Source organism: Mojavia sp., from assembly GCF_059505145.1.
Genome location: NZ_JCACKA010000124.1, coordinates 249,262 through 341,673, shown reverse-complemented (window position 1 = coordinate 341,673; position 92,412 = coordinate 249,262). Strand labels below are relative to the sequence as shown.

Annotated in this window: 89 protein-coding genes, 1 tRNA gene, 1 pseudogene and 2 riboswitches; of the genes and pseudogenes, 45 read left to right on the top strand and 46 right to left on the bottom strand. The window is 41.3% G+C overall.

Annotated elements, in window-relative coordinates; translation table 11 throughout:
- Positions 1-477 precede the first annotated feature (477 nt).
- The 4 genes from rppA (AC5JL8_RS34790) (at position 478) to AC5JL8_RS34775 (ending at position 4,249) form a co-directional block, all read left to right on the top strand.
- Positions 478-1,191 (top strand): two-component system response regulator RppA, encoded by a 714-nt coding sequence (gene rppA / locus AC5JL8_RS34790; RefSeq protein WP_495884241.1) that lies wholly within the window; start codon positions 478-480, stop codon positions 1,189-1,191.
- Positions 1,192-1,445: 254 nt separating this feature from the next.
- Positions 1,446-1,679, top strand: a complete 234-nt coding sequence (locus AC5JL8_RS34785) for a hypothetical protein (protein ID WP_495884240.1) — start codon at positions 1,446-1,448, stop codon at positions 1,677-1,679.
- Positions 1,680-2,023: 344 nt separating this feature from the next.
- Positions 2,024-3,466: a two-component system sensor histidine kinase RppB gene (rppB, locus tag AC5JL8_RS34780; protein WP_495884239.1), complete on the top strand. Its 1,443-nt coding sequence runs from the start codon at positions 2,024-2,026 to the stop codon at positions 3,464-3,466.
- Positions 3,467-3,502: 36 nt separating this feature from the next.
- Positions 3,503-4,249, top strand: a complete 747-nt coding sequence (locus AC5JL8_RS34775) for a DUF561 domain-containing protein (RefSeq protein ID WP_495884238.1) — start codon at positions 3,503-3,505, stop codon at positions 4,247-4,249.
- A 171-nt stretch (positions 4,250-4,420) separates the two neighbouring features.
- Here the strand turns inward: AC5JL8_RS34775 and AC5JL8_RS34770 are convergent, their stop codons facing one another.
- The 3 genes from AC5JL8_RS34770 to AC5JL8_RS34760 form a co-directional block, all read right to left on the bottom strand.
- On the bottom strand, positions 4,421-4,606 hold the full coding sequence (locus AC5JL8_RS34770; protein WP_495884237.1) for a hypothetical protein: 186 nt from the start codon (positions 4,604-4,606) through the stop codon (positions 4,421-4,423).
- Positions 4,606-4,854, bottom strand: a complete 249-nt coding sequence (locus tag AC5JL8_RS34765; protein ID WP_495884236.1) for a hypothetical protein — start codon at positions 4,852-4,854, stop codon at positions 4,606-4,608. The genes AC5JL8_RS34770 and AC5JL8_RS34765 overlap by 1 nt, the downstream gene beginning before the upstream one ends.
- Positions 4,855-5,020: 166 nt before the next feature.
- Positions 5,021-6,166 carry a DegT/DnrJ/EryC1/StrS family aminotransferase gene (locus tag AC5JL8_RS34760; RefSeq protein WP_495884235.1) on the bottom strand — a complete coding sequence of 382 codons (1,146 nt, stop codon included), beginning with the start codon at positions 6,164-6,166 and terminating at the stop codon, positions 5,021-5,023.
- 380 nt (positions 6,167-6,546) lie between these two features.
- Here AC5JL8_RS34760 and AC5JL8_RS34755 point away from each other — a divergent pair, with 380 nt between their 5' ends.
- On the top strand, positions 6,547-7,323 hold the full coding sequence (locus AC5JL8_RS34755) for an ABC transporter permease (protein WP_495884234.1): 777 nt from the start codon (positions 6,547-6,549) through the stop codon (positions 7,321-7,323).
- Between the two features lie 22 nt (positions 7,324-7,345).
- On the opposite strand, the gene AC5JL8_RS34750 is transcribed toward AC5JL8_RS34755, so the two are convergent.
- Entirely contained in the window at positions 7,346-7,543 is a 198-nt protein-coding gene (locus AC5JL8_RS34750; protein ID WP_495884233.1) for a type II toxin-antitoxin system RelE/ParE family toxin, read from the bottom strand.
- A gap of 97 nt (positions 7,544-7,640) precedes the next feature.
- A complete protein-coding gene (locus AC5JL8_RS34745) occupies positions 7,641-7,871 on the bottom strand; it encodes an addiction module protein (protein WP_495884232.1) in 231 nt (76 codons plus the stop codon).
- Positions 7,872-8,236: 365 nt separating this feature from the next.
- On the opposite strand from AC5JL8_RS34745, the gene AC5JL8_RS34740 reads away from it, so the two are divergent.
- Positions 8,237-8,470 (top strand): hypothetical protein, encoded by a 234-nt coding sequence (locus AC5JL8_RS34740; RefSeq protein ID WP_495884231.1) that lies wholly within the window; start codon positions 8,237-8,239, stop codon positions 8,468-8,470.
- Positions 8,471-8,649: 179 nt separating this feature from the next.
- Here AC5JL8_RS34740 and AC5JL8_RS34735 read toward each other — a convergent pair whose 3' ends face one another.
- From AC5JL8_RS34735 to AC5JL8_RS34715, 5 genes are all read right to left on the bottom strand, one after another.
- Positions 8,650-11,043: an NB-ARC domain-containing protein gene (locus AC5JL8_RS34735; RefSeq protein WP_495884230.1), complete on the bottom strand. Its 2,394-nt coding sequence runs from the start codon at positions 11,041-11,043 to the stop codon at positions 8,650-8,652.
- A gap of 122 nt (positions 11,044-11,165) precedes the next feature.
- A complete protein-coding gene (locus AC5JL8_RS34730; RefSeq protein ID WP_495884229.1) occupies positions 11,166-11,774 on the bottom strand; it encodes a CHAT domain-containing protein in 609 nt (202 codons plus the stop codon).
- A gap of 94 nt (positions 11,775-11,868) precedes the next feature.
- Positions 11,869-13,536, bottom strand: a complete 1,668-nt coding sequence (locus tag AC5JL8_RS34725; RefSeq protein ID WP_495884228.1) for an alpha/beta hydrolase — start codon at positions 13,534-13,536, stop codon at positions 11,869-11,871.
- A 245-nt stretch (positions 13,537-13,781) separates the two neighbouring features.
- Positions 13,782-16,289 carry a phosphoenolpyruvate--protein phosphotransferase gene (gene ptsP / locus AC5JL8_RS34720; RefSeq protein ID WP_495884227.1) on the bottom strand — a complete coding sequence of 836 codons (2,508 nt, stop codon included), beginning with the start codon at positions 16,287-16,289 and terminating at the stop codon, positions 13,782-13,784.
- A 512-nt stretch (positions 16,290-16,801) separates the two neighbouring features.
- Complete coding sequence (locus tag AC5JL8_RS34715; RefSeq protein ID WP_495884226.1) at positions 16,802-17,137, bottom strand: aldo/keto reductase; 336 nt, start codon at positions 17,135-17,137, stop codon at positions 16,802-16,804.
- Between the two features lie 301 nt (positions 17,138-17,438).
- Here AC5JL8_RS34715 and AC5JL8_RS34710 point away from each other — a divergent pair, with 301 nt between their 5' ends.
- Complete coding sequence (locus AC5JL8_RS34710; protein WP_495884225.1) at positions 17,439-17,663, top strand: hypothetical protein; 225 nt, start codon at positions 17,439-17,441, stop codon at positions 17,661-17,663.
- Between the two features lie 174 nt (positions 17,664-17,837).
- On the opposite strand, the gene AC5JL8_RS34705 is transcribed toward AC5JL8_RS34710, so the two are convergent.
- Complete coding sequence (locus AC5JL8_RS34705) at positions 17,838-19,037, bottom strand: hypothetical protein (protein ID WP_495884224.1); 1,200 nt, start codon at positions 19,035-19,037, stop codon at positions 17,838-17,840.
- Positions 19,038-19,396: 359 nt separating this feature from the next.
- Positions 19,397-19,657: a MoaD/ThiS family protein gene (locus tag AC5JL8_RS34700; RefSeq protein WP_495884223.1), complete on the bottom strand. Its 261-nt coding sequence runs from the start codon at positions 19,655-19,657 to the stop codon at positions 19,397-19,399.
- Positions 19,658-20,099: 442 nt separating this feature from the next.
- On the opposite strand from AC5JL8_RS34700, the gene AC5JL8_RS34695 reads away from it, so the two are divergent.
- Complete coding sequence (locus AC5JL8_RS34695) at positions 20,100-21,431, top strand: aromatic ring-hydroxylating dioxygenase subunit alpha (protein WP_495884222.1); 1,332 nt, start codon at positions 20,100-20,102, stop codon at positions 21,429-21,431.
- 227 nt (positions 21,432-21,658) lie between these two features.
- Here AC5JL8_RS34695 and AC5JL8_RS34690 read toward each other — a convergent pair whose 3' ends face one another.
- The 3 genes from AC5JL8_RS34690 to AC5JL8_RS34680 all read right to left on the bottom strand — a co-directional run bounded on the left by AC5JL8_RS34690 (position 21,659) and on the right by AC5JL8_RS34680 (position 23,874).
- Positions 21,659-22,285 carry a J domain-containing protein gene (locus AC5JL8_RS34690; protein ID WP_495884221.1) on the bottom strand — a complete coding sequence of 209 codons (627 nt, stop codon included), beginning with the start codon at positions 22,283-22,285 and terminating at the stop codon, positions 21,659-21,661.
- A 226-nt stretch (positions 22,286-22,511) separates the two neighbouring features.
- Complete coding sequence (locus tag AC5JL8_RS34685) at positions 22,512-23,105, bottom strand: ATP-dependent Clp protease proteolytic subunit (RefSeq protein WP_495884220.1); 594 nt, start codon at positions 23,103-23,105, stop codon at positions 22,512-22,514.
- Positions 23,106-23,211: 106 nt separating this feature from the next.
- A complete protein-coding gene (locus AC5JL8_RS34680) occupies positions 23,212-23,874 on the bottom strand; it encodes an ATP-dependent Clp protease proteolytic subunit (protein WP_495884219.1) in 663 nt (220 codons plus the stop codon).
- Between the two features lie 238 nt (positions 23,875-24,112).
- Between AC5JL8_RS34680 and AC5JL8_RS34675 the strand changes: the two genes are divergently transcribed.
- The 5 genes from AC5JL8_RS34675 to gloA2 all read left to right on the top strand — a co-directional run bounded on the left by AC5JL8_RS34675 (position 24,113) and on the right by gloA2 (position 27,988).
- On the top strand, positions 24,113-25,369 hold the full coding sequence (locus AC5JL8_RS34675; RefSeq protein WP_495884218.1) for a vWA domain-containing protein: 1,257 nt from the start codon (positions 24,113-24,115) through the stop codon (positions 25,367-25,369).
- Positions 25,366-26,646, top strand: coding sequence for a vWA domain-containing protein (locus AC5JL8_RS34670; RefSeq protein WP_495884217.1), 1,281 nt, complete (start codon positions 25,366-25,368; stop codon positions 26,644-26,646). The genes AC5JL8_RS34675 and AC5JL8_RS34670 overlap by 4 nt, the downstream gene beginning before the upstream one ends.
- Before the next feature lie 209 nt (positions 26,647-26,855).
- Positions 26,856-27,074 carry a DUF433 domain-containing protein gene (locus AC5JL8_RS34665; protein WP_495884216.1) on the top strand — a complete coding sequence of 73 codons (219 nt, stop codon included), beginning with the start codon at positions 26,856-26,858 and terminating at the stop codon, positions 27,072-27,074.
- Position 27,075: 1 nt separating this feature from the next.
- Positions 27,076-27,396, top strand: coding sequence for a DUF5615 family PIN-like protein (locus AC5JL8_RS34660; protein WP_495884215.1), 321 nt, complete (start codon positions 27,076-27,078; stop codon positions 27,394-27,396).
- A gap of 205 nt (positions 27,397-27,601) precedes the next feature.
- Positions 27,602-27,988: an SMU1112c/YaeR family gloxylase I-like metalloprotein gene (gene gloA2, locus AC5JL8_RS34655; protein WP_495884214.1), complete on the top strand. Its 387-nt coding sequence runs from the start codon at positions 27,602-27,604 to the stop codon at positions 27,986-27,988.
- A gap of 100 nt (positions 27,989-28,088) precedes the next feature.
- On the opposite strand, the gene AC5JL8_RS34650 is transcribed toward gloA2, so the two are convergent.
- From AC5JL8_RS34650 to rppA (AC5JL8_RS34640), 3 genes are all read right to left on the bottom strand, one after another.
- Positions 28,089-29,354, bottom strand: a complete 1,266-nt coding sequence (locus AC5JL8_RS34650) for a sensor histidine kinase (protein ID WP_495884213.1) — start codon at positions 29,352-29,354, stop codon at positions 28,089-28,091.
- A 73-nt stretch (positions 29,355-29,427) separates the two neighbouring features.
- Positions 29,428-30,144 carry a discoidin domain-containing protein gene (locus tag AC5JL8_RS34645; RefSeq protein WP_495884212.1) on the bottom strand — a complete coding sequence of 239 codons (717 nt, stop codon included), beginning with the start codon at positions 30,142-30,144 and terminating at the stop codon, positions 29,428-29,430.
- Positions 30,145-30,258: 114 nt separating this feature from the next.
- Positions 30,259-30,933: a two-component system response regulator RppA gene (gene rppA, locus AC5JL8_RS34640; RefSeq protein WP_495884211.1), complete on the bottom strand. Its 675-nt coding sequence runs from the start codon at positions 30,931-30,933 to the stop codon at positions 30,259-30,261.
- A 37-nt stretch (positions 30,934-30,970) separates the two neighbouring features.
- Here rppA (AC5JL8_RS34640) and AC5JL8_RS34635 point away from each other — a divergent pair, with 37 nt between their 5' ends.
- Positions 30,971-31,363 carry a hypothetical protein gene (locus AC5JL8_RS34635; RefSeq protein WP_495884210.1) on the top strand — a complete coding sequence of 131 codons (393 nt, stop codon included), beginning with the start codon at positions 30,971-30,973 and terminating at the stop codon, positions 31,361-31,363.
- A gap of 92 nt (positions 31,364-31,455) precedes the next feature.
- Here AC5JL8_RS34635 and AC5JL8_RS34630 read toward each other — a convergent pair whose 3' ends face one another.
- The 3 genes from AC5JL8_RS34630 to rsmA form a co-directional block, all read right to left on the bottom strand.
- Entirely contained in the window at positions 31,456-31,779 is a 324-nt protein-coding gene (locus tag AC5JL8_RS34630; RefSeq protein WP_495884209.1) for a DUF3082 domain-containing protein, read from the bottom strand.
- 38 nt (positions 31,780-31,817) lie between these two features.
- On the bottom strand, positions 31,818-32,771 hold the full coding sequence (gene ispE, locus AC5JL8_RS34625; RefSeq protein WP_495884208.1) for a 4-(cytidine 5'-diphospho)-2-C-methyl-D-erythritol kinase: 954 nt from the start codon (positions 32,769-32,771) through the stop codon (positions 31,818-31,820).
- A gap of 70 nt (positions 32,772-32,841) precedes the next feature.
- Entirely contained in the window at positions 32,842-33,699 is an 858-nt protein-coding gene (gene rsmA / locus AC5JL8_RS34620; RefSeq protein ID WP_495884207.1) for a 16S rRNA (adenine(1518)-N(6)/adenine(1519)-N(6))-dimethyltransferase RsmA, read from the bottom strand.
- A gap of 498 nt (positions 33,700-34,197) precedes the next feature.
- On the opposite strand from rsmA, the gene AC5JL8_RS34615 reads away from it, so the two are divergent.
- Entirely contained in the window at positions 34,198-34,587 is a 390-nt protein-coding gene (locus AC5JL8_RS34615; RefSeq protein WP_495884206.1) for a Pepco domain-containing protein, read from the top strand.
- Position 34,588: 1 nt separating this feature from the next.
- Positions 34,589-36,595 (top strand): SUMF1/EgtB/PvdO family nonheme iron enzyme, encoded by a 2,007-nt coding sequence (locus tag AC5JL8_RS34610; RefSeq protein WP_495884205.1) that lies wholly within the window; start codon positions 34,589-34,591, stop codon positions 36,593-36,595.
- Between the two features lie 53 nt (positions 36,596-36,648).
- On the opposite strand, the gene AC5JL8_RS34605 is transcribed toward AC5JL8_RS34610, so the two are convergent.
- Together AC5JL8_RS34605 and AC5JL8_RS34600 are read right to left on the bottom strand one after the other, a co-directional pair.
- On the bottom strand, positions 36,649-37,287 hold the full coding sequence (locus tag AC5JL8_RS34605) for a Uma2 family endonuclease (RefSeq protein ID WP_495884204.1): 639 nt from the start codon (positions 37,285-37,287) through the stop codon (positions 36,649-36,651).
- Between the two features lie 462 nt (positions 37,288-37,749).
- A complete protein-coding gene (locus AC5JL8_RS34600) occupies positions 37,750-39,216 on the bottom strand; it encodes a site-specific integrase (RefSeq protein ID WP_495884203.1) in 1,467 nt (488 codons plus the stop codon).
- Between the two features lie 225 nt (positions 39,217-39,441).
- Between AC5JL8_RS34600 and AC5JL8_RS34595 the strand changes: the two genes are divergently transcribed.
- Positions 39,442-40,074, top strand: coding sequence for a GerMN domain-containing protein (locus AC5JL8_RS34595; protein ID WP_495884202.1), 633 nt, complete (start codon positions 39,442-39,444; stop codon positions 40,072-40,074).
- Here the strand turns inward: AC5JL8_RS34595 and AC5JL8_RS34590 are convergent.
- Positions 40,071-40,343: a CopG family transcriptional regulator gene (locus tag AC5JL8_RS34590; protein WP_495884201.1), complete on the bottom strand. Its 273-nt coding sequence runs from the start codon at positions 40,341-40,343 to the stop codon at positions 40,071-40,073. The genes AC5JL8_RS34595 and AC5JL8_RS34590 overlap by 4 nt on opposite strands.
- Positions 40,344-40,404: 61 nt before the next feature.
- Positions 40,405-41,034 carry a ParA family protein gene (locus AC5JL8_RS34585; protein ID WP_495884200.1) on the bottom strand — a complete coding sequence of 210 codons (630 nt, stop codon included), beginning with the start codon at positions 41,032-41,034 and terminating at the stop codon, positions 40,405-40,407.
- Positions 41,035-41,837: 803 nt separating this feature from the next.
- Here AC5JL8_RS34585 and AC5JL8_RS34580 point away from each other — a divergent pair.
- Positions 41,838-41,960 carry a DUF8629 family protein gene (locus AC5JL8_RS34580; protein WP_086682663.1) on the top strand — a complete coding sequence of 41 codons (123 nt, stop codon included), beginning with the start codon at positions 41,838-41,840 and terminating at the stop codon, positions 41,958-41,960.
- A 275-nt stretch (positions 41,961-42,235) separates the two neighbouring features.
- Complete coding sequence (locus AC5JL8_RS34575) at positions 42,236-43,903, top strand: MBL fold metallo-hydrolase (protein WP_495884199.1); 1,668 nt, start codon at positions 42,236-42,238, stop codon at positions 43,901-43,903.
- 65 nt (positions 43,904-43,968) lie between these two features.
- Here the strand turns inward: AC5JL8_RS34575 and AC5JL8_RS34570 are convergent, their stop codons facing one another.
- The 7 genes from AC5JL8_RS34570 to AC5JL8_RS34540 form a co-directional block, all read right to left on the bottom strand.
- Positions 43,969-44,280: a DUF6679 family protein gene (locus tag AC5JL8_RS34570; protein ID WP_086765716.1), complete on the bottom strand. Its 312-nt coding sequence runs from the start codon at positions 44,278-44,280 to the stop codon at positions 43,969-43,971.
- Complete coding sequence (locus tag AC5JL8_RS34565) at positions 44,198-44,452, bottom strand: hypothetical protein (RefSeq protein ID WP_495884258.1); 255 nt, start codon at positions 44,450-44,452, stop codon at positions 44,198-44,200. The genes AC5JL8_RS34570 and AC5JL8_RS34565 overlap by 83 nt, the downstream gene beginning before the upstream one ends.
- Before the next feature lie 47 nt (positions 44,453-44,499).
- Positions 44,500-44,658, bottom strand: coding sequence for a hypothetical protein (locus AC5JL8_RS34560; protein WP_495884198.1), 159 nt, complete (start codon positions 44,656-44,658; stop codon positions 44,500-44,502).
- A gap of 187 nt (positions 44,659-44,845) precedes the next feature.
- Positions 44,846-45,061 (bottom strand): hypothetical protein, encoded by a 216-nt coding sequence (locus AC5JL8_RS34555; RefSeq protein WP_495884197.1) that lies wholly within the window; start codon positions 45,059-45,061, stop codon positions 44,846-44,848.
- A 314-nt stretch (positions 45,062-45,375) separates the two neighbouring features.
- Complete coding sequence (locus AC5JL8_RS34550) at positions 45,376-46,164, bottom strand: Nif3-like dinuclear metal center hexameric protein (RefSeq protein WP_495884196.1); 789 nt, start codon at positions 46,162-46,164, stop codon at positions 45,376-45,378.
- Positions 46,165-46,307: 143 nt separating this feature from the next.
- Positions 46,308-47,144 carry an Rpn family recombination-promoting nuclease/putative transposase gene (locus tag AC5JL8_RS34545; protein ID WP_495884195.1) on the bottom strand — a complete coding sequence of 279 codons (837 nt, stop codon included), beginning with the start codon at positions 47,142-47,144 and terminating at the stop codon, positions 46,308-46,310.
- A gap of 37 nt (positions 47,145-47,181) precedes the next feature.
- Positions 47,182-47,595 carry a secondary thiamine-phosphate synthase enzyme YjbQ gene (locus tag AC5JL8_RS34540; RefSeq protein ID WP_495884194.1) on the bottom strand — a complete coding sequence of 138 codons (414 nt, stop codon included), beginning with the start codon at positions 47,593-47,595 and terminating at the stop codon, positions 47,182-47,184.
- A 395-nt stretch (positions 47,596-47,990) separates the two neighbouring features.
- Between AC5JL8_RS34540 and AC5JL8_RS34535 the strand changes: the two are divergent.
- Positions 47,991-48,492: pseudogene (locus AC5JL8_RS34535) on the top strand (DUF4351 domain-containing protein).
- Between the two features lie 104 nt (positions 48,493-48,596).
- Here AC5JL8_RS34535 and AC5JL8_RS34530 read toward each other — a convergent pair.
- Entirely contained in the window at positions 48,597-49,670 is a 1,074-nt protein-coding gene (locus AC5JL8_RS34530; protein ID WP_495884257.1) for a glycosyl transferase, read from the bottom strand.
- Positions 49,671-49,830: 160 nt separating this feature from the next.
- Positions 49,831-51,030 carry an aminotransferase class V-fold PLP-dependent enzyme gene (locus AC5JL8_RS34525; RefSeq protein ID WP_495884193.1) on the bottom strand — a complete coding sequence of 400 codons (1,200 nt, stop codon included), beginning with the start codon at positions 51,028-51,030 and terminating at the stop codon, positions 49,831-49,833.
- 158 nt (positions 51,031-51,188) lie between these two features.
- Between AC5JL8_RS34525 and AC5JL8_RS34520 the strand changes: the two genes are divergently transcribed.
- From AC5JL8_RS34520 to AC5JL8_RS34480, 9 genes are all read left to right on the top strand, one after another.
- Complete coding sequence (locus AC5JL8_RS34520; RefSeq protein WP_495884192.1) at positions 51,189-52,697, top strand: TM0106 family RecB-like putative nuclease; 1,509 nt, start codon at positions 51,189-51,191, stop codon at positions 52,695-52,697.
- 77 nt (positions 52,698-52,774) lie between these two features.
- Complete coding sequence (locus AC5JL8_RS34515; protein ID WP_495884191.1) at positions 52,775-53,959, top strand: esterase-like activity of phytase family protein; 1,185 nt, start codon at positions 52,775-52,777, stop codon at positions 53,957-53,959.
- A 361-nt stretch (positions 53,960-54,320) separates the two neighbouring features.
- Positions 54,321-55,946 (top strand): serine/threonine protein kinase, encoded by a 1,626-nt coding sequence (locus AC5JL8_RS34510; protein WP_495884190.1) that lies wholly within the window; start codon positions 54,321-54,323, stop codon positions 55,944-55,946.
- A gap of 102 nt (positions 55,947-56,048) precedes the next feature.
- Positions 56,049-57,596, top strand: coding sequence for a serine/threonine protein kinase (locus tag AC5JL8_RS34505; protein WP_495884189.1), 1,548 nt, complete (start codon positions 56,049-56,051; stop codon positions 57,594-57,596).
- 102 nt (positions 57,597-57,698) lie between these two features.
- Positions 57,699-57,772 (top strand) — tRNA-Asp (locus AC5JL8_RS34500).
- A 170-nt stretch (positions 57,773-57,942) separates the two neighbouring features.
- Positions 57,943-59,388 (top strand): glutamate--tRNA ligase, encoded by a 1,446-nt coding sequence (gene gltX, locus AC5JL8_RS34495; RefSeq protein ID WP_495884188.1) that lies wholly within the window; start codon positions 57,943-57,945, stop codon positions 59,386-59,388.
- A 321-nt stretch (positions 59,389-59,709) separates the two neighbouring features.
- Entirely contained in the window at positions 59,710-60,204 is a 495-nt protein-coding gene (locus AC5JL8_RS34490; protein ID WP_495884187.1) for a hypothetical protein, read from the top strand.
- A gap of 652 nt (positions 60,205-60,856) precedes the next feature.
- Entirely contained in the window at positions 60,857-62,743 is a 1,887-nt protein-coding gene (ftsH2, locus tag AC5JL8_RS34485; protein ID WP_495884186.1) for an ATP-dependent zinc metalloprotease FtsH2, read from the top strand.
- A 210-nt stretch (positions 62,744-62,953) separates the two neighbouring features.
- Positions 62,954-63,499 carry a hypothetical protein gene (locus tag AC5JL8_RS34480; RefSeq protein ID WP_495884185.1) on the top strand — a complete coding sequence of 182 codons (546 nt, stop codon included), beginning with the start codon at positions 62,954-62,956 and terminating at the stop codon, positions 63,497-63,499.
- 82 nt (positions 63,500-63,581) lie between these two features.
- Here the strand turns inward: AC5JL8_RS34480 and AC5JL8_RS34475 are convergent, their stop codons facing one another.
- A complete protein-coding gene (locus AC5JL8_RS34475; protein ID WP_495884256.1) occupies positions 63,582-64,889 on the bottom strand; it encodes an aminopeptidase P N-terminal domain-containing protein in 1,308 nt (435 codons plus the stop codon).
- Between the two features lie 401 nt (positions 64,890-65,290).
- Here AC5JL8_RS34475 and AC5JL8_RS34470 point away from each other — a divergent pair, with 401 nt between their 5' ends.
- Complete coding sequence (locus AC5JL8_RS34470; protein WP_495884184.1) at positions 65,291-66,631, top strand: FG-GAP repeat domain-containing protein; 1,341 nt, start codon at positions 65,291-65,293, stop codon at positions 66,629-66,631.
- A gap of 345 nt (positions 66,632-66,976) precedes the next feature.
- Here AC5JL8_RS34470 and AC5JL8_RS34465 read toward each other — a convergent pair whose 3' ends face one another.
- The 7 genes from AC5JL8_RS34465 to AC5JL8_RS34435 all read right to left on the bottom strand — a co-directional run bounded on the left by AC5JL8_RS34465 (position 66,977) and on the right by AC5JL8_RS34435 (position 72,055).
- On the bottom strand, positions 66,977-67,744 hold the full coding sequence (locus AC5JL8_RS34465) for an MBL fold metallo-hydrolase (RefSeq protein WP_495884183.1): 768 nt from the start codon (positions 67,742-67,744) through the stop codon (positions 66,977-66,979).
- 3 nt (positions 67,745-67,747) lie between these two features.
- Positions 67,748-68,347 carry an anthranilate synthase component II gene (locus AC5JL8_RS34460; RefSeq protein WP_495884182.1) on the bottom strand — a complete coding sequence of 200 codons (600 nt, stop codon included), beginning with the start codon at positions 68,345-68,347 and terminating at the stop codon, positions 67,748-67,750.
- Positions 68,348-68,463: 116 nt separating this feature from the next.
- The gene (locus tag AC5JL8_RS34455) at positions 68,464-68,919 is read right to left on the bottom strand and encodes a diacylglycerol kinase family protein (protein WP_495884181.1); all 456 of its coding nucleotides are present in this window, start codon (positions 68,917-68,919) and stop codon (positions 68,464-68,466) included.
- A 155-nt stretch (positions 68,920-69,074) separates the two neighbouring features.
- A complete protein-coding gene (ybeY, locus tag AC5JL8_RS34450; RefSeq protein ID WP_495884180.1) occupies positions 69,075-69,602 on the bottom strand; it encodes an rRNA maturation RNase YbeY in 528 nt (175 codons plus the stop codon).
- Between the two features lie 42 nt (positions 69,603-69,644).
- Entirely contained in the window at positions 69,645-69,800 is a 156-nt protein-coding gene (locus AC5JL8_RS34445) for a DUF3285 domain-containing protein (protein ID WP_495884179.1), read from the bottom strand.
- A 170-nt stretch (positions 69,801-69,970) separates the two neighbouring features.
- Positions 69,971-71,093 (bottom strand): peptide chain release factor 2 gene (gene prfB, locus AC5JL8_RS34440; RefSeq protein WP_495884178.1). Its coding sequence is split into 2 segments (ribosomal slippage): positions 69,971-71,020 and positions 71,022-71,093, totalling 1,122 coding nucleotides; the frame shifts between segments, so codons are not numbered across the junction.
- A 233-nt stretch (positions 71,094-71,326) separates the two neighbouring features.
- Positions 71,327-72,055: a Bax inhibitor-1/YccA family protein gene (locus AC5JL8_RS34435; protein ID WP_495884177.1), complete on the bottom strand. Its 729-nt coding sequence runs from the start codon at positions 72,053-72,055 to the stop codon at positions 71,327-71,329.
- Between the two features lie 540 nt (positions 72,056-72,595).
- Here AC5JL8_RS34435 and AC5JL8_RS34430 point away from each other — a divergent pair.
- Positions 72,596-73,381: an RNA polymerase sigma factor SigF gene (locus tag AC5JL8_RS34430; RefSeq protein ID WP_495884176.1), complete on the top strand. Its 786-nt coding sequence runs from the start codon at positions 72,596-72,598 to the stop codon at positions 73,379-73,381.
- Between the two features lie 47 nt (positions 73,382-73,428).
- On the opposite strand, the gene bchD is transcribed toward AC5JL8_RS34430, so the two are convergent.
- Positions 73,429-75,456, bottom strand: a complete 2,028-nt coding sequence (gene bchD, locus AC5JL8_RS34425; protein ID WP_495884175.1) for a magnesium chelatase ATPase subunit D — start codon at positions 75,454-75,456, stop codon at positions 73,429-73,431.
- Between the two features lie 96 nt (positions 75,457-75,552).
- Between bchD and AC5JL8_RS34420 the strand changes: the two genes are divergently transcribed.
- From AC5JL8_RS34420 to rnc, 4 genes are all read left to right on the top strand, one after another.
- Positions 75,553-76,140, top strand: a complete 588-nt coding sequence (locus AC5JL8_RS34420; RefSeq protein ID WP_495884174.1) for a Uma2 family endonuclease — start codon at positions 75,553-75,555, stop codon at positions 76,138-76,140.
- A 6-nt stretch (positions 76,141-76,146) separates the two neighbouring features.
- Entirely contained in the window at positions 76,147-76,755 is a 609-nt protein-coding gene (locus tag AC5JL8_RS34415; RefSeq protein WP_495884173.1) for a hypothetical protein, read from the top strand.
- Positions 76,756-77,320: 565 nt separating this feature from the next.
- Complete coding sequence (locus tag AC5JL8_RS34410; protein WP_495884172.1) at positions 77,321-78,112, top strand: NYN domain-containing protein; 792 nt, start codon at positions 77,321-77,323, stop codon at positions 78,110-78,112.
- A gap of 139 nt (positions 78,113-78,251) precedes the next feature.
- Positions 78,252-78,935 (top strand): ribonuclease III, encoded by a 684-nt coding sequence (gene rnc, locus AC5JL8_RS34405; RefSeq protein WP_495884171.1) that lies wholly within the window; start codon positions 78,252-78,254, stop codon positions 78,933-78,935.
- Positions 78,936-78,991: 56 nt separating this feature from the next.
- On the opposite strand, the gene AC5JL8_RS34400 is transcribed toward rnc, so the two are convergent.
- Together AC5JL8_RS34400 and AC5JL8_RS34395 are read right to left on the bottom strand one after the other, a co-directional pair.
- A complete protein-coding gene (locus AC5JL8_RS34400; RefSeq protein WP_495884170.1) occupies positions 78,992-80,224 on the bottom strand; it encodes a sensor histidine kinase in 1,233 nt (410 codons plus the stop codon).
- A gap of 145 nt (positions 80,225-80,369) precedes the next feature.
- Positions 80,370-80,555, bottom strand: a complete 186-nt coding sequence (locus AC5JL8_RS34395; RefSeq protein WP_495884169.1) for a hypothetical protein — start codon at positions 80,553-80,555, stop codon at positions 80,370-80,372.
- Between the two features lie 294 nt (positions 80,556-80,849).
- A riboswitch (cyclic di-AMP (ydaO/yuaA leader) is annotated at positions 80,850-81,027 on the top strand.
- A gap of 88 nt (positions 81,028-81,115) precedes the next feature.
- Between AC5JL8_RS34395 and ntrB the strand changes: the two genes are divergently transcribed.
- The 10 genes from ntrB to AC5JL8_RS34345 all read left to right on the top strand — a co-directional run bounded on the left by ntrB (position 81,116) and on the right by AC5JL8_RS34345 (position 91,850).
- Positions 81,116-81,967, top strand: a complete 852-nt coding sequence (ntrB, locus tag AC5JL8_RS34390; protein ID WP_495884168.1) for a nitrate ABC transporter permease — start codon at positions 81,116-81,118, stop codon at positions 81,965-81,967.
- 87 nt (positions 81,968-82,054) lie between these two features.
- The gene (locus AC5JL8_RS34385; protein ID WP_495884167.1) at positions 82,055-83,506 is read left to right on the top strand and encodes an ABC transporter substrate-binding protein; all 1,452 of its coding nucleotides are present in this window, start codon (positions 82,055-82,057) and stop codon (positions 83,504-83,506) included.
- Between the two features lie 52 nt (positions 83,507-83,558).
- Positions 83,559-84,395 carry an ABC transporter ATP-binding protein gene (locus tag AC5JL8_RS34380; protein WP_495884255.1) on the top strand — a complete coding sequence of 279 codons (837 nt, stop codon included), beginning with the start codon at positions 83,559-83,561 and terminating at the stop codon, positions 84,393-84,395.
- A gap of 31 nt (positions 84,396-84,426) precedes the next feature.
- Positions 84,427-84,549: riboswitch (cyclic di-AMP (ydaO/yuaA leader) on the top strand.
- A gap of 187 nt (positions 84,550-84,736) precedes the next feature.
- Positions 84,737-85,381: a universal stress protein gene (locus AC5JL8_RS34375; RefSeq protein ID WP_495884254.1), complete on the top strand. Its 645-nt coding sequence runs from the start codon at positions 84,737-84,739 to the stop codon at positions 85,379-85,381.
- A 122-nt stretch (positions 85,382-85,503) separates the two neighbouring features.
- The gene (locus AC5JL8_RS34370; RefSeq protein ID WP_495884166.1) at positions 85,504-86,841 is read left to right on the top strand and encodes an ArsB/NhaD family transporter; all 1,338 of its coding nucleotides are present in this window, start codon (positions 85,504-85,506) and stop codon (positions 86,839-86,841) included.
- A 227-nt stretch (positions 86,842-87,068) separates the two neighbouring features.
- Positions 87,069-87,692 (top strand): hypothetical protein, encoded by a 624-nt coding sequence (locus tag AC5JL8_RS34365; protein WP_495884165.1) that lies wholly within the window; start codon positions 87,069-87,071, stop codon positions 87,690-87,692.
- Positions 87,693-87,882: 190 nt separating this feature from the next.
- Positions 87,883-89,787, top strand: a complete 1,905-nt coding sequence (locus AC5JL8_RS34360; RefSeq protein ID WP_495884164.1) for an OmpA family protein — start codon at positions 87,883-87,885, stop codon at positions 89,785-89,787.
- 14 nt (positions 89,788-89,801) lie between these two features.
- Complete coding sequence (locus AC5JL8_RS34355; RefSeq protein WP_495884163.1) at positions 89,802-90,299, top strand: Rab family GTPase; 498 nt, start codon at positions 89,802-89,804, stop codon at positions 90,297-90,299.
- Positions 90,300-90,701 carry a hypothetical protein gene (locus tag AC5JL8_RS34350; RefSeq protein ID WP_495884162.1) on the top strand — a complete coding sequence of 134 codons (402 nt, stop codon included), beginning with the start codon at positions 90,300-90,302 and terminating at the stop codon, positions 90,699-90,701. It abuts the gene before it with no gap.
- 36 nt (positions 90,702-90,737) lie between these two features.
- The gene (locus AC5JL8_RS34345; RefSeq protein WP_495884161.1) at positions 90,738-91,850 is read left to right on the top strand and encodes a sensor histidine kinase; all 1,113 of its coding nucleotides are present in this window, start codon (positions 90,738-90,740) and stop codon (positions 91,848-91,850) included.
- A 257-nt stretch (positions 91,851-92,107) separates the two neighbouring features.
- On the opposite strand, the gene AC5JL8_RS34340 is transcribed toward AC5JL8_RS34345, so the two are convergent.
- A complete protein-coding gene (locus AC5JL8_RS34340) occupies positions 92,108-92,311 on the bottom strand; it encodes a high light inducible protein (protein ID WP_495884160.1) in 204 nt (67 codons plus the stop codon).
- Positions 92,312-92,412: the final 101 nt, after the last annotated feature.

Below are 92,412 nucleotides of genomic sequence, written 5' to 3'. Positions count from 1 at the left end.
CCGTGTTTCGCGCAGGCTGTAGCAACTTCCGTCTTCCCTGTAAGAGCTTCCGCCTTCACGTTTCCGTGTTTCGCGCAGGCTGTAGCAACTTCCGTCTTCCCTGTAAGAGCTTCTGCCTTCACGTTTCCGTGTTTCGCGCAGGCTGTAGCAACTTCCGCCTTGACGTTTCCGTGTTACGCGCAGTCTGTAGCAACTTCCGCCTTGACATTTTTGGCTTCAGCCTACCCGTACCGGACACCACCGAATCAGTACGCAGCCTTCCTTAGTTCCTTCAATGCTCCCAGTCGCGGTTTTTTGTTAACGATACGCCTTTAGGCGTCTGCACTCCGCGCGATCGCGCTTACTTTTAATATCTTGTTCGCATTCGTTGCTCTCGCAATGACATTTTATAACTGATCAACCGAAGATGATATGAGACAGTCGCTACAATTGGAGATTGATTAATTCAATTACGAATTATTTCCATGAATAAAATTTATGCGCGTGCTACTAGTAGAGGATGAACCAGATTTAGGTAGTGCTATTAAGCGAACTCTTACACAACAAAAATACTTAGTAGATTGGGTATTAGATGGTAACGATGCCTGGGCATATTTAGAAAATAGCTGGACACAATATACACTAGCTATTTTTGATTGGATGCTACCAGGAATATCAGGATTAGAGTTATGCAAACGGCTACGCTATCATAAAAATCCTTTACCTGTGTTAATGCTGACAGCCAAAGACAGTATGGAAGATAAAGTTGCTGGGCTAGATGCAGGTGCAGATGATTATTTAGTCAAGCCATTTGGCATGGCAGAATTATTAGCAAGATTGCGAGCATTGCAGAGGCGATCGCCCCAATTTCAGCCCCAGAAATTAACTGTTGGCAACCTAACTCTAGATTATGGCAACAATTTAGTTGTTAGTCATAATCCTACGGGAAATCAACAAAAAATTCCTCTAACAAATAAGGAATTTCAGCTACTAGAGTATTTTATGAAGCACCCAAACCAAATTGTTACCACAGAACAAATTCGCAATCAGCTTTGGGAAGTCAGCGCAGAACCAGTTAGTAATGTAGTAGCAGCGCAAATGCGATTGCTGCGTCGCAAACTAGCTAATAGTGGCTGCGAGAACATAATTGAAACTTTGCATGGGATGGGATATCGTTTGAATCTCACTGTTGACTTTTCTATTTATGGTTAAACATGTACGAATGCATTGAGTTCATTAAGAATAGTTGATGCCTGTTCGCTCCTAGTTATAGGCAGAAAACGCCAATCAGGAAGACTTGACCATTTACAAAGTGGGAATTTTAAGTTACCTGCTTGTTTATCCAGGAAATCCCAACAATCCTTCTCAGCTTTTTTAGTGAGATGGATAAGGCTTCGAGGTGATAGAGAGACATAAACAGTAGTATGATATTTGTGTCAAAAATTAGATTTGCTTAAGGTGAAATCATGATTAATATTAATAATCTTCAGGAATCAACTCTCTGGGCTGATATGAATGATCTTGAAGCTGCACAAATAATAGGTGGATATAATGGTCAACCTGCTTTTGTACAAGTACCAAGTGGGAAACCAGGTGGTGTTGTGCCTGCAAGCAAGGTTCTTGGCCCTGAAGAATCGATACTTCAAATCTACACTATTGAGCAGTCAGGGCCAGTAACACGTTATTATCCTTTGGATTAAGGAGACCATATTTAACTAGCTCTATAATTTCCCTCACTAGAAGTTTTTTATGTTGAGGAATTGTTGAGGTATTAAAAATGGCAATTGCACATGTGGATTAACCATCGCTTTTATCGTTTGCTCAAAAAATTAATTACGTAACGTCCTTCTTGATGACATGGCAGCGCGTTGCGGGGAGAACCCCCGCAACGCGCTGCCCAAGGTTTGTATTACCATCAATAAACCTTAAAGTCTTGCCTTGTGTTGCTTCTGCTCCAGGTAGCGCCGCTTGCTTTTTGTTAGAGAAAATCGCTGGTGTGTGAGCGCCCTCTCTTCATCCTCTTTTTTTGGCGAAGGTATTGCTTATGAATCAAAATAAACTGTTTCAGCAAACCCGCCTACGTTTGGCACTGTGGTATGCACTTGTCATGGCTTTGATTTTAAGCCTGTGCGGATTCGGCATCTACAGAGCAATCTCCCATGCCCATTGGATGACATTAGATCGAGAACTGGAGTCTGTGGCAGGAACTTTACACGATACTATTGAACTGAAACTACAAAATCCTGGTCAATTGGAACCAGTAATACAGCAGCTTTTACCTAATATTTGTGTAATTGGTAAAAATTGTATTCAAGAACAATCAATTTCTAAACGTCATATTTTAAGCGCTATCAATCAAAGCAATTACTATGTACGCTTTTTCGATAATTCAGGACGCTTAATTGCTATCGCAGGTAACTATCCAGAGGAATTACCCTTAGTTTTTAACAAGGAACTTTGGCAAACCCTGAAAGATAGCAAAGGCAACTTTTATCATCAAATTTCTTTTGTGCTGCACACCCAAGAAAATCGTGATTGGGGTTACATTCAAGTAGGGCGAAGTCTTGCGGATTTCAAGAGTTATCTTGCTGCGGTAAAACTCACTTTAGCATTGGGATTACCAATTGTAATGCTTCTGGTTGGTATTGCGAGTTGGTGGTTAGCAGGATTAGCAATGCAACCGATTTATCGCTCATATAGGCAAGTTCAACAATTTACAGCCGATGCAGCACATGAATTACGGACTCCTTTAGCCGCAACTCAAGCGACAGTAGAATCAGCGCTGATGATGTCTCACCTAGATGGAACGGAAGCGCGAGAAATTCTCCGAACTACACAACGTCAAAATCAGCGACTCACAACTTTGGTGACAGATTTACTGCTGCTGACTCGCCTGGATCGCCAATCACTGCCAATGCAATGTGAAATTTGTTGTTTGGATGATATTATCAACGACTTAATAGAGGAATTTGCAGCTTTAGCGCTCGCAGCCGATATCACACTAACATCTTCAATCCGGGTTTCCCATCCACTGAATGTTGTCGGCAATGAAGATCAGCTTTATCGCCTGTTTTCTAACTTAATTGTCAATGCCATTCAATACACCACATCAGGAGGCAAGGTAACGGTTTGCCTAGACCGCAATGACCATTATGCTGTGATTCAGGTGCAAGATACAGGCATTGGGATTCCTCAGCCAGAACTAACTCGGATTTTTGATCGCTTTTATCGGGTAAATAGCGATCGCTCTCGCAGCACTGGCGGTTCTGGATTAGGATTAGCGATCGCTCAAGCAATTGTCCAGACACACCACGGTAGCTTAGATGTGCAAAGTGAATTAGGTAAAGGTAGCACTTTTACAGTTAAGTTACCCTTCGATATTCGTCTGCTGAAATGGGGAAGGGGGAATAGGGACAAGGGGACAAAACTATCAAGATTTGACAATAACAGTAGTAATATATATTTCCCTATAACTCAGGGACGGTAGAATATACCTAATTTTCGTAGCCTCAAAAGACGAACTATGACAATGCATTCTTCTTTGCAACGTGCATTTACTAACCGCTGTGTCCTGAAAGTGATCAGCGGTTTAAATAACTTTGATAGCGATCACGTCGCTGCTACTATCAAAGCGGCTGATTTGGGCGGTGCTACTTTTGTTGATATTGCTGCCGATCCTGCTTTAGTTCAGTTAGCTAAAAAATTAACCAATTTACCCATCTGCGTATCAGCAGTAGAGCCAGAAAAATTCGTACAAGCTGTGGCAGCTGGCGCAGATTTAATTGAAATCGGAAATTTCGATTCTTTCTATGCTCAAGGACGTAGATTTGAAGCTGAGGAAGTGCTAGCACTAACTCACCAAACTCGTGCCCTACTGAGCGAAATCACCTTATCTGTTACCGTTCCTCACATTCTGGAACTAGATCAACAGGTACAACTAGCTGAAGAATTGGTAAAAGCTGGCGCTGATATTATCCAAACCGAAGGCGGCACTAGCAGCAACCCCGCGCACCCTGGAACCTTGGGCTTAATTGAAAAAGCTGCCCCCACCTTGGCAGCAGCTTTTGAGATTTCCCGCGCGGTTTCAGTACCAGTATTGTGTGCTTCCGGCATTTCTAGCGTCACAGCCCCACTAGCGATCGCCGCTGGTGCAGCTGGTGTTGGTGTTGGTTCTGCAATTAACCAACTCAACAGCGAAGTCGCCATGATTGCTGCTGTCCGTAGCTTGGTAGAAGCTTTGGCAACTGCCAATAGCCGGGCGATCGTCTAGAACATCAGTAGCCCTGGAATAACCTCTCCCCCTAACCCTCTCCTACGAGGAGCTACGGTGTACACACAAGTCTTATAAACTTTGCCCTACAACGTTTTGATCCCCCCTAACCCCCCTTAAAAAGGGGGGAAAATTCTTAAAGTCCCCCTTCATAAGGGGGATTTAGGGGGATCAGATGATTTTTTCTTCCCAGCATGAAGATGTGTGTACACCATAGCCTACGAGGAGAGGGCAGCCACTATCAAATATTGGATCGACTAAATCCACAAACTGCGGATTGCGTTCTACAAAATAAATTACGGGTGCTGTATCGAGAAATAAGCGAGAAACTCCAGTTAACGCATCACTAATCCGCATTACTCTCCTCGCAACAACCGTTCTCGATGCTCATCTGCGAAACGTCGAGTCCGCGAAACCCATTCCTGAGCATCTTCACCCAATAGCGGATAGGAAGCCATACCTTTCAAATCGCTCCACTTGCGTTTTGGTTGCGTTTGGGTGATATGTTTCTTCACACGTTCTACCAAATGTCCCATCACTGTCAATTGCTCTTCTGGAGTCAGTTGCTCAATCTCGTTTAAAATTTTTTCCAGTGACGGACTCATTAATCTAACCTTTGTTAACTGCTGTAAATTTTAGCGTCTTTACTCCTGTAATGGTCTGTGGGAGAAAGCCTAACAGAAAAATGGCGGATTAAGATGAGATAGACGCGGAGAATGCAAGAACAATCTACTCGCCGCGTCCCCGCGTCCCCATGTCTTTAAGTCCTCTTTACCCCAAACAATCCTTCAGCGCATAAATCACCTGGTCTTGCTGTTGTTGTGTCAGTTCTGGGAACATGGGTAGAGATATGACCTCATGGCAGACTTGCTCTGCTATTGGTAAGTCCCCTGGCTGGTAGCCCAAACTTTGATAAATCGGTTGCAAATGTAAAGGCAGGGGATAATAAACCATTGAACTCACGCCCCGTTCCTGCAATTGCTGACGTACTGAGTCCCGATATTTGGCGGTAGCACCGTTCCGCCCCTGGCCTGATATGCGAATAGTGTATTGATTCCATACCCCAACGCCGCCAGCTAATTCTTCAGGGGTGATGATACCGGGAACTTGGCTGAGGAATTGGTGATAATAAGCTGCGATCGCTCGTCGTCGTTCATTCCAATTATCGAGATAACGCAGTTTAATCTCCAGAATCGCTGCTTGTATCGCATCCAAGCGGCTATTTACACCGATTTCTTCATGAATGTAGCGAACTTTGCTACCATGATCCCGCAGTACTCGCAGTTTGCTGGCAATCTCTGGATCATTGGTTGTAATTGCTCCGCCATCGCCGCAGCCACCAAGGTTTTTAGTGGGGTAAAAACTGAAGCATCCAATGTGTCCAATGCTGCCGACTTTTCGATTATTCCAAGTTGCTCCTGTGGATTGAGCGCAATCTTCAATTACTGCCAAATTGTGAGACTGGGCGATCGCCATCAGCGCTGTCATGTCTACAGGTTGCCCAAACAGATGAACTGGGATAATCGCTTTCGTTTTCGGTGTAATCGCTGCTGCTACTTGCTGCAAATCCAAATTAAACGAAGCATCAATATCAACGAAAATCGGCTTTGCACCCACTGCACTGATGACCTCAGCCGTAGCAATAAAAGTGAAAGTTGTAGTAATTACTTCATCACCTGCACCAATGCCCAAGGCTCGTAGCGAGAGAAAAAGTGCATCAGTACCAGAATTACAAGCTACACATTCACTTACACCATGATAAGCGGCAAACTGTTTTTCAAAACCTTCTACTAAAGGCCCACCAATATAACGACCAGAAGCCAGAACCTCCAAGACAGCCGCACTCACCTCTGCTTCTAGAGTGGAGTATTGCTGCTTGATATCAAAGGCAGGAACGGAATTTACACTTTGGATCATGAGTTTTTATTTGATCTGGAGATACAAAAGATGCACTTCGACGGTCAATTGTTGCTGATTGAATTGTTAATCAAAGAGCTAGGGAAGACTGTTGCTCAAAATACGCCTTGTCACGGATTTATACTGAGATTATTTTATAGGGCAGGCTAACATGATTTCCGTAAAAAAGGCAAAGGTAGAGGGGCAGGGAGCAGGGGAGACAAGGGGACAAGGGGAAAAGGGGACAAGGGGACAAGGGGACAAGGGGACAAGAGGACAAGGGGACAAGGGGAAAGAACTATGATTAAATCTTGCTCCTTGTCCCCCCATCCCCCATGCTCCTTGTCCTCTTCATCCAATGCCCCATGTCCAATGCCCAATTCCCAGGAGGTAGATAACCAATGCAAGATTTGATTAAGCTGGATTTGGTTGATTTGGCGATCGCAATTGGTTTAATGGCGATCGCTATTGGTTTATCTGCTTGGGAAAAATTAGGTCTAGAGTTGAACTTAGCCCTCGCTACCGGAAGAACTATTCTCCAACTACTCGTTTTGGGATACGTTTTCGACTTCATCTTTGCTTTGGACAATGTTTGGGCAGTTTTGGCGATTCTAGCAGTAATGCTGACGATTACGGCGATTGTCGCACGAAACCGCATCAGCCAAAAAGTTCCCCGTGTATTGCCTTGGGTGTGGGGGTCAATTTTTGTGAGTACGGCGCTGACGGTGCTTTATAGCAACTTTTTGATTGTTCAGCCAGAAAGATGGTACGAACCAAGGTATATGATTCCCTTAGCAGGGATAGTGTTGGGTAATGCCATGAATGCAGCTGCGATCGCCGGAGAACGCCTCGTAAATACTATCAATTCATCGCATTTAGAAATAGAAACTCATTTGAGCTTAGGCGCAACTCCCCAGCAAGCCGTTACCCAGTACCGCAGAGAAGCTATTCGCGCCGGATTGATTCCAACTCTAAATCAAATGATGCTCATCGGTATGGTTGCACTACCAGGAATCACAACCGGACAACTATTGGCTGGGGTAACACCTCTTGAGGCTGTATCTTATGAAATTTTACTGATGTTTATGGTTGCTTTTGCTAACTTGCTCACAACACTTTTAGTTACTAAAGGATTGTGTCGTCAGTTTTTTAACTCCGCCGCCCAATTGGTAAGGTGATAGTCAATAAAGCGATCGCATCTCACTCAATCTGGCGATTTTTCCAGTAATCAGGTTTGCGCTTTCCATGTGCGATCGAGATAATCCAAATAACATCTTCCAGCTCTGAATAAAAAATTAGATAGGGAAAACGTTGAATAGCGTAACGACGTACCCCCTCAATTTTGTATGGCGTTCCTAAATTGGGATTTTGCTGAATCTTCCCAATAACTTTCTCCAATTCAGATAATAGATCAAGCCCCAAGCCTTTTGGCTTTCATAATAAGCAATTGCATCATCAAGCTCCTTTCGAGCTTCAGTGTGGATAACAACAAATTTCACGAATATTTTTCTCGGAGTTCAGAAAATACTTGTTCTGAGGGTTCGCCAATGGCTGTCCCCTGATGAATCTCATCCAACCTTTTAGTTATTTCTGTATCCCAAGCAGCCTCTACATCATCATCTGTATCTTCATCCAAAGAATGAATTAAAAAGTGAGCGAGTTCAGCACGGTCTTGCACAGAGAGTTGAGAAAGTTGAAGCTTAAGTTTTTCCGCAGTTTCGGTCATATTATTGTGTCTGGCAAACAATTCAGAATTTGTGGCTCAACAATTTGATTTTAGCTGCGATTCGCACTCGTCCATCTGTAGAATAAACACTGCCCACCTCACAAAAGCCCTCAAAATCTTGCCTCTTCGCTTCATTTAGAAATCAGTTCCCGCACTAATAACATCAGTCTACTGAATACACTAAAAAGCATCCCAGTCTACTTTAGTAGACTTGAGCTATTAGCCCGCAATTTATTGCAGGGCGGGCTGACAACGTAGCGCATAGGCGATATATATAATTTCAAAAATAAGACACATCACCAATTTACTAGATTATTTGTGCTTGAAGCTGAAAACTTGAACTTCTGAACTCGGAAGTTGCACCTTTGAACTCGGACGTTGCACCTCTGAACTCGGACGTTGCACCTTTGAACTCGGACGTTGCACCTTTGAACTCGGAAGTTTCACCTTTGAACTCGAACGTTGCACTTTTGAACTCGGAAGTTGCACCTTTGAACTCGGACGTTGCGCCTCTGAACTCGGAAATTGCACCTTTAAGCCTGAACGATCGCACTTTTATCACGACCGATGAGTTATTTATCAAAAATCATTGCAAGTAGAATGAAATTAATCGAGGCGATCGCACAATTAGAGAATTACTTTGCTTGACTCGCAATCACAATCATATAGCCGGACTCGATATTATCTCAATTCTCCACAACTGGTTACAGACACAACCCCCTTAACCCAAACCAAATTTCATTTTCTTAATTACGAATTACGAATTACGAACTACGAATTACTCTTTTGTGGCTTGCAACCGCAAAAAATACACCCGTCCTAAGGCATCACCAGCAACAACTTTCACCCCATCGGGTGCAATAGCACAGCAATATATTACACTTTCACCTATGAAACTGGTAATTAATTCTCCGGTTTCCCAATTCCAAACCTTTAGGGTTCTGTCACCGGAAGCCGAAATAATATACTTGCTATCTGGAGTGAGGACAACTGCATTGACACAGTAACGATGTCCCTTCAAGGTACGCAGTTCTTCTCCAGTATCCAAATTCCAGACTTTCAATGTTTTGTCATCGGAACCAGAAATCATATACTTGGCATCTGGGATGATCGCGACTGTATTTACTGATTTAGTATGACCTGCCAAGGTACGCAGTACTTCTCCAGTATGCCAATTCCACGCTTTCAGGGTCTTATCATCGGAACCAGAAATCATATACTTGCTATCTGGGGCGAGGGCGACTGCTGTTATTCTTTCACTATGACCTGTCAAGGTACGCAGTACTTCTCCAGTATGCCAATCCCAGAGTTTCAAGGTCTTGTCAGCAGAAGCAGAAATCACGTACTTGCTATCTGAAGCTAGGGCGACTGCATTTACTGATTTAGTATGACCTGTTAAGGTACGCAGTACTTCTCCAGTATGCCAATCCCAGAGTTTCAAGGTCTTGTCAGCAGAAGCAGAAATCACGTACTTGCTATCTGGAGTGAGGGCGACTGCATTTACCCAGCCAGTATGACCTGTCAACGTACGCACTTCTTCACCGATTTGCCAATTCCAGACTTTTATAGTGGTGTCATGGGAACCAGAAATTATATACTTGCCATCTGAGGTGAGGACGATTGCCCGTACATAGTCGTCATGACCCGCCAGAGTACGCACTTCTTCACCGGTTTGCCAATTCCAGACTTTTATAGTCTTATCATCGGAACCAGAAATTATATACTTGCCATCTGGGGTGAGGGCGACTGTATATATAGAGCCACTATGACCCAGTATGGTACGTACCAAGGGGCCACCAGGGAGAATAAAGTTTGCTGTTTGGGGAAGCAAGCAAGGGGTTTTGCATTGCTGCGCTTGGGTTAACAATGCCTGAATTTCTGAACTTTCAAAACATAGCAACCGCCCTAATAATTGCTGTGGCAATTGCTTTTTATCTAAATTTAAAACATGTGCCGACAGTCGCAATGCACCTTGAATTAACTGTAAATTCTCATCCTCCGGCAAAAAATCATAATCTGCTAGCAAAGCATTAATATTGATGTTCTCCAACTTCGCCTGCAACCAGCGAAAATTACACAGCAGTTGTTGTAATTCTTTTTCCCTTCCCCCTGCCACCAAGTGATAAGCTAAATTTTCCAAGATATAGCCGTCATTTTCTAAACTATGCCAGCCTTGGGGGTACTTTTCGCTGTAAGCATTTAACAGGCGATTGTGTAAAAACCCTATGCCTTCACTTTCTTTTACTAAAGCGGAGTACTGCTTTCTAACATAATCAAACTGCAAGTCATGCAACCGCAAATTTCCCGCTTCATCCCGCAAAGCTAGGGATTTACTCACCAATTCATCAATCACATCTTGGGTATCAAACTCATCTAACCCCAAAGGTTGCCAAAAAGTCTGCAAAACTGCTTCTGGTATCGGTGTATCTTCAGGAAAGACCGCAAAATCTAAATATCGCTGTTGGCAATTCTCATCCAAAGCTGCCACGCTGACCGCGATCGCCTTGAGTAAATCGGGATAAGGATAATCGGGAAACTGTTGTTTGATTTTCTCTAAATCAGCACTCCGCAGTTTTTCTAAAATATTCTGCCAGCGATTTGGCGGTTTCCCCCGCATCATCGCGCCCACCATCGCCAATGCTAAGGGCAAATAGCCACATTCCTTCGCTACCTGCAAAACGACATCATTTTGCTGTGTGGGGTGCATCATCTCCGGTTGATTTGCCCAATCTGCCAAAAGTGCTAAGGCTTGTTGTGCATCTAAAACCGCAAGCTGATATTCTTCCCCTCCCAACCCCGTAACTATCGCTGCATCACGGGTGGTAACTAACATTTGACAGCGTTCCCCCAACACCTCAAACGGTGTCGCATCATCCAAACGCCAAATATCATCCAAAATCAGCAAGCAAGTTTTATCTGCAAACAACTCCCGCAACCGCGCTTTTGCCAATCCAATCTCGGTAAAAGCCGCTTGCTTGTCTCCCAACGCAGAGGCAAGATAGGATTGCCAAGTTAAAATCTGGGGCGTTTGTCCAAATGTTATCCAAAACACCCCATCAGGAAACGCTTTTCTGACTTCTTCATCCCGCGCCAAGGCTGTAGCTAAGACTGTTTTGCCAATTCCGCCCATTCCTTGCACACCAACACGGCGACTTTTCCCTGTAACCCCCACAGGTTGTTTTGTTGGCGAAAATACTTTGTGTTTTAAGGGTGAAAGTTCTTCTTCACGAGGTAAAAAGTGTGGTGGTAATTCTGGGACGTTGGTAAGATTGCCTAAAGGAACGTGATGCAGAGTTAAATTAGTTTTTTTTTAAGTTCAGGAATCGACTCGCCAGATACACCAGCTAATTCAATGGCATTCCGCGCAATATTAAAAGCAAACTCCACAGGCGAACCTTCATCATATTGGGGATTGTAAGCCAGAATTGCATCGTAAAAACCCACAACAAACTCAATCGCGGCTTTATCCCCAATCTGATCGTTCATGCCAATCACATAATTAATATGTTGGGAAATAGCATCTGCTTGAACTTCCGAGTAACAAGCATTCAACAGCACACATTCTACTTGTTTAGAAAACTGTCCAAACAGCCCAGCTAATGCTTCTCCCGTGACTAGCTGTTCAAATCCAGTGTCATCCTCAAAAGCTAATCCTTGAACCCCTGCACCATGCCCAGAAAAGTGGATAATATTTGGTCGATAATCCAAAATAGCGCGGCGAATATCCCTTGGACGTACTGCCAAATCATACCGCAACTCAAAGTTTTCCCGATTTAGCGACCTTTGCAACCCTTCCTTAACATCACGCAATTCTTCATCCAGCCGCAATCGTACCGTCTGCTTGGGATTTGCTGCCAGTATTAAAATTTTTTGGGGCAAGATTTTTTGGGGTTTGATGGTCATTGCCGACGTTGGAAATAGCTGTTGTTAAGTATACATATTTCCAGTAGGGTAGGCATTGCCCACCAAAACCAGGATATGGTGGGCAATGCCTACTCTACATTGATTTCAGCTTTGATCTCAGAACAACTTGAATCTGTTTTTTCTGACACTCCTCAGAGAAAGCATAAATTTTGTCTTCCATTTCTCCCTCGGCTGACAAAGATGATATAAATCCGTCAAATCCGAGAAAGGCTAATTCGTAGATAGCTTTTTGGGTAAATTTACCCTGAAAGTAACCAGTATGAGTATCAATACCTTTTGAACCATTGTTACTCCCAGCCTTACCCAGAAATGCAAATGTGAGAACAACATAATCCCAAAAGTTGATAGCTGGCTTTTGTAGAGCATAAGTGACTATTCCTGCATCCTGACTCGGATCATCTTTGTAATCTGTGCAGTCAAAGTAAGTGAATAAGTCTGCGGGTTCCACTTCAGTTTCGGAGAATGTCCGCATTTCTGTAAGGTTGTTATGTTCTTTGTTAGAAGAACGAATTTCTAGATATTTGTGGGGGCGATCAATGTCGTAATCTTCAGTGTAGCTATCCGGCAAAAAGTTAACAATTCCATATCTCGGTGCATGACCAACCGTATCGTTGGAGTTACGGAAATGACTAACAGTGACATTACCAAGTCTGTAACCACTAATGCGAGTTTTAGCTGGGAAACTAAAGTAATTTGCGGCTGTAGAGGTTAATCGCAAAGCTAAATCTCCCTCACTACAAAAGATATAAGCTTCTTCGCAACGACGTAAGGAAGAACGTAGAAAATTGGCTCGTCCTGGCAAAATAGTTTCTACAGGAATATCAGGTGCAACTAAAACAAGTCTTCCTAAACAAAAGGCATGTCCAATTTCAGAAGAAGGTTTTTTGTTAATCGATTGAACGTCAAAAACATCAGAAAGAATACGAATTACATTTGTGAGTACAAAGCAGCCCAAACTGTGACCAATAAATGATAATTTTACCCGTTTTTTATAACCTAATTTATCTATAGAATAATCTAGCTGTCTCAGCAACTCTACCAAATCTATAACGCCATAATTACTAGCTCTATAGACATCTCTAAAGTAGCTAGAAATTCTCAAAAACATCACTGTTAGCACTGCTGAAGTCGCAATACCAGAAATAATTAATAAAATTGTCAAAAAATGAATAACACTAGGCGGCAATAAATTTACATATAATAAAACCAAGGTAGACAATATGCTAACTGTTAGCCCAGTCACTAAAATGCCTAATAGTAAACGTGGTAAGGCAGAGATTGCATAACCTAGCTTTTCTTTAACTGTACCGGAATCGTCTTTTTTAAAGGGATTTTCAGACGGCCATCTATAGCCAATAAAAATATATTTATTTGATTGCTGGATATGTTCATTAACATAATTGTAAATTTTTTTACAGCCTTTCTCTGTATCAGAGGGTGTTGAACTATATCCATGAATATTTATGACAATTTCTGGTTCTTCATTTTCTATCAAACGTCTAGCAATTTTGTCAATCATGCTTTTGGTTGACGTTGCAGGTTGACTATCATTAAGATAAAAAAAGTTTCTATTATTAACTTTTGCTAAATCTATAGTAGAGTGTTCTTCTTCTGTTTCAACATTGAGTGTTGCAGTACTAACGACTAAATAACCTGGTACTTTTGCAGACTCGTTTTCTTGAAACTCATAAATTTTGTATTGTTCAGCATCTAAGAGACTAGCATCAGAATGATTATTCATAAAGCTTTTATATTTGTTCTACTAGGGTTATTTTACTTGGGGATCATATCCTAATAGAGCTAAAAAAGTGGGCTATGTAAAAAAATAAGTAGAAAAATTCACATTTACCTACTTATAAAAAACTGCTTGGATACATTAAAGGATTACTTCTACTGTCTAAATCTTTTATTTTTCAAAATTTTTTGCAACACAACCACAGAAAAGAATCATTTCTGGCTGTAGTTTACGGAATGAATATTTAGTATTTATTTAAATGAGCTAGAGATTAACTCTCTTACCTGTTCTGCGGAATCTTGTTGTAATGCGGATGCAGCGATCGCCTCTGCCTCTGCTACAGTTAATTGGGCGATCGCCTGTTTGAGTGTAGGTACAGCATGAGGATTTACACTCAATTCATCCAATCCCAAACCTAATAAAATTGGTGTTGCTAAAGGTTCTGCTGCTAGTTCACCACATAACCCTACCCAAATGCCTGCTTTATGGGCAACTTGGACGGTTTGCTGCACCATCCGCAACACTGCTGGATGCATGGCGTCTGCTAAATTTGCAACTCGTGGATTAGTGCGATCGCCAGCCATGACATACTGGCTAAGGTCATTAGTTCCAATGCTGAAAAAATCTACTTCAGTCGCCAATTTATCAGCCATGACTACAGCTGAAGGTATCTCTACCATGATGCCAACTTCCATCGCTTCATCAAAAGCAATATCTGCTTGGCGCAGTTCAGCCTGCACTTCAGCCAGAATTACCTTAGCCGCCCGTAGCTCAGTTACACTGGCAATCATCGGCAACATTATCTTTATCTTGTGTCCCACACTGGCCCTCAAAATTGCCCGGAATTGAGTTTTCAAGAAATCTGGATGATCTAAACAAAAGCGAATTCCTCGCCAGCCAAGGAATGGGTTAGCTTCTGGAACCGCTATTTTGAGGTAGGGAAGTGGTTTGTCACCACCAGCATCTAAGGTACGAATGATCAACGGCCGCTGATCCAGAATTTGGGCGATTTCCTGATACACTGCTAGTTGCTCTTCTTCCGTCGGCGCATTTGTCCGGCCTAGATAAAGAAACTCTGTACGCAGCAATCCTACACCCTCAGCCCCAGCTGCTACAGCCATTTGAGCATCAGTTATGCTGCCAATATTCGCAAAGATGCTAACTTGGCGACCGTCACGGGTAATCGCTGGTTGATGTGCTTTGGCTTGTGCTTGCTGGTGAGTAGTTTGCCATGCTTCTCGCTTGGCTTCTAGTACACCCAAGATATTTGGTTCTGGTTCTACCCAAGCTTTACCACTCTCACCATCGAGTGCCATGAGCGTACCATCTTCTAGGTACAATACCTCTGCATCTACGCCCAGAACTGCGGGTATACCTAATGTCCGAGCAATAATTGCACTGTGAGAAGTCGCGCTACCTGAAGTTGTACAAATGCCTAACACCTTTGTCGGGTCTAATCCCAAGGTATCAGAGGGAGTTAGATCGCTGGCTACCAAAATCGCTGGTTCAGCTAATTCTAGAGAATTTACAGATTTACCCGCTAGTAGTCGTAATACTCTTTGCCCGACATCTACAACATCTTCAACTCGCTCTTGTAGGTAAGAATCTTCTAGGATGTGGTAGCTAGTTGCCACCTCATCGACTACCGCTTGCCAAGCAGCTTCTGCATTTAAATGTTGTTCCCAAATCCGCTGACGAACAGCTTGCAGTAGTATTGGATCTTCTAAAAACAACAAATGGGCAACAAAGATGGAGGCTTCCGCATCACCAATTTGAATAGCCGCTTGTGAGAATAATGTTTGAATTTCTTGTTGGGCAGTTTCAATAGCTGCCTGTAAACGTTGCCACTCAGCTTCAACATCTTCTACGTGGTATTGCGTAACAGTAACTGCGGCGGGTTGATAATGAATAACAGGTGCGATCGCCACCCCTGGAGAAGCTGCAATTCCAGCCAGTTCGCCGTGAGTTGGTGGGCTAGCTTCGTTCTCTGCTATTGATGGTTCCCAAGTACTATCATCTTCGCCAAAGTTAGTTGTCACCAATGCTTGTAATGCAGCCAAAGCTTCATCAGCATCAGCACCAATAGCGATAATCGCCAGTTCGTGTCCTTGACGTACTCCTAATGTTGTGACTTGGTTAATACTGTCACCGCGAACAGCAACACTACTTCTACTGACATTTTGCACCCAGATTTGCGAATTAAATCGGGCTGCTGTGGTCACAAATTGTGCTGCGGGGCGGGCGTGTAATCCCAAGCGGTTGCGAACAGTTAAGCGGATTTCTTTGGTTGAGAATTCTGTGTTGGCTGTCAATTGGTCATCACTACTAACAACTGACGATTGGCTACCAAGCGCAAATAAATGTGTTGCTTTCGCTACTAATGCTCCCCGTGCTTCTGCTAAGACTTGCTGAATGTCCCCACCAGATGCAGCGGCAACTGCGGCAGTGATCGCTCCTTCTACTATAGGTGCTTCACACAGATAAACTTTTTCTCTTTGCTCTGGTGGCAGAAACTCTAGGGCCATTTCTGCACTCATCAAGGCGCTGCCTGTATCCATTAACACCAGAACGCCATCATCGGTGAAGATAGAGGCGATCGCCTCATAAACTTGGACAGGATCTGTACCCAATGGATTTTCCAAGCCTTCAATCCCAGCTGCGATCGCCAGAGGTACTTGACCCTTAACCATTTGTGCTGCAAGTTCCTGGACGCCAAGCGCTAGCTGTTTACTGTGAGAAACAATAACAATTCCGATCACGGCAACACCGTCGACTCTGTTGAGAGGCTTTTGTTGAGCTATTTAATTTTATTCTTCCATTTTCTACCACTAAAAACAGTGTTGATTGCGAAATTGCAACTTTGCGATAACAAACTCAGATTCTGTTGTGTATGAGAGAGTTGCGGGAATTCTAAAGATATGGATTAAAACTGCGTAGAAGCTCTGCTTATTGTCGCCAGACATCAGATATTCGTCTTTAGCTCCTAAATAGACTTTCCCAAACCACGATAGGGTTATTAGCGTAGTTCTCTTAACTGTTGTACTCAATCTTGTTGTAATGCAGATGCCGCGATGCGTGCGGCGAGCTACGCCTACGCAGTTTTAGGACTTACAATGCGTAAGTCCTGCGATCGCTCATCAAAAGCAAAATCTGAAAAAATACTCCAGCACTCAGATGGATCAACGGTTAACAGTACTCATATCAGGGTAGCGTTCACCTGCTGCCACATTTTTGGGTGCAACTGCTTCAAGTCGATTCAACTCTTGTTCAGTCAGGGTAATTTCGGTAGCTGCAATATTCTCCTCCAAGCTGGTCTGCCACTAATCCCTTTCCAACCACCATCTTCAGTGCGGACATTGCCAAACTTGCTTGCTAGTATTACTTGATCTCGATGCTCTTTAATTGCCCTACCTACTAATTGCTCATTGGTGAACGACCCATACATATCTGCTGTGTCAAGGAAGTTTACCCCAAGTTCCAAAGCGCAATGGATGGTGGCGATCGCCTCAATTTCATCACGACCACTATAGAACTCAGACATTCCCATGCAACCAAGTCCGATAGTTGAAACTTCTAACCCTTGCTTGCCTAGCTTTCTGGTTCTCATAAAATCATCTCCTAGTCAGTAATTGGTTAGAGAAAATCAGGTCTTTCAGAATTATCCCTTTCCCTATCATCAAACCATCTATTATTAGAAGTATTTTCTGATATAAGTAGGTTACGAATTGTTGGTAGAAAAACTTGGGTATTTTTACTGTGAATTTAGAGTGAATAACACACAAGGTTAATGAGTATTAGTAAATAATGTGGTTTTCACTACGCTATGAGGTTGAATTAGTAAGATAAACTTGCCGAAGGTATGTCATCAAACTACGGACTTTCATTTAGTAACAAAGAAAGGATAACCAATGAGCAAAGAAGTAGTTAAAGTAATATTCTGGGAAGAAAATCAAAAAGATTTTCTCAAAAAATTTTATGATCTACAATTTATTCCCAGAATCGGAGAGGAAGTTTACCTAAAGAAGGAGAAATGGAAAGTAACTAGAGTTGAACATGATATAGAAGTTAGTGAAATTAATGTCTACATGGAATTAATCAAAAAAGTAAAGCAGGATAAATCATCTAATTCATAAATAAAACTGAGATGGTAGCTATGCTGTCTTGCTGAGGGTAGAAGGAAATCCCCCTAAATTTATTTATAGGGATGATGGGAACATCCTGATTTATCCGTGTCGATTGTGGTTGCTAAAACTACCAATAATCACTGGCTATATCTTGCTCCCACTGTCCCCGATTAACCCATAGTTTTATAATTGTAAATTTCCGACAATCTTCTGGTTTTCCCGGCTAGCCACACGAATCATATAACCTTCTTTTACAGGAATCTGCGGTGTCCACTCATGAACTCCATCGCTAGCAGTACGAGTAGAAATATCTTGGATAATTTTGTCGCTGCGATCATACAACTTAATCGACACATCCTTATCAAGATTATCTCGCCACAATATTAGATAAGGTCGATTTTGTTCAACCTGTACTTTACCAATCGGCTGATCAATTAATATTTGCGGTACAAGCTTTTGAGTTCGAGCCTTGCGAAATCCCAGGTAATGCGGTAAATGTCGAAATGTAGGATTTTCTTGGAGATTAGACAGTTGGGGTAAAACAATATTCCCCATTTTGGAATTGAAAAGATAAGTTGATCTGCCACCGTCAACGGTGATGATATCTCCTTTAACGCCTAATTTACGTAATAATTCTGCGGCTTCATCTAGGATTGTTTGATTCACCGTCATAATCAACAGTTGTTCATTACCCTTACTACCATCTTTGTCGAGAGTACCGATAACTTGATATTTATTTACTTGATTTTGGGCTAATACTTTCGCTGGATGGTCACTATATTTATAACTAACGATCGCATTTTTTACCTTTTTTTGGTTGAGAGGCGCACCACTAACTGGGTCATAATCTGTAATGTATGCCTGCTTATCATCCCAAACCAAAGCCTTCAGGCGAATTGTGCGATAAAACTGATTTTTTGGTTCCTTAATCGGCCCGTAGGGACTATTTCCCCCACTGATAACTACGCCATTGAGTTTAATAGGGAAGGATAACTGCGTACTTGATTGATATTGCTCAAAAAAAGAACAGTTAATAATGGAAAAAACGTTGTCACTATACAGTTGTTTATACTCATCGGTTACTTCACTAAACAACTTATTTTCAAAAAAAGGGCTGTAATATCCACCTTCTCCTTTATAATATTTCCCTTGTTTCTGACCCATCTGATCTACCTCCCCGATCAGCTGGTCTATATGGATTTTGTTGAGGTTAATAACTTGTAAATAAGCTATGTTGCCATTCGTTAATTGTTTGGTGTATAAACCTGCGCCATCAATGACGTGAAGAGGCTGATAAGAAGACAGGGGGTTTGATACTTGGGCTATCCAAAGGCTAGTAAGAATTGGAAGCAGGAAAAAAAAGAAGCTGATTGCAGCGTTCATTTGCGTTTTTTGTTGCCAAAAATAAGTATCCGCAATTATAACGCTTGCGATCCACAGTGATAGGTTAACGCTTTTATTAAATAGCGTTAACCTATTTTTATCATTGCTGTAACAGAATATGGCAACGGAATTTCAGTTTGGAAAACAGGAGATTGGTTTTTAATTCTTTAAAATAGAAAATAATGATAATCTACAAGATTATCATTATAAATATTCCTCAAAGTTATAATTCCAGATTTTGTCTTGAGATAATGATTGTATTGCCAAAACTAGCTATGGTTTGTTAAACGTTGTTAGCTTTGGGCATCGTTAACCTCAGCTTAACTTTAATCTAATCTCAGAGGCGATCGCCTCTTGTTTTAACCACCGCTGACGGGTGGAATTAACACTACTTCATCCCCGTTTTTTAGTACGGTATCCGGTTCGACAAATATTAAATTAACTCCAAAGCGAGTGAAATCTCGTAATTTAGTGAGTTCTGGATGTTCAGCAATTAAGCGATCGCATACTGCTCTAACCGGCGTACCATTGGGAAGTTCCAGCACCAGTTCTGATACCCCATAGGCTTCTTGGTAGGCAGCAAATAACTTGACGGTTACAGTGATTACAGAATTAGACATAAAATTTAGCATTCCCCAACCATAAATAGGGGGACTTCTGACACCAAAAGTTCACTTTATTGACAGATTTTTACCTATTTAAGGTAATTTTGTTGTGGTTTAGCTTTAATTTCAAAATCTGAAATTAACTTGCAAATATGATACTACTATTAGGTTCCTGAAGTTAAGTTTTTGTATGTATCCTATTTTTGAGACTTGTAACAATTAGCTTATAGAAAATACTCTAGCGAAATTCTAAGTACTCTTTATATATTCAATGATTAGGTCTTTCAGCAGAGAATCTGTTTGAAAAACGATAATATCGTTAAATGGCCGTTTTGAATAGAAGATATAGCATCAATATTAGTTTACAAACATGATAAAAAGTGATTTTATATCTTATTTAGCGATTTTTTAGATAAGTTTGTTCTTATATCTGATTGATTAAATCATTAAAGGTAAAATGCAATCTGAATTCAATTTTTTGCAAAACTGGTATCCTATTACACCAGTCGAAGACCTTGATCCAAAGCGACCAACTCCAGTAACTATTTTGGGACTCCGCCTAGTCATCTGGAAACCTAAATCATCTGCAACTTACCAAGTGTTTTTAGATCAATGCCCCCACCGCCTTGCACCTTTGAGTGAGGGACGAGTTGATGACAAGACAGGTAATTTAATGTGTAGCTATCACGGCTGGCAATTTGATTCCCAAGGAATCTGTACGCACATTCCCCAAGCCGAAAATCCACAAATTGTTACCAAGAATCAACAAAATTTTTGTGCAGTCGCACTCCCAGTTCGTCAAGAAAATGATTTACTCTGGGTCTGGCCTGATGTTAAATCAGCCCAACAAGCTGCTACTACACCATTACCTTTGTCACCTCTAATAGATGCCAGCAAAGGTTTTGTTTGGAATTCTTTTGTACGTGATCTGGAATATGACTGGCAAACCCTTGTAGAAAATGTGGCAGATCCCAGCCATGTTCCTTTTGCCCATCATGGAGTTCAAGGCGATCGCGAAAAAGCAAGACCTATCGCTCTAAAAGTTGTGCAATCAACACCAAATTTGATTGAAGTAAATAGTGAAGGCAGTTTTCAAACAACAATCACTTTTGAACCACCTTGTCACTTAGAGTATGCTATCAAAATTGGCGACACTGGTAAGCAGTTGGGACTTATCACCTACTGCATTCCTGTTTACCCAGGTAAATCAAGGATTGTAGCGCAATTTTCCCGGAATTTCGCCAAAACGCTCCATCGTTTCCAACCCCGTTGGTGGGATCACATCACAAACCGTAATCAGGTTCTTGATGGAGATATGATACTTTTGCAACAGCAAGAGTATTTTCTGCAACAAAGAAAAACAGTTGAAAGCTGGAAGACTGCTTTCAATTTACCTACGAGTGCAGATCGCTTAGTGATTGAGTTTCGCAATTGGTTTGATAAGTATTGTCACGGTCAGCTACCGTGGCATGAATTCGGCATTACTGTTCCACAAAGCCCGACAATCAATGACAACCGTTCTGTAGTGCTTGATCGCTACAAACAACATACTCAGCATTGTAGTAGCTGCCGCAGTACGCTTAAAACTATACAGCGCTTGCAGGTGGTGCTTTTGGTATATTTTGTTATTACTGTATCAGTAGTTGCCATTCTTCCTGATGCACTGCGAGTTAAGCTTGGTTTACCACTGATGATTACGGCACTACTGGGTCTAGGAGTTTACACTTGGCTAAAATTCTGGCTTAGTCCTAAATTTTACTTTGTGGACTATGACCATGCCCGAAGTTAAGCAGGGATTGGGCATGGGGCATTGGGCATTGGATAAAGAAGACAAGCAGCATGGTGTATGGGGGGACAAGAAGCAAGAATTAATCATGGTTCTTTCCCCTTGTCCCCTTGTCTCCCCTGCTCCCCCTCCCCTTGTCCCACTTGCCAGTCCCTAGCCCCTAATCACCAGTCCCCAGTGCCAAAACGACGCCTCAATCTATAATAAGATTTATATTTATTATTAATATCTTAAAAAATCTGCTCTAACCGTTGAAAGTCTCGCTGTACCTCATTCCACAGAGCCTTGTTGTTGGGGTCTGTTTTCAGAGCTTTTTTAAGATAAATTTTAGCTTTGAGTCGTTGATTTGTATCAATTAGCGCCCTTCCCCACAGTTGATAAGCTATAGCCTGCCACTGGCGCACTTCTGCATCTTCCGGTAATCGGTCTGCTAAAGCTTCTGCTAGGGCGATCGCTTGGGGATACCGTTTTTCTTTTAAAAACAGCTGCAACTGCTCATAAGTTTTCCACTTCAGCCGCTGTTCTATTGCCGTGACACTAGGCGGCTTTGGTGTGGTCTGCTGTTTCTGGGTTTTCACCGACGTTGCCGATGCTGGTTCCTGAGGTGTTGGCTTTGTTGTATCACGCTCAGACATTGGCGACTGACTTGACTTTTGGGCTGTCTCCTCTGGCATTACTACCGTCAATAGGAGTTTGTAAGCCTCTGTCAAGGCAATAAACTTGTCTTTAGCTTTGTGGTCATCTGGATTAATATCGGGATGATATTGCTGCGCCAGTCGTCTGTAAGACGCTTTGATGTCGGCAAAAGAGGCTCCCGATCTTAAACCCAATAGACGGTAGCAATCTCCAAAATCCATCTTGAGCTATCAGCTATCGAATACTCAGCTTAAAGCTTAAAGCTTCAAGCTTGAACTACTAATAATAAAGGTTAATTTTATAATTGACAGTTCTAAATTGACAATTTTTTTGGGAAGGGGACTGGGGGGCAAGGGGAAAGAACCATGATTAACTCTTGCTTCTTGTCCCCCCATCCCCCATGCTGCTTGTCTTCTTTATCCAATGCCCAATGCCTAATCCCCAATTTTATGGACGTTCTTCAATCACACGGTCAATTAAACCGTAGTCCTTGGCTTCTTGGGCAGACATGAAAAAGTCGCGATCCATGTCTTTTTCAATTTTGGCTAAAGTTTGGCCTGTGTTGTTGGCATAAATCTGATTGAGCTGGTTACGAATCCGAAGAATCTCTCTAGCTTCAATTTCGATATCAGTTGCTTGTCCACGGGTTCCACCAGAAGGTTGGTGAATCATAATCCGTGAGTGAGGCAATGCCATGCGTTTGCCCTTGGTTCCAGCTGCTAAGAGGAAAGACCCCATTGAAGCAGCTAAACCCACGCAAATTGTGACCACATCTGATTTGATGTGTTGCATGGTGTCATAAATTGCCAAGCCAGAAGTGACCATACCACCAGGGGAATTGATGTATAAATAAATGTCTTTACCTGGATCTTCTGAATCCAGATACAACATCACGGCGATAATCTGGTTGGCAATTTCATCATCAATGTCTCGCCCTAAGAAAATAATTCTTTCGCGGTAAAGGCGATCGTAGATGCTAATCCAGTCTGTAAACTGTCCTCCGGGCATCCGGTAAGGAACTTTAGGAACACCTATAGGCATTTTGCTACTCCGTTTGTAATTTAGTCATTCGTGAAGAGCATAGGAAACAGGAAAAAGAAAGATAATTTCTTTTTCTTCTGCCCTCTGCCATCTGCCATCTGCCTTCTTAAAGGATGCTTGCAGGCAGAGGCGGATTGGCGAGTTCTTCTTTTTCAAAAACTCGGTCAATCAAACCGTAGTCCCTAGCTTGATAGGGAGTCATGTAAAAGAGGCGATCCATGTCTTTAGTAATTTTTTCTGGTGCTTGCCCGCTAGTGCGAGACAGAATATCAACCATTGCTGTCTTGTTTACCAGAACTTCCCGCGCCCGAATTTGAATATCCGTTGCTTGACCTTGGGCGTAACTCTTAGGCTGGTGCAGGATAATGCTGGCGTTGGGTAAACTGGCACGGCAACCTTTTGTGCCGGCACTGAGTAGCATCGCTGCCATGCCCATTGCGGAACCAATACAAATGGTGTGGATGGGTGGCTTGATGTATTTCATGGTGTCAAAGATGGCGAAGGCTTCGGTTTCAAAGCCGATAGGGTCGCCACTATAACCGGAGGTGCCGGTTGAGTTGATATAAATTTTAATAGGCTTCTCTGGGTCGTCGGACTGCAAATAAAGTAATTGAGCGACGATTAACTCTGTGACAGCAGGCACCAGTGGCATCCCAAGATAGACAATTCGCTCCTTCAACAATAAGGAGGGTAAATCTGGCGGCGGTGTCCGGTAAGAGTTATCGCCGTAATAGGGGGCTTGAACAGCCTTGATGGGGGAAATGTCCATAGCAACTGATCGCCTGAAATTATGCCGTTAACTGTAATACATCCTAGCGCGATGCTAGCTATCTTCAAGGTGTGGATTTCTGGCTAATGAGTCAGAGGGCTGAACATCTGCCAATCCTTAGCTTCTAAGATATTCTGAATATATTAATGTATTTGTATTGGATCTTTTTTCCGTAGCTCTAATGTTACGCTTTGAAGTTATTTATAAATATGTATATCTTAAATAGGAACTTTGGGTTATGAAGGTTAGCTTACAGCCAGCCCTGAATGATGCTAGTTTAGATGCCAATCAACTGAGTAGTCAGCGTCAGTTGGCGATTTCGATTTCTGCGATCGCCGAAACTTTGAACCGCAATGTGCCATTAAATTTATGTTTAATTCTTGATCATAGTGGTTCGATGAATGGGCAACCCCTAGAAACTGTCAAAAAAGCAGCTAACCGTCTAGTTGATAGGCTTAATCCTGGCGATCGGCTCAGTGTTGTAGTTTTTGATCACCGGGCGAAAGTTTTAATCCCTAATCAAATTATCGAAGACCCAGAACATATCAAAAAGCAAATTAATCGCTTGAGCGCGGATGGTGGTACAGCCATTGATGAAGGGTTGCGCTTGGGGATTGAGGAGTTGGCAAAGGGCAAAAGAGAAACTGTTTCTCAAGCTTTTTTGTTAACCGATGGCGAAAACGAACATGGTGATAATAATCGCTGTTTGAAATTTGCTCAGTTGGCTGCTAACTATAATTTGACTTTGAACACGTTGGGATTTGGTGACAATTGGAATCAGGATGTTTTAGAAAAAATTGCTGATGCGGCTTCGGGTACGTTGTCATACGTTCAAACACCAGAACAGGTAGTGGAGGAGTTTAGCCGCCTGTTTAACCGTATTCAAACGATCGCCTTGACCAATGCATATTTACTATTCTCTCTGATGCCCAATGTCCGGCTAGCAGAACTTAAACCGATTGCTCAAGTTTCTCCTGACACAATTGAGTTACCAGTGCAACCAGAAGCTGATGGACGCTTTGCGGTGCGCTTAGGTGATTTGATGAAGGATGTAGAACGGGTAATTTTAGCTAATATTTATTTGGGACAATTGCCAGAAGGTAAACAGGCGATCGCTAATGTGCAAGTCCGCTACGATGACCCCGCTCAAAACCAGACAGGATTATTCACGCCCAATATCCCGATTTATGCAAATGTGACTAGGGCGTATCAACCTGCTACGAATCCAGAGGTGCAACAATCTATCCTGGCATTAGCCAAGTACCGCCAAACTCAGTTAGCAGAGGCGAAATTGCAACAAGGTGATCGCGCTGGTGCGGCTACAATGCTGCAAACTGCTGCCAAAACTGCGCTGCAAATGGGAGATACTGGTGCAGCGACAGTGTTGCAAACATCAGCCACTCGCCTGCAAGCTGGTGAAGAATTATCCGAGAGCGATCGCAAGAAAACCAGGATTGTCTCAAAAACAGTGTTGCAGGATACTCCTCACCAATGAAAGTAAAATTACTGTCGGCGCTCAATGATACTAATGTTGATGTGGCGCAATTAAATAGCCAGCGTCAATTAAGCATTTCGATTTCTGCGATCGCCGGGGAATTTGACCAGCACCTGCCCCTCAACTTATGCTTGATTCTGGATAAGAGTGGTTCGATGCATGGGCGACCAATCAACACCGTAATCCAAGCAGTAGAGCAATTACTCGATCAGCTAAAATCAGGCGATCGGATTTCGGTTGTGGCATTTGCTGGTTCAGCTGAAGTGATTATTCCAAACCAGGCGATTCAAGACTTAGGAAACATTAAATCACAAATCAAAAATAAACTTAATGCTAGCGGTGGTACTGTAATTGCTGAAGGTTTGGCACTGGGAATTACAGAACTGATGAAAGGCACAAAAGGAGCTGTTTCTCAGGCATTTCTATTAACAGATGGTCATGGTGAGAACAGTTTGCGAATTTGGAAGTGGGAGTTAGGCCCAGATGATAATAAGCGGTGTCTAGAATTTGCCCATAAAGCTACTAAATTCAACCTCACTATCAACACTCTGGGATTTGGCAGTGACTGGAACCATGATTTATTAGAAAAAATTGCCGATGCTGGTGGCGGTACTCTAGCTTATATTGAGCATCCAGAACAAGCAGTAGAGCAGTTTAGCCGTTTGTTTAAACGTATTCAATCTGTGGGGCTGACTAATGCCTATTTGCTGTTGTCTTTAATGCCTAATGTCAGGCTAGCGGAACTTAAACCTATTGCTCAAGTTGCCCCAGACACAATTGAGTTACCAGTGCAACCAGAAGCCGATGGACGCTTTGCGGTACGCTTGGGAGACTTGATGAAAGATGTAGAGCGGGAAGTTTTAGCTAATATTTATCTAGGAAAGTTGCCCGAAGGTAGGCAAGAGATCGGTCAACTCCAAATCCGCTACGATGACCCAGCGGTAGAGAAACAAGGCTTGCTTTCTTCTATTGTGCCTGTGTATGCAGACGTGGTTCGCGTATACCAACCTGCTGCTAATCCCCAGGTGCAACAGTCGATTTTGGCATTAGCTAAGTATCGCCAAACTCAGTTAGCAGAAGCAAAATTACAACAAGGTGATCGCGCTGGTGCGGCTACAATGCTGCAAACTGCTGCTAAAACTGCTTTGCAAATAGGAGATACAGGTGCAGCCACAGTATTACAATCTTCTGCCACTCGCCTACAAGCTGGTGAAGAACTATCCGAGAGCGATCGCAAGAAAACTAGGATTGTCTCAAAAACGATTTTACAAGATTGACCCTCTCCTGGCTAGAAATCAGAAGATTCACATTGCAAGTTCCCAGGCTGCACCACGTTTGCTCATAGAGTTTAGTGATATTTCCTTTGAAATCGTCATTGCGAGGTTTGGGCGTAGACTTTCCCGAAGTCCTGTTAGTCAGCACTACACCCATCGCTAATGGTGATAAAAGGTAAACTATAGTTACAAAATCTTGAGGTCAAGAATATATGCTTAAAGACTCCTTAATTATTAGCTCATCTCCTGACGTTATGGGCGGCACTCCAGTTTTTGCTGGTACTAGGGTTCCTGTGCAGACGCTTCTGGACTATCTCAAAGCAGGAGAATCAATTGACGATTTTTTAGATGGATTTCCAACAGTGACTAGGGAGCAGGTCATTGCCTTACTGGAGGAGGCGGAGAAACAACTTGTTGGCATGGTAGCATAACATGAAGCTCCTTTTAGATGAGTGTATTGACCGCAAACTTGCACGAGAATTTGTTGGCTATGAGGTGAAAACGGTTCCACAGATGGGATGGGCAGGGATAAAGAATGGTCAACTTCTTGCTCTTGCACAAGCCGAGTTTGATGTTTTCATCACAGTTGATCGCAACTTGTCATTTCAACAGAATCTGCCACATTTCGATATCGCGGTAATTGTTTTGCAAGCCTCATCTAATCGTTTGGCGGATCTAAAGCCTTTAGTACCAAAGGTTTTAACTATTTTAACTACAGTAGCTAAACGAGAAGCTACGATAGTCAGCGTGTAATCAAAAAATCGGTCAGTACTCACTTTACTGAAGCTATATCTGTAGAAGAACATATCAAATCTACTGAAAAGAAACAGTCAGAAAGCGAACGCAGTTATTCAATCTTTTGGTTTATTCTGATATACGTGCTATTTTGAGGCGAAAGCAAACCGCGATAGTTTGAGGAAGTACCAAAAAATAACTTACCCAAAATTTGAATTCTGTTATGAAAATCAATGGCATTCATCATATAGCCATCATTTGTTCTGAATACGAACGCTCAAAAAAATTTTATGTAGAAGTTTTAGGTTTTCCAATTATTCAAGAAACTTTTCGTGCCGAAAGAAATTCTTATAAATTAGATTTGCGAGTTGGTGAAAATACTCAAATCGAGTTATTTTCTTTCCCCAATCCTCCCCAAAGACCTAGCACTCCCGAAGCTTGTGGTTTAAGACATCTTGCATTTGCAGTTGATGATATCGAGCAAACTGTTTCTTACTTAGAATTGCAAGGGATAGAAGTAGAAAATATCAGAATTGATGAAATTACAGATAAAAAATTTACATTTTTTAAAGACCCAGATAATTTACCTTTGGAGATTTATGAAAGTTAGTTTTAAACTTGATAGTTCAAACAGATAAATATATGTTTGTGTTTATCTGTGGTTTTTTAAAGGATTTTGAAGCTTATTAGTACTGCTTTATTTCCTAGTTTTATGAAAGCGGCAGTTGGATTTCAAAGATGGAACCTTGACCTAGTACACTGTTGGCAGTAATTTGCCCTCGGTGTGCTTGAATAATTTGCTGAGAAATCGCTAGCCCTAAACCAAAGCCTCCTGTTTGGCGCGATCGCACATTGCCCACGCGATAAAATCTTTCAAAGATATGGGGTAAATCTTCAAGTGGAATGCCAATGCCGTTGTCTTCTACTTGGATCACAGCTCGATGGTTACGTTGCAAGAATCTTAGCTTAACTGTCCCGCCATCTGGGGTGTATTTAAAAGCATTAGCGAGTAAGTTGACAATAGCCTGTTTTAACAATTCTGGATCGGCTTTTAAATACAGAGATTGCTGGGGGAGATGAGAAGTAAAATTGAGATTTTGTGCAGTTGCTTGTTGGTGGTATTCTTCAGTGAGCGATCGCAGTAGTAGCACAAGGTCAATATTCTTGAGTGCTGCGGTATCTAAAGCTCCCTCATGACGAGCCAGAAACAGCAAATTACTAATGAGAGTACTCATTGATTTAGCAATCTTTTCGATATTTTCTAGGCGAAAATGCTGCTCTAATTCATCTTCTGGTGGCATTAATGCAACTTGTGCATTGCTCAAAACCGCAGCTACAGGAGCGCGTAACTCGTGGGAAGCATCGGCGGTAAAGCGCTGTAGTTGCTCGTAAGCACGACGAGTAGGCCGCATGGCAAGTCCTCCCAAAAACCAACCAGTAATCCCAATCAAACCTAAGGTCACTGGTACACCTACCGTTAAAAATAATCTGGCTCGATTTAAGCTGTCACGTAAGGGTGTAAGAGGCGCAGCAATTTGCAAATAGGCGATTACTACATTATTTTGTACAATCGGTAATGTTAATTCTCGTAGCCATATTTTATCGATATCATTAATTTGAATTGTTTTAAAGCCAGACGCAAAACTTAATCGTCTGGGAGTATTTTCATCGCTAGATTTAATTAATTTTTTATGGGAGTTGTACCAGCGGATATACACCAATTTGCCATTCAGAGGTAATGTATCGCCAAGAATAAAAACATCATTTTTATTTACCTGCCATCGTTTTGCATAGAGACGACGCTGTGCATTGACTGTAATTGCTTTGCTGATTGAGTAAAGTTCTTCATCAAAAGCCTGAAGCTGGTTTTCAACTCCCAAGTAATAAGCTAAAGCCGCAAAGACAACGAGAATACTCCCCATCGACAGAGCGAATAAGTAAGTTAGGTTACGGCGGCTACGAGCAAATGCGAACATAGTTATGAGTCAAGAGTTATTTTTGACTTTAACGCCTACTTTATTCTTCCTGGCTCTTTTATTCTGCTATATCTTAATTTGTATTGAGAGAGTAAGCCCTAACTTGATGAAATGTACCCCAACCATTCCAGTTTCCATCAGGAGGCTCCCAATATTTGACGTATCTTGCAGCGATTGGTTTGATTGCTACGTTAATATCGATTTTATTAGATCCACCTGATTCAGAATAGGGATGGATAATTTTTGAAACTAAATGCCATGATTTATTATCTGTTGATATTTCCACTTGAAAAGTCAAGGAATTTTTAAACACACCATCCCAATCGATTTTATAGCCAACTCCATTTAGTTGATAAACAGAACCTAAATCGATAATTTGAAAGGTTCCATTACCATTATTTGTTTCATTTCCCCATCGGCCCATCTGCGGATAATTAGTGGTTGTATTGTAATCTACATCATCATTTGCATTATCCCAGCTAGGATAGGTAATTCCTCCTGCTCTGGCGATTACTTGTTTCCCTGTAGCAACTTGCTGGGCTTGTTTAGGTATTGATGGCTGATCTCCTTTTAAACCTGGATATGAATCTGTTTGAGGCGATGGCAATGTAGTTTTAGATTTGACTGGAGAAGGTACGGGTTTTGTTGTTAAAGAAGATGTTGAAGTAGGCAATGGAGATTTGGCTTGTTGTTCCTCAGTGGAACATCCAGTTACCAATATTAGTAATGCTACAAAAAAATTAGTTCTTGGTTGTAAGAGTTTACTAATAGAATTAAAGTTAGCAAGCATTTGTTTACAAGAAATACTATTGACTTTAGTATTCCCATTAATAGATAATTTTGCTCTATCTATCGATTGTTATCAGTAGTTAAGCGATTGTTTGCATTTGCTTTCATGTAGTTTTTATTTGGGAACGTCAAAGCGGTAACCCATACCGTAAACATTTTCTACCCAATCTTTAGCTCCAACTGTTTGCAGTCGCTGTCGCAGCCGACGCACCAGTGTTGTTACAGCATTACTTTCCGGTTCTGCTCCCCATTCCCAAAGAGCTTGTTCAATTTGATTATGAGATAAAACTTGACGTGGGTGACGCATCAAGTATTCCATCAACTGAAATTCACGACCAGATAGTTGAACTATCACCTGATTTCGCTCAATTGTCAGGTTGTTGAGGTTGAGATGTAAATCTTCTAAGGTGAGGGTGTCTCCTAGCCAAAATGGGGAACGCCTTGCTAAAGCTCTTACCCGTGCTAGCAATTCCATAATATCTAATGGTTTTACTAAATAATCATCTGCACCTGCATCCAAACCTGTTACTTTATCGATGGTGGTGTCTTTGGCGGTAAGCATCAACACTGGAGAAGTTTTCCCCGCCCGTCGATATTCTTGGCAAAGTTGAACTCCGCTAACATGAGGAAGCATCCAGTCTAAGATGAGCAAGTCATAATCTTTTTGAGATAAAAGCCATTGGGCAGTTTCTCCATCTTCTATGGCGTCAACAGTATGTCCGGCTTTTGATAGTGCAGCTCGCAATGGTTCTAGTTGGGCGGGGTCGTCTTCCACCAGTAAAATCAACATAGGCCGATCGCTATTTTTATTTTTTCCTGATTCTATTGTGTTTAAAATCCATTGGTTTCAGATATTGCGTTCTTTAGGATTAGAGTTTTGGTTACCTTTGCCTCTGTTGGGATTCGTCTTTTGGCTAGGATGCGGATTTGTGATGGATGGGGTGTTAAATCGCTCTCAACAAACAATAAGATACCTGAAAGTTGAATCTCAATTAGCAAAGCCACCTAACAGAACAGTACTGTCAATCAAACCAGAAATAAATCAGCTTCAAGGTATTTCTAGGATTAAAGTCAAGACAGATTCCCCTGTGCTTAAGGAACTACAATTTGAATTTGTAGTAACAGAGTTGAGTCAGCTGGAAGTAGCAATTAGCCAAGAGTTAGGATTACCTGTTGAGGATGTAAGGAAACTGATGCAAAATCCAACACAGAAGAAATGAGGAGAAAAATTCAAACCCTCACTCCTTTCAAGAGAGAGGTTTGTTTATGGTTCATTGATTACTTGCATCACCCCTGGGGATTGAGAGTAGTTTTAACTTTCCTTCGGCTTGGTCAACTTTTGCACTAACAGTTGCACTGCTAAAGCCAATAAACCAAGAGTTACTATCCCAAATATCCCAGTTCCTAAGGCAACTATGCCGACAACGAGGGTACGAACAGCAGAGGTAAGATTTACCACTAATTGATTATCTGAATGGATGGGCTTTTTCGCAAAAGTTGTGGCGATTGAAATCATCAGCAAATATAGTGCATATCCTAGTCCACCAGAAATTATCGCTCCGGTGATACAGCGTAACGGAGTCGGTGGTACTTGTCCTTGAGCATCTGGCTGGGGAATTGGCTTTGAGTCACTCATAACAATTCAATATTTAAAATTCAAAATTTTTTAATGGCTTAAACTGAGGATGCAATTTTAATTCCATGTGTCGTCGTCCGCGTCACAAATAATTCTAAATCTTCGTCAGGGATGGCAGTTCTTACTTGTTGTTTAACTGCTTCTGCTTGTTGTTGAGATTCAAGGAGGGCAAATACTGTTGGGCCTGAACCAGACATCATTGTACCTAAAACGCCTTCAGCAGATGCAAACACATCTCGCAGTTGCAGCACTTGCGGATATTCTGGCAACACTACACGCTCTAAATCATTGTGCAGTTTTTGGGCGATGTCTACTACATTTTTATTTGCGATCGCTTTTACCATTGACCCGGAATGAACTGCATTAGCACGGGCTGTCAAACTTGCACTATCTCTAATATAAGTGCTACCAAACTGCTGCCGATAGGTATTGTATGCCCAAGCGGTGGAAACTTCCAGGCTGCGATATTTTGCCAATACTATATATATATTGTCTAAATTTGGTAGGGGAGCCAACTGCTCACCTCTACCTGTAGCAATTACTGTTCCACCTGCGATACAAAAGGGTACGTCTGAACCGAGAATGGCTCCTAATTCTTCTAGTTCTGACTGAGTTAGTCCTAAATTCCACAGTAAATCTATCCCTACCAAAACTGCTGCGGCGTTTGTTGAACCTCCAGCCAACCCAGCAGCCACGGGAATGTGCTTGTTAATGGTAATTTCTACACCGCCATACTTGGCAAACGTATCAGGAAATTGGGTAGCCATGAGTTCGGCTGCTCGGTACGCCAAATTTCTTTTGTCTGTGGGTACTTGTGGGTGGTTGCAGTGGACGCGGATAGTGTCGATGCTGAGGGAGCGGACATCAATTTGGTCAGCTAGACCGATACTTTGCATGATCATTGCTAACTCATGATATCCATCTGGGCGATCGCCAATGATTTCCAAATACAAGTTAATTTTAGCAGGAGCGATTAAGGTATAGGAACGCATAAGAATTTGGGATTTGGGATTTTAGATTTTGGTGAAGTAGTGCGGTCTTGGGGGTTCCCCCCATGAGCGACTACTGAACCCGAAGGGATTGTTCTCCAAAACCGTTTAAATCATCGGTTACAAGTAACTGATTGGCTAGAGTTACCCATTGAAAGACGCTGAGGTCTTCGGCACGGGCTTGGGGATTTATCTCTAATTGTTCCAGTAAGTGGGTCAGGCGATCGCGTTCTACAACTGGTTGTAAATTATTTCGTAACATTTTCCGCTTTGCTCCAAACCCCAACTTAACCAAATTCTCTAATTGTCGTGGGTCAATTGCTGGGGTTTCTATTTGTCGAGGACGCAACCTGACGACTGCTGAATCAACTTTTGGTGGTGGATGAAATGCTCCGGCTGGCACTGTACAAATTAGTTCACACTCAGCCAAGTATTGCACTCTTACACTCAAAGCTCCAAAGGCTTTTGAACTTGGTTTAGCATATAACCTTTCTGCTACTTCTTTTTGTACTAATAATACTATTGAATCAAATGGTTTTGGATTGGGTTTAGCGATAGTCCCAAGTAGTTTTTCTATTATTGGGCCTGTGATGTTATAGGGAATATTAGCAACAACTTTATTCTGATTTTGAAAGTTAGGAAATGCTCCTAAATGAGATGCTACGTCTAGTGTGAGAAAATCTCCTTGTAATAGCAGAAAATTTTCGGTTTTACCTAGTTGCTTTGCTAATAATTCACACAAATCGCGGTCGATTTCAACTGCGACTAAAGATTGTACCAAGGGTAGTAAACGACGAGTCAGAATGCCGGTTCCTGGCCCAATCTCCAGAACGCGATCGCTCCCCTTACACTCGGCCGCCTTCACTATAGCATCGAGAGCCTTTTCACTTTTGAGCCAATGCTGAGCAAAACTCTTGCGCGGTCGCACCATCTATTTTTACCTCCCTGTCTACTTTCTAGCTTTTTACGAAAAATCCATTTCTTACTTTTTTCTTACTTTTTGCTACTCTTTTTTGACCCATCTTGCCCGCTTTGCTATTGACATTTTACTCTAAATGTGGTTAAGGCTTGGCAATTATTGAACTTGCCTGCGTGGGTTTTGATTGTATAGCCGTGACTTCTAGTCGCCATAAAATTTCAGAAAATCAGACTTTAACCATTTTCTATGAAGATGTGAATCAAGTGAAATTTAGGTGATCGCTTATTATAGCTTGATATTAATTCCGAGAATTTTTCAACGCAGAGGGGCACGGAGGTAGCGCAGAGTAACGCAGAAGTTTTTGAATTTAACTTGTGACTATATTATCTAATTCCTCTTTGCATCTGGTGCGTCTCTGCGTGAGACAAAACTTTTATCGAAATCACCCTTGATACCGTTGTATATATATATGGTATTTTTGAAAAATCTTAGATAAATATTTAAAGCATTATGCCAGAAACACCTTCGGATAGCATTTGGATTGTGACCGATGACACCCCGCAAATATCCATTCCTGAGGGTACTAGAGGCGGGATTTCTAGAGGAAGTGACTGGGGAGAAGAAACAAGAGAAATTATTAGGAGTAAAGGAGATGGAGATGCAGTTAAAGTTAGCGCGCAAAAATTAGAGCAAGAAATGACTCACTTTTTGCAAGTGGTAGGACGCTTATTCAGCCGTGCAGAACAGCAAGCTAAAGTTAACTCTGGGATGCAGCTAGAAGAAATTGAGCTATCGGTAGAAATTAGCGGTGAAGGCGAAGTAAAGTTAATTGGTAGTGGTGCTAAAGCTAGCGGTAAAGGAGCAATTAAGCTGACCTTCAAACGGCAAGAACCAAAATGATATGGCGAAGAATAGGGCGATCGCGATCGGCATTAACCGATATGATTTACTGCAACCGCTAAAATATGCCAAGCGGGATGCACAGTTAATGCAGGAGTTTCTCCGCAATGAAGCAGGTTTTGAGCGGATATACTTCTTCTCCGATGATTCGCCTGATGTGAACGGTAAATCAACTCGCCCAAACCGCACTAATTTGCTACGAATTTTGCGACAGTTATTTGAACAACCCTTCTTGGGCGCAGGAGATAACTTTTGGTTCTTCTTCAGTGGTCATGGGATACGCCACAATGATCGTGATTATCTCATGCCTTGTGATGGCGATCCAGAGGATATTGAAAACACAGCAATTTCGATTAACTTTGTTACAGAACGCCTGCGTCGCTGTGGTGCTGATAACGTTGTCTTGATTTTAGATGCTTGTCGTAGTCTTGCCACTCGCGCTGGTGAAGGAATTGGGCGACAAACTGCTGAACAAGCACGTCAACAAGGAGTTATCAGCATTTTTTCTTGTAGTCCCCAGGAATATTCTTATGAAATAGAGGCGTTACAACAAGGTGCTTTTACCTGTGCGTTATTGGAAGGGTTAGGAATTCAAGGTCAATGCGCTACTGTTGAACGGTTGAACCAGTATCTTACTTTTCGAGTCCCGGAAATTGTACGTCAGCATCAAAATGGCAGGCAAACACCTTATATTATTGCCGAGCCTGTAAATAAATCCCACCTAATACTTGTACCGCGATATGCAACCTTAGCTGATATTGCAACGCTGAAAAATGATGCTTTTAACGCTGAACTTGCGAAGAATTTTGAACTAGCAGAACAACTATGGATGCGGGTGCTAGCTGCGGCTTCTGGCCAAGATGTGGATGCTGTAAGGGGGTTACAAAGGATTGCACGGCTATTAGCAGAACCTCAAGCGTCACCTTCACCACCTCCTAATATTACTCAGACTTCTGGGAACGGAACATCTACAAAATCTGCACCCCCACAGCTACAGTTGCCATCGCTTATCTTACCGCGACGGCGTTTCATTCAAATTGTTGGGTTGGTAGGGGCTGGGGTTGGTTCGGCAATTGTCGGAGAACACTTCTTATTTGGTTCAAAAAATAAACCCCAACCAGCGCCCAATACAAATGAACCTACAACAACTCCGACAACACCAGCCAATTCTGTTACCCAGTCTCGCGCCTCACCAATTCGCTTACAAACCTTTAAATTTGATGTCGTTACGGTGGATGCAAAGGGAAGCATCACCAACCGCCGTAAGCAAGAAGTAAAATATTTTGTCGAGAACTTAGGGAATAGTGTCACCTTGGATATGATGCAGATACCAGGGGGAACCTTTATGATGGGTTCGCCACCAAGAGAAGCAAAACGAGGGAATGATGAAGGGCCACAACATCAAGTAAAAGTTCCAGGATTCTTCATGGGTAAATATGAAGTGACCCAGGCGCAATATCAAGCAATTATGGAGAATAATCCTGCCAAGTTTAAAGGAGAAACAAGACCTGTAGAACAAGTTAGTTGGGATGATGCGGTAGAATTTTGTAAAAAATTAAGCCAGAAAACAGGACGCACCTATCGACTACCCAGCGAAGCCGAATGGGAATATGCTTGCCGTGCTGGAACGACTACACCGTTTTATTTTGGCGAAACTATTACCACTGATTTAGCAAATTACGACGGAACTTATACTTACGGCTCTGCACCAAAAGGTCAATATCGTCAACAAACAACACCTGTAGAAAAATTTCCGCCTAACTCTTTTGGTTTATACGATATGCATGGTAATACATGGGAATGGTGTCTAGATAAATATCATAATAATTACGAAAGAGCGCCCAAAGACGGCAGTGCATGGCTGAGTGGTAATGATAATTCTCGGCTGATGCGCGGTGGCTCTTTCCTCAGCAATCCGTGGTACTGTCGTTGTGCTAGTCGCAATAGGGACGCGCACGCGTATCGTACCGACGATGTTGGTTTTCGGTTAGTGTGTGTAGTTGCATGAGCGCTCCCAAAAGTCAGAGCGGATAAATGGGAATTTATCGGGCGTACATTCAATCATATTTGCCCTCTTACGCAAGCCCGAAATGCCTTCATCGCAGCATTTCTCCCATCAGTTTTACTCCGCATTAAGTATTCAGGAATTGCTTGAGCAATAGGTAAATTAGGAAAAATAGCACTAGTCGTAGATGCTACATATTTACCATTAATCATCATATTAATTTCTAACTTAGTTCCATTCCACCGCCATAATTCAGGCACACCCAATACCTCATAATTATTAAAACGGGTGCGAGAGGTAATATCAATTTCGATTGCTAAATCTGGAGGTGGGTCAACCGTTAAATCAATTCTATCCTTACCTCGAACAGCAGCTTCATTTTGTATGTAAAAACAATCATCGGGTTCTACTCCAGCATCCATTTTTTCTTTATCAAAAGTTGTAGACCCCAAGCTCCAAAATTCAATATCGAGTTCTTCTAGTAGAGCCTTTACTAAGTCCCCTATAATAACCTTAGCTACCTCATGCTCTGGTAATGGAGCCATGATTTCTAGTATTCCTTGACTGTAAGATATCCTAGAACTGCGGCTTTCACCCAATTCTGCCAAAATATTTTTGTATGTCGACCAAGATATATCTTTAATCAATAACTGATGACCGACAGGTACAATTAGTTGGTTTAGTTGAAGTAACATCACTTTGCTCGCTCCTATCATTAACCTAACTAGTACCAAGTCCACCATAGTTGATGGTTAACATCAAAATAGCACGAGTTTTAGGTTGTAGCATAAGTGCTGTAATTTTCTTATACCCGCTTATGCATGAAAATAAATTTGGTGTTTTTGCAATCGCACAAAGCAAGCACTTTGTTCACTGATAACTGAATAAAAAAATCCCGGCAATCAACCGGGATAGGTGAACTTTTTACAAACCCCTTTACACAATTCAGTGAACAGACCATTTTAGGCTTGAAAAAAATATAACCTTATTTTTTACAGCAATCTTTCTCTCTTCCTGTATATAATTTTATCTACCTAAAGTATTAGTTTTGCGTACTTTAAATATTACATTTACTACAAACTTGAGTTATGAGTGCCGAGTCAAAATTCAAAAATCTTTCTCTGCATTCCTTCTCCCCCCTCGTCTCTGCCTCCTACTCAACTCAACAACTCACCTAATTGATGCTGAATCAGCAATCCTCTAAGCGTGGCATTTTCAGCCTTCATAGCGTTATTTTCAGCCTCTAATTCACTAATTCTCGCCTTTAATGCTTCCTTGGTTGTACCTTGCCTGAGAATAACCACTTCTCGATAAATTTCTAAATTGGCATTCTCATTCATCCATCTTTGATAAGTCTTAGTATGCTCTTGTACGGTATGCCCCATATAATCTGCCATTGTCTTAATAGGGACTTGCAAGCGATGTCCGCGTATTGCATAAGCATGACGTAAATCATAGGGTCTAAAACCTATATTAGTCACTCTAAATCTGATATGAAGTTTTGCCGTTCTATTGCTTAATTTCCCTTCATTAAAAGGAAATTTTACATTCTTTAAATCAAATAATTCCACCCAATGGGGATGTAATGGCGGAATACCACAACTGCGTTCACCAGTTTTAGTACCATCTGTCAGACTAGGATTTAAAATTACAACATGAAAGGTATTTTTGGGATTAGTAAATGCTTCTATATCTACAGCGAATAATTCATGAGGTCTTAACCCGTAAGTGGCTAACATACCATATGCCCATTGCCATTGTTCGGGTTGCGTGATGTTCTCTTTACTAGCATATGCTGATAACGGCATCCCAATTTTAGTAAACCCTTGAATAATCTCTTCATCTAACGGAACTTTGCGAATCGTCGGATGAGGTTTAGGAGTTGCATATGCATCAATTGTTTTAACACCATTAACCCCGCAAAATTCACAAAACTTCTTGAGTTGCCATGCTAAAAAAAACCTCCCCGATGTATTAGGTTTGGTTTTTTCTAGTGCTTTCTCCAAAGCTTGTAAAGACATCGGCACATCTTGAGGTAGTTTTTTTAAATGCCTTAAATAATGAGTTTCCCAAGTACGTATTCCTTGCCTATTCTGTTCATGGGTTTTCCAAAATTCTCGCTCATATTCTTGAATCCACTCACTGATGAGCTTGGTGGAATTTTCTGGCTCTGGTAATACTAGCTTTTGCGCTTGCTTACCTAATAATTCTGGTGTCCACTGAAATTGCTTTGTCATTATTAGTAAGTCTAATTCCCGTGCTTTCACGACTGCCGTTTTGACTCCGATATCATTAGCAGGAAAGCCAAATGAAATAGTATATTGTTTACTTCGACTATAATTTTTTCCCACATCACCAGGTCTACAAGGAAACGTTCCCTGTAAACCAATAGATTTAGCACTAGTTAGCTTAAGTTTAACTTTGACTCTATCCAGACTTAATGCAGAGTTAGCTTGTTGAATAGCGTGTTTTATCCTCAGATATTCACGTTCCAACTTTACGCCTTCGTCTGATATGGATTTAGGTTTCCATTGTTTCCACTTGGATGGCTCCCACTTGTCAATTGATATACCATCCCACTCAGCATTACGGGGGTCGTAGGTACTAGAATCGTTGCTAGACATAAGCTTTTCTAACTATTTATTAATTCAATGGCATGGAGGGTAAGTGCTTTTACTTCATGATTTAATTCCTGTAATGGTTTTGAAGATAGCCAATTACAACCAGAAAGTAAAGCTTTGTAAGCTGGGTAGTTGAAGCTTGATAGACTGAATCAATGTTGGCAAATTTATACGGAATTGATACCGATGCTCATGTAATTATTAAAACAACCCAACAAATCCAGAGCTATGAGCAACATGATGAATACCACCAGAAGATACCTTTTATCATTTATTATTGCGGCGATCGCTACCAGTCTCAGTAGTTGTAGTTCTAGCCCTACTCCTCGTCAGGATATCGCTAGCGAAACACCATTACCAACTACAACATCTAACAGCACACCCTCCCCATCTCCAACCCAAACCCCAAGTATGGCTCAACTACGGGATAAATCTGCCAATAATGAGCCTTCTTCACCTAAAGAATCACCTATTGCCAGCGCACCTAATTCAACATCTCAAGCTGCCACTGGCAAAACTACTAATGTTACCCTATACACAAGTGATGCCCAATGTCAAGAACTGGTTCCGCAAAAAGTTCCAGTACCATCGGAAGAACCTGTAACAAGTGCGGTGAGTAAAATTTTAGAGCAACGAGATACAGGCGACTTTAACTTATCTAGTTATCGTGTCAACATTAAAGATGGTGTTGCTACCGTTGATTTGCGAGTAGCGCCTAACTCTAAGCGACAATTAGCTTCTCTGTCTAGCTGTGAACAGTTTGCTCTGTTTGGTAGCGTCCGTAAAACCCTCACAAGTAATGCTCAATGGAATATCAAAAAAGTTCGCTTCACTCAGAAAGGCGAAGATATTGAACTTTAATCTTGACTTTTACCCTTAGACAAAAGCCATTGTTCAACCAACTCCGTCATAATATCGCTCATCTGCCGTTCCTGGGAAGCAGCCGCAGCCTTGAGTTGTCGATGTAGTTGCTTAGGCAGATAGATAGTTGTGCGGGTATAGTCTGGGTCGGTACTTTTGCTAAGGGAAGCGGGTTTATCTTCAGTTGGCTGTGGTTTGTCTCTATGTTGACGACTGCGGGCAGCATCAATCAAATCATCAAAACGGCTAGTTTTTTTCTTATTATTCATAGTAATCTGCTCCAAATTTAATTCTATTTCTATATAGTCAGCAGCTAAAATGCTTGCGATACTAAGAGGACGTTTTTGAATTTTGAATTTTGAATTTTGAATTTTCTACTATCTCCTTGCCAGCCTCGGCGTAACAGCGCCATGCTATTTGGGCGTAAGGGTCTTTCACAGCATTAACAGGTACTCCTTCTAAAGCAGCCCGCTGGAATACGGCCAGTCGTCGAATGCCAGACTTAAATACAGGTAGATCCGCTTTTAATAAAGCAGCCCTAGCCTCTTCTCCGGCTTTGTTTGGGTTTGGCGGGATAAGAGTCAACAAAATTCGATAATTCGTCTTTAGCTGCTTGAGTGCGTCAACCATTTGCAGGGTTGCAGCTAAGGCGATCGCATCCGGGGTGGTGGGTATTACTAAAAGATCGCATCCCTCAGCAATAGCTTTCAATTCATCTGGATCTGGGCGGGCTGGCGTATCAATAACAATGTGTTCATAAAGCTTTGCCAGAAGTATCCCCTGCTTTTCATCAGCAACTTTAAATGGCAAACAACCTCGGTTAGACCAGTCCAACGCACTGCGGTTCAGATCGCCGTCCACTAGCAGTGTATCAGCTGTGTTCTGAAGGTACGTAGCTAGGTGTAGCGCTGTAGTAGATTTACCAACACCCCCCTTGAAAGCCGCTACAGTAATAATCATTTTGGATTGAAAAGTAAATAATCTTCAGATTCTACTGCATATTTAAACATCTAGATGCTTTGTAAATGTTTAAGTATTTAGATGTTTGAACATTTAAACATTTAAAAAAGTTTAGAAACCAGATATTTAATACAAGTGCATTTAATATATGAATGTTTTAGATACGAATTTTATTAAGTAAAGTCTGACATAGATGTATAAAATTTTTCTAGTATTTTTTGTGGCTATTTATCTAAATACAGAACATCAATGAATTAAAAATCCTCGCTCCACAAGGGGACGGGCATCCAACTAATAACAAAAACAACGCGTTGGTGAATGATCGGTTAACTCATCCCACCCTTTGAAAGGCTTGCACCCCGCCCCCTGCCCTTTTTCCTCTTGATTGACGGTAAGCACGACAATTTGTTAATTACAAAAATGGGGTAATGTCAAGGCTTAAAAAGGTAGGGGTTCTCACCCTCCCGCATTACTTTTGATAGGTAAATTAAATAAAAGTTATAAATAAAATAGATATTACAAATCAAAAATTAGTAACTGGGTAATTTATTAACTTGCTAATCATTTGCAAAACGCCTAATTACTAATCTTCTAGCCATTAAAATTGATACTCAAATTGATCCCAGGAGCGCTATCTAAATAGATAGACAGGTTAACCAAAAGGTTCTACAATCTGACTGATGCGGTAAATTTACCTATTGCCCAATCAACATAAACATAGTAAAGATTTTCTGGCGTTTCCGCCTTGTGGCGAAAGCGTATTATTAATATTAGGAAAGTCTTTAGTAAAGGACAGCAAACCAATGGATGTAAAGCTGATTTTAGTTGGGTTAACAGTCGTATTTACAATTTCGTGCTTGTTTTTTGGCACGAAAAATGGATTTTATGATTCAGATAACTATCACGGCAATGGCTCTGCACATTGAGAAAGCCCTGAAGGTCGGCTTTTGACCCTCAGAACTTCGGTAAGGAAAAAAGGCAAGAGGAAAACTCCCTTGGCCCCTAAATTGAGGGTTTATCGTTACCCAACTTTCACGAACCAGCGCGGGTTCGGCGGAGGTTTCCTCCCCAATTAATAATCGGCATTTTCAGGGTGTAGGGGCGCACAATGAAACTTACCCCTAAGTCGCAAAACCAAAATTTTTCTAATTTTTGGCTTTTGGGATATGTCCATGGCAATGAGGTTTGAGGGGAGGAGAAAATGAGGGATAATCTATCGGCATCCTCTCGTGTTGATGTTGGGGAGCCAGCTAGCGAATTAGAATGTTTGCCCTATAGTGTCCAGCACAATGATGAGGGTGTGTGTTTACTGGTTAAGATGGGGCCATACCGCATCCTGTTGGATTGTGGATTAGGGGATATTTCATCCTTGGTGAGGGGGTTAACTAAGTCGGCAAGTCAAGGTAACTCCCCTCTACCAGCAGATTTAGTGTTGATTAGTCACGCCCACCCAGATCACGCTAGAGGGTTGCTGGCACTGCATCAGGCTTTTCCCCAGTTACCGATATACGCCAGTGAAGTAACCAGCAAGTTACTATCACTTAACTGGTTAGATAAAAACCTTCAAGAAATTCCCCAATTTTGTCAAGCCTTACCGTTGCGATCGCCTGTGGAATTTCAAGAAGGCTTAGTGGCAGAATTGTTTCCCGCAGGGCATTTACCAGGGGCGGTAGCAATATTACTGACCTACACAACCCAGCGGCGTTCTTATCGGCTGCTATATACAGGAGATTTTTTCTTATCTAACTCGCGGCTGGTAGAAGGTTTGCGTTTAGAAGAATTACGAGGATTAGAGTTGGATGTGCTAATTATTGAAGGTACTTATGGCACATCCCGCCATCCCCACCGCCGCAACCAAGAAAATCAACTAGCGGAACGAATTAATCGCGCGATCGCCGACCGTTGTTCTGTGTTACTTCCCACACCCGCTTTAGGGTTGGGTCAAGAACTATTAATGCTCTTACGCAGCCATCACCACTTTACAGGACGAGATGTAGATATTTGGGTTGATGGTGCTGTCGCCACAGGATGTGACGCCTATCTGGAATTACTGCCCCACCTTCCCCCATCAGTACAGAACTTTGCTCGTCATCAACCTTTGTTTTGGGATGAGAAAGTGCGCCCTCGTGTGCGTCGTTTGCAATCCGAACATCGGGACACTTTAGGCAAGTCCCCCTGTATTGTCCTCACTGATTCTACAACTGATTTTGGTCAATACTGCCAACTTGACAGTGGCCCTTGGGCAATCCTCCTGCCAGAAAAAATTGACATAAAAGTTAAAAAACAATATTCAGCGCCCACTACCGTTGAAAGCTATCTCCTCGCACAACACAGTGATGGCCCCGGTACTACGCAGCTAATTCATAATTTACGACCCCAGCACGTCATTTTTGTTCACGGTTCCCCTGCCTACTTAGCCGATTTAACTAGCTTAGAAGAGTTACAAAACCGCTATCATGTGCATTCTCCTTCTGCTGGTGTCTTGGTAGAACTATCCATTGGAGATACATTTTTACAACCAGCCGCACCAGAAACGAATTATGAAGGCGAACTCACGGAGTTGGGAACCGTCATCACGATTACGCTCCCAGACGCAATTACAGCTGATCCGCGTTGGCGGCAGCTTGCTGATACCGGTTTAATCGAAGCTCGTTGGCAGGGGGAAGAAATAGTATTACGGGGGTTATCACAACGAGAACTACTCAACCAAAGTAGCGATCGCTATACTTTGTCTGATGTAGATTGCTGTGGAACTTGCCGACATCAAAGGGGGCAACGATGTTGGAATCCCAATTCTCCGTTATATAACTTCAAGGTAACTCTTGAAGGTTACTGTCCCGCCTTTGAACCTTTAAACGAAATTGAATAGCCAAGAACTCAAAAGTCCAGAGTAGAAATATGGACTCTGGACTCTTGAGTATCGACTATTTTGATTTATTCAGGATTCGAGTCGGTGTAACGGTTGCGGATACGTTCAGCTTCCGGACAATCTTCAGTCATGAGAGGTTCTACATTACCGCGTGGTACTGAAGCTAACTTTTGTGTTACAGCACCAATACTTTCGAGACGAACCATCTCTTCCCAGGAACAAACTTCATCCTCTTCTTCTGTTTCATAGCGTAGGGTCACTAAATCTCCCTCTATATCAATGATGCGGGCGCGTTCAATCCAGCGTTGCTGGTCCCGCAAGAAAACACATACCTCCCGCCCATCGCAACACAATTGATAAATCTTGCGGTGTAGCATGTACTGCTTCTGCCTTTTTAAACAACGTAGTTAAACTTGTCAAAAACTGGGTTTTACCCCAATGCATAATACCCTTAATAGGTAAGTTATCTACTTCAGCAAAACTACTGACGTTTTTTGACCTAAACCAAAGAGCTTGTAATTGTTCGAGTCTAGGAAAATTTTGGGCCATCAAGTAGTACCACTGCGTTGATGAAACTATAACTTCTTCAGGGTCATTCAGCGAATGTTTACTTCATAGAAGTCATACAATTCGGGAGTTGTCCTAACCAGGTTAATACCTGCTGGTGAGTCCTGCCTACCATTATGTAATAATAAATACTCCGAAACAAACGTAGATTGCGGTTGTTTGAGTTGCCTACTTGTAATCATTGGCATTTCTGGGAAGTCCGGGAACTCGGCTGTACTTTTACCCCTATGTATTTGATCTTAACTCATTCTCTTGCAGACCTGAACGGTTTTAAACAAGAACATTCCAAGAGTTTTAAGTTTAACGTTTTTAACTGATGTGACACACTCCCCCAGGAGCAATAATGCAGCGCCAGAGTCACCAATTATGGAAATGTTAGCAAGATTTGTATCCGAGGGGAAATTCCATGAGTAGTTTCGAGGATGCTTCTCGTTTAATTTGACCCGCACGAACTGCATCGTATAGCGCCTCAAGAGCTGCCAAATCATCTGACTGATAACACTTCGTAGCTAGTACCTGGTGGAGTAGACCCTCAGATTCAACACTAAGACATCCAGTTTGAAAAGCAGATTCAACGAGTGTGCGAATCATTTTAATTAAGGGCTTAATAGGCAATTTGCTACCTCTAGTATGAAATAATTCCCTAGTTTACTAATTGATGCGGAACAGCAAAGCTTGGTGATTATAATTACATAATTTTGTGATCTCTGTCATATGAAAACTTTATACTAAATACTCGCAAATGGCTGATAATTTATGAAGTTTAGCGTGAAAATACATAGTATTTGCTAGATTCAACTTAGAAATATACTTAAGTACTTACAATTAAATATACATTAGTTTATGTAAAAACCGAAAATTAGTTGCAAATATTAATTATGCAGAGAATAAAATAATATACATTTTTAGGGGAAAAACTGTCGGAAATCTTCATCTTTATGGCTTAATTGCACCCAGTCTAAATTTAAAGACCGTAGTTTTTGCACCAAGCGATCGCAAGCAGGACGTTCAGTTGCATAATGTCCAGCATCAATTAAAATCAGACCGCGATCGCGGCTTTCTTGAAATTGATGGAACTTACAATCAGAAGTGAGATAAGCTTGAGCGCCAGTTTTGACTACCGCCGAAATAAAACTAGCTCCCGAACCGCCCAAAACAGCCACTCGTGAAATCGTTTGCTGTAAATCAACAGTAGGTGAAACGATCAGATTTGGGGGAGCAAGCCGGGTGTGGATTAGCGTCAGTAATTCTTGTAATGTCATAAAAGGCTCTAGCACCCCTACGCGGCCATATCCTAAACTCGCTTGTGTGGGTACGATGGGTGTAACTTCCTTGAGTTCTAAAATCTGAGCCAAAACATCAGCAGTCCCATCTTGTACTTGGTCAAAATTGGTATGGGCACTGTAGATGCCAATATTATGGATATAAGCTAATCGCACCATATCCGCGATCGCCTCACCAGTACGTAAAGATTTGGGAGGATTAAAAATGAGGGGATGATGGGCAAAAATCAGGTTAGCATTAGAGGTGATCGCTTCTTGCATGACCGCCAAAGTTGGTGTTAAACATACCAAAACCCTAGCCTGTTCCTGTAAAATCCCTGGCTCAACCTGCCAACCACAATTATCCCAACTTTCACACCAAGCAGGATTTGCCCATTCTTCAAACCAGCTAATTAAGTCAGCAATTCTCATGTCTCGACATTTTGATGTGAATATAAACAGGACTTAAGCAACAATAACGTAATTTCTTCATTGCGACCGTAGGGAAGCAATCCTAAAGCCTTGTTTTTCGTTGCGAATGCGTAAGTTCTAATACAAAACAAACTTATTTACAGTTAATCTGTTTTCTGATGGTCTAACCAAGTCAATAAATCAGGTATTGATGAAATTCTGAGAATTGCTCTACCTAAATCTTCTAGCTGTTCCTTTTCTAAAACTTGAACTCGCTCAATAATTGACGCATCAATTTCACCGAAACGTTCATCAAGTAAAGACATACAGAATCTCAGCGCTTCTTTTTGTTCTCCTTTTTGTTCTCCCTTCTGCAAAATATCCTGATAAATCACAGATTCTTGCATAATATCCTCCCCTAAAAATTGCCGAATTAAGTCTTTTTTAAACTTTAAACCAGCTAAAATCCCTGTGTAAGCTGCGATATTCTGCCGAGTTTCTCTATCCGAAATTCTAGCAACACTCTGGGCAACCTGTGATAATAGCCTTTGGGGTGAATCTGTTTGTGTTAATGGTGCTAACGGCAATAATGCAGGGTTATCGAGAAATAAGGCGGAATCTTGTTCCCACATTCTTATAACTCGATAGCGGTGAATTGTCATCTCATTGATATATTCTTGGGTAAAAGCGATTTCGTTACTTGTCTCTTGTAAGAAAATCACTACCTGCGTTATTGGCACATCATACTGCCGCACTAACCTCACGAAATAATCTAACATTCGGAAAGGAATAGCAGGAGTAGATTGTATGATTGTTTGAAATTCTAAATGTAAAATACGATTCTGTGTTCGTAAGAAAGTTACAGAGTCGGCTCGAATTGGTTCAAGACTCAACTCAGTTTTTAAAACTTCAATTTTTGGTGCTTCAACCTTTAGCAACCAACGCGCAAAATCTGCTGGGTATTTTTCAGCTAAAGTCTTACATACGTTGTCAAAACTCACAAATAGCGCCCAAGATTATGCCAGTACGATTTGATTATTAACTAGAGATGTGGACAACTAACTCTCTAACATGACTGCGTTGGCGATGTTCCCAAACATAAATACCTTGCCAAGTACCCAAAACTAAATGACCGCGATTAATGGGGATATTTTCGGAAGTGTGGGTAAGGGCTGAACGGATATGTGCCGGCATATCATCAGGGCCTTCAGCATCATGAATGTACTTGCCTGATTCTGGTACAAGTTTCGCCATAAAGTTAGCGAGATCCACCAACACATCTGGATCAGCATTTTCTTGAATCACTAAACTAGCTGAAGTGTGGCGTAAAAATAGAGTACAAAGTCCAGTTTCCACCCCCGACTCGGCAACGATCACTTCAATTTTTGAGGTGATATTTTGAAAAGACTTGCCAGTAGTGGAAACTCTGAGTAGCTTTTGGTAATGAGTCATCTGCAATGAGTTAAAAGTCTACTGAGCGTTAGAATTTGCTTGCTGATTGAGAATATATCATACAACCTGGGAAGAGGTGGTCTGTCCGGTGGCTGTGTTACCAGAGATTGAGTGGCTTATATCTTATTATGTGTTGCTTGATGTTGGAGTTGAGGCATGGAAAAGGAAAGGATTACTGCTGAAAACTTGCTCAGACGTTATGCTGCTGGGGAAAGAGATTTTCGTAACTTGAGTTGAGCAACGAATGAAATAACTATAGCAACCTTGATTATACGGAATTTAGAGATGCGATCGCCTAGCATTCTTGAAAGTAAATCGTCTTTGGTTTGGCAATAATCGGCGCTCTCTGTATTCTTTAATATATCCGTCGAATAAATGCCAAATTTCAAATCTACATGACTGAGGAATTAGAAAGAGCCGATAATGATTCACCGTGGAAAGAAATATTAGAAGCATACTTTTCCCAAGCCATGCATTTTTTCTTCCCAGAAACAGCCAGATTAATTAACTGGGAACGTACCCATACGTCGATTGTACGAACAAGAACTGCAAGAAAGAGATATTCGTAACCTATACCGATTTATTGATTGGGTTATGATTTTACCAAAAGCATTGGAAGCGGAATTTTGGCAAGAATTTAAGCAGTTTGAGCAGGAGCGTAGTATGAGTTATGTAACCACTGGTGAACGTATTGGCTACGAACGGGGAAAACAAGAAGGTGAGCAAAGTCTCGTGCTTCGACAAGTAAAAAAACGGGTGGGAGAGTTACCGCAAGAAGTTCAAGAACGCATTCAATCGCTTTCCCTAGAGCAATTAGAAGCACTTGGCGAGGCTTTGTTAGATTTTACAGGACTAGAGGATTTACTTAGCTGGTTAGAAGAAAATCCTGCTGGGTAGGATTTTCGGGTGTGGGAATGTTTTGGTTGTAGCCTTTGATTAAGTACGATTGGGCAAAACCCACTGTCGGAGGCGATCGCTTATCACTCGTAAATTGAGTTAACTTAAAAATATTTGATCACAGCATCAGCGATCGCTTCATTTCCATTTTTAGCAATCGGTTGAGATTGCTTTGGTTGCAGAAGAGGTTGAGAGAGAAAATCCCAACTACCTTGAAAAAATTCTGTTGGAGTCAAGATTTGATGCTGATTGTAATTGCTCAAACCTTCCAACATAAAAGCTGCTTCTGCAAAGTCATCACGAGTAATCGTAACAATAGGTACTTGTAAACGTGTAGCTTCTGCAAAAGTACCGTAACCAGGTTTAGAAACGACTCGTCCACAAATGGGCATAAAATCTACAGGGCGGTATTTACGGTCAGTAACTTTCACCAAATTAGGTAAATCAGGGGCAGATTCATCAAAGACAATGAATTGCCAATCGGGAAAATGGTGCAGGTTATCGTAGGGAATTTGTTGCAAACCCAAGCCGCCAAAAGTTAGCAAAATAGTTTTTTCTAGGGGTGCAGTAATACCCCAACTAGAACGTAAATCATCAGCCGTGTAACGAGGAGAACCACCTGTTAAGCCCACATCTGTAATATTTGGGAAAGCCTGCATCGGTTCATGGAAGGGAAGACGAAACAGGCGATCGCACTTTGAATAACAATCACTAATCCAATCAGCAATTTCTAAAAATTCGCCTCCCCAATCTCGATAAATTAAGTCCCAGCCAAAGTTACTGATCATCCAGCAGGGGATATTTGCAGCTTTAGCGATGAGAGGGGCGAGGAAAGGAATATCTGCCAAAATAAGATGAACGCGATTTTGACGGATAAAATTTACTTCCGAGGCAATCAGTGAATTTTGATTTTTCTTAATTTCTAGTAACTTTGCCAGAGTCGCCTCTTTATCCATTGTCAAGCTATCTGCTTGCACCACACCCAAATCAAAAGCACGGGGACGATGGATAAAATCGCCATCTATGTAGCACTCTAGCAACCACCTGGGGGCAGTTGTCACCATAATTAACAAGACATCTGGGCATAACTTTTGAATTGTGGCAGCAATCGATGCAGTACGAGTAGCATGACCGAAGCCGTGGTTAGTGATAGCTAAGTATAAAATTGGGCGTTCCATGTAGTTAGGGATTGGGAATTGGGTATTAGGCATCGGGCATGGGGCATTGGGTGAAGAGGACAAGGAGCATGGGGGATGGGGGGACAAGGAGCAAGAGTTATTCATAGTTCTTTCCCCTTGTCCCCTTGTCCCCCCATCCCCAGTCCCCAGTCACCAGTCCCTAATCCCCAATCCCCTTACAAAACCGTTGCACACCTTCAACCAATTGGTCGATTTCCGATTCTAAAGTAAAGTAATGAACGCAGGCGCGTACACAGTTGGGATCGGCAATTTTCCGGGTAAATAATCTTTGTGATTCTAAAAAATTCACCAACTCCTGACTAGTTTGAGGTTGAGAATTCGCAATTTGAAACGATACTAAACCACTTTGAGGCGGGGAAGTCCGTAAACATTTGACATCGGGTAATTTTACCAACTGTCGCCAAAGGTATTCACTGTTGCGGAGAATTTGCTGATAACGTTCCTGTGGTGTTCCCCATTGCTGATGGACTGCGATCGCCTCCTTCAAGGCAACATACAACGGATAATCTGAGGTAGCCACTTCATATTTTTGCCCATCCTGATGCCAATCCACAGGCTTGCCTTGATTGTTGAGAACAACACCGCGCCAACCAATAAAAGTAGGCTTTAAGCTTTCTTGTGCTTCTGGTCGGATATACAAACCCCCCACACCCGCAGGGCCACATAACCACTTATGACCAGTAAAAGCATAAAAATCTACTCCCAATTCAGTTAAATTTAAAGGCATAGAACCAACAGACTGGGCAGCATCTATTAAAAGTCGGGAATAATTACCCCTGCATAAATCTGCAATTTTGTCTAGAGGTAAAACTTGCCCTGTATTCCAAAGGATATGACTTAAAACCACAAGGCGAGTATTAGGGCGTAAATGTTGGGCAATAACTTCTACAGGATCGCCTTCGTTTAAAGTAGCCATGAGTGGGCAAGTAGTTACTTCAACAGCGAATCTGCGCCCGATTTCCTGTGCTGTGGCGATAATGCCTTGGTGTTCGCAATCAGAAAGCAGCAGATGATCGCCAGCTTGCCACTCAATACCCCACATCGCAATATTGCAACCAAAAGTTACATTTTCTGTAAGAGTAATAGTTTGCGGTGGCGCATTCAACTCAGATGCGATCGCTTCTCTGGTAGCTTGAATATTTAATCCAATCCAGCGGCCAACTTCAGCGCCAAACGGGCCTAGTTGCTGAATATGAGCTTGAGCTTGGCTAATGGCATCCATTGCTGTTTGGGGCATCGGCCCTTGACCCCCATAATTGAAATAGCTCTTATTCGCTAAAGCTGGAAACTGCTCTCGATGGTGATGCAATTTGGATGTTGCAGTAGAAATACTAGTCATACCCAATTTAAGTTTTAGATTTTAGAGTGAAGATAAGGAATCAGATAACTTCATGCTTAACGTATCTTCGGGTTTTTCGTAGGTAATTGTGATTTGATTACTGACTTTCCTTCTCTGGCTGACTCCCAGAAAGTACTAATTATTGCTAGCTTAATGGAATGTTAATTAATGCTGATCTGTTACTGCAATATCAACGCTGTAAGCGCCGACCTTTTTTAGATAGTCACGGTGACAAAAACCAGCGAGATACTCCCAATGAGTTACTGCTAAAACTGCAACACGACAAAATCGCTTATCAAAGCAGTGTCTTAGCTAATTTGTCTTACCACAGACCAAATTATCCCAAAGGAAATTGGCAAGCAGGGCAAGCAGCAACTTTAGAATTGATGCAGCGTGGAGTTGAGTACATTCGTCAAGGTGTGCTGTTAGCCAGTTACGACGATTGGGTAAACACAGGGAATGAAGAGGTTTCTCTATCCCCAAGTTATCAAGGGTATACCTTACTCAGTCGTCCAGATTTACTTGTGAAACAGCCAGGAGAATCTTGCTTTGGAGATTGGATGTACGTTCCGGCGAGTCTGGAAATGGGTAAACGCCCCAAACAAGAATATCAAGTTGGAGTAGCATTTCACGCCCAAGTCTTGGCGACAGTGCAGGGAGTTATGCCCCAAACAGCTTGGCTGAAACTGCGGACTAAAGATAGTAGTTATGCAGTAGATTTGCAAAGATGGAACCCAGAGATGCAACGCATTCTCGCCGAGTTGATTCAAACTTTAGAGTTAGCCGATGGGCCAGAAGTATTTATTTCTCGACAAAAATGCAGTCTTTGTCATTGGTACAGTAATTGTTATGCGATCGCCCAATCACAAAAACATCTTTCACTGTTACCAGGAGTAACACCTGTTCGCTACACTCAACTACAAGCTCTCTCGATCACCACACTGGAATCTCTTGCTAGTACCAGCCCCAGCGTACTAGAAAACTTGCCTGGGTTTGATAGTGAGGTAGCGCCCAAGCTAATAGTACAAGCTCAATCTGTATTACAAAGTCGTCCGTTTATCTTACCCTACCCAGCAGCAACAGAAAATATCACCTTCACTGCTCCCATAGAAATTTACTTTGATATTGAGGCACAACCAGACTTGAATTTAAATTATTTGTTGGGAGTGTTGATTGTTGATCGGCAAACTAACACAGAACAGTTTTATTCTCTCCTCGCAGACAGACCAGAAGATGAAGAATTAATCTGGCAGCAATTTTTAGATTTGATTGGGCAATATCCCGAAGCCCCAATTTATCATTTTTGTGCTTACGAATTTGATACAGTCAAACGACTGGCAAAGCTGTACCACACACCTTATTCCTCAGTGCGCCCTGTATTAAATCGCTTTGTGGATGTGTATGAACAACTAACCCAAAGCGTCGCCTTACCCATAGAAAGTTATGCCCTCAAAGCCATTGCCCGTTGGTTAGGATTTGAATGGCGAGACAAAGAAGCTAGCGGTGCTAAGTGTATTTACTGGTATGATCAGTGGCTAGAAACAGGCGATCGCACCTTATTGGAATTAATTCAACGCTACAACGAAGACGACTGCCGCGCCACCCGCAATGTCAAAGATTGGTTAGTCAAATTTTTTCAGGAAGAATATTATTTGCGACCTGCTTAAATCAAGTCTCATAAATAGTTAATAACTTGAGCGTGATATTGTGTTGGGTGACTTTTACACTTTAGCGATCGCTATCCATGCAGCTCATCAAGAAACTCTTGACATTGCCAAGAATTATTTACTTTAGCATCCCAATTTTAATTATCAGCCTTTTCTTCACCAATTTAGCATCTACTGCCGTTACCGTTAGTGGCATAGAGTTTATCGGACAAGCAACTTTACCGCAAGGATTATCCTTCCAAAAAACGGCTGTGGGAGGATTATCTGGAATTACCTACGACGCAAAAAACGACCTTTATTATGCCATCTCAGATGACCGCAGCCAAAAAGCTCCCGCTCGTTTCTACACCCTAAAAATTGACCTCAGTAAAGGTACATTGAAAAATGGCGGTGTTGTTCCTGTCGGTGTGACCACACTATTAAATGAAAGTGGTGAAAAATATCCTCCAGGTACGACTGATACAGAAGGTATTGCTTTAACTAGTAAAAAAAGTGTCTTTATCTCTTCTGAAGGTGATCCTAAGCAATTAATTAATTCTTTTATTAAAGAGTTTTCCCTATCTACTGGCAAAGAAATAACAACTCTACCCATACCAAACAAGTTTTTGCCAGATAAAAAGGGTCAGCAAGGGTTCCGTAACAATTTAGCTTTTGAAAGTCTAACAATTACACCAGATGAAAAGCATTTATTTACAGCCACCGAAAATGCTTTAATTCAAGATGGTGCAGAAGCTCAACCCAGAATCGGCACTCCTTGCCGGATTTTACAATACAACCTATTTATCAACCAACCAGAAAAGGAATTTCTTTACCAGACTGAACCAGTTACGCCTATTTTAAATCTTACAGGCAAATTTGCTAGCGGCTTACCTGATTTAGTTGCCCTTGATAATCAAGGAAATTTCCTTAGTTTAGAAAGGTCTTTTACAGGCTTGGGATTTGCAATTTCCCTATTCCAGATTTCTTTAAAGGGTGCTGATGACATTCATAAGATTAATAGCTTTTCAGCTGTTGACTCCAAAACAATTAAACCTGTTCAGAAAAAACAGCTTTTAGATTTGAGAAATTTAGACGTGTTGCTAGATAATATCGAAGGCTTAACCCTTGGCCCGAAATTGCCAGATGGACAGCGCTCATTAATTCTAATTAGTGATAACAACTTCAATGCTCTACAACGTAATCAAATACTAGCCTTTAAGTTGAAGATTGAATCACCAATAAGTAGGCTATTACGCCGTTTATTTCCAAATTATAATCACTAAGTTTTCCTATAAAATACTTCGTAGTTGCGCTGAACTGCAACTATAAATTTCATCTTTATAAATGGAACTTATTTCTATAGATTACGTATATTTACTGAACGAATTCTACAAATCTATTGGAGCAATCTATGGATTCAGTGAAATTTCCCATACGCTTGCTTTAATAAATATGTTACACCTAGCTTAAGAACTATTACAGACAGATTTCGTTCTTATTTATGGATAGTTAACATAAAATTGTAGTAATTTTTACATCATATGATTGACTCTCTAAAATTTATGTTCTTTTTTTCGGATAAAATAAAGGTTTAAGGAGAGCTATAAACTTAACTTCTTAGGTTTATTTTTCATAAATAATTTTATGGTGCATAATCCAATTCCAAGCCTAGGAAATTCTAAAAATGAAGTAGATATATATATTGGTAAATTATTAAATAATCGCTATTTAATAAGAGATTTGATTGGCAAAGGCGGGATGGGTAGGGTTTACCTAGCAGAAGATATTGCTAAAGGCGGAATGCCAGTCGCAGTAAAAATTCTATCCTTAAGTCTGGCAAATCAGCAAATGTCCCAACGCTTTGCCAGAGAAATTTTTATTGGTGCTCAATTAGGTCGTAAAAGTAAAAATATTGTCCGGGTATTTAGTTACGGTGTAACCGAAGAAAATGTTCCTTTTTATGTAATGGAATATCTTCAAGGTAAAAATTTAAAACGTATCCTTAAAAATAAGACTATAACAATAACAGAAATTTTAGATATTTGTTATCAAATTTGTTTAGGTTTAGAATGCGCTCACCAAGGTATTGTCCTTAAAGGAGAAAATTATCCTATTGTTCATCGAGATATTAAGCCAGAAAATATCTTTATTACTGGAGATCCTAAAAGAGGGAATATTGTAAAGATTCTCGATTTTGGTATTGCCAAGTTTTTAACAGAGCGTAGTGGGATGACTATCACTGATTCTTTTATCGGTAGTTTACCTTATTGTTCTCCAGAACACATGGAGGGACGTAAACTACTCGATGTAAGATCTGATATTTACAGTTTGGGAGTACTGATGTTCGAGATGTTAGCTAGAAAACATCCATTTCAGGCAACAACTAACTCTTTTGGTAGTTGGTATCAAGCTCATCACTTTCAAACTCCACCGACATTTGAGGAAGTGAATCCGCAAATAGCAGTACCCCAAACATTACAAAAATTAGTGATGAGTTGTTTAGCAAAAGAAGTTAATGATCGACCCCAAAATACTAGGGAAATATTAGAAAGATTAAAACAAGTTAAGTGGGAACTTGAAAATACTCCGACTATTAGTAATAGTGATAGTTCAGACACATCGTCTACATTACAAATAGTACCTGTAACTTCATTATCTGAAAAAGAGTGCTTACAGAAAAAATGGCCAAAAAATCGGCCAATTGCACCAATTGGGTTTCCCTATTTATTACATACATTTAAAGCTACTATACCAACTTTTTGGGCAATGTTGCCCCAACAAGAAATTGCTAAATTTATAGATAAAATTCATGGCACTGAATTTATCGCCAAAATGAATGTATACCCGATGCTTTTATGGGTAACAGTACTATATGATAGCCAAAATTCTCAAACAAGGTGGTTATCTTGTTTTTTAGATATGAAAGATAGTAAAGGGCAAAAAATAGTACGTGTTTTAGCAGAAACAGGATACTACCATTTGTTATTTTTCCCTTTAGAGGAACCACAAAATTGCACTCATGTAATGACATTAACTCTCACTGCTAGTCAACGTCAGCAACTTACAGATTGGTTAGCGGTTAACCAAAATACAAATGAATTAATTTCTGTAAAACAAGCAAAAATTATTTTAAAAGCAGAGTACGAAAGGCTGAAAGCGACAATACTACGTAAAGCTGTAGATAATAAACAAAAAAGTGAAGAAGCTGCTTTAAAAGGTTGGGCTGCTAAGTTATTTTATCAAATTTTACAATTTTTATTGCGGCGTTGAAGTTTGGCTGTATAGATTAAACTACTTACAACCAGTAGCTGATAAAAACTTCAAATTTTTAGTAATTAATTTTGACTTTTGGAGTACTAAGAGGTTGTAAAAGTGAATCAAAGAGCATTTGCATCTCCAAATAATACAGGTCTACTTGCTAATCGTTATCAAATTAAACAGTTAATTGGTAAGGGAGGCATGGGCAAGGTTTTTCTAGCAAATGATGTTTTACTAGGAGGAATACCAGTTGCTATCAAATTTCTTGCTCAAACTGTTTCATCTGCCAAGATGCAAAAGGACTTTGCCCGTGAAGCTCTCATGAGTGCAGCTTTGAGCCAAAAAAGTATACATATTGTTCGAGCGTATGATTACGGTGTAAATGAAAAAGGTAACCCCTTTTACGTCATGGAATATTTGTCTGGCAAGTCTTTAAAGGAATTAATACCGATGAATTTGCCAAGGTTTATGACGATAGCACGTCAGATTTGCTTAGGCTTAGAATGTGCTCATCAAGGCCTTAACATAGACGGCAAAATTTATGCGCTAGTTCATCGAGATATTAAGCCAGCTAACATATTAGTTATCCCAGATCCTATATTGGGTCAGTTAGTCAAAATTTTAGATTTTGGAATTGCTAAATTTTTAAATTACACAGCAACACACAGCACAAATAAAGGATTTTACGGTACTCTGGCATATTCTTCTCCAGAACAACTAGAGGGAGGAGAATTAGATAGTCGCTCTGATATTTATAGCCTGGGTGTGATGATGTTTGAGATGCTCACAGGTGAAAAACCATGGCAACCAGAAACAGACCACTTTGGAGCTTGGTATAAAGCACATAATTTTGAAGCACCAAGAGCGATCGCAGATGTTAAACCCAATCTCCAAATACCTCAGGATCTAAATAATTTAATTATGGCTTGTCTTGCTAAATCAGCAAGCGATCGCCCCCAAAATGTTGGTCAAATTCTGCAAGTTTTAGAAAGTATAAATCGATCTAATTATCTCAAGCCTACAAACTTGAAGTTAGAAGATGCTTCCCCTACATCTAAAGCTGCGTCTCATACTGAGTTACCTGTAGCTGTAGAGCAAGCCTGTTGGCAACTTACCTGGCCCCAGAATAAACCGATTCAGGAAATTGTTTTTCCTCACCTTCTGGATACCGAACAAGGAACTATAGCGTCACTATGGCTGATGTTGTCTCAACAAGAAATTAAAGGTCGAGCACTTTCTATCCGTTACAACCAATTTATCTTCATCACATCCCCTCATCCCATGCTGCTATGGTTGACAGTCCTTTACAATCGCAAACTCGGCCCAAAGTGGCTACCCTGTTACCTAGATATGCAAAATCCTCAAAATCATAAACTGGTTAACTCATTATCAGAAAATGAACGCTACCCTTTGATTTTCTTTAATCTAGAAGCACCTCACGTCTGCGCCAGCGTTGTCAGCAGCTATATTGAGCCAATTCAGCGGCAAAAGCTGAAAACTTGGATAGAACAAAGTCAAAGCCTACCGCCTTCCTCCCAGCCTCATTTGAGCAAACAACTGTTAAAGCAGCAGTATAAGCAAATGCAACCCCAGATACAGCAGTATCTGGCAGCAACACCGCAGGTTGCAGAATCAGGCTCCATAGACGCTAAAATACACTGACAAACGGCAGGGGTGATGAAACAAAAAAACTATTAACTTCTAACTCCAATACCCCTTGACAAACCCAAAAAAAACATACATAATAGCAAAGTTGCCAATTAAGGGACTGTAGTTCAATTGGTTAGAGCACCGCCCTGTCACGGCGGAAGTTGCGGGTTCGAGCCCCGTCAGTCCCGTTAAAAGTTAAGAGTTATAAGTGCTGATTCCTGAGTTGATCGGGGTAAAAAATTCATTGTTAATACATACACGAGAATTTCTTTCTACCACAACTCTTTTAGCGATCGCTCTCAACTCAGCATTCAGCGCTTGTTATAGTTATCATGCTTTGTGAAAGAGAGAAAGAACTGTGACTGTTAGAGTTCGTATTGCTCCAAGTCCAACTGGGAATTTACATATTGGTACAGCCAGAACAGCTGTATTTAACTGGTTATTTGCCCGCCACCACGGTGGGACATTTATCCTGCGAATTGAAGATACCGACCTAGAGCGATCGCGTCCCGAATACACCGATAATATCCTGGAAGGGTTGCGCTGGTTGGGGCTGAACTGGGATGAAGGCCCATTTTTTCAATCTCAACGCCTGGAACTCTACGAAGAAGCGGTGCAAAAACTGCTAGAGCAAGGATTAGCTTATCGCTGCTATACCACCAGCGAAGAACTAGAAGCCCTACGAGAAGCCCAGAAAGCTAAAGGGGAAGCACCCCGCTATGATAACCGTCACCGCAACCTCACCCCAGAACAAGAAGCTGCTTATAAAGCTGAAGGCCGTAGCTTTGTGATTCGCTTCAAAATTGAAGATGAGCGAGAAATTGTTTGGCATGACCTAGTACGAGGAAAAATGTCCTGGCGAGGTAGTGACCTTGGTGGCGATATGGTGATTGCCCGTGCTGCCGAAGATGGTATTGGTCAACCACTGTACAACTTTGTTGTTGTGGTTGATGACATAGATATGCAAATCACTCATATCATTCGCGGAGAAGACCACATAGCCAATACCGCCAAGCAGATTCTGCTATACGAAGCTTTAGGAGCTAAGATACCAGAGTTTGCCCACGCGCCTCTAATTTTGAACATGGAAGGGCGCAAACTTTCTAAGCGAGATGGAGTCACTTCCATTTCTGACTTTAAACAAATGGGCTTCACACCCGAAGCTTTAGCGAATTACATGACATTACTGGGTTGGTCACCCCCAGACTCAACTCAGGAAATATTTACCTTAGAAGCAGCAGCCAAAGAGTTTAGCTTTGAGCGTGTGAATAAAGCAGGCGCTAAGTTTGACTGGGCGAAGCTGGATTGGTTAAACAGTCAGTATATCCACAATTTGCCTGTAGATAAATTGACAGATTTATTAATACCCTACTGGCAAGAAGCTGGGTATAAATTTGATGGAGGACGCGACCGCGGCTGGTTAGAACAGTTAGTAGCTTTAATTGGAGCAAGCCTAACTCGTCTCAAAGATGCCGTAGCGATGAGCCAACTGTTTTTTACCGACACAGTTGAATTTAGCGAAGAGGCAAGTAAACAGTTGCAGCAAGAAGGTTCTGCCGCCGCCCTCAAGGGAATTATCGCCGCTTTAGATAATCAGCCCAAACTCGAAGAAAGTAGTGCCCAGGAGATAATTAAACAGGTGGTAAAAGAGCAGAATGTGAAAAAAGGGTTAGTAATGCGATCGCTCCGAGCGGCCTTAACTGGAGATGTCCATGGGCCTGACCTGATCCAATCCTGGTTACTACTTCATCAGATTGGTTTAGATAAGCCACGGTTGAGTAGGGCCATAACAGCAGGCAATTAACCACTACCCGCAGTCTTGGGAAATATTCTAGATGATAAGGGCGCACGTACATGCGCCCCTATCCATAATTTAGATGAAGAGTCCTAATACCAATTAAAAATTCAAAATTAGGAAAGCCAGATGCCAAAAGAGTTTCTGAGTTTTTATCTCTTGCTGAATTTTAAAGAATTGGTATAAGTCCATAAAAACCCTCAGAACTTATGACTGTGTTCACTTCATTACTCAGAACTCAGCACTAAGCTTAGTCAATTCTTCTTCTTTTGGGAACCTGGCGTGTAAAATTCATGTCTTCAACAACACTTAGATAGATATGTAATTAATATGCCGAAGAAAGTATTCAATAAAGGAATCAGATTATCGTTGACGGTATTTACGCTTTTAGTTGCATCGACAATTAATGCTGTAGCTGATGTTCAGCCAACACCGACGATATTTGGAGATGTCACTATCGGCAAAGATTTTTCCCCAGATCCTTTTACAGTTCGTGGTATGAGTGGTGGCTCTGTACCTGGGAGTCAAGTTGCTAAAAGATCTGAAACCGCCACTGGCCCATGCACCGGATTTGTTGATGAAACACCAGACCACACATTGGAATTAACAAGTAAATTCGATTACCTGAAGCTGCGAGTGGACAGTCCTAAAGATACCACCCTAATTGTCAAGGGCCCTGGGGGTACATGGTGCAATGACGAGTTTGATAATCAAAATCCTGGCATAGTTGGTGAATGGCTTCCAGGAACTTACCAGATTTGGGTTGGCTCTTACGACCAAGGTCAATATTTCCCTTACACTCTACAAATTACAGAAGTTAAGTAAGTAAGCATCATTAACTGCGTACACTAGAATACGTGAAAAACTTTCTTTCCTTCTAGCTTGAAAGAGTGGTGAGTTCTGAGTAACAAGTAAGGATTTATCCCCTTGTCCCCTTGTCCCCCCGCTTTTTCAAGCCAAACCTTTGAGTTGTCAAGATATACGCATAAATTTATTAAATAGTTTTTAGTGCAAGGATTTAATTATCCAAAATAGTATAGAGGGATAGGGGAAAGTCGATAACTGTAAAAGTAGGGTTTTCCGAATGCTTGATGTCTTGACGCCCCCATATTCTCGTTTCTGTTCTGGTGCCATCATGTATTAAAATTAAGTTAACTTTAATTAAGATTCTGGTTGTTGCTATGGATCTGCTGTAACGGCCTTAAAGCTTCCATGGCAATTCACGTAAGACATCAGATTAAACAAAATGGATTTATCAAGATCCGTTTCATAGCTAACTAGTAACGCAAAAAGGATGAAGTATCAAGGATTTAGAAGCCACTGACACTGCTTTATGGAAGTTAATCCTGTAATTCGGTGTCCCTCTGTGAGCGGTGTAGTCATTGGCTAAAATGAAAAATTTTATACTTCATCCTTGATTGACACCATTCGCTTGCTAAAGCTGATGAATTTTATTGGCATCTAGAGGCAAATTAAGATGAAATTTTCCTGGAAAGTCCTAGTACTCTGGACAGTGCCTGCATTGGTAATAGGCTTTTTCTTCTGGCAGGGAGCTTTTGCTAGCGTTCCTGCGGACATGACTAAGAATGCAGCCAATACCCGTATGACCTATGGTCGCTTTCTAGAATACTTGGACGCCGATCGCGTTAGTAGCGTGGATCTTTACGAAGGCGGTAGGACAGCAATTGTAGAAGCTGTAGACCAAGATATCGAAAATCGTATCCAACGGTGGCGGGTGGATCTGCCTGTTAACGCTCCTGAGTTGATTAGCAAACTCAAAGAAAAAGGAATTAGCTTTGATGCTCACCCCATGCGGAATGATGGGGCTATCTGGGGACTGCTGGGCAATCTGATTTTTCCAATTTTATTGATTACCGGGTTGTTCTTTTTGTTCCGTCGCTCTAGCAACCTTCCCGGTGGGCCAGGTCAAGCCATGAATTTTGGCAAATCTAAGGCTCGCTTCCAAATGGAGGCTAAAACTGGAGTCAAATTCGACGATGTAGCAGGTATCGAAGAAGCTAAAGAAGAACTGCAAGAAGTCGTCACCTTCCTCAAACAACCAGAAAGATTTACTGCTGTAGGCGCGCGCATTCCCAAAGGCGTGTTGTTAGTTGGGCCTCCTGGCACAGGTAAAACTTTATTGGCAAAAGCGATCGCCGGGGAAGCAGGTGTACCGTTCTTCAGCATTTCCGGTTCAGAATTTGTAGAAATGTTTGTCGGTGTAGGTGCGTCCCGCGTGCGTGACTTGTTCAAGAAAGCCAAGGACAACGCCCCTTGTATCATCTTTATTGATGAAATTGATGCCGTAGGCAGACAACGGGGTGCTGGTATCGGTGGTGGTAACGATGAGCGAGAGCAAACCCTCAACCAACTGCTCACCGAAATGGATGGTTTTGAAGGCAACACAGGCATCATTATTATTGCCGCCACTAACCGTCCCGACGTATTAGACTCAGCCTTGTTGCGTCCGGGACGCTTTGACCGCCAAGTCACAGTAGATGCACCGGATATCAAAGGGCGTTTGGAAATTTTACAAGTTCACGCCCGCAACAAGAAACTCGACACCAGCGTCTCTTTAGATGCGATCGCTCGTCGTACTCCTGGTTTTACTGGTGCTGACTTAGCCAACTTACTTAACGAAGCTGCTATTCTCACCGCCAGAAGACGCAAAGAAGCGATCACCCTGCGCGAAATTGATGATGCGGTAGATCGGGTAGTGGCTGGGATGGAAGGCACTCCCTTAGTAGATAGCAAGAGCAAGCGCTTGATTGCTTACCACGAAGTCGGACACGCCTTAGTAGGAACTCTGTTAAAAGACCATGACCCAGTACAAAAAGTCACCCTCATCCCCAGAGGACAGGCGCAGGGTTTAACTTGGTTTACTCCCAACGAAGAACAGGGGTTAATTTCCCGTTCTCAACTCAAAGCCCGGATTACTGGTGCTTTGGGTGGCCGCGCCGCCGAAGAAGTAATTTTTGGCCCTGCGGAAGTAACAACTGGTGCTGGTGGAGACCTACAACAGTTGTCGGGAATGGCACGGCAAATGGTGACTCGGTTCGGGATGTCTGACTTAGGCCCATTGTCGCTGGAAAGCCAACAAGGAGAAGTGTTCTTGGGACGTGACTGGACGACGAGATCGGAATATTCCGAATCTATCGCCGCCCGTATCGATGCTCAAGTCAAGGCGATCGTGGAAGAATGCTACGAAACAGCCAAGAAAATTTTGCGTGAAAATCGTAGTGTTACAGACCGCTTAGTGGATCTGTTAATAGAAAAGGAAACCATTGACGGCACTGAATTTCGTCAGATTGTAGCTGAATATACTGACGTACCTGAAAAGCCGCAATACGTACCCCAACTGTAATCACAATTAGATTATAGGCAAAATGGGTGTGGTCTTCTTACCACACCCATTTTTTTAGTAGGTAAACACTGCTGTATGTTCTTACTATTGAGTTTATTTTATACAAAGAGGAAGCGCTATCAATTAGAGATTAATACCAAGCAGTTCTAAAGTCCGAAAATGCCTACATGGGTGTTGTATATAAGAATCTAACCTTTTAATTTCTCAAAGATGAATAGTAAAGCTAAATTATTGACTCTTGCTAGTTTAGCCGTTACCTTTTCTGGTCTTACAGTAGGGACAGTTCTAGCACAGTCAAAATTAACAAATCAGCCCAAACTAGCTATTAATGGAATTGGGTCAGTCAGAGTTGGGATGACTGTTTCCCAAGCAGCACAAGCTGCTGGTACTCGGCTAACTGGCGATGCGCCCAATAAATATTGTTACTACGTTAAGCCACAAGGGAAATCTCAGGATATTGGCTTCATGGTTGCAGAAGGTCGTATTGCTAGGGTAGATGTATGGAGAAATAGCAAGATTAGTACCCTCAAAGGTGCAAAAATCGGTGATACCGAAGCGCGGATTAAGTCACTCTATCGAGGACAAATTCAAGTTATGCCGCATCACTATGTTCAAGGTGGACATTACTTGACCTTTATACCGAAGGATGCAGCGGATAAAAACTATCGCGTAGTGTTCGAGACGGATGGCAAACGGGTTACTCAATTCAGATCGGGTAAACTCCCAGAAGTCCAATTTGTAGAAGGATGCAGTTGATTCCCATGCTTGACACATGGGATAGTGCGTTGGCTAGGACTAACGCACCCGAAAATAGGCGATCGCTTTTTTCAATTCAAAATTACCTTTCCACTTCATCCACTGCTTTAGGAACCCCAGCAGTTAGCACCTCATGTCCTGTGCTTGTAACTAAGACATCATCTTCGATGCGAATCCCAATCCCCACCCAGCGAGGATCTATTTCTGGCTGGTCTTCTGCTGGCTTAGTATCTGGCACAATATAAAGTCCTGGTTCTATAGTCAAAACTTGACCTGGTTGTAAAAGCTGCGGGTTATCGCCATGCTGATAAACTCCCACATCATGAACATCCAAGCCTAACCAATGACTGGTGCGATGCATATAAAATGGCTTATATTTTTCTTCCTCAATTAATTTGTCAATTTCACCTTTGAGGATGCCAACTTCGACTAAACCTTCAGTGAGAATGCGTACTGCTGTATCGTGAGCTAAATTGAAGGGATTACCTGGTTGTACTTGAGCGATCGCCTGTTTTTGTGCTTCTAATACAATCTCATACAATGTCTTTTGTTCTGGCGTAAACTTACCCCCTACCGGAAATGTCCGGGTAATATCGGAGTTGTAATAACCATAAGCACAACCAGCATCGATCAGCAGCAAGTCTTGCTGTTGCATTTGGCGGGTATTCTCAATGTAGTGCAGTACGCAAGCATTGGCCCCAGAAGCCACAATTGAAGGATAAGCAGGCCCCATTGCACCTCGCAGCCGAAATATGTGTTCTATCTCTGCTTGGATCTCGTACTCATAACGTCCGGGTGCTGTAACTTCTAATGCATAATTGTGTGCTTCAGTGGCGATCGCCGCAGCTTGACGCATCAAATCCAACTCCGATGGACTTTTCACTAGTCTCATGCTGTGTAGGATTGGGCCAGTATCTTCAATCGCAATTGGCCCTGTACCGCGCTTGGGATAAGTCCGCAGTAAATGCTGATAATGACCTAAAATTTTGTCATTAAAAGTGCGATCGCGTCCTAAATGGTAATACAGGCGATCGGCTTTTTCCAAATACTGTGGCAACTTTTCATCCAGATCAGTAATTGGGTAAGCTTCATCTGCACCGTAAATTTCCTTCGCTGCATCTACCCCACAACGATAACCAGTCCAAACCTCCTTCTCCCGCTCCTTCGGTTGGACAAACAGGATAAACTGATGTTCTGGGTGATGGGGTGCTAACACAGCCACAGCCTGGGGTTCGTTGAAACCAGTCAGGTAAAAGAAATCACTATCTTGACGATAAGTGTATTCCACATCGTTGTGCATCACTGCCATTGGCGCACTCCGAAAAATAGCAGTGCCATTGCCAAGTTTTGACATTAACTGCTGACGACGCTCCCGATATTCTGCTTGCATAGCCACTTTGTTTCTCAAATATGGTGATATCTTAACGTTTACTTACTACAGATTACATACATGACACGTATTAGACGTATTCAATAATTCAAATGATTTAACTAGTTGGACATAAATAAATTAATTTATGGAGATCGGGAACAGACAAATTATGTCTTGAATAAATAACAATTGATATTAACAGTAATTATGTTTACAGAAAATAACATACATAAAAATATTTTTGAACGGTTCATATTAGACTTGAAAATTTTAAAACAATCATTTATAAATGCATATCTGACATTTATCCAAAAAAGATTATAAACAAATATTCTAATCGAGGTAAATGTTATCAGTTAACAGAAATGACATCGATAAAATAGCTAAAACTTTTATGACACCAATCATAAAAACACATCATGCTTGGACAAAAAAGCAATTCAAACTTAGCATTAGGAAATAGTTCAACAGCATCATCTGGTCTAGAACAGTTGAGATGGAATGATTATAAATTTGATATCAGTAATGGAAATCAGTCATTTTTAGGCAGAAGCAGTTCCTCATCTGAATATGCAGGAGCACAGTCGAGACTGCCATCAACAAAGTCTTTATTTGGAGCCAACCCAAATCCGAATCCTTACTTAACTAGTGCGGCGATCGTTCCTGATTTTAACGCTGATGGCAAGACAGATAAAATCTGGGTCGATAGTCAAACAGGTGAAACTCAAGTCTGGCTGATGGACGGTACAAATGTTATCCAGAAAGGTTCTCTGGGTCAAATTGATGTATCTTCCACGGTATATAAAATTGGCGATTTTAACGCCGATGGTAAGACAGATTTCCTGTTGCGTAATCAGGTAACAGGTGAGAATAGCATTGTGCTAATGGATGGAACAAACGTTGCCAACTTCATTCCCATAGATACACTTGACGCATCTTGGACTCCTTATATTGGCGATTTTGATAGCGATCGCAAAACCGATATCCTATGGCGTAATAATCAAACAGGTCAAAACGCCATCTGGCTAGTGGATGCTACCAACCCCAACCAAGTCGTTAAAAGTGCAACCTTTATCGAATCAGTTGATCCAAGTTGGACTCCTACCATGGTCGATTTCGACGGTAATGGCAGAACAGACATCTTCTGGCGTAGCGCAACGGGTGAGAACAGCGCTTGGTTTATAGATGGTACTCAGGCTAATAAGAGTGCGCTAGAAACACTAGACCCAACCTGGACTTTTAGCCTTGGTGATTTCAACGGTGATTTCCGCTCAGATCTCCTCTGGCGGAACACTACAACAGGTGAGAACAAAATTTGGCAAGCAAATTCCTTATTACCAAATAGCGTCTTCTTCACTGAGGGGTCTCTGACAACGCTTGATGCTAACTGGAAATCTAGTATTGCTGATTTCAACGCCGATGGTAAGACAGATATCTTCTGGCACAATGAGGCAACTGGTGAAAACACCTCATGGCTAATGGATGGTGCAACAATCACTACTGAAACTTTCCTTTCACCCACCCCAACATCTTCAAAAGCATCGTTTGGCGATTTCAATAACGATGGCAGAACCGACATCTACTGGCGCGATTACGCAGGTGGTGCGGATGAAATTTGGACAACGAATACAGATGGCACAACAGTCACTAAGACTCCTATCGCCGAGACAGATAGGCTTTCTCCTGTACAAGTAGGAGAAGATGGTCAAGTAATAGTAGGGCCAGATGGTCTACCTCTACAAAAGTGGATTACCTTCTAAGACCTGACCTATTTGTTTAGGCAGCAAATTAGTTACACCTTTAGTTCTATGTCAGCAGTGAAAAAAAGTCAAAGCGTACTTCTAGCTTTGCCATCAAGAGCTTTGACTGATTACATAGTTACAGTTTTGTAGCCAAGCTGAGTAGAGTTTAACAATAATATTTTCTCTACTCATACTGAGTTAGTTTCAGGGAGAGATTGCCATTCTGAGTACGGAACATAGCAGAAGATCAAGGTAGCTTTACCACTACGCGACTACCCCTGCTCAGAAAACTTTGAACTGTGGAGAAGAAAGCAAGCTGTAAAGAGGAAAGATTCTCTTCCTCCCTCTTAGTCCAACCTAGTTTTAAAACTTGTAACTCAAGGTTTGAATTACACTATTCTCTGGCAAGTTACCAGAGCTAATAGTAATCGAGTCACTATTACTACGACGTACTGTTGTACCGTCCATCACGGTCAAAAACTCATCTAATGGCGAAATATCGCACTTAGCAGCATCTGCGGCTTGTGTACGATAATGGGTGGGAATTACCAGCTTGGGATTTAATATCTGAACTGCTTGCTTTGCTTCTTGGGCATTGTAAGCTTTTGCACTTCCCCCTACAGGGATGAATGCCACATCAGGACGCCCCATAAGAATTTTTTGCTCAATGGAAATAGGTGCAGCAGCGCCCCCTAAGTGCAGGATATTAACTCCCGCTTGCTTCCAACTCCAAGCAGTATTGATACCAAATTGTCTACCACCTTTACGATCGTGGTCTATGGCAATACCTTGGAACTTAATACCTTGGAACTCGTAAACTCCAGGTTCGTAAATTAGCTTTGGCTTTCCTGGAAGTCCATCCACTGCACCTTCATCCAGCAGTTGACTACTAATTAGTACTAAATCTGCCACTACTTTCGGTGAACGATACCCAGCAGTGCAGCCAACGGGACGAAATGGATTTACGAGAATTCTCACACCGCCGCCCGTAAACAGAAAGCAAGTATGACCCAACCATTGAACTGATAAACCGCTAGATTGCGCGTCAGCTTGAGATTCAGAAATTAAGGTAGTAAGAAAAGCTGTTGCCAAGCCCGCCCCAGCATAGCCCATCAACTGTCGTCGTTTCATTAATTACTCTCTCGACTGTAATTGTTCCAGAAAGTTTCGCAGCAATTGCTTGCCTGAAGATGTTAAAACACTCTCTGGGTGAAACTGGACGCCTTGAATATGAGGATAGTTCCGGTGTCGTACTCCCATAATAGTACCATCTTCAACCCAAGCGGTGATTTCTAACACATTGGGGCAAGTCTCGCGGTCAATAACCAGACTGTGATATCTGGTTGCAGTTAGGGGATTTTCTAATCCCTGGAAAACTCCTACTCCGGTGTGAGACACCTGAGAAGTTTTGCCATGCATTAACTCTGGAGCAGAAACGATTTTACCACCGAACACCTGACCAATGCTCTGATGTCCTAAACAGACGCCCAAAATTGGCAAACTAGAACCTAGTTGTTCAATTAAACTTAGGCTGATTCCGGCATCTTCTGGGCGACCAGGGCCTGGGGAAATAACTACAACCTCAGGATTTAAAGCCCGAATCTCATCTACAGATATTTTATCGTTGCGAAAAACCTTGATATCTGCCGCCACTGGGAACTCTGCCGCTAGTTCTCCCAGGTACTGCACTAAATTATAAGTAAAACTGTCGTAATTATCGATGACTATAATCACAGCTCATAGCTCCTGGTTATTACCACTTATACCATTTTGTTGAATTATTACCAGATTTAAATTGCTGTAAACGTCATCAATTATGGAATAAAACAAAGATGAGTGCTTAACCAAACCTACAAAGCTGACATAATTAAATTTGCCAGGCGGGGGAGTAAGAGCATCCCAGCTACCAGCACTGCTACCAAAGCTGATACCAGCACAGCGCCAGCAGCACAGTCTTTAGCAATTTTTGCTAACTCATGATAGGTCTGCTTTACAGTTAAGTCAACCAGCGACTCAATGGCTGTATTGAGTAACTCTAAAGCCAAAACTAAACCACTAGTTATACCAATTACTGCTATTTCTACCGGAGAAAGATGCAACACAATGCTTAAGGCGATCGCCATAGCGCAAACAGCTACATGGATGCGAAAGTTGCGTTGAGTATGAAAACTATAGCTGATTCCAGCCCAGGCATACTTAAAACTAATCAATAAACTAGAAGCAACTTGCCAAGAGAGTTCCCGTTCGTTAGTCACAAGTGATGGTAAGCAGTTTGGCGTTGATGGAGGAGAGATTTGTTGGGACATAGGCTTAAAAATCCTAAAATGGAGTGTGTCAAGTCAGTCAAGTCAGAATCTGCGGCGATTTTAAGGGCAAAATCAAGTTTTAAGCAATTTTCTTCAAAAGCATTTTTTAAATCAATACCCCTAAACATTCACTTTTAAAGAGATACAGATAATTGCTACTCTATGTCAAGAGCAATACCTATTTCTCTCAGCAATATTACTTGCTGTTCTAACATTCTTACCAAACTTTCTTCATCAGGATGATCCCAGCCCAATAGGTGGAGTAAGCCGTGAGCAACTAACCAAGCCAGTTCAGTTCGCAAACTATGCTCCTGCTGTTGGGCTTGGCGTTGTGCAGTATCTACAGAAACTACAATATCACCTAGATACAAAGGTTCAGAAGCAAACATTTCCTCGATTTGAGGATAATCTACCTCTAAGCCAGCAAAGGCTAAAACGTCTGTGGGCTTGTCCTGGTGGCGATATTGGGCATTCAGTGACTTAATTTCCGCATCATCTGTCAAACGCAGTCCTATTTCATAACTTGACGCTGGCGGAAGATCAGGGTGAAGTATTTCCAACCAGCGAACAAACCATGTTTCCCAAGTTTCACCAGCGATACGGTCATCAGTAGCCCCAAAAGTCAGTATTTTTTCTGGGGACGACTCATAAAAACAATCTTGCACATCTAGTTCAACTTGCACCAGTTACAAAGTCTCCTAGGCACTCAGGGTTTTGGTTTGTTGTCAGCGAGTTAGGTAAGCAAGACCTACAAATACAGCTAAAAGCCCCACAGTGGTAAGTACAAAATGTTTCACAGAGGTGCCACCCTTCCTCACCATGTTTCGCATGGCGAGTTTGACGTAGCTAGGTTGAGGTTCCGTTGATGGAGAGTTGCTCATGATGGTTTGATAACAAACTCTTTTATATATAAATGTAACAGTTAACCTTGAGTAAAACTTTCATTTTGCTGATTTAGGATTGGGGATTGGGGATCGGGTATTGGCTATTAGATATCTAAAAACACTCTTTCCCAGCCCCCAGTCCCCAGTCGCTAGCTCCTAATCTCCAATTACGCAGGAGTACTTTCTACCAATTGGTTTTCTTGCCGCAGATAAGCTTGGATAAACGCGTCAAGGTCGCCGTTCATCACATCTGTAATAGCAGTCGTTTCCGTATTGGTACGCAAATCTTTCACCATTTGATAGGGGTGAAACACATAATTACGGATTTGGTTACCCCAAGAAGCTTCCACCATATCACCTCGAATTTGGGCAATTTCTTGAGCGCGTTGCTCACGGGCAATTACCAACAGCTTTGCTTTGAGGCGAGTGAGGGCTTTCTCTTTATTTTGTAGCTGGGAGCGTTCTTCTGTACAGCGCACAGCAATACCAGTAGGAAGGTGAACAATCCGCACTGCCGTTTCTACCTTGTTGACATTCTGTCCACCTTTACCACCAGCTCGGGATGTGGTAATTTCCAAATCCTTTTCTGGAATATCTAGATGCACGGAGCTATCTATTTGTGGCATTACTTCCACCCCAGCAAAACTAGTTTGCCGTTTGCCGTTGGCATTAAATGGTGAAATCCGCACTAAGCGATGTGTACCAGTTTCCGATCGCAAATAACCATAGGCATAGCGACCAGTAATTTCCAAGGTTGCTGACTTAATTCCGGCTTCATCACCTTCCGACTCTTCAGCTAAAGTCACCTTATAACCGTGGGCTTCTGCCCAACGGGTGTACATCCGCATCAGCATAAACGCCCAGTCTTGGGCATCTGTGCCACCAGCACCAGCATTAATTGTCAGTACTGCTCCTTTATCGTCATAGGGCCCGGAAAGTAATTGTTGTAACTCCCACTGATCGAGTTCCCTATTGAGCTTAGTAATAGTAGATTCCGCTTCTTGCAATAGCGCTTCGTCGGTTTCTAACTCCAGCAACTCAACAACAGCCTTGGTATCTTCTAGACTAACTTGCCAGTGATGATACTGCTGGAGGTGAGCTTTGAGGTCATTAAGTTCTTGCAGTGTTTGTTGAGCCTGCGTTTGGTCGTTCCAAAATTCTGGCTGGGCTGATATTTGTTCCAGGTCTTGAATTTTGGCAGTCAGTGCAGGTACGTCAAAGATAGTCCTGGGTTTTACCCAGGCGGCTAGACAACGTTTCGATTTCGCGTTTGAGTTCTAAGACATCCATAGTGCTTATTCAAAGATAGAGCGCTTTGATTTTTGGAGCATTGCGCTTGAGTCTATTTGTATTTTTGATTTTAGCTGTAGTTGAGCAAGTTCTTTCGCCACACTTAGATAAGTTGCAAAAATTACTTGAAACTATCCGGTAATAGCTCATCTAATGAAAAAACCGTGGTTGTTGAGGTTAAACCACGGCAATAATTTATACAAACTTACAGAATGTTGAGTACCTACGGGTGCTTAATCACGGCTGTTGAGAGCAATAAGCAAGCGCAAGATAAAGATGAACAGGTTGATGTAGGTGAGGTACATCGACAAAGCCGCAGGCAAATACTCGTCATTGCGATAAGTGCGGGGCAAGATGTAGAAATCAACTACAGATGCCCCAGCAAACAGAAATACTCCCAAACCAGAAATAGCGATTTCTAACCAAGTTGGTGTGTAAACCCCAAACAAGGCAAACACGAATTGAGTCAGACAAACTACCACTAAGGCGATAACGCCGAGAGAGATGGTTTTTGTCAAAGCCATGCCGTCTTGTTCAGAAAGATTTGAACCAATTTGACGGGCGGCAATAAAGGTGATGCCACAACCAAGGGCGGCCAAACCAATGCCTTGAATGCCAACGCCTTGGGTTCTCAAGGCGACAAACACTAAACCACTGAGAGTATATCCAGATAAAAGGCTGTAGGTAGCCAAAACAGGCAGGGCAACACCCTTGTTACCTTTTGCAGCAACATTTTGAGCCACAAAGAACAGAATTAACTCCAAAATGACCGCGCCAATGAAGGTGGGGAAAAATAATCCGGGGTTGGTACGGATAACTCCTAAACCACCGTAGGTTCCTAATGCCGTTAGCACAAGACCGCCACCGACAAAAGGAAGAGCATTGGCAATGACATTTGGCCCCACGATCGCTTGAGTTTTAGCCTCACGAATCGCGTCACGAAAATTGCTGGTATTGCTCATAATTCAAAACGGATTCCAATAAACATCCTGATTATTTCCATTTTTACCAATATTTCCAGCTACTAACTAGGCGTTGGTACTCCTCGTACTAAAGTAGCAATGAACTTACTTAGGTGCAGCAATGCGTGCTGTGAGTAATTTTTCTGTCCGTGGTGCAGAAATTATAAACTTTAATTAAGAATTCAAATTAGACGAATTTTTTTCTGAGATTAATGCAAAATCGGTCTATGTTTCCCTCGGCATTAGAGATGTTTGCTAGATAAATAGTACATTTTTTGGCATAAATAGTTGGCGTTTATTGGGCAAACTAAAGATTAAGAGCCGCTGCAATTGTTGTCTATAAAAGAAAATTAACCTGCAATAGATCAGGAAGCAAAATCATGCGTATAAATACTGAAAAGTGGAGTAAGACCCCCCACAAGTTCAGTAAAACGACGATGGTTTAATCAACGTTGTCTAAGGAAAATAATTACAGCTTTGATGACAATATACGCAACTCCATTTTTTCAGAAAAAGGAGTTTCACCAAAGGAATTTTTATATGGCAGCAAGTGAGTCCTCTGTGCGAATTGATGGTATAGAGCTGTTGCACTCATACCACCAGAATCCTTCTATTAAACTGCGTAATCAACTTGTACAGCTACATACTGGCTTAGTAAGAAAGATGGCTCATAAGTTCAGCCATCAGTGTAATGAACCTTATGAAGATTTAGAACAAATCGGTTATTTCGGTTTAATTAGGGCAATTGAACGTTTTGATCCCAGCCAGGGATATGCTTTTAGTTCCTTTGCTGTTCCATATATTCGCGGTGAGATGCTGCATTTTTTGCGCGATCGCAGTACACTTTTAAAAATTCCCCGTCGTTGGCAAGAATTATATAATGAGGGGCAAAAGGTACGTAAAGAATTAGCAATGTCTTTAGGTCGCCCTCCCAAAGATGCTGAAATTGCCAGCCAGCTTCGTGTATCTGTGCAAGAATGGCAAGAAACCAAATTAGCTGCTCAAAATCGGATGCCTTTGAGTTTAGATGCGACCGCAACTAACTATGTTGATTGCCAAATAACTTTGGGTGAGGCGCTTCCTTGTCCCCGTTCTGCTACTCTTCAACAACAAGAAGAAGAACGGCAACAACTCCAAGGAGCAATAAGTTTGTTAGAAGAAAAGCCCCGCATGGCAGTTGAATTAGTATTCTTAAAAGAACTTTCGCGTAAAGATGCTGCTAAAAAAATTGGCACCAGTCCGATGACGGTAACGCGATATCTGCAAAAGGGAATTCAAGACCTCATTTGTTGTTTACAACCACAGGTGATTGCAACAGGGTCTTGATTAATTCAAAATTCAAAATTCCAGTATGACCAATTATTACTAATTAATTATCGGGATTTTAAGTCGGCGATCGCACCTTTGGTCATGGCAGCAATAGCTTTATCGGTCGCTTTTGGCAAATGATAATACTTACCTCCCGCAGTTTGCGCTAATTCCTTAGCAAAGCCAGTAGAAACAAATTTACTCTCCGTATCAATTACTAATAGTTGCATCCCCAAAGCTCGGATTCGAGCAGCAATTTCTAACAATTCGGCTTTGATATCTGGCTTCTCACCTGGTTCTAGCTGTTCACCTAAAGAACGTGCTAAGGGAATATTGCCCCGCCCATCGGTTATCGCTACAACCACGACTTGCCCAATATCTCCACTCATTTGGGCATTCAAGCCAACGCGTACAGCTTGGGTTAAACCATGAGCTAAGGGCGAACCACCGCCACAAGGCAACCTTTCCAAACGGTTACGTGCCAAGGCTATCGAACGTGTTGGAGGTAATAACACCTCTGCTTGTTCTCCTCGGAAGGGGATTAAAGCCACCTGGTCGCGGTTTTGATAAGCTTCGGTTAAAAGTTGCATTACTGCACCTTTAGCTGACTGCATCCGATTTAGAGCCATAGAGCCAGAAGCATCTACCACAAACACTATTAGCGCCCCGGCTTTGCGTACCAAGCGCTTGGCGCGAATGTCTCCTTGTTCGACAATTACTTTGCGATCGGGGTGTCTTTCGCGTCGTGCTTTTTGATATGGAGCAGCAGCTCTCAAGGTAGCATCTACTGCAATTCGTCTCACTTTGCCTTTGGGCAACATTGGCTTAATATAGCGTCCTCGGTCTTCGGAAAATATCACACTCCGACTACCAGATTTGCCTTGGCGCTTGGCCATTTGGGCAAAATAAAGCACGCTGTCATCGAGGATTACCCCTTCCGGATCAAAAATAAATTCTTCCGGGATGCTTGGTGGTTCTTGTTGTTCTTGCTCCTCTTGCTCTTCTTCCTGTTCGTCTTGTTCTTGTTCTGATTCGTCTTGAGCTTCAGGCGGGGGAGGAGGTGGCGGTGGTGGTGGTGCTTGTTCGGGTGGTGGTGTCTGCACGATTGTCGCCCGTGGTACAATTACCAACTCTACAGCACGACGCAAATCTTCAGCATTGACTGTATTGCGTCCTTCCAAAGCTGCTGCGGCTTTGGCAACTCGCACAGCAAATAACTCAGCACGGTGTCCTTGGACTCCGCCACGAAGTGCCTCATCTACTAAATAAGCAATTTGTTCGCGGGTAATGGTTACATCTTTCAACCATTCCCGCGCCAGGATTATTTGAGTTTTGAGAGCGTCTAAGTCTTCATTATATTGTTGAAGAAACTCTTGGGGAGACTGGGAGTAAGCGATCGCTTGCTCTACTGCTTGTACTCTTTGATCTAAGCCGAGTACACCGTCTGCTGAAAGGGCGATCGCAATTCTATCTAGTAAATGCTCCCGTAATGCTCCTTCTTCTGGGTTATAGGTGGCAATAAACAGTGACTTGCAGGAATGTTGAAAGCTTATGCCTTCTCGCTCTATTTGGTTGCGTCCCTCGGATAATACTGTCAGTAGCTGATTGCTGATTTGGTCATCTAGTAAGTTAATTTCGTCCACATATAAGACACCCCGGTTGGCTGTGGCGAGTAACCCAGGCTGAAATACAGTGTCTCCTTGTTTTACTGACTGTTCCACATCCACAGAACCCAGGAGTCGGTCTTCTGTCACTCCTAGAGGAATTTGCACAAAAGGTGCAGGGATAATTTCGGTGGGAACATCTTGAATATCTTTATCTGCGTATTCTGCTAAAAGTTTGTCATCCCAATCTTCTGGGTGATTAGGGTCGCAATTGCTGATTGAGCCTTGAACAACTTCAATCGGTGGTAGCAGAGCATGGATTGCACGAGCCATCACAGATTTTGCCGTACCGCGACGACCTGCGATCGCTACTCCCCCCAACCCAGGATCGACTGCTGCTAAAAGTAAAGCTAATTTAATTGCTTCTTGCCCAACTACGGCTGTTAGGGGAAAAGAAGTGATTGTAGGGTTAATAGTAGGCGCAGGCATTGTTTGCAAAATAGCTAGTCTCGGCTCTTAGCATATCAATGTTCTGGCACATTTAGAATAAGTGTTGTGACAAGTTTCCCCAAGGGAGCAAAATGTATGAGTATTGCTCAAGCTAAACGCTTCACTTTAGACGAATATCACAGACTTACAGAATTGGGCTTTTTCCATGAGGATGACCATATTGAATTAATCAACGGAGAAATCATCCAAATGGTATCAAAGGGTAGACCACATGAAACTTGTTTGCGAAGGTTATGGAAAGAACTCCCAAAACTTGTAGGAGATAGGGCAACTTTGCAATCTCAAGCCCCAGTTACGTTACCTCCTAACAGCGAACCTGAACCAGATTTTGCTATTCTCCAAAACCGATCTGATGATTATCTATCCGCTCACCCTGCACCTACTGATGTGTTACTGGTCGTAGAGGTTTCAGATTCTTCTTTAGATTATGACCAAGTTGTGAAAATTCCCCTTTATGCTAAAGCTGGAATTTCTCATTATTGGATATTCAATTTATTTGATAATCATTTGGAATGTTACAGCGAACCCTATCAGGATAGTTTAGGTAAATCTGGTTATGCAAATAAACGAATTATTTTACCCGATCAAATAATATCTTTACCGGGCTTACCTGATTTATCTGTTGATTTAAGTAAGATATTCCCGCCAAAACTGAATTATTAATATTTTATGGCTTATAGTGATTTCAAACTTGCTAATATCATCGATACTTTTGGTTTAATTATCCACGAGTCATCTGGAATGTTTGCAAGTGTACAGGAGCAAGAATGTAGTGATTTATTATCTACAATTCTTAGAGAAAATGTTGACTTAGCCGTAGCTATCAGTTCCGATAAAGCTCGTAGCGAAATGATAATTAGCCCGATTTTATTAGAAATTAGACGCAAATTTAATTATGAAATCAGTTTGTTTTCTGGAGTCGATTTTACTGTTGATAGCCAACGTGGGCTAAATGGTTTTTGTGATTTTATCTTAAGCCTGTCTTCCGAGCAGTTGCTTGTACGCAGCCCGGTGATTGTCCTTGTAGAGAGCAAAAAGGAAAACTTAAGGTCTGGTTTAGCACAATGTATTGCCGAAATGGTAGCTGCCCAATTTTTTAACGAGAAAAGTCAAAATCAAATCAAGGCTATATATGGTGCTGTTACTATCGGTACTATCTGGCAATTTATGAAGCTTGAAGGAAATATAGTTTCGATTGATTTGAGTGAATATTATATCAATGATATTAAAAAAATATTAGGCATTTTGTATAGTGCGATCGCAGAAAGTAAGCTGTAAATTATTTATCAGTGTGAAAACTGAGAAAAGACTTTAGTTTAATTATTCAAGTTGATATATAGGAATCCGATTTGATTTTTGAACAAATGACCTACTCTTGAAGCTTAAGTGTAGGGGGGTAATGTACTGTAGTCAAAATGCTGTATTATTATTTACTAAAAAATATATTGACAACCGTATTCAGTTGTGTAAGTCTATATTTAGACAGCAAAACAACTGCGCTCTAAAGTAAAACTCTCAGGTGCAAGTATTGGTAGCTGTCTCAGCGGTATAATTCCTATTTTACCTGCTATATTTCTTGTTTACCTTCGGCTGATTATTTAGCTGAATGTTACTTTAAGACTTCTATAAATTTAGAGTCCAAGAACAAAAAGATTATTTATCTAAATGTTCATCCGGAAGTAAACGCGAAATGCAGCAGTTAAAGTAGGAATTCTATAACTGAGACTGAAACTAATTCAGCTTGTAATAGTGAGACGTTGTACTATTAAAGCAATTTTTAGTACAAATATATTTTAGATGTATTATCTGTTGAAGCTGTCCAGTTCACTAAAATACTGGAACAATGAAAATGGTTGCTCATCTAGCCTCAAACGGACAAATAAATCAGCAGAAGCGTTTAGTTTCCATCTATTGGGATTATCAGAATACTAAATTAAGCCTAGATACAGTCAAACTGTTATTGGACTTTTCCAAATGCAAAGGACGTTTAATTTGTAAAAACGTTTATTATAATTCGCAGTGTGCAGATCAAGCTGCTGCAAGGAATAGTATAGCTAATCTTGATTTTAAGTGTCTTGATGTTCCTTGCCCTCTTAAAAACAGTGCAGACAATCAATTAATAGCTGACTGTCTTGAAGATATTCACAGCAATGTATCTCCAGACATAGTTATTCTTATATCTGGAGATGGAGACTTTGTGAAATTGGTTCGGAATCTGCAAAAATTAGGTAAACAGGTTATCATTTTTGCTCAAATAGGTAATGTAAAACAAAAACTAAAAGAGCTTGCTGATGAATTTCGTTTTGTAGAGGAGTTACGTGAGTTAGTTGGTAATAAGGCTCAAACTCAAAACACTGCTGTTGATTCTCAAATTAATTACAATGAGGCTAAAGATTACTTGATTGCAGCTATCAAAACTGCCTTAAGTCAAAATAAGCCTACGGCATTTGGCTGCATTGACAAATTGATGCGTCAGCTTTGCCCTAAATATCAGGGAGTTTCTTCTATTTGTACATCTAAAGGCAATAAATTTAAAAAATTTAGTCAGTTTGTTGATGCTGCTGTAAAGGATGGGAAAGTCACAAGGCAGAATCAACAATTGTTTTTACATGAGTTAGACAAAGTTGCTGCTTGAACTTGCTTTTGAGAACCTAGTTGAGCAAAACAACTAGGTTTTATAAAACACCGCTATTCGCGGTTTTTTCATGTTTAAAGATAATCAAACCTGCATAATTACCCAACAATCTATTTCTGCAACAAGCCAAATCATCAAAATGCATAAACTTCTAACATTCCGCGATGAAAAACTTCTGCGTCGTGCGCTTACTCACCGTTCTTATGTTCATGAGAACCCAGGAGAAGGTGAACACAATGAACGTCTAGAGTTTCTTGGTGATGCTTTACTGAATTACTTAAGTGGGGATTACCTCTATCATCGTCATCCAGAAAAGGGAGAAGATGAATTAACACGGCGGCGTTCGGCGCTGGTAGATGAGAAGCAATTGGCAAAGTTTGCCGAAGAGGTAGATTTAAACTTTAAGATGCGTTTAGGAAAAGGTGCTATTCAAGATGGAGGATACTATAACCCCAATTTACTCAGCAGTACCTTTGAAGCTGTCATTGCCGCTTACTATCTAGATAACGATTCTAATATTGAAGCAGTTCGTGCAATTATAGAACCACTGTTTGATTCAGTATCTGAAAATATTGTTATAATTCGCTCTAATGTAGACTCAAAAAATCGCTTTCAAGAATGGGTGCAATGTAATATCACCCCAACTCCCCCCAAATATGTCACAGTGCAAATCGGTGGTTTATCTCATGCACCAGAGTTTTTAGCACAAGTTTTTGTGGATGAAAAAGTGTATGGAGAAGGTAAGGGACGCAACAAGAAAACTGCTGAGAAAGCTGCGGCTGAGGATGCACTAGCTAAGTTAAAAAAACAAGGGTTGTTGTAAAGATGATTTTTTATTTAGCGCAAAGGAGTTGCACCTTTGCGGTATAATTAGCTATTTTAAATTTTCAATTGCAAAGGCAAAGTCACAGAGAAAGTGGAACCAACTCCTACCTGAGAAACTAAATTAATTTCTCCTTGCAGTAGTTTTACTAGTCGTAAAACTATTGCTAACCCTAGTCCAGTGCTTTCGGGAAGGTAAGACATATCGCTAGAACCTACTCGAAAGTACGGTTCAAAGATTCGGGTTTGGTTTTCTGGTGTAATACCAATTCCGGTGTCAGCAACTGCAATTACAAAGTGTGAGGGGATTGCTGATTCTGGATTTTGCAATACCTCACAGTTTATATTTATAGTTCCTGATTCTGTGTAGCGAATCGCATTGCTAACTAGATTTGTGACTATTTGTTGTAATTGCAAAGCATCTGTAATTACTTCTTCGCAAGCGCGTTCGCCTTTGGCGTTGGCGAAGCCATCGCAATCAACTACAATTTCTAAATTTTTCTCTCTAGCTAAAGGTTCCAACATTTCACAGACATTGCTAATTAATTCACGTACATCTGTAGGTGCTGGTTCAGGCATTATCTTTCCTGCATCATATCGTGAGAGTTCTAATACATCGTTGATTAGCCGCAGTAGGTGCCTACCATTACGTAACACGCGCTCAATATGTTCTACATTTATATAGTTCTCTATTACCGCAGTTTGCTGTCGTTGTTGGCGCAAAAATAGATCCGAGTAGCCAATAATTGAAGTTAGAGGACTTTTTAATTCGTGGGCTAGTTGGGAAAGATTATCTTGATTACTGCTAACTAAGCGATTTAATTCTTCATTATGCAGCCTAAGCGACAAATATAGTTGCTGTAGTTCTCGCAAACTTGCCTCAAAATAACTATTAAAACACCGGGCGATCGCTTCATCAATCACAGTATCAATCAAACGCATAGCACGAATGATTTCTGCTGGTGTTCCCTGCAATAAATATGTTTCTATAGTTTCAAATATAACTGTTCTTAGCAAATGATATTCTCGCGCAATTTCTGATGGGTCAAAGCCTTGTTCTGCCCGGAGTATTCCATGCTCCCAACTAGCAACAACTATTGATTTAACATCATTACCTTGAGATTTAGAAAGCACTGTTACCATCGCTTTAATAACCTCAGGCAGATGATTTCTTATTGCTGTGTAAGATAAGTCATCAGCACTTTCAATATGCCTATCTTGACGAACCTCTTCCACCCACTTTTGAAGGATAGATTCAGTTTTTTCAGCCAGTAATTGACTAAAATCCATTATCTTAAATATTACAAATAGATAGATGTTTAAAATTCCAGATGCAATTAGTCTATCAAGAGCGGTGTCAAAATTACAAAATTAAGAATAAAACAAAACTACCAAAAGATATAGATTTTACTTGATTTACTTATCAACCGCTGAATTACCGAAAGTCGGCGATAAAGCCCACTCCAACAAGAGGGGTAGGATGAATCTTCCCCTTGGCTTGGGGCATTGGGGAGCCAGTGTCGTGAGCGGGTTTCCGGACTTGAGGCAACTGGCGCGATCGGGCATTGGTGATTCTTCCCCATGCCCCATGCCCTTTTCCCACTTGGACGCGAAATCCCACTCATAGGGTGGGATGAGCTTAACTTGATTACTAAAACCGTATGTCTTAAGATAGAATGTATTATATTTAACTTAAACACAACAAAATAGCTAAAAGTACAACTCTGTTGATACTTGACTATTTAGCGTTGTGTACCTCTCCAGGCAGGAGATTCGCTAGGTAGCACGGCTAAATATATAAACCCAGAGATTACCAAATACTTAAAATAGCTAATATATTTCGGTATTTAAATCAACAGGTTTAATCTCAGGAGGTATGTTTTTACTGAGCAATCGTGTTATATTGTGCAAAATTAGAGTAAGTCAGCCTAATCCAGCACATCGCGGTGCGTAACGCTGGAGCGGAGGAACCAAATTGTGGGGCGTATCTTTATAAAAAGGATAAATGTGGAATCACATTTGATCCTTTAGAAGAGGGGCATCTCTCAGCCCTAGCCCGTCAGCTAACTTCGTAGGCATTGAGAGGAGACTGAAGAGATCACATTTTTGTAATCTCATCAGTGTCCAAGGCTGGTACTGCTCGGATTATTGTACCCGTGCTTACATCTGTTGAGGTTGTAGATGATATTTCAACTAAATTTAGCAGCGATCGCTGCGATCGCCAGTCAAGCGGCGTGGAAAAAAGCAAAACCTGTAATTGCCAGGGATGTATTCTTTTTGCCCGCCTTGGGGTTTTTGGGGATAATCGTACTGTGGTGGGTTGTGGCGCTTGCCAATCACGAATTGATGCCCACTCCGCCGGAGGCGCTAGTTGCTAATCTGGATTATATCTTCAACCCGTTTTATGAGCGAGGCCCTGGCAACTTGGGAATTGGTTGGTTGTTGATAGCCAGTCTGCGACGGGTATTAATAGGTTTTGTGTTAGGTGCAGTTGTAGCTATTCCTTTAGGATTTCTCATTGGTATGTCTAAATCGGCAATGCTGGCGTTGAATCCTGTGATCCAAATTTTTAAACCCGTATCGCCTTTAGCTTGGCTGCCTATTTCCTTATCTATATTCCATCTGGCAGATCCTTCAGCCATTTTCGTAATTTTTATAACCTCTTTATGGCCAACAATTATTAATACTGCTTTAGGAGTTTCTAGCGTACCTCAAGATTATTTAGATGTGGCACGAGTCCTAGAAATACCCCGTTGGCGGCGGATTACAAAAATTATTTGGCCTGCAAGTTTGCCTTATATTTTTACAGGTTTACGTATTAGCTTAGGGATTGCTTGGTTAGTAATTGTAGCTGTGGAAATGCTCACAGGTGGTATTGGAATTGGCTTTTTTGTTTGGGATGAATGGAGCCGTTTAAATCTGAGTTCAGTTTTTTTAGCAGTGCTGGTAATTGGTATAACTGGGTTAATTCTTGATTATGCTGTGGGCAAACTTCAAGAATTAGTAACTCGCCGCCCCATAGCTTCTAAATGATAAAAATTGATTGAAAGCAAAACAGTAAGATACAGCGAGACTCTGCGTGAGCTTACTACTAAATTAATCACCATTGGAGCTACAGAAATGGGTGATACTAATCACAATAACTGGACTCGACGCGACTTTTTATTAGGAATGGGAGCAACGACAGCGGGAATGGCGCTGTCATCATGTGCAATTTCAGGAAATACTGGCGCTAAAGGATTGACGGAAGAAGCTTTAGCAGTAGAGCCAGTAGTTAGATCCCAAGACTTAGAAAAACCCGATATTACTGTGGGATACGTTCCCGTTAATGATTGTGCGCCATTTGCGATCGCCTGGAAAAAAGGTTTCTTCCGCAAATACGGTTTGAACGTCAAACTCAACCGAGAAGCTAGTTGGGCAACCTCCCGTGACGGATTAATTTTTGGTCGCTTGGATGCTTCACCCGTCGTATCTGGTGCTGTCACCAACGCCAGAGTTGGCGCTGAAGGCGCACGCCATGCCCCTTTATGTGCGGCGATGACCATTCACCGCCACGGTAACGCCATGACAATGAACAAAGCCATGTGGGATTTTGGGCTACGTCCATGGTACGAGTATCAAGAAAAATATGGCGATGGCGCTTTAGAAGCATTCGGAAGGGATTTTCGCAACTACTTTAACAAGCAGCCTTCAGAAAATAAAGTTTGGGCAGTAGTGTTGAGTTCTGCGATTTACGAATACTTTGTCCGTTACATATCTGCGGCGGCTGGCGTTGATCCGCTCAAAGAGTTTCGCGTCATTATTGTACCACCACCCCAAATGGTGACAAACGTGCGGATCGGTGCGATGCAAGCTTACATGGTGGCAGAACCTTGGAATACCAGAGCAATTACAGGTAACGAAGGCATCGGCTTTACTTTCGCCCAAGGCAAGGAAGTCTGGTTAGGGCATCCAGATCGGCTACTGGGGGTGATGGAATCTTTCATCGACAAATATCCCAAAACCTATCGTTCTCTGGTGAAGGCGATGATTGAAGCTTGCCAGTATTGTAGTAAAGTAGAAAACCGCCAAGAAGTTGCCGAACTGATTACAGATCGCTCCTTTACAGGTGCAAAACCCAAAAAACCGGGTGCTGACATTACTAAGTTTACAGGCCCGGCAATTCTCGGCAATTACAACTATGGTGGGTTTGATGGCAAAGACCGCACCATCAAAGCTGCTGATACCACGATTTTTTATGATATTCCTGATAATCTCCCCAAGCAGCCAGGAGAACACGCGACATTCTTATGGAGATCCAGAAGTATCTGGTTAATGACACAGGCAGCTCGTTGGGGACAAATTAAGGAATTTCCCAAAAATGCTGAAAAGCTAGCTGCACAAGGCTGGAAAACAGACCTTTATCGGGAAATAGCCTCGGAAATGGGGATTAAATGCCCCAAGGATGATTACAAAGTAGAACCTCCAGAAGTTTTCATCGATAAAAAAGGCTTTGACCCCAGCGATCCCGTTGGCTATTTAAATAGTTTTGAAATTAGGGCTAACGCTCCCACTCGTTTCTTCATATCTTAATTCCCAAGCCTAAATCTTGGCTAACGACTAAATTATTCAGGAGCATTTGATGATGGAATATACCCCATTAGCTATCAATACCCAGAACGAAGTATTACCCCGTAATGGATTTTTAGAAATTGAAAATTTAGTCAAGTCTTATCCAACACCAGATAAAGGAAATTTTGTCGTGTTAGATGGTGTTAATCTCACCATTAGTGAAGATGAATATATTTCTGTAATTGGTCACTCTGGTTGCGGTAAATCTACTCTACTAAAAATTGTAGCTGGTTTAGAAAAAGCAACTTCCGGCTCAGTGCGGCTAGATGGCAAAGAAATTCGTAAGCCAGGAGCAGAAAGAATGATGGTCTTTCAAAACTATTCTTTGCTACCTTGGTTAACAGTCCGAGAAAATGTCCGTTTAGCTGTAGATGAAGTGCTAAAAAATGCTAATCGTGCTGAGAAAATTAGCATTGTGAATGAACACTTGGCAATGGTAAACTTAACCGCGGCGGCTGATAAATATCCCGATGAAATTTCTGGGGGGATGAAACAGCGGGTGGGCATTGCTAGAGCTTTAGCAACTCGTCCAAAAATGTTGTTGATGGATGAACCTTTTGGAGCTTTGGATGCGTTAACTAGGGGTAAATTGCAGCGGCAGGTATTAGATATCTGGGAAAACCATAGACAAGCAGTGATGATGATTACCCACGATGTAGATGAAGCAATTTATATGTCAGATCGCATTGTATTAATGACTAATGGGCCAGCAGCCACAATTGGAGAGATATTAGAAGTACCTTTTCCTCATCCCCGCGATCGCTCTGCTATGCGAAACTCAAAAGAATATTTTGAACTCCGCAACCACGCCTTAAATTTTCTTGATCGCTATTTCACTCAAGACGAGTAATTTAGACTATCATGCATTTAGTGGGTAGCCTAATTCAAATTCGTCAAATCCTGGATTTGAAGCGGAGGAACCAATTTTTGGGGCTAATCTTTATGAAAGACATCTTCCAGTCTTAGCCCGTCAGCTAACTCCGTCGGCACTGGAAGGGGCCCCCAAAAACTAAGGCTTTAATACCAGTTGTTATTGGGGTTTCTTTTACCGATTTTAGATTTTAGACTTGGAATTTTAGATTGGGTTTTTTGCCGTTTCATCCAAAATCCAAAATCCAAAATTGGTTACCCTACTTCTCGTTACTTATTCGTTTCATTCGGAGAGAAGTTAGAACTGTGAAAATCAAGCCAATGTTAGTGCGCCTTCAAAGCACCATAGGTCGAAATGATTTAATTGAGCAAATGGTATTGCTACCAGAACCAAAAAAAGCTTTTTCTCACAAAGCTTGCACAGCAAAACCAGTTAACTTGATCGTTGCTTATGACGCTTCTCCTAAAAGCCACACCGCTTTAGATATAGCTTTTTGGATTGCTCATCAAACGCGTTTGGCTACTAACACACAAGTAACAGTTCAAGCCGTTTATGTAGTAGAAGAAAATCATAATAGCCAGTATTCAGATATTTTTAGCTTTGCAAAACATCTAACTCCCTTGGAGTGTCCCGCAAGCAACGTATCTAAGACTGTCACACCCGTCTTAACTCAACCAAAACTAAAAGCGATAGCACCCCATTTACAAGAAAAATCCCTAGCTGTCCTCCAAAAAGCCGACAGAATTCTTTGGCAAGCACGAAGTCTGGCTGAGGAATGGCAAGGTTCTTTCAAATCACATCTGCGATTTGGCTGTATTGGTGAGGAACTTACAAAAGTTGTTGAATTAGAAACTGCTGATATCCTGTTTATAGGTTGTCAATCGGCTAACCATCCGATTATAGAATCACTAGGTTCAAATTTCCCCTGTGCTGTCTTGGGTATTCCTACTTGCATTGATGAATAATCACTGTCTTGAATTTCAGTAAATATTAATCGAATTAAGATTTACTCATAAGTCACCTATAGTTAGGTGGCTTTTTTCACTAAACAAAACTATAAAACAAAGTAAAAATAGAGGTAAATAGTGTGGAAAACTCGCAAGCTATCCTAAGTATTTTCACATTTATCAGTGTCATTATCTTAGTCATGACAGAATGGGTGCATCTAACCATTGCTGCCTTACTAGGAGCTTTATTTCTAGTTTTTACCAACGTCATGACTTTACAAGAAGCTGTTGGTTACATCGGTAATAGTCATGGCACATTGGGTTTATTTTTTGGAGTTATGGTACTAGTAAGGGCATTTGAACCTACTAAAATATTTGATTACCTAGCCACTCAAATGGTTCTACTAGCTAAAGGAGAAGGTAAGCGTCTATTACTAGGTATCGTGGCTATTACAACCCCTATTTGTGCAGTTTTGCCCAATGCTACAACCGTAATGTTATTAGCACCTTTAATTCCACCAATGGCACAAGAATTAGGGGTTAATTTTGTACCGTTATTAATTTTAATGGTATTTGTAGCTAATAGCGCTGGGCTACTTACAATAGTTGGCGATCCTGCCACCTTTATTGTTGGCGATGCCATTAATATTAGCTTTACAGATTATTTATTAAAGTTGAGTTTAGGTGGAGTACTTGCCGTGGCTACAGTAGTAGTCACATTACCATTTCTATTTCGCAAAATTTGGAACACAAAGCTAGAAAATCTTGAACAACTGCCACACCCACAAATTAATCATCCACGCGTTCTAGGTGCGGGTACAGTAATTATAGCTTTTGTACTGTTATTTTTTGTGATTGGCGAATCTCTACCAATTCCTCTATCACCTGCTGCTGTTGCTTTGTTAGGAGCAGCTTTAGCTTTACTTCTATCTCACCATAGCAAAATCGATTCAGTTAATAACATATTACGTGACGTTGATTGGAGTACATTAATATTTTTTATGAGTATTTTTGTACTTATTGGTGGGCTAGAAAAAACAGGTGTAATTAACGGTTTATCGGGAATTTTAGCTACAATTTTAGGAAAAAATATTGTGCTGGGTTCGCTGGTTTTATTATTCTTTGTCGGGATATTATCCAGCCTTGTCCCCAATATTCCCTTAGTGGTAGCTATGGTTCCTTTGCTCAAACAATACATTGTCAATGTCGGATTAGCATCATCAGTTGTTCTAGCACCAAACTTTCAAGGGCAATTTCCCCCAGAAGTTTTACCACTGTTTTACGCCATGATGTTTGGTGCAACTTTGGGAGGTAACGGCACACTAGTTGGTGCATCTTCTAATATCGTAGCCGCAGGAATTGCCGAGCAGCATGGACGCCGTATCTCTTTTAAAACGTTTCTCCACTACGGTATACCAGTGATGCTACTGCAACTTGTTGTTTCGGCTTTATATGTATTACTTCGCTTTCTCATCTAAATAAAGAAGAGATTGACACTTTTAGTATCCTTCACCTATAATTTTGACCCTTTATTTATTACTAAATCTTTATAAATCTCAGCCTATATTCAGATATAAATATATCTGGAGAGGGATACCGCTGGCTATTTATTTAAAGATTCTACCTAGGAGAGATTTTAAATCTCCGAATCTGATACAAATACTAGAGAGTACAACAAATTCCAGCTTAAAAAAGGATTAAACGGATGAACCCGCCTGAAGAATATATAAATAATAATTTCAATAATTTCCATAGTTTCAAAGAGATAGAGCAAGGGAGGTCAGATCAAGAGATAAACAAGTCAGAATTGAATGGTACAAATACCAGCGAACTTAACAGTTTAGATAAAGTCAGAGATATTCTTTTTGGCAACCAGGTACGAGAAGTTGAAAAAAGGTTTGCCCGTTTAGAAGAACGTCTAGTTAAAGAATTAACTAACGTGCGAGAGGAGACAAAAAAACGTTTGGATTACTTGGAAGTATATATCAAAAAAGAGGTTGATTCTTTAACAGAACGCTTAAAGAAAGAGCAATTAGAAAGAGATGCAGGAGTAAAAGCACTATCTGAAGAACAAAATAATATTACTATTTCTTTAGAAAATAAAATTTCCCAGCTTGATGAACAAAGTACTAATAGCCAGCGGGAATTGCGGGAACAACTCCTCAACCAATCTAATAGCCTACAAGATGAACTCCGACAAAAATATGACGAAATATTAGCTTTGCTGGAAAGGGAATCTCAAGAACTCCGTAGGGATAAGACTGACCGTTCCAGACTTGCAAATCTGTTTACAGAACTGGCTATCAGGTTGAATGACACCAAATCTTAAATACAGCCTAGAGTTTGGAGATTGCTAATCTACCCTTGTTATCTTGTAAGTTTCTACGGCTGAAATATAACTTTAAAAATTTCAAATTTAAAAAGGTGAAGCTGCGTTATGGCAAGTTTTATAACTGCTGAATGCAGACAATTAAACGCACAAAAATTTAGCATTAATTTTGAATCGGGGGATTTTGATAATGAGTAATAATTCCACGGATGAAATATCTGAAGAATCCCCTAAATTGCAGAGTAATAGTAGTCAAAGCAACATTAGAGTAAGTCCTGGGATTATGCAAGAACCCCAGCGCTTAACGCAGTCGTCTAAAGTGGAAAACGCTACCGCAGGATCATCTGAGCGTTCCGTGTCTACAGACTTACCAGCAAATAATAATTATCTAAAGATCAGCGATGAACTAAGTACACTTCGCAGTTTGCTCTTCGGTATTGAGCCGACTCAACTGAATAAACTCTATGAGCGATTAGAAAACCCCCAAATTCAAGCAGAAGATATCAGTCGGCTGCTTCCAGAAGCCGTTATTTTGCGCTCAAAGCAAGACAACATATTGGGTGAAGCAATAGTATCTACTGTAGAAGCCGCTATTCAAACTTCGGTAAAACAAGACGAAGATATACTTTCAGAGGCATTTTTTCCGATCATCGGGCCAGCCACTCGCAAGGCTATTTCCGCAGCGATGGAACAGATGGTTCAATCTCTCAATCAAACTCTAGAACATAGCTTGTCACCGCAGAGTTTGCAGTGGAGACTTGAAGCGAGAAAGACAGGGAAATCATTTGCTGAAATTGTCCTGCTCCGCACGCTACTTTATCAAGTAGAACAAGTATTTCTAATTCATAAAAAAACAGGATTGTTATTGCAACATACAGTAGCAAACCAGGCAACAATTCAAGATCCGGATTTGGTTTCAGCGATGTTGACAGCTATCCAGGATTTCGTGAAAGATTCTTTTAGCGTGCAAAAAGACGAAGGATTGCACAGTTTGCAGTTTGGAGAGCTCACTATTTGGATTGAAGAAGGGCCGCAAGCTGTATTGGCAACTATTATTCGGGGAAAACCGCCCCAAGAATTAAGGTTAAGTTTTCGAGATGCAATAGAAAAAATTCACCTCAAGCTAAGTCAAGAAATTAACGCTTTTACAGGAGAGACAGAGGCATTTGAAGCTAGCAAGCCTCATCTGGAGAATTGTTTGGCACAAGGATATAAATCTCCACCTAAAAAAAATTATACCTATGCATGGACTTTCTTAGGCACAATAGCGATCGCTTGCGGTATTTGGGGCTTTTTGACGCTGAGAGAGCAATTTCGCTGGCATTCATATATCCAAAAACTTGAGTCTCAACCAGGAATCGTTGTAATTAATGCCAAGCATAGGCAGGGAAAATTTTTGGTTTCTGGAATGCGCGACCCATTAGCAGTAGATCCCACAACACTAATACACCAAGCAAGTCTCAATCCCAAAACGGTCATCAGTCAGTGGCAACCTTACCTATCATTAGATCCACAACTGATTACCATAAGATCTCAAGAGTTACTTCAACCACCAAAAACTGTAACATTAAAAGTTGACAGCAATGGCATTCTCAACGCCACTGGTTTTGCACCCCGCCAATGGATTTTAGAAACACGAAAGTTATGGCGTTTCATTCCGGGTGTGGCTCAATTTAATGATAAAAAACTCCAGGAAATCGAACTTAGCCAGCTAGAGTTATATCAACAACAAATTGAACGAGAAATACTCTTTTTTTCAGAAGGGACAACAGAGTTGATTCCAGGTGAAGCTGATAAACTAACTCATCTAGCTAAAAAAATCAATCAGCTTTTAAATATTGCCAAATACCTTGGCAAAGATGTACGTCTGCAAATTACAGGACACAGTAGTCCCAATGGCACAGAACAAAGAAACATTTTACTCAGCCAAGCTCGTGCCAGTAAAGTACTATCTTATTTTGCTTCCCAAAGAATCAACACCAGCAAATTTAAAGCTGTGGGTGTAGGTTCTACCCTACCTTTACAGCCAGAATTGACACAAGCACTTAACCGCACAGTATCCTTTAAAGTATTTATAACCGATACCTCTAGCTGAAGCAATATCAATTTATGCTCCAGAAAAAAATCTGTATGGTAGGTGCGTTTGCCACAGGTAAAACTAGTTTAGTGGCAAGGCTTGTTAATAGTATTTTTTCAGAAAAATACCATACTACTGTAGGTGTAAAGATTGATAAAAAAACAATAAATATTCAAGAACAAACAATTAATCTTATCCTTTGGGATCTGTATGGAGAAGATGAATTTCAAAAAGTGCGTATGTCCTACTTACGAGGTGCGTCTGGTTATTTATTAGTAGTAGATGGCACACGTAAGAATACCCTAGACAAAGCCTTTGACTTGCAAACAAGAGTAGAAGATACGCTGGGCAAGGTTCCCTTTATTATGATGCTTAACAAATGGGACATGATAGATGAGTGGGACATTGATTCTGTAGAAATCGATGCAGTTAAGCAGAAGGGTTGGACAGTAATGAAAACTAGTGCTAAAACAGGTCTCGGTGTAGCAGAGGTTTTTCAAACTCTTGCTGAGAAAATAATGGATGCATAGATGCTAGATTTACCTAATCCTGTTATTGCTTATCTACTAAGTTTCTTACTAAAAGAACGCTCTGTTGCCTATCTTTTAGTTAAGAAAGATGGCTGCTTGTCTGCCTGGGGAGGAAAACTGGCAGAATACGGAGTTAGTAACCTGCAAGCAGGGGAGAATATCAAAGAACAGATTTTTTTTCTAGAAGGTCTACTACCATTAGATGATCTTCCCTTATTTCTACCCCGTGTGAAAACCGAAAACAGTATTTGTGCTGATGTCCATCTTTTCCCCTCAGAAGAAGGTGATTGGGTATTGTTGTTAGATGCTACCTTGGATGAAAAACATTATTGTCTCATTCAACAACAGGCAAATGAATTCAGCTTGTTGCAAGAAAAGTTAACTAAAATATTTAAACATTAATCGACGCACAAGATTAATTGATTTTGGTATGAACTTATGAATGGCTCTATCACAGACGACCTATTCGCAGCTTTAAATATTCTAGTGTTAGAGCGACTTAATTTAGGCTCTTTTAAAATTACAGGGACAGTACCGAATTGGTTAAGGCGGTTTTGTCATCCAAGAGTTACGTCAGGTATGGAAGTTTTAATATTAGAGGAACAGTTTCCTTTTTTAAGAAACTTTTTGATTGATGCTGAAGAATTTTGGCAAAATAATGCTCCTAAGAAATTGAGTTCTGGTATCTGGGCAGACAATGATTTTACTGGAAAAGAAGCTCAATTTGAAGCATCAGCAATTTGTCTAAAAAACAAAAAAATTTTATTAATTGAATTGCTGGAAGATACTTATAAAGAAAAACAATATATTATTCAAAAAGCTAGAGAAAATCAATTACATTATCAACAATTATTAAAAGATAACCAGAAAAAAGAAATTTTAATTCATTGTATTATCCACGATATTGCTGGACAATTAACTAGTATTAATTGTTGTTTAGCTTTGCTGGAATTTGAAAATTTGACGCCTAAAGGACAAGAACGTTTAGAGATTGGTAGAGAGCAATCTATTAGGCAAGAAATGCTAATTCGGGAAATATTAAATGCATTCTCGACTGAGGTAGAGTCGCTAGAGGCTTTCACACTCGAAGCTGAACAAGCACCCAATATTTTGGCTTCTGTACAGGAAGTAATCAAGCTGTTAAACCCTACTTTTGCGCTCAATAATATAAAAATACAGATGGCTACCAATATTGACTTGACAGCAGACTGGAAAGTAGTTGGCGATCAATCGCGCTTGGATAGAGTAATTTCCAATTTGTTAGAAAATGCGTTGCGCCACAGCCCACCAGAGTCTACCGTGGAAATTGGCTTGCAACAAGACGAAGAATGTGTGATCATGACAGTTGATGATGAAGGTTCAGGCGTAGCGCCGGAAATAGCTGAAACTTTATTCCAAAAATTTTCACAAGGTAAAAATAAATCAGGTAAAGCTGGTCTTGGGCTTTATTTTTGCCGCATTACAGTTGAACGTTGGGGGGGTCAAATTGGTTATTTACCGCGTCCTGAAGGTGGTTCTCGGTTTTGGTTCCGTCTATTAAGAGCAGAATGAATTTTTGAAAATTGAGTTAACAGTGGACAATAGAATTACTACTGGCCACTGTTAACTCTGACGCTCTAACTTTTTAGTTTATTTAGTGAGTGCTACCCTACTGGAAGGCCAAGCAGCTAACGAGAACTCTTGGGCTTAACGAAGTCGCCTGGGTTGAGCTAACCCTCTTTTGAACTGCTTGCTATTTTACCGCTACGCGTTTAAAGTACTCACTAAATCACTACAGTGCTGACTACGTTTGGTGGACTATTATATTTTTAGTAACCGACGATGTGCAGTACATCGCGCAGGACGCTATAACCAGCTAAATCCCACAATAAATAAGCAAGGAAACCAATAGCTGCCAAACGACCGTTCCATAATTCGGCTTGAGGATTCCAGCCAAAGATAAAGGCGTTACGATCTACACCGTTATAAGCTTTAGCAACAGTTGGTAATTCAGTAGAAGGACGAGATTCCATTTTTTTCCTCCAAAATTAAGCGATTTTTCAGGTTTTTAATCTTTAGTAACCGACGATGTGCAGTACATCGCGCAGGACGCTATAACCAGCTAAATCCCACA

Bases quoted from the DNA above. Each gene is read 5' to 3' on its own strand.
- rppA (WP_495884241.1), top strand. From the start codon at position 478: ATGCGCGTGCTACTAGTAGAGGATGAACCAGATTTAGGTAGTGCTATT.
- AC5JL8_RS34785 (WP_495884240.1), top strand. From the start codon at position 1,446: ATGATTAATATTAATAATCTTCAGGAATCAACTCTCTGGGCTGATATG.
- rppB (WP_495884239.1), top strand. From the start codon at position 2,024: ATGAATCAAAATAAACTGTTTCAGCAAACCCGCCTACGTTTGGCACTG.
- AC5JL8_RS34775 (WP_495884238.1), top strand. From the start codon at position 3,503: ATGACAATGCATTCTTCTTTGCAACGTGCATTTACTAACCGCTGTGTC.
- AC5JL8_RS34770 (WP_495884237.1), bottom strand. From the start codon at position 4,606: ATGCGGATTAGTGATGCGTTAACTGGAGTTTCTCGCTTATTTCTCGAT.
- AC5JL8_RS34765 (WP_495884236.1), bottom strand. From the start codon at position 4,854: ATGAGTCCGTCACTGGAAAAAATTTTAAACGAGATTGAGCAACTGACT.
- AC5JL8_RS34760 (WP_495884235.1), bottom strand. From the start codon at position 6,166: ATGATCCAAAGTGTAAATTCCGTTCCTGCCTTTGATATCAAGCAGCAA.
- AC5JL8_RS34755 (WP_495884234.1), top strand. From the start codon at position 6,547: ATGCAAGATTTGATTAAGCTGGATTTGGTTGATTTGGCGATCGCAATT.
- AC5JL8_RS34745 (WP_495884232.1), bottom strand. From the start codon at position 7,871: ATGACCGAAACTGCGGAAAAACTTAAGCTTCAACTTTCTCAACTCTCT.
- AC5JL8_RS34730 (WP_495884229.1), bottom strand. From the start codon at position 11,774: ATGACCATCAAACCCCAAAAAATCTTGCCCCAAAAAATTTTAATACTG.
- AC5JL8_RS34725 (WP_495884228.1), bottom strand. From the start codon at position 13,536: ATGAATAATCATTCTGATGCTAGTCTCTTAGATGCTGAACAATACAAA.
- AC5JL8_RS34715 (WP_495884226.1), bottom strand. From the start codon at position 17,137: ATGAGAACCAGAAAGCTAGGCAAGCAAGGGTTAGAAGTTTCAACTATC.
- AC5JL8_RS34710 (WP_495884225.1), top strand. From the start codon at position 17,439: ATGAGCAAAGAAGTAGTTAAAGTAATATTCTGGGAAGAAAATCAAAAA.
- AC5JL8_RS34705 (WP_495884224.1), bottom strand. From the start codon at position 19,037: ATGAACGCTGCAATCAGCTTCTTTTTTTTCCTGCTTCCAATTCTTACT.
- AC5JL8_RS34700 (WP_495884223.1), bottom strand. From the start codon at position 19,657: ATGTCTAATTCTGTAATCACTGTAACCGTCAAGTTATTTGCTGCCTAC.
- AC5JL8_RS34695 (WP_495884222.1), top strand. From the start codon at position 20,100: ATGCAATCTGAATTCAATTTTTTGCAAAACTGGTATCCTATTACACCA.
- AC5JL8_RS34690 (WP_495884221.1), bottom strand. From the start codon at position 22,285: ATGGATTTTGGAGATTGCTACCGTCTATTGGGTTTAAGATCGGGAGCC.
- AC5JL8_RS34685 (WP_495884220.1), bottom strand. From the start codon at position 23,105: ATGCCTATAGGTGTTCCTAAAGTTCCTTACCGGATGCCCGGAGGACAG.
- AC5JL8_RS34680 (WP_495884219.1), bottom strand. From the start codon at position 23,874: ATGGACATTTCCCCCATCAAGGCTGTTCAAGCCCCCTATTACGGCGAT.
- AC5JL8_RS34675 (WP_495884218.1), top strand. From the start codon at position 24,113: ATGAAGGTTAGCTTACAGCCAGCCCTGAATGATGCTAGTTTAGATGCC.
- AC5JL8_RS34670 (WP_495884217.1), top strand. From the start codon at position 25,366: ATGAAAGTAAAATTACTGTCGGCGCTCAATGATACTAATGTTGATGTG.
- AC5JL8_RS34665 (WP_495884216.1), top strand. From the start codon at position 26,856: ATGCTTAAAGACTCCTTAATTATTAGCTCATCTCCTGACGTTATGGGC.
- AC5JL8_RS34660 (WP_495884215.1), top strand. From the start codon at position 27,076: ATGAAGCTCCTTTTAGATGAGTGTATTGACCGCAAACTTGCACGAGAA.
- gloA2 (WP_495884214.1), top strand. From the start codon at position 27,602: ATGAAAATCAATGGCATTCATCATATAGCCATCATTTGTTCTGAATAC.
- AC5JL8_RS34650 (WP_495884213.1), bottom strand. From the start codon at position 29,354: ATGTTCGCATTTGCTCGTAGCCGCCGTAACCTAACTTACTTATTCGCT.
- AC5JL8_RS34645 (WP_495884212.1), bottom strand. From the start codon at position 30,144: ATGCTTGCTAACTTTAATTCTATTAGTAAACTCTTACAACCAAGAACT.
- rppA (WP_495884211.1), bottom strand. From the start codon at position 30,933: ATGTTGATTTTACTGGTGGAAGACGACCCCGCCCAACTAGAACCATTG.
- AC5JL8_RS34630 (WP_495884209.1), bottom strand. From the start codon at position 31,779: ATGAGTGACTCAAAGCCAATTCCCCAGCCAGATGCTCAAGGACAAGTA.
- ispE (WP_495884208.1), bottom strand. From the start codon at position 32,771: ATGCGTTCCTATACCTTAATCGCTCCTGCTAAAATTAACTTGTATTTG.
- rsmA (WP_495884207.1), bottom strand. From the start codon at position 33,699: ATGGTGCGACCGCGCAAGAGTTTTGCTCAGCATTGGCTCAAAAGTGAA.
- AC5JL8_RS34615 (WP_495884206.1), top strand. From the start codon at position 34,198: ATGCCAGAAACACCTTCGGATAGCATTTGGATTGTGACCGATGACACC.
- AC5JL8_RS34610 (WP_495884205.1), top strand. From the start codon at position 34,589: ATGGCGAAGAATAGGGCGATCGCGATCGGCATTAACCGATATGATTTA.
- AC5JL8_RS34605 (WP_495884204.1), bottom strand. From the start codon at position 37,287: ATGTTACTTCAACTAAACCAACTAATTGTACCTGTCGGTCATCAGTTA.
- AC5JL8_RS34600 (WP_495884203.1), bottom strand. From the start codon at position 39,216: ATGTCTAGCAACGATTCTAGTACCTACGACCCCCGTAATGCTGAGTGG.
- AC5JL8_RS34595 (WP_495884202.1), top strand. From the start codon at position 39,442: ATGAGCAACATGATGAATACCACCAGAAGATACCTTTTATCATTTATT.
- AC5JL8_RS34590 (WP_495884201.1), bottom strand. From the start codon at position 40,343: ATGAATAATAAGAAAAAAACTAGCCGTTTTGATGATTTGATTGATGCT.
- AC5JL8_RS34585 (WP_495884200.1), bottom strand. From the start codon at position 41,034: ATGATTATTACTGTAGCGGCTTTCAAGGGGGGTGTTGGTAAATCTACT.
- AC5JL8_RS34580 (WP_086682663.1), top strand. From the start codon at position 41,838: ATGGATGTAAAGCTGATTTTAGTTGGGTTAACAGTCGTATTTACAATT.
- AC5JL8_RS34575 (WP_495884199.1), top strand. From the start codon at position 42,236: ATGAGGGATAATCTATCGGCATCCTCTCGTGTTGATGTTGGGGAGCCA.
- AC5JL8_RS34570 (WP_086765716.1), bottom strand. From the start codon at position 44,280: ATGCTACACCGCAAGATTTATCAATTGTGTTGCGATGGGCGGGAGGTA.
- AC5JL8_RS34565 (WP_495884258.1), bottom strand. From the start codon at position 44,452: ATGGCCCAAAATTTTCCTAGACTCGAACAATTACAAGCTCTTTGGTTT.
- AC5JL8_RS34560 (WP_495884198.1), bottom strand. From the start codon at position 44,658: ATGCCAATGATTACAAGTAGGCAACTCAAACAACCGCAATCTACGTTT.
- AC5JL8_RS34555 (WP_495884197.1), bottom strand. From the start codon at position 45,061: ATGATTCGCACACTCGTTGAATCTGCTTTTCAAACTGGATGTCTTAGT.
- AC5JL8_RS34550 (WP_495884196.1), bottom strand. From the start codon at position 46,164: ATGAGAATTGCTGACTTAATTAGCTGGTTTGAAGAATGGGCAAATCCT.
- AC5JL8_RS34540 (WP_495884194.1), bottom strand. From the start codon at position 47,595: ATGACTCATTACCAAAAGCTACTCAGAGTTTCCACTACTGGCAAGTCT.
- AC5JL8_RS34530 (WP_495884257.1), bottom strand. From the start codon at position 49,670: ATGGAACGCCCAATTTTATACTTAGCTATCACTAACCACGGCTTCGGT.
- AC5JL8_RS34525 (WP_495884193.1), bottom strand. From the start codon at position 51,030: ATGACTAGTATTTCTACTGCAACATCCAAATTGCATCACCATCGAGAG.
- AC5JL8_RS34520 (WP_495884192.1), top strand. From the start codon at position 51,189: ATGTTAATTAATGCTGATCTGTTACTGCAATATCAACGCTGTAAGCGC.
- AC5JL8_RS34515 (WP_495884191.1), top strand. From the start codon at position 52,775: ATGCAGCTCATCAAGAAACTCTTGACATTGCCAAGAATTATTTACTTT.
- AC5JL8_RS34510 (WP_495884190.1), top strand. From the start codon at position 54,321: ATGGTGCATAATCCAATTCCAAGCCTAGGAAATTCTAAAAATGAAGTA.
- AC5JL8_RS34490 (WP_495884187.1), top strand. From the start codon at position 59,710: ATGCCGAAGAAAGTATTCAATAAAGGAATCAGATTATCGTTGACGGTA.
- ftsH2 (WP_495884186.1), top strand. From the start codon at position 60,857: ATGAAATTTTCCTGGAAAGTCCTAGTACTCTGGACAGTGCCTGCATTG.
- AC5JL8_RS34480 (WP_495884185.1), top strand. From the start codon at position 62,954: ATGAATAGTAAAGCTAAATTATTGACTCTTGCTAGTTTAGCCGTTACC.
- AC5JL8_RS34475 (WP_495884256.1), bottom strand. From the start codon at position 64,889: ATGCAAGCAGAATATCGGGAGCGTCGTCAGCAGTTAATGTCAAAACTT.
- AC5JL8_RS34470 (WP_495884184.1), top strand. From the start codon at position 65,291: ATGCTTGGACAAAAAAGCAATTCAAACTTAGCATTAGGAAATAGTTCA.
- AC5JL8_RS34465 (WP_495884183.1), bottom strand. From the start codon at position 67,744: ATGAAACGACGACAGTTGATGGGCTATGCTGGGGCGGGCTTGGCAACA.
- AC5JL8_RS34455 (WP_495884181.1), bottom strand. From the start codon at position 68,919: ATGTCCCAACAAATCTCTCCTCCATCAACGCCAAACTGCTTACCATCA.
- AC5JL8_RS34445 (WP_495884179.1), bottom strand. From the start codon at position 69,800: ATGAGCAACTCTCCATCAACGGAACCTCAACCTAGCTACGTCAAACTC.
- AC5JL8_RS34435 (WP_495884177.1), bottom strand. From the start codon at position 72,055: ATGAGCAATACCAGCAATTTTCGTGACGCGATTCGTGAGGCTAAAACT.
- AC5JL8_RS34430 (WP_495884176.1), top strand. From the start codon at position 72,596: ATGGCAGCAAGTGAGTCCTCTGTGCGAATTGATGGTATAGAGCTGTTG.
- bchD (WP_495884175.1), bottom strand. From the start codon at position 75,456: ATGCCTGCGCCTACTATTAACCCTACAATCACTTCTTTTCCCCTAACA.
- AC5JL8_RS34420 (WP_495884174.1), top strand. From the start codon at position 75,553: ATGAGTATTGCTCAAGCTAAACGCTTCACTTTAGACGAATATCACAGA.
- AC5JL8_RS34415 (WP_495884173.1), top strand. From the start codon at position 76,147: ATGGCTTATAGTGATTTCAAACTTGCTAATATCATCGATACTTTTGGT.
- AC5JL8_RS34410 (WP_495884172.1), top strand. From the start codon at position 77,321: ATGAAAATGGTTGCTCATCTAGCCTCAAACGGACAAATAAATCAGCAG.
- rnc (WP_495884171.1), top strand. From the start codon at position 78,252: ATGCATAAACTTCTAACATTCCGCGATGAAAAACTTCTGCGTCGTGCG.
- AC5JL8_RS34400 (WP_495884170.1), bottom strand. From the start codon at position 80,224: ATGGATTTTAGTCAATTACTGGCTGAAAAAACTGAATCTATCCTTCAA.
- ntrB (WP_495884168.1), top strand. From the start codon at position 81,116: ATGATATTTCAACTAAATTTAGCAGCGATCGCTGCGATCGCCAGTCAA.
- AC5JL8_RS34385 (WP_495884167.1), top strand. From the start codon at position 82,055: ATGGGTGATACTAATCACAATAACTGGACTCGACGCGACTTTTTATTA.
- AC5JL8_RS34380 (WP_495884255.1), top strand. From the start codon at position 83,559: ATGGAATATACCCCATTAGCTATCAATACCCAGAACGAAGTATTACCC.
- AC5JL8_RS34375 (WP_495884254.1), top strand. From the start codon at position 84,737: ATGTTAGTGCGCCTTCAAAGCACCATAGGTCGAAATGATTTAATTGAG.
- AC5JL8_RS34365 (WP_495884165.1), top strand. From the start codon at position 87,069: ATGAACCCGCCTGAAGAATATATAAATAATAATTTCAATAATTTCCAT.
- AC5JL8_RS34360 (WP_495884164.1), top strand. From the start codon at position 87,883: ATGAGTAATAATTCCACGGATGAAATATCTGAAGAATCCCCTAAATTG.
- AC5JL8_RS34355 (WP_495884163.1), top strand. From the start codon at position 89,802: ATGCTCCAGAAAAAAATCTGTATGGTAGGTGCGTTTGCCACAGGTAAA.
- AC5JL8_RS34350 (WP_495884162.1), top strand. From the start codon at position 90,300: ATGCTAGATTTACCTAATCCTGTTATTGCTTATCTACTAAGTTTCTTA.
- AC5JL8_RS34345 (WP_495884161.1), top strand. From the start codon at position 90,738: ATGAATGGCTCTATCACAGACGACCTATTCGCAGCTTTAAATATTCTA.
- AC5JL8_RS34340 (WP_495884160.1), bottom strand. From the start codon at position 92,311: ATGGAATCTCGTCCTTCTACTGAATTACCAACTGTTGCTAAAGCTTAT.